At 45.3% G+C, this 115,343-nt stretch carries 106 protein-coding genes, 1 other RNA gene and 7 pseudogenes (1 of these 114 only partly in view); 12 read left to right on the forward strand and 102 right to left on the reverse strand.

Features of this window, described 5'->3' with window-relative positions; translation table 11 throughout:
* The 5 genes in view from K3F53_RS16415 to sbnA are tightly spaced (at most 51 nt apart) and all read right to left on the reverse strand, a layout consistent with a single transcriptional unit that may run on beyond the window.
* Positions 1-1,000, reverse strand: partial view of an IucA/IucC family protein gene (locus K3F53_RS16415; RefSeq protein ID WP_057897592.1) — the 5' portion only. It extends 830 nt beyond the left edge of the window; the window shows 1,000 of its 1,830 coding nt (coding positions 1-1,000); the start codon lies at positions 998-1,000; its stop codon lies beyond the left edge, outside the window.
* Between the two features lie 39 nt (positions 1,001-1,039).
* Positions 1,040-1,807 (reverse strand): ParB N-terminal domain-containing protein, encoded by a 768-nt coding sequence (locus K3F53_RS16420; RefSeq protein ID WP_057897591.1) that lies wholly within the window; start codon positions 1,805-1,807, stop codon positions 1,040-1,042.
* On the reverse strand, positions 1,800-3,011 hold the full coding sequence (locus K3F53_RS16425) for a type III PLP-dependent enzyme (protein WP_057897590.1): 1,212 nt from the start codon (positions 3,009-3,011) through the stop codon (positions 1,800-1,802). The genes K3F53_RS16420 and K3F53_RS16425 overlap by 8 nt, the downstream gene beginning before the upstream one ends.
* A gap of 27 nt (positions 3,012-3,038) precedes the next feature.
* On the reverse strand, positions 3,039-4,052 hold the full coding sequence (gene sbnB / locus K3F53_RS16430) for a 2,3-diaminopropionate biosynthesis protein SbnB (protein ID WP_057897589.1): 1,014 nt from the start codon (positions 4,050-4,052) through the stop codon (positions 3,039-3,041).
* A 51-nt stretch (positions 4,053-4,103) separates the two neighbouring features.
* Complete coding sequence (gene sbnA / locus K3F53_RS16435; protein ID WP_057897588.1) at positions 4,104-5,105, reverse strand: 2,3-diaminopropionate biosynthesis protein SbnA; 1,002 nt, start codon at positions 5,103-5,105, stop codon at positions 4,104-4,106.
* 240 nt (positions 5,106-5,345) lie between these two features.
* Here sbnA and K3F53_RS16440 point away from each other — a divergent pair, with 240 nt between their 5' ends.
* Positions 5,346-6,566: an MFS transporter gene (locus K3F53_RS16440; protein ID WP_057897587.1), complete on the forward strand. Its 1,221-nt coding sequence runs from the start codon at positions 5,346-5,348 to the stop codon at positions 6,564-6,566.
* 35 nt (positions 6,567-6,601) lie between these two features.
* On the forward strand, positions 6,602-8,410 hold the full coding sequence (locus tag K3F53_RS16445; protein ID WP_057897586.1) for an IucA/IucC family protein: 1,809 nt from the start codon (positions 6,602-6,604) through the stop codon (positions 8,408-8,410).
* 188 nt (positions 8,411-8,598) lie between these two features.
* Here K3F53_RS16445 and K3F53_RS16450 read toward each other — a convergent pair whose 3' ends face one another.
* The 5 genes from K3F53_RS16450 to K3F53_RS16470 form a co-directional block, all read right to left on the reverse strand.
* Complete coding sequence (locus K3F53_RS16450) at positions 8,599-9,942, reverse strand: sensor histidine kinase (RefSeq protein ID WP_057897585.1); 1,344 nt, start codon at positions 9,940-9,942, stop codon at positions 8,599-8,601.
* Complete coding sequence (locus K3F53_RS16455; protein ID WP_057897584.1) at positions 9,939-10,610, reverse strand: response regulator transcription factor; 672 nt, start codon at positions 10,608-10,610, stop codon at positions 9,939-9,941. Before K3F53_RS16455 ends, K3F53_RS16450 begins: the two co-directional genes overlap by 4 nt.
* A gap of 174 nt (positions 10,611-10,784) precedes the next feature.
* Positions 10,785-11,990 (reverse strand): S1C family serine protease, encoded by a 1,206-nt coding sequence (locus K3F53_RS16460; RefSeq protein WP_057897583.1) that lies wholly within the window; start codon positions 11,988-11,990, stop codon positions 10,785-10,787.
* 370 nt (positions 11,991-12,360) lie between these two features.
* On the reverse strand, positions 12,361-12,804 hold the full coding sequence (locus tag K3F53_RS16465; RefSeq protein WP_057897582.1) for a hypothetical protein: 444 nt from the start codon (positions 12,802-12,804) through the stop codon (positions 12,361-12,363).
* 439 nt (positions 12,805-13,243) lie between these two features.
* Positions 13,244-13,417 carry a hypothetical protein gene (locus K3F53_RS16470; RefSeq protein WP_156423990.1) on the reverse strand — a complete coding sequence of 58 codons (174 nt, stop codon included), beginning with the start codon at positions 13,415-13,417 and terminating at the stop codon, positions 13,244-13,246.
* Between the two features lie 313 nt (positions 13,418-13,730).
* Here K3F53_RS16470 and tnpA (K3F53_RS16475) point away from each other — a divergent pair, with 313 nt between their 5' ends.
* Both tnpA (K3F53_RS16475) and K3F53_RS16480 read left to right on the forward strand, forming a co-directional pair.
* On the forward strand, positions 13,731-14,129 hold the full coding sequence (gene tnpA, locus K3F53_RS16475) for an IS200/IS605 family transposase (protein ID WP_082705854.1): 399 nt from the start codon (positions 13,731-13,733) through the stop codon (positions 14,127-14,129).
* A 4-nt stretch (positions 14,130-14,133) separates the two neighbouring features.
* The gene (locus tag K3F53_RS16480) at positions 14,134-15,189 is read left to right on the forward strand and encodes an RNA-guided endonuclease TnpB family protein (RefSeq protein ID WP_057897581.1); all 1,056 of its coding nucleotides are present in this window, start codon (positions 14,134-14,136) and stop codon (positions 15,187-15,189) included.
* A gap of 199 nt (positions 15,190-15,388) precedes the next feature.
* Here K3F53_RS16480 and K3F53_RS16485 read toward each other — a convergent pair whose 3' ends face one another.
* A complete protein-coding gene (locus K3F53_RS16485; RefSeq protein ID WP_220559129.1) occupies positions 15,389-16,030 on the reverse strand; it encodes a GDSL-type esterase/lipase family protein in 642 nt (213 codons plus the stop codon).
* A gap of 210 nt (positions 16,031-16,240) precedes the next feature.
* Positions 16,241-16,501 carry a hypothetical protein gene (locus K3F53_RS16490; protein ID WP_057897579.1) on the reverse strand — a complete coding sequence of 87 codons (261 nt, stop codon included), beginning with the start codon at positions 16,499-16,501 and terminating at the stop codon, positions 16,241-16,243.
* Positions 16,502-16,786: 285 nt separating this feature from the next.
* Between K3F53_RS16490 and K3F53_RS16495 the strand changes: the two genes are divergently transcribed.
* Complete coding sequence (locus K3F53_RS16495) at positions 16,787-17,833, forward strand: S8 family peptidase (protein ID WP_057897578.1); 1,047 nt, start codon at positions 16,787-16,789, stop codon at positions 17,831-17,833.
* Between the two features lie 329 nt (positions 17,834-18,162).
* Positions 18,163-18,459, forward strand: a complete 297-nt coding sequence (locus K3F53_RS16500; protein ID WP_057897577.1) for a hypothetical protein — start codon at positions 18,163-18,165, stop codon at positions 18,457-18,459.
* A 1,048-nt stretch (positions 18,460-19,507) separates the two neighbouring features.
* On the opposite strand, the pseudogene tnpB reads toward K3F53_RS16500, so the two are convergent.
* The 22 genes and pseudogenes from tnpB to K3F53_RS16610 all read right to left on the reverse strand — a co-directional run bounded on the left by tnpB (position 19,508) and on the right by K3F53_RS16610 (position 39,673).
* A pseudogene (gene tnpB / locus K3F53_RS16505) lies at positions 19,508-20,607 on the reverse strand (IS200/IS605 family element RNA-guided endonuclease TnpB).
* A 7-nt stretch (positions 20,608-20,614) separates the two neighbouring features.
* Positions 20,615-20,815: pseudogene (gene tnpA, locus K3F53_RS16510) on the reverse strand (IS200/IS605 family transposase); the annotation flags it as partial.
* Between the two features lie 211 nt (positions 20,816-21,026).
* Positions 21,027-22,121, reverse strand: a complete 1,095-nt coding sequence (locus tag K3F53_RS16515; protein ID WP_220559130.1) for an RNA-guided endonuclease InsQ/TnpB family protein — start codon at positions 22,119-22,121, stop codon at positions 21,027-21,029.
* On the reverse strand, positions 22,121-22,537 hold the full coding sequence (gene tnpA, locus K3F53_RS16520) for an IS200/IS605 family transposase (RefSeq protein WP_082705853.1): 417 nt from the start codon (positions 22,535-22,537) through the stop codon (positions 22,121-22,123). Before tnpA (K3F53_RS16520) ends, K3F53_RS16515 begins: the two co-directional genes overlap by 1 nt.
* 259 nt (positions 22,538-22,796) lie before the next feature.
* Positions 22,797-23,155, reverse strand: a transfer-messenger RNA (tmRNA) gene (ssrA, locus tag K3F53_RS16525).
* Positions 23,156-23,273: 118 nt separating this feature from the next.
* On the reverse strand, positions 23,274-23,738 hold the full coding sequence (smpB, locus tag K3F53_RS16530; RefSeq protein ID WP_057897574.1) for an SsrA-binding protein SmpB: 465 nt from the start codon (positions 23,736-23,738) through the stop codon (positions 23,274-23,276).
* 213 nt (positions 23,739-23,951) lie between these two features.
* Positions 23,952-26,282 (reverse strand): ribonuclease R, encoded by a 2,331-nt coding sequence (gene rnr, locus K3F53_RS16535; RefSeq protein WP_057897573.1) that lies wholly within the window; start codon positions 26,280-26,282, stop codon positions 23,952-23,954.
* Between the two features lie 31 nt (positions 26,283-26,313).
* Complete coding sequence (locus K3F53_RS16540; RefSeq protein ID WP_057897572.1) at positions 26,314-27,066, reverse strand: alpha/beta hydrolase; 753 nt, start codon at positions 27,064-27,066, stop codon at positions 26,314-26,316.
* Positions 27,056-27,781 carry an alpha/beta hydrolase gene (locus K3F53_RS16545; protein ID WP_057897571.1) on the reverse strand — a complete coding sequence of 242 codons (726 nt, stop codon included), beginning with the start codon at positions 27,779-27,781 and terminating at the stop codon, positions 27,056-27,058. The genes K3F53_RS16540 and K3F53_RS16545 overlap by 11 nt, the downstream gene beginning before the upstream one ends.
* A gap of 100 nt (positions 27,782-27,881) precedes the next feature.
* On the reverse strand, positions 27,882-28,115 hold the full coding sequence (gene secG / locus K3F53_RS16550; RefSeq protein WP_057897570.1) for a preprotein translocase subunit SecG: 234 nt from the start codon (positions 28,113-28,115) through the stop codon (positions 27,882-27,884).
* A gap of 79 nt (positions 28,116-28,194) precedes the next feature.
* Positions 28,195-28,629, reverse strand: a complete 435-nt coding sequence (locus K3F53_RS16555; protein ID WP_057897569.1) for a Fur family transcriptional regulator — start codon at positions 28,627-28,629, stop codon at positions 28,195-28,197.
* A 167-nt stretch (positions 28,630-28,796) separates the two neighbouring features.
* Positions 28,797-30,083 (reverse strand): phosphopyruvate hydratase, encoded by a 1,287-nt coding sequence (gene eno, locus K3F53_RS16560; protein WP_057897568.1) that lies wholly within the window; start codon positions 30,081-30,083, stop codon positions 28,797-28,799.
* 30 nt (positions 30,084-30,113) lie between these two features.
* Positions 30,114-31,646 carry a 2,3-bisphosphoglycerate-independent phosphoglycerate mutase gene (gene gpmI, locus K3F53_RS16565; protein WP_220559131.1) on the reverse strand — a complete coding sequence of 511 codons (1,533 nt, stop codon included), beginning with the start codon at positions 31,644-31,646 and terminating at the stop codon, positions 30,114-30,116.
* Positions 31,647-31,651: 5 nt separating this feature from the next.
* Positions 31,652-32,413, reverse strand: coding sequence for a triose-phosphate isomerase (tpiA, locus tag K3F53_RS16570; protein WP_220559132.1), 762 nt, complete (start codon positions 32,411-32,413; stop codon positions 31,652-31,654).
* A gap of 15 nt (positions 32,414-32,428) precedes the next feature.
* A complete protein-coding gene (locus K3F53_RS16575; RefSeq protein ID WP_057897565.1) occupies positions 32,429-33,610 on the reverse strand; it encodes a phosphoglycerate kinase in 1,182 nt (393 codons plus the stop codon).
* 196 nt (positions 33,611-33,806) lie between these two features.
* Positions 33,807-34,811, reverse strand: a complete 1,005-nt coding sequence (locus K3F53_RS16580; protein WP_220559133.1) for an ArsJ-associated glyceraldehyde-3-phosphate dehydrogenase — start codon at positions 34,809-34,811, stop codon at positions 33,807-33,809.
* 46 nt (positions 34,812-34,857) lie between these two features.
* On the reverse strand, positions 34,858-35,895 hold the full coding sequence (locus K3F53_RS16585; RefSeq protein WP_057897563.1) for a sugar-binding transcriptional regulator: 1,038 nt from the start codon (positions 35,893-35,895) through the stop codon (positions 34,858-34,860).
* A gap of 137 nt (positions 35,896-36,032) precedes the next feature.
* The gene (locus K3F53_RS16590; protein ID WP_217639401.1) at positions 36,033-36,401 is read right to left on the reverse strand and encodes a glutaredoxin family protein; all 369 of its coding nucleotides are present in this window, start codon (positions 36,399-36,401) and stop codon (positions 36,033-36,035) included.
* The gene (rpoN, locus tag K3F53_RS16595) at positions 36,370-37,773 is read right to left on the reverse strand and encodes an RNA polymerase factor sigma-54 (RefSeq protein WP_057897562.1); all 1,404 of its coding nucleotides are present in this window, start codon (positions 37,771-37,773) and stop codon (positions 36,370-36,372) included. The genes K3F53_RS16590 and rpoN overlap by 32 nt, the downstream gene beginning before the upstream one ends.
* Before the next feature lie 305 nt (positions 37,774-38,078).
* On the reverse strand, positions 38,079-38,411 hold the full coding sequence (locus K3F53_RS16600; RefSeq protein ID WP_057897561.1) for a DUF2325 domain-containing protein: 333 nt from the start codon (positions 38,409-38,411) through the stop codon (positions 38,079-38,081).
* Positions 38,412-38,553: 142 nt separating this feature from the next.
* Positions 38,554-39,396, reverse strand: coding sequence for an alpha/beta hydrolase family protein (locus K3F53_RS16605; RefSeq protein WP_162264988.1), 843 nt, complete (start codon positions 39,394-39,396; stop codon positions 38,554-38,556).
* 34 nt (positions 39,397-39,430) lie between these two features.
* Entirely contained in the window at positions 39,431-39,673 is a 243-nt protein-coding gene (locus K3F53_RS16610; RefSeq protein WP_057897559.1) for a hypothetical protein, read from the reverse strand.
* A 441-nt stretch (positions 39,674-40,114) separates the two neighbouring features.
* Here K3F53_RS16610 and clpP point away from each other — a divergent pair, with 441 nt between their 5' ends.
* Positions 40,115-40,720 carry an ATP-dependent Clp endopeptidase proteolytic subunit ClpP gene (gene clpP, locus K3F53_RS16615; protein WP_057897558.1) on the forward strand — a complete coding sequence of 202 codons (606 nt, stop codon included), beginning with the start codon at positions 40,115-40,117 and terminating at the stop codon, positions 40,718-40,720.
* A 73-nt stretch (positions 40,721-40,793) separates the two neighbouring features.
* Here the strand turns inward: clpP and K3F53_RS16620 are convergent, their stop codons facing one another.
* The 8 genes from K3F53_RS16620 to K3F53_RS16655 form a co-directional block, all read right to left on the reverse strand.
* Positions 40,794-41,054, reverse strand: a complete 261-nt coding sequence (locus K3F53_RS16620; RefSeq protein WP_057897557.1) for an HPr family phosphocarrier protein — start codon at positions 41,052-41,054, stop codon at positions 40,794-40,796.
* Between the two features lie 66 nt (positions 41,055-41,120).
* On the reverse strand, positions 41,121-42,062 hold the full coding sequence (gene whiA, locus K3F53_RS16625) for a DNA-binding protein WhiA (RefSeq protein ID WP_057897556.1): 942 nt from the start codon (positions 42,060-42,062) through the stop codon (positions 41,121-41,123).
* Positions 42,063-42,074: 12 nt separating this feature from the next.
* Positions 42,075-43,040 carry a gluconeogenesis factor YvcK family protein gene (locus tag K3F53_RS16630; RefSeq protein ID WP_057897555.1) on the reverse strand — a complete coding sequence of 322 codons (966 nt, stop codon included), beginning with the start codon at positions 43,038-43,040 and terminating at the stop codon, positions 42,075-42,077.
* 9 nt (positions 43,041-43,049) lie between these two features.
* On the reverse strand, positions 43,050-43,934 hold the full coding sequence (rapZ, locus tag K3F53_RS16635) for an RNase adapter RapZ (protein WP_220559134.1): 885 nt from the start codon (positions 43,932-43,934) through the stop codon (positions 43,050-43,052).
* Positions 43,935-44,105: 171 nt separating this feature from the next.
* Positions 44,106-45,212, reverse strand: coding sequence for an RNA-guided endonuclease TnpB family protein (locus K3F53_RS16640; protein WP_220559135.1), 1,107 nt, complete (start codon positions 45,210-45,212; stop codon positions 44,106-44,108).
* Positions 45,213-45,223: 11 nt separating this feature from the next.
* On the reverse strand, positions 45,224-45,622 hold the full coding sequence (gene tnpA / locus K3F53_RS16645; protein ID WP_220561071.1) for an IS200/IS605 family transposase: 399 nt from the start codon (positions 45,620-45,622) through the stop codon (positions 45,224-45,226).
* Positions 45,623-46,002: 380 nt separating this feature from the next.
* Positions 46,003-46,962, reverse strand: coding sequence for a thioredoxin-disulfide reductase (gene trxB / locus K3F53_RS16650; protein WP_057897551.1), 960 nt, complete (start codon positions 46,960-46,962; stop codon positions 46,003-46,005).
* A gap of 223 nt (positions 46,963-47,185) precedes the next feature.
* Positions 47,186-48,886, reverse strand: a complete 1,701-nt coding sequence (locus K3F53_RS16655; protein ID WP_057897550.1) for a tetratricopeptide repeat protein — start codon at positions 48,884-48,886, stop codon at positions 47,186-47,188.
* 238 nt (positions 48,887-49,124) lie between these two features.
* On the opposite strand from K3F53_RS16655, the pseudogene K3F53_RS16660 reads away from it, so the two are divergent.
* Positions 49,125-49,784, forward strand: a pseudogene (locus tag K3F53_RS16660) (helix-turn-helix transcriptional regulator).
* Between the two features lie 151 nt (positions 49,785-49,935).
* Here K3F53_RS16660 and hisIE read toward each other — a convergent pair.
* The 9 genes and pseudogenes from hisIE to K3F53_RS16705 form a co-directional block, all read right to left on the reverse strand.
* On the reverse strand, positions 49,936-50,592 hold the full coding sequence (gene hisIE, locus K3F53_RS16665; protein WP_057897549.1) for a bifunctional phosphoribosyl-AMP cyclohydrolase/phosphoribosyl-ATP diphosphatase HisIE: 657 nt from the start codon (positions 50,590-50,592) through the stop codon (positions 49,936-49,938).
* A complete protein-coding gene (hisF, locus tag K3F53_RS16670) occupies positions 50,573-51,370 on the reverse strand; it encodes an imidazole glycerol phosphate synthase subunit HisF (RefSeq protein WP_057897548.1) in 798 nt (265 codons plus the stop codon). The genes hisIE and hisF overlap by 20 nt, the downstream gene beginning before the upstream one ends.
* Positions 51,371-52,108, reverse strand: a complete 738-nt coding sequence (gene hisA, locus K3F53_RS16675) for a 1-(5-phosphoribosyl)-5-[(5-phosphoribosylamino)methylideneamino]imidazole-4-carboxamide isomerase (protein ID WP_057897547.1) — start codon at positions 52,106-52,108, stop codon at positions 51,371-51,373.
* A 26-nt stretch (positions 52,109-52,134) separates the two neighbouring features.
* On the reverse strand, positions 52,135-52,758 hold the full coding sequence (gene hisH, locus K3F53_RS16680; RefSeq protein ID WP_057897546.1) for an imidazole glycerol phosphate synthase subunit HisH: 624 nt from the start codon (positions 52,756-52,758) through the stop codon (positions 52,135-52,137).
* Positions 52,758-53,342 (reverse strand): imidazoleglycerol-phosphate dehydratase HisB, encoded by a 585-nt coding sequence (hisB, locus tag K3F53_RS16685; RefSeq protein ID WP_057897545.1) that lies wholly within the window; start codon positions 53,340-53,342, stop codon positions 52,758-52,760. Before hisB ends, hisH begins: the two co-directional genes overlap by 1 nt.
* Before the next feature lie 14 nt (positions 53,343-53,356).
* On the reverse strand, positions 53,357-54,631 hold the full coding sequence (gene hisD, locus K3F53_RS16690; protein WP_057900216.1) for a histidinol dehydrogenase: 1,275 nt from the start codon (positions 54,629-54,631) through the stop codon (positions 53,357-53,359).
* 6 nt (positions 54,632-54,637) lie between these two features.
* Positions 54,638-55,285 (reverse strand): ATP phosphoribosyltransferase, encoded by a 648-nt coding sequence (hisG, locus tag K3F53_RS16695; RefSeq protein WP_091261164.1) that lies wholly within the window; start codon positions 55,283-55,285, stop codon positions 54,638-54,640.
* Entirely contained in the window at positions 55,273-56,448 is a 1,176-nt protein-coding gene (locus K3F53_RS16700) for an ATP phosphoribosyltransferase regulatory subunit (RefSeq protein WP_091261166.1), read from the reverse strand. Before K3F53_RS16700 ends, hisG begins: the two co-directional genes overlap by 13 nt.
* Before the next feature lie 551 nt (positions 56,449-56,999).
* Positions 57,000-57,819, reverse strand: a pseudogene (locus K3F53_RS16705) (RNA-guided endonuclease TnpB family protein); the annotation flags it as partial.
* A 463-nt stretch (positions 57,820-58,282) separates the two neighbouring features.
* Between K3F53_RS16705 and K3F53_RS16710 the strand changes: the two are divergent.
* Positions 58,283-58,990 carry a hypothetical protein gene (locus K3F53_RS16710; RefSeq protein ID WP_057897543.1) on the forward strand — a complete coding sequence of 236 codons (708 nt, stop codon included), beginning with the start codon at positions 58,283-58,285 and terminating at the stop codon, positions 58,988-58,990.
* Positions 58,991-59,237: 247 nt separating this feature from the next.
* Here K3F53_RS16710 and K3F53_RS16715 read toward each other — a convergent pair whose 3' ends face one another.
* The 46 genes and pseudogenes from K3F53_RS16715 to K3F53_RS16935 all read right to left on the reverse strand — a co-directional run bounded on the left by K3F53_RS16715 (position 59,238) and on the right by K3F53_RS16935 (position 110,135).
* A complete protein-coding gene (locus tag K3F53_RS16715; RefSeq protein WP_082705850.1) occupies positions 59,238-59,645 on the reverse strand; it encodes a site-specific integrase in 408 nt (135 codons plus the stop codon).
* The gene (locus tag K3F53_RS16720; protein ID WP_057897541.1) at positions 59,646-59,957 is read right to left on the reverse strand and encodes a hypothetical protein; all 312 of its coding nucleotides are present in this window, start codon (positions 59,955-59,957) and stop codon (positions 59,646-59,648) included.
* 94 nt (positions 59,958-60,051) lie between these two features.
* Positions 60,052-60,540 (reverse strand): acyltransferase, encoded by a 489-nt coding sequence (locus tag K3F53_RS16725; protein ID WP_057897540.1) that lies wholly within the window; start codon positions 60,538-60,540, stop codon positions 60,052-60,054.
* A 10-nt stretch (positions 60,541-60,550) separates the two neighbouring features.
* On the reverse strand, positions 60,551-61,207 hold the full coding sequence (gene ppaX / locus K3F53_RS16730) for a pyrophosphatase PpaX (protein ID WP_057897539.1): 657 nt from the start codon (positions 61,205-61,207) through the stop codon (positions 60,551-60,553).
* A 36-nt stretch (positions 61,208-61,243) separates the two neighbouring features.
* On the reverse strand, positions 61,244-62,071 hold the full coding sequence (lgt, locus tag K3F53_RS16735) for a prolipoprotein diacylglyceryl transferase (RefSeq protein WP_057897538.1): 828 nt from the start codon (positions 62,069-62,071) through the stop codon (positions 61,244-61,246).
* Between the two features lie 22 nt (positions 62,072-62,093).
* Complete coding sequence (gene hprK / locus K3F53_RS16740; protein ID WP_057897537.1) at positions 62,094-63,026, reverse strand: HPr(Ser) kinase/phosphatase; 933 nt, start codon at positions 63,024-63,026, stop codon at positions 62,094-62,096.
* A 189-nt stretch (positions 63,027-63,215) separates the two neighbouring features.
* A complete protein-coding gene (gene uvrA, locus K3F53_RS16745; RefSeq protein WP_057900214.1) occupies positions 63,216-66,080 on the reverse strand; it encodes an excinuclease ABC subunit UvrA in 2,865 nt (954 codons plus the stop codon).
* An 8-nt stretch (positions 66,081-66,088) separates the two neighbouring features.
* Entirely contained in the window at positions 66,089-68,077 is a 1,989-nt protein-coding gene (uvrB, locus tag K3F53_RS16750; protein ID WP_057897536.1) for an excinuclease ABC subunit UvrB, read from the reverse strand.
* Between the two features lie 226 nt (positions 68,078-68,303).
* Positions 68,304-68,534 carry a DUF2198 family protein gene (locus tag K3F53_RS16755; protein ID WP_057897535.1) on the reverse strand — a complete coding sequence of 77 codons (231 nt, stop codon included), beginning with the start codon at positions 68,532-68,534 and terminating at the stop codon, positions 68,304-68,306.
* The gene (locus K3F53_RS16760; RefSeq protein WP_057897534.1) at positions 68,531-69,847 is read right to left on the reverse strand and encodes a PDZ domain-containing protein; all 1,317 of its coding nucleotides are present in this window, start codon (positions 69,845-69,847) and stop codon (positions 68,531-68,533) included. The genes K3F53_RS16755 and K3F53_RS16760 overlap by 4 nt, the downstream gene beginning before the upstream one ends.
* Before the next feature lie 163 nt (positions 69,848-70,010).
* Entirely contained in the window at positions 70,011-71,471 is a 1,461-nt protein-coding gene (locus K3F53_RS16765; protein ID WP_091261178.1) for a S41 family peptidase, read from the reverse strand.
* Positions 71,472-71,553: 82 nt separating this feature from the next.
* Positions 71,554-72,771 carry a murein hydrolase activator EnvC family protein gene (locus K3F53_RS16770; protein ID WP_057897533.1) on the reverse strand — a complete coding sequence of 406 codons (1,218 nt, stop codon included), beginning with the start codon at positions 72,769-72,771 and terminating at the stop codon, positions 71,554-71,556.
* 27 nt (positions 72,772-72,798) lie between these two features.
* Positions 72,799-73,692, reverse strand: a complete 894-nt coding sequence (ftsX, locus tag K3F53_RS16775; RefSeq protein ID WP_057897532.1) for a permease-like cell division protein FtsX — start codon at positions 73,690-73,692, stop codon at positions 72,799-72,801.
* Positions 73,682-74,368: a cell division ATP-binding protein FtsE gene (gene ftsE / locus K3F53_RS16780; protein ID WP_057900212.1), complete on the reverse strand. Its 687-nt coding sequence runs from the start codon at positions 74,366-74,368 to the stop codon at positions 73,682-73,684. The genes ftsX and ftsE overlap by 11 nt, the downstream gene beginning before the upstream one ends.
* Before the next feature lie 219 nt (positions 74,369-74,587).
* Positions 74,588-76,012, reverse strand: a complete 1,425-nt coding sequence (gene argH / locus K3F53_RS16785) for an argininosuccinate lyase (RefSeq protein ID WP_057900211.1) — start codon at positions 76,010-76,012, stop codon at positions 74,588-74,590.
* Positions 76,013-76,103: 91 nt separating this feature from the next.
* Positions 76,104-77,357, reverse strand: coding sequence for an argininosuccinate synthase (locus K3F53_RS16790; RefSeq protein WP_057897531.1), 1,254 nt, complete (start codon positions 77,355-77,357; stop codon positions 76,104-76,106).
* Positions 77,358-77,496: 139 nt separating this feature from the next.
* Entirely contained in the window at positions 77,497-79,983 is a 2,487-nt protein-coding gene (locus tag K3F53_RS16795) for a Lon protease family protein (protein WP_220559136.1), read from the reverse strand.
* 219 nt (positions 79,984-80,202) lie between these two features.
* Positions 80,203-81,159 (reverse strand): RNA-guided endonuclease InsQ/TnpB family protein, encoded by a 957-nt coding sequence (locus K3F53_RS16800; protein WP_220559137.1) that lies wholly within the window; start codon positions 81,157-81,159, stop codon positions 80,203-80,205.
* A 292-nt stretch (positions 81,160-81,451) separates the two neighbouring features.
* Complete coding sequence (locus K3F53_RS19505; protein ID WP_246615653.1) at positions 81,452-82,000, reverse strand: IS630 family transposase; 549 nt, start codon at positions 81,998-82,000, stop codon at positions 81,452-81,454.
* A gap of 125 nt (positions 82,001-82,125) precedes the next feature.
* On the reverse strand, positions 82,126-82,323 hold the full coding sequence (locus K3F53_RS19510) for a hypothetical protein (protein ID WP_057897529.1): 198 nt from the start codon (positions 82,321-82,323) through the stop codon (positions 82,126-82,128).
* 499 nt (positions 82,324-82,822) lie between these two features.
* Positions 82,823-83,764, reverse strand: coding sequence for an ornithine carbamoyltransferase (gene argF, locus K3F53_RS16810; RefSeq protein WP_057897528.1), 942 nt, complete (start codon positions 83,762-83,764; stop codon positions 82,823-82,825).
* A complete protein-coding gene (gene carB, locus K3F53_RS16815) occupies positions 83,765-87,007 on the reverse strand; it encodes a carbamoyl-phosphate synthase (glutamine-hydrolyzing) large subunit (protein ID WP_220559138.1) in 3,243 nt (1,080 codons plus the stop codon).
* Complete coding sequence (locus K3F53_RS16820; protein WP_156423986.1) at positions 87,000-88,076, reverse strand: carbamoyl phosphate synthase small subunit; 1,077 nt, start codon at positions 88,074-88,076, stop codon at positions 87,000-87,002. The genes carB and K3F53_RS16820 overlap by 8 nt, the downstream gene beginning before the upstream one ends.
* Before the next feature lie 34 nt (positions 88,077-88,110).
* Positions 88,111-89,283, reverse strand: a complete 1,173-nt coding sequence (locus tag K3F53_RS16825) for an acetylornithine transaminase (protein WP_091261205.1) — start codon at positions 89,281-89,283, stop codon at positions 88,111-88,113.
* Positions 89,280-90,080 (reverse strand): acetylglutamate kinase, encoded by an 801-nt coding sequence (argB, locus tag K3F53_RS16830; RefSeq protein ID WP_091261203.1) that lies wholly within the window; start codon positions 90,078-90,080, stop codon positions 89,280-89,282. The genes K3F53_RS16825 and argB overlap by 4 nt, the downstream gene beginning before the upstream one ends.
* Positions 90,081-90,158: 78 nt before the next feature.
* The gene (gene argC, locus K3F53_RS16835) at positions 90,159-91,193 is read right to left on the reverse strand and encodes an N-acetyl-gamma-glutamyl-phosphate reductase (RefSeq protein WP_220559142.1); all 1,035 of its coding nucleotides are present in this window, start codon (positions 91,191-91,193) and stop codon (positions 90,159-90,161) included.
* Positions 91,194-91,437: 244 nt separating this feature from the next.
* Positions 91,438-91,800, reverse strand: coding sequence for a c-type cytochrome (locus K3F53_RS16840; RefSeq protein WP_057897522.1), 363 nt, complete (start codon positions 91,798-91,800; stop codon positions 91,438-91,440).
* A 108-nt stretch (positions 91,801-91,908) separates the two neighbouring features.
* Entirely contained in the window at positions 91,909-92,853 is a 945-nt protein-coding gene (locus K3F53_RS16845) for a transketolase family protein (RefSeq protein WP_057897521.1), read from the reverse strand.
* Positions 92,853-93,698, reverse strand: a complete 846-nt coding sequence (locus K3F53_RS16850; RefSeq protein WP_091261201.1) for a transketolase — start codon at positions 93,696-93,698, stop codon at positions 92,853-92,855. Before K3F53_RS16850 ends, K3F53_RS16845 begins: the two co-directional genes overlap by 1 nt.
* A gap of 266 nt (positions 93,699-93,964) precedes the next feature.
* Positions 93,965-95,075, reverse strand: a protein-coding gene (prfB, locus tag K3F53_RS16855) for a peptide chain release factor 2 (RefSeq protein WP_204244852.1) whose coding sequence is annotated in 2 segments (ribosomal slippage) — positions 93,965-95,002 and positions 95,004-95,075 — 1,110 coding nt in all. Because the reading frame shifts where the segments join, the coding sequence is not laid out codon by codon here.
* A 3-nt stretch (positions 95,076-95,078) separates the two neighbouring features.
* Positions 95,079-97,592 (reverse strand): accessory Sec system translocase SecA2, encoded by a 2,514-nt coding sequence (secA2, locus tag K3F53_RS16860; protein WP_057897519.1) that lies wholly within the window; start codon positions 97,590-97,592, stop codon positions 95,079-95,081.
* A 475-nt stretch (positions 97,593-98,067) separates the two neighbouring features.
* Positions 98,068-98,622, reverse strand: a complete 555-nt coding sequence (gene hpf / locus K3F53_RS16865) for a ribosome hibernation-promoting factor, HPF/YfiA family (RefSeq protein WP_057897517.1) — start codon at positions 98,620-98,622, stop codon at positions 98,068-98,070.
* Between the two features lie 315 nt (positions 98,623-98,937).
* Positions 98,938-99,177 (reverse strand): hypothetical protein, encoded by a 240-nt coding sequence (locus K3F53_RS16870; protein WP_057897516.1) that lies wholly within the window; start codon positions 99,175-99,177, stop codon positions 98,938-98,940.
* A 290-nt stretch (positions 99,178-99,467) separates the two neighbouring features.
* The gene (locus K3F53_RS16875) at positions 99,468-99,665 is read right to left on the reverse strand and encodes a cold shock domain-containing protein (RefSeq protein ID WP_057897515.1); all 198 of its coding nucleotides are present in this window, start codon (positions 99,663-99,665) and stop codon (positions 99,468-99,470) included.
* Between the two features lie 144 nt (positions 99,666-99,809).
* Positions 99,810-100,442 (reverse strand): amino acid ABC transporter permease, encoded by a 633-nt coding sequence (locus tag K3F53_RS16880; protein ID WP_175493654.1) that lies wholly within the window; start codon positions 100,440-100,442, stop codon positions 99,810-99,812.
* A gap of 406 nt (positions 100,443-100,848) precedes the next feature.
* Complete coding sequence (locus K3F53_RS16885) at positions 100,849-101,709, reverse strand: flagellin N-terminal helical domain-containing protein (RefSeq protein ID WP_057897514.1); 861 nt, start codon at positions 101,707-101,709, stop codon at positions 100,849-100,851.
* A gap of 35 nt (positions 101,710-101,744) precedes the next feature.
* On the reverse strand, positions 101,745-102,230 hold the full coding sequence (locus tag K3F53_RS16890; RefSeq protein WP_220559147.1) for a flagellar export chaperone FliS: 486 nt from the start codon (positions 102,228-102,230) through the stop codon (positions 101,745-101,747).
* A gap of 204 nt (positions 102,231-102,434) precedes the next feature.
* Positions 102,435-102,710 (reverse strand): annotated as a pseudogene (locus tag K3F53_RS16895) (EscU/YscU/HrcU family type III secretion system export apparatus switch protein); the annotation flags it as partial.
* Positions 102,707-105,106 carry a coiled-coil domain-containing protein gene (locus tag K3F53_RS16900; RefSeq protein WP_220559148.1) on the reverse strand — a complete coding sequence of 800 codons (2,400 nt, stop codon included), beginning with the start codon at positions 105,104-105,106 and terminating at the stop codon, positions 102,707-102,709. The gene K3F53_RS16900 and the pseudogene K3F53_RS16895, both read right to left, overlap by 4 nt.
* Positions 105,107-105,311: 205 nt before the next feature.
* Positions 105,312-105,689: a flagellar protein FliT gene (locus tag K3F53_RS16905; protein WP_057897511.1), complete on the reverse strand. Its 378-nt coding sequence runs from the start codon at positions 105,687-105,689 to the stop codon at positions 105,312-105,314.
* Positions 105,690-105,697: 8 nt separating this feature from the next.
* Positions 105,698-106,066: a flagellar export chaperone FliS gene (gene fliS, locus K3F53_RS16910; RefSeq protein WP_057897510.1), complete on the reverse strand. Its 369-nt coding sequence runs from the start codon at positions 106,064-106,066 to the stop codon at positions 105,698-105,700.
* Positions 106,063-107,628 carry a flagellar filament capping protein FliD gene (fliD, locus tag K3F53_RS16915; RefSeq protein ID WP_057897509.1) on the reverse strand — a complete coding sequence of 522 codons (1,566 nt, stop codon included), beginning with the start codon at positions 107,626-107,628 and terminating at the stop codon, positions 106,063-106,065. The genes fliS and fliD overlap by 4 nt, the downstream gene beginning before the upstream one ends.
* A gap of 15 nt (positions 107,629-107,643) precedes the next feature.
* Positions 107,644-108,018 (reverse strand): flagellar protein FlaG, encoded by a 375-nt coding sequence (locus K3F53_RS16920; RefSeq protein WP_057897508.1) that lies wholly within the window; start codon positions 108,016-108,018, stop codon positions 107,644-107,646.
* 256 nt (positions 108,019-108,274) lie between these two features.
* A pseudogene (locus K3F53_RS16925) lies at positions 108,275-108,707 on the reverse strand (reverse transcriptase domain-containing protein); the annotation flags it as partial.
* A gap of 514 nt (positions 108,708-109,221) precedes the next feature.
* Complete coding sequence (locus tag K3F53_RS16930) at positions 109,222-109,626, reverse strand: contact-dependent growth inhibition system immunity protein (RefSeq protein WP_057897507.1); 405 nt, start codon at positions 109,624-109,626, stop codon at positions 109,222-109,224.
* Positions 109,626-110,135, reverse strand: coding sequence for a polymorphic toxin type 28 domain-containing protein (locus K3F53_RS16935; RefSeq protein ID WP_220559149.1), 510 nt, complete (start codon positions 110,133-110,135; stop codon positions 109,626-109,628). The genes K3F53_RS16930 and K3F53_RS16935 overlap by 1 nt, the downstream gene beginning before the upstream one ends.
* Positions 110,136-110,600: 465 nt before the next feature.
* Here K3F53_RS16935 and K3F53_RS16940 point away from each other — a divergent pair, with 465 nt between their 5' ends.
* The 3 genes from K3F53_RS16940 to K3F53_RS16950 all read left to right on the forward strand — a co-directional run bounded on the left by K3F53_RS16940 (position 110,601) and on the right by K3F53_RS16950 (position 111,488).
* The gene (locus tag K3F53_RS16940) at positions 110,601-110,897 is read left to right on the forward strand and encodes a transposase (protein WP_246615654.1); all 297 of its coding nucleotides are present in this window, start codon (positions 110,601-110,603) and stop codon (positions 110,895-110,897) included.
* Between the two features lie 118 nt (positions 110,898-111,015).
* On the forward strand, positions 111,016-111,276 hold the full coding sequence (locus K3F53_RS16945) for a hypothetical protein (protein ID WP_220559150.1): 261 nt from the start codon (positions 111,016-111,018) through the stop codon (positions 111,274-111,276).
* A complete protein-coding gene (locus K3F53_RS16950; protein ID WP_220559151.1) occupies positions 111,273-111,488 on the forward strand; it encodes an integrase core domain-containing protein in 216 nt (71 codons plus the stop codon). Before K3F53_RS16945 ends, K3F53_RS16950 begins: the two co-directional genes overlap by 4 nt.
* Positions 111,489-111,946: 458 nt before the next feature.
* Here the strand turns inward: K3F53_RS16950 and K3F53_RS16955 are convergent, their stop codons facing one another.
* The 5 genes and pseudogenes from K3F53_RS16955 to K3F53_RS16975 all read right to left on the reverse strand — a co-directional run bounded on the left by K3F53_RS16955 (position 111,947) and on the right by K3F53_RS16975 (position 115,039).
* Positions 111,947-112,381 (reverse strand): hypothetical protein, encoded by a 435-nt coding sequence (locus K3F53_RS16955; RefSeq protein WP_013876273.1) that lies wholly within the window; start codon positions 112,379-112,381, stop codon positions 111,947-111,949.
* Positions 112,382-112,383: 2 nt separating this feature from the next.
* Positions 112,384-113,454 carry a polymorphic toxin type 35 domain-containing protein gene (locus tag K3F53_RS16960; RefSeq protein WP_220559152.1) on the reverse strand — a complete coding sequence of 357 codons (1,071 nt, stop codon included), beginning with the start codon at positions 113,452-113,454 and terminating at the stop codon, positions 112,384-112,386.
* Between the two features lie 615 nt (positions 113,455-114,069).
* On the reverse strand, positions 114,070-114,483 hold the full coding sequence (locus K3F53_RS16965) for a DEAD/DEAH box helicase family protein (RefSeq protein ID WP_091261606.1): 414 nt from the start codon (positions 114,481-114,483) through the stop codon (positions 114,070-114,072).
* Between the two features lie 103 nt (positions 114,484-114,586).
* Positions 114,587-114,695, reverse strand: a pseudogene (locus tag K3F53_RS19960) (excalibur calcium-binding domain-containing protein); the annotation flags it as partial.
* Positions 114,696-114,712: 17 nt separating this feature from the next.
* Positions 114,713-115,039 (reverse strand): TM2 domain-containing protein, encoded by a 327-nt coding sequence (locus tag K3F53_RS16975; RefSeq protein ID WP_091261604.1) that lies wholly within the window; start codon positions 115,037-115,039, stop codon positions 114,713-114,715.
* Between the last annotated feature and the right edge of the window lie 304 nt (positions 115,040-115,343).

Genomic DNA, 115,343 nt, shown 5'->3' on the forward strand with positions numbered 1-115,343 from the left:
GCAAATACGAATCACTTTCCATAATCTTCCCTAACCAATCAGAAATCCTCGCGGCATTGATAATCGTATGCTGACCCAGGATACGACTGGTCGAAGTATTCGTAATGCTTAACGGTAGCTTCACATATGACTTGGTACGCGAAGAAGCATTCGCTAATGTACGGATAGACTGTTGCGGGCGATATTCGTCCGTTCCTTCCCCTAAGCAGATCATCCGTTTACTCTGAATTTGCTCGAAAAATTCGTGCATAATTACGTGTCTCCACTGCCATGGGTGAACAGGTACAATCACATAATCTTCCGGCCTTTTTCCATGGCCTTGAATCACTTTCATAAACTTTTCATAATCCGCACCTAATTCCTGCTGGATAAAAGAAGCATAATCCAACGTATGAGAAACAGAAAGCCTCGCTTCCTCTCGCTGGATGGCTACCCATACGAGTGTTAGACGCGGTTTAAACTCCGGTCCAAATTCTGTATGATCCTTCAATGTAAAGCCAATCCTGGATTTATAGCACGGATGATATAGATGCCCATCCATAATATCTCCTTCCAGCTCATCGTAATCTACCACTTGTTCAGCTGGCTGTTCCCGTTTATAGCATTGCGCTATCGTATCCTTAAGCAAGGTTTGATTAATTTCATCTATAAATAAAGAAAGCTTGGCTTCTGACGCATGAATAAACGGAGCAATCTCATATAAAAAAGTAGTCAAAGACTCTGCCTCTTTTTCTTCTCCATGTATGACCCGTTTTACCGGATCAGATGATAAACAAATCCGCTCAAAACTAAATGTACGGGTAGCACGAAAATGATACTCTACTCTATTGTCCTCCCTGTCACGACCGGGCAGTATCAGTACATCTCCCCCTTTCCCTGACCGTTGTTCCGGGTGAATCATCCCTTCATAAATCAGGGATTGTATTAATTGCCGAAAAATTCTTCGTCTTACCATAACAAATGGTTCTGAATCTAAAAAGGAAAGCAGGATATCATTCATTCTTTTCACCTCAAGTGAATATTGCGCCATAATCCTGTCTTATACTTCGCAAAGATAAACGGCTTCCGCATACAATCGCAACGCGCGCGCCCACTGTTCTTTCTTTTGCTCCCACTCCGCTTGATTCAATGAACCAGCCATCAAATAAGAAAGCGGAATATTTAGATTCAATAACCTGCCATTCACGACGACGCGGGTAACTCCCGCCGGCATGACGGCTCCAGAAAGAACAATGCTTTCAATCTCTTGCAGAGTGTAAGCGGGATAACAAAGCCGTACCATTCCCTTTTCTACATGGTACTCATGACCGGATATAATACGTTTGATGCTATAATCTTTTCTATATGCGTTTACAATAAGGTGCCAAATCGCCAGCCTCGTCAATGGACTCGATTCCGCTGCGCCCTCATACACATAATATTTGTTTGTATCTGTCACAACCTGAACAATAGGAGCGCTTTTTACCCGTTCCGTTTGCCAGCGGATAGAAGGATGGTTTTTCAACTGTTCTAGCCATTCTCCCATAGGAATGACGTGATCCCACGACCCAATTTGAATTTCCTCACGCTCTATAATCTGTACGGCGATCCGCTTGCAGCCGAGATTTTGCAACGCATTTGTGCGATGCGCGCCGTCCAAGATCAAGTAGCGCCCATCTGACATTTGCATGGCCAGCGGTGGATGTCGGAGTACGCCATCAGTGGAAATAGCGGCACATGTTTGAGCAAGACGGGTATGTTCATGCTCCTCATGCAGGCAAATTTTCTTTATATCAATTAACCGCAACGATGATAAAATATCATCCACGATCGCTCCTTCCTCCTTCATACAAATAAATATGCTCCGGATGAGGGTGGCTCAGAAAATCATGATGGGAAATGGCCCAACCGTAAGCACCCGTATATTTAAACAAAACGACATCTCCAATTCTCACTTGTTCTATTTTCACATCTTTCGCCATCACATCTTTCGGCGTACATAGCTGACCGACAATTGTAATATCACTTTGCTGTAATCCATACCGCTCAAAAGGATAGTTCCAGATATCAATAGGTATAACTTCAAAAGGATGACTATGCTGCCACGAAACCGGTAGCCGGAAATGATGAGTTCCGCCACGCACGATCGCGTAATTCTTTCCATGATTCTTCTTAATATCAAGCACTTCTGTCGCATAGTAACCGGCAGAAGCGGTCAGATAACGGCCACACTCGAACAATACTGTCATCTCCGGCAAGGAATACTGTTCAAGCACGGGAGAAAGCTCTTCGACAAAATGCTCCCATGCGAATTGCCGGTGCAAATCAGCATAATTTACGCCAATTCCGCCGCCGACGTTCAAATAACGAATAGATTGTCCAAATTGCTTTGCCCACGCAGATACGAGCTGACAATAGTAGGTCACCAGTTGTACATGTTGGGCAGCATCCAAATTGTTCGATAGCGAATGAAAATGAAATCCTTCAACGGTAATATGATCTAATTGCTTTGCTAAAGAAATCGCCTCCGGAACCATTGCTTCATCAATTCCAAATTGGGTGGGGCGCCCCCCCATTGCTAACGTTGCATTCGGTAGAGGGCCGCGCAAATTCACGCGTAATAAAACAGGAATCACCGCTCCGTATTTTTCTGCCAAGTAGTTTACTCTCTTTAGTTCATGCAGACTTTCCACATGAATAAGGCTTACCCGATGCTCAATCGCTCCGGCGATCTCCTCGTCTGTCTTACCCGGGCCTCCAAAAATAATTGGAACATTCTCATCAATGGCACGAACTTTCTTTATTTCACCGAGAGACGCCACTTCAAAACCATGGACAATCGGCGCCAGCGCTTTAAGAATTTCCGCTTCTGAATTCGCCTTAATCGCATAGAAAAGCCGGCACGTTGTGGGTAACGTTTCAACGCATTTTGCAACATGCTCCCGCAAAGCGGAAAGATCATAAATATAGGCGCAAAAAGGGGTATGCTGTTCTTTTTTCCTGGATTTGATGTAATCGATAATATGATTCATCGCGTTCTCCTTATAGCTATGCCTGTTCTATAAATGTAGTTTCGTTCCGACATCGTTAGCTATCGCTTTCCTGTAAATTTCCGCCGCGCTGGCAATGTCCTCAACAGCCATTCCCATAGGATTCAGAATGATAATCTCATCTTCCGCTTCACGTCCCGGCTTTTTCCCAATCAAAACTTCGCCAAGCTCTGCGTGCAACTGTTCACGCGAAAAGCGCCCTTCAAGCACAAGTTGATGAATTACCTTTTTCTCGCGATTCGCTTGATCCCAATCGTCGACCACTACTTTATCCGCGCGCAAGAATACCTCTTTATGCAAATCCATAATCGAAATATTGCTTACAAAGGTGCCTTTATTAAGCCACTCGAACGGAATGTATGGCTCCGCTGCAACCGTCGCGGTCACTAGCACTTCCGCTTGCCGAACAGCGTTTTCTGCCATTTCTGCTACCTGTACCGTCACATGCGGAAACGTTTCCCGCAATTCAGCCGCAAGCCGGTTCGCGGCTTGATCATTTACATCGAAGAGATATACATTCCGAATCGCGGCAAACTGCTCTAACAGAGAAGTAAGTTGCATTCTAGCGATTACACCGCAACCAATGCTCGAAACCTTTGTAAATTCCGGTTTGGCCAAATGCTGAGCTCCGATCACAGTAACAGCCGCCGTGCGCATCCCGCTAATTAAGCTTGCCTCCAATATGGCAATCGGATAATTGCTTTCCGGATCATTGAGAATAATTAAACCGCTTGCCCGTTCGATCCCTCGCCTGCTGGGATTATCATGCTTACTCCCGATCCACTTTAATCCGCTCATAGAAACATCTCCGCCCACATAGGCAGGCATCGCAATAATTCGATCCGCAATGTGGCCGTTTTTTTCATCTGTACGCAAATAAGGTTTAAGAGGCTGAACAAAATCTTTCTGCGCATGCAATTCAAGCGCACGCCTCACCGCGCGTACATAAGGATGGGATGTATTCCCACCCAGTGCTATAATATCTTGCTTGCTTAAATATAAAATAGATTGCTGTTGATTCATGGAAAAATCCCCTTTTTTCAAATTAATTTACTTATAAATACTTATAAAAGATTAGATGGACACCTGCAGCCTTAGAAGCTTTTGTACCCATTCTTCGTTATACACGCTGTCCAAATAACGTTCGCCGCGGTCAGGAAATACGGTAACAACTCTTGTCGAGGGCGACAGCGTAGGCAATAGCTTTCCTAATGCGGCTACAATTGAACCGGATGATCCGCCGGCAAGAATCCCTTCTCGCTCTAAAAGAGCCAGGCAGCCAGTGACAGATTCACGGTCATCTACATGAATGACCTGATCAATTTCATCCGGGGAAAATAGCTCCGGCACGCGACTTGCGCCAATTCCTGGAAGCTCACGCGGCAAAGACGGTGTGCCAAAGATCACCGAACCGACCGCATCTACAGCTACTACTTTGACTTGTGGAAAAGCCTCGCGAACCCTGCGTGAAATTCCAAGTATACTTCCCGTGGTGCTTACTGCGCAGACCAGATAATCAATCGGACCATCTATTTGTTTTACAATCTCACTGCCTGCTCCATGATAATGTGCCTGCCAATTCAAAGGATTCGCATATTGATTGATCCAATACGCGTTCGGTATGGTCTGTACAAGTTCTCTAACCCGCCGAATCCTCGTTTGCAAGTATCCTCCCTGCTCATCAGGTTCTTGAACCATGTCAATGTTTGCGCCCAAATAAGTAAGAATCCGAAGATTTGTTTTTGTTATTTTCGGATCAACGACGCAGGTAAACTTCAAACCGTACCGCTTCGCTGCAATGGCAAGCCCAATGCCCAAATTTCCCGATGTGCTCTCAATAAGATGGGTATGCTGGTTGATGGTGCCATCACATAATCCTTGTTCAATAATATAGCGGGCCGGCCGATCTTTCATGCTTCCCCCTGGATTCATCAGCTCCAGCTTGGCATATAAAGAAACACCTGAATCAGGAAAAAGCGACCTTAATCTTACCAGCGGCGTGTTTCCCACGCAATCCATAATAGAGTCTGCAACACGTATAGATGTACTTACCAATTGAGAAGTATACTTTTGCATTACGAGCATCTCCCCTCCAGGAAAGAGATATGGTTTTAAGAAAAGTGATAATGATAATCTATATCACTTATTGAGTATTATTATTGATAATCATTCTCATGTCAATGATTAGAAAAAATTTTAAATTATTTGTAATGTGCCTTATTTCTGATTGACAATGATTATCAATACTGTTAATATGTACACATTAATTGATAATGATTGTCATTTTCTTTTATGGAGGGGTGTGATGAAAGGTAAATGGATTCTGCCTTATGGAAAACCAATGTTCGAATTCTATGGAGCGGACGTTTTCTGGTTAGTACAGGCTTAACCGGAATTAGTCCATTTATCCCCTTTTTTATGGAATCACTCAGTCATGGTGATACAGAAAATAGGCTGCTTTGGAGCGGTTTGGCTCTCGCTGCCCCTGCCCTATCTTACGCCATCATGACACCCCTGTGGGGCAAAGTAAGCGACAGATGGAGCCGGAAATGGATGGTGGTTCGCGCCCTATCCGGCTTAGCATTAAGCATGTTCTTCATGGGGATTGCACAAACTCCCTTCCAATTCTTTCTGTTTCGTTTGTGTCAAGGAGCCTTCGGTGGAATTTCTGACGCAAGCAGCGCTTTCATCGGCGCTGAAACTCCAAAAAATCGCCAAGGATATACGTTGGGAAAAATGGAAAATGCCTCAGCGCTTGGCCTTCTACTAGGCCCATTTCTCGGAGGCATACTTGTGGAATTTTGGGGCTGTCGTCCATTGCTTTTGCTAATGGGTCTCTTAACGGGTTGCTGTGCAATCATAGCGGCTATCTTCCTTACCGAAACCCGATCCCAGACGAAAGCAGAATCCATACACAATAGTATATGGAAAACTTTTGCTTCCCTCTATCAACACCGTGCCGTGCGAGCATTCATTCTGGCCGGAATTCTAGTAAAAGTGGCTGATTTCGCTACCTTTGCGATTTTTACTCCTTATGTAGAACAAATGATCCAATCATCAGCAACAGCTATCTGGGCGGGAATTCTTCTAGCTATGACTTCATTCGGGGAACTGGTTGGCGCACCATGGTGGGGAAAGAAAAATGATTGTCAACGTATTGAGTATACTTTCATCTGGGCTGCCTTTTTTTGCTCTGTTTGCATGCTTATTCAGACGTACACTTTGAGTTTGCAATGGCTTCTTATTGTCCGCTTTCTGCAAGGCTTTTCTTACAGTGCACTCCTGCAATCTGTCATGTTATATGTGCTGCGAACATCTGATATGGACAATCAGGGCGTACGAATCGGCGCAACCAACAGCCTTCTCATGATCGGCCAAATCACCGGTCCCTTCCTCGGATCGTTCCTGGGTAGCCACATCGGCTTCCCGTTTGTCTTTCTTGTCATGGGAATCGTATTGGCATTCACTTCTATGATTATCTGGTATTCTTCTCTACTTTCAAGCAACCGGAATCTTAATGTCCATCACAAACTCTAAAACGCTTTTAATGATTCAAAGAAAGGAGCATAAGTATGACTGCGATTGCCGGACATGTAAACAAAGAAGAGGAAACGATGATGAAACTGACGGAAAAAGAAATGCTCAAGCGAATTTTGAACGCGTATCTTCGCGAAACAGGCAATCATGATCCAAGGGATCAGCAAGCGGTGCAAACTCTCTCTCTTCCGGTTCACACGGAAACCGCCATGAAAATTTTTTTGCCACACACAAAAAATACAATTCTCGGGACACTTACCTATTGGTCCGCTGGCGGCCATCATGCATATGGAGATACGTTCTTTCAAGAAACAGAGACAGGAAAAAAGACCCTGTCCTTTGAACAAATTGTTCTTTTCATTATGCAAGAAGTCTCTATTTCAGAACCCGATAAGACGTTGCGGCAACAGAAACAGGAAGAATTGATACGTATGATTAAAAACAGCTTAAAAAATATGCGTATATACAGTCAGCAGACAACAACAAGAGAAGGGCTTGCCACGGCCCGCTTCGATTTTCGATACTCGGAACAATCGCTCTACTACGGGCATCCGTTTCATCCTACACCCAAAAGTTCAGAAGGCTTTACAGCAGAAGACTTGCGGAAATACGCGCCTGAAATGGGCGCCGCTTTTCCCCTGCACTATTTTGCCCTTTCTCCCGAACTCATTATAGAAGGATGGGTCAATAAGCAAGAAGAAGAAACAGACCCTTTTATTCCAGAAGCAATCGCAACGCAAGCCCGTCAACAGCTAAACACCGAATATGAATCGTATGTATTGCTTCCATGCCATCCATGGCAAGCTATGTATCTTCTCACGCAGCCGCTGGTTAAAAAATTAATAGAAGAAAAACAACTGATCGATCTTGGTCCATTAGGTAAGAACGTATATCCTACTTCCTCCGTTCGTACGGTCTGGTCGCCAGAGCATCAATGCTTCTACAAGCTATCTCTACATATACGCGTGACAAATTTTATTAGAGAAAATACCCGCGAACAATTATACCGGACACTGGATGCGGCCAAGGTCGTGCATTGTGTGAAAGACCGTTATAATTCTGAGAATTTCACCATCTTATTGGAAAACGGATTTCGGACGGTATCAATTCCGTATGCAACCCATGCGGAAAACGAGCAAATTATGGCAAGCTTCTCCGCTATTCTGCGCGAAGCACCCGCAGAGTGCCAGGAAGAAAATACACCTTATGTCATTGCTTCTTTATTCGAGGTACCTCCTAAAGAAAAAGAACCGGCCTTATTCTATGCGATTCGTAGACAGAATGAGAAGCGCGAGTTACCTAACTTGTTTGAATGGCTAAAACAATATTTATCTATTTCTTTGCAGCCGATTTTACAGCTATTCGCTGAAACAGGGATCAGCCTTGAGGCGCACGTGCAAAATTCCATGCTTCGGCTAAAAGATGGTTTTCCATCCAAATTTTACGTTCGTGATTTAGAAGGGATTAGCGTAGACCGCGAACAAGCGAAAAAGCAAAATTGGGTTGATACGATTATTTCTGCTGCTAGTCCCGTTTTATATAGCAACGAACAAGCATGGTTCCGTCTAAAGTATTACTTTTTCGTTAATCATCTGGGGCACCTTGTTCATACGCTCGCCCGCTATAGTCATCAAGATGAGTATTTATTCTGGCAAACGGTGCGGGAATTCTTACAGTCGATGAAAATAACCACTGCTTCACCGCAGCTACAATCATTAATTGATGATCTGCTGCACAGCGACACTCTTCCGGCAAAGGCTAATTTATTCAGCTGCTTTCAAAAACGGGGTGAAAATCCGTTGTATATGGACATTCCAAATCCTATATTTACATGCGCGCTATAGCTCCACATATTAAGAAAGAAACAGGACTATCCATACTCACCACATAAAAACATGCAGTGAAAAATACACCTTTCCTTCCTTCGCGCCTTTTTATCTTTCTATTCTGTACCAAACCAGGCAAAAGCGAAAAAGCGGCCGCCAAAACATCGCAACCGCTTTTTCGCTCTTGTCGTGAAGGTATGGAGATGTTAAGCCGAACAAATTTGTAAATAAAAAGCTACACCCCCCTCTTCATTCCTCGCCCAGACTTTCGCCTGATGAAGATCGGCGATGCGCCTGACAATCGCCAAACCAAGCCCAAATTGTCCTTTCTTTCCTTTATAAAAAGGATGAAAAATGGCTTCCAGAGCATCTTGGGAAATCTTCTCTCCATCATTCCAGATTCGCAAGGTTATATATGTCTGTTCCTGCTTTTTTTCTTTTTGCGCTGAAATTATAATTTGTTTCGACGCATAACGAATTTGATTGTCCAAAATGTTCTCTAGCGCCACTTGCAACTGCTCCCGGTTTCCTTGCACCACCACGGGGATCAACTGCATCTTCCATTCAAGTTCCACACGCTGAAAACGCAAACGATTTACCACTTCATGAACCAACTCTGCCATATCGACAGGCTGAAAAACCTGCTCCTGATCAGATAAATAATCAAGTTTTGTTAAATACAGCAAATTTTTTATTTGCTTTTCTAGACGCTCCGCTTCTCCTTCAATCACATTCATTGTACCGTGCAAATCTCCTTTTGGATAAATTCCGTCCTGCACGGCTTGTATATAACTGCGAATGACCATAACCGGCGTTTTCAATTCATGGGAAACATGCTGCAGGAAAGAGCGCTGGGCTTCATCTTGCTGAATAAGTTTTTTCCGCATTCTCTCAACCGATTGCGCTAACTTTCCGATTTCGTCCTTTCTATCCAAAAGCAAAGGTTCCGACCAATCCATATCTGCGATGCGTTTTACATGTTTTTCAATCTTGATTAGTGGGCGTGATAAATATTTCGCTAGCCAAAAGGAAAAAGGAAAACTTATTACCAACACAAATCCTAAAACTCCGATTAACTGTTGAAAAAGCGATTGAATGATCCGGTTTTCATATTCTTCCCATACATAAGAGAAAAGATAAACATCCTGTCCATCGACTTCTCCCTTGCGAATTACATAAAAAATCTTTTCACCCGCTATGTTTCCTACATACCTTTGCGAATCACTCTCTTGCTCAAACGCTTCCCTTTTTACCTCCTGCAAAAAGGACAAAGGAAGATCAGTCGGAGAAACGATGACTACTCTATCCCCTAACAAAAAAACATGCTTGACTACTCGAATATTTTCAAGCTTCTGTCGTGCCCCGGGCGGAATGTTTTCCATGTCATGTATCCAAAGCAAATTTTGAGCATCCTCAATTCTCGTATAAATCTCCTGGGTTAAAAAAGGACGAACAGTTAATGGAACCAGCAAAACGACAAGCAAGGCCAACGCTACCATAAAACCGGTAAAGACGAGCCAAATTTGTACGGCTAAGGATTTATTTTTCATTGCTTTACAACCCTATACCCATATCCGTATATTGTCTCGATACGCAAGTCAGGCATTTTTTTGCGAATACGCCTTACAATGTCATCCACTACTCGATCCGTACCAAAATAGTCTTCTCCCCATACATACTTTAAAATCTGCTCCCGTGAAAATGCTTGGCCCTGATTTTTCGCAAACAAAAGTAAAAAATCGAATTCTTTGGATGTCAATTCGATGATCTGCTGATGATGCATAACCATTCTTTTCGACTCGTCTATCGAATACGGGGGCAGGGAAATTACACAGGTGGAAACAGAAGCTTTCCCGTATACACGCTCCAATAATTTACGTGTACGAATGACCAGCTCACGCGGCAAAAAAGGTTTAGCCAAATAGTCATCGCTTCCCATCTCCAACCCAATGACTCGATCCAGTTCTGCATCCCGGGCGGAAATAAAAATCACCGGAACCTCAGGGGAATCCGCTTTAATTTCCCGAATGAGCTGATAGCCGTCAATATCCGGCAACATAATGTCCAAAATCCATAAGTCGGGCCGATGATGGATGGCCTGCCTTGCTTCTTCCCCGGTTAGAAAAGAAACAACATCCCATCCTTCTTTCCGCAAATAAGAAACAAGCAATTGATTTACATTCTCCTCATCCTCAACCAAATAAATACGAAATGGCATGGTTTCACCCCCGTGACAAACAATTTTTATGGATTAAACATACCGAAAAAAGGGGATGATATGCAACATATGAGAAAAACTCGCAGACGTAAGCGCTCGTTCTTTTTCCGTAAACATTGCAAATACGACGAACAGAAAAAACCGGGGATAGACTCCCCGGTTCCGGTGGTTTCTTTACGGCATGTTTCGTTTTGTAAGTACAATATTGACGCTATGCAGCTTTCCGTCGCGATAGAACGTTACTTTCACTGTATCCCCAACTCGCTTCTGGAATAAATACTTGCGTAATTGTACCGAATTCTCAATTTTTTGATCATCGAGCTGCACAATGACATCATACTGCTTTAATCCCGCCTTCTCGGCAGGGCTGAACTGTTCTACATCTTTCACAACAACTCCGCTCTCCACATCGGCAGGCAATTGCAGCGGGTCTTGCCATGCCTCTGTCGGTACAGCCTGCAAATCGACCGGCGTAATGCCCAACTTCGGACGCTGCACAGACTTGTGCGCAATCAAATCATCAATAATTTTACTCGCGTCATCGATCGGAATGGCAAAGCCTAGTCCTTCCACTCCTGTCTTCGCAATTTTAGAGCTATTGATCCCGATCACCTGACCGGAAATATTCACGAGTGGGCCACCGCTATTTCCCGGATTGATCGCCGCATCCGTTTGCAGAACATTCGTTTCAAAATCTTGCTCCCCATCTCCATCCAGGTCAACCGGTATCGTTCTTTCCGTTGAACTGATAATTCCCTGAGTAACTGTGCGGGAGAATGTCATACCAAGAGGGTTCCCAATGGCAATCGCCGGTTCACCCACCTTAACTGCAGATGAATGACCGAATTCCGCAACCTGTTGAACTTTCGAGCCATCAATTTCAAGGACAGCCAGATCAGTCCACGGATCCGTACCTATAACTTTAGCATCAATGTTTTTCTTACCATTCGCAAGAGATACCTGAACTTTCTGCGCTCCTTCGATTACATGATTATTCGTTACAACATATGCTTTATCTCCAGCCTTGCGAAATACGATCCCTGAGCCGGTTCCTGCTTCCCCACGCGCAACTTGTCCAAAAATATTCGTTGTTTCTTGAATATTAATCACACCGACGACCGCATTTTCCACTTTCTTAACCGCATCGACAACAGCCGAATTAACGTTTACAGAATAATTGGCTATCTCACCGCCGGATGGTGCACTGGATGGTGCCACATTCCAACCTGGGAGATAGCCTGATTTTAGCAGCGTCGGCATCATCATTAACACAAGCAAACCACCCATAATCGCTGAAACAAAAGCAATAAAAACCAGCGAGGATCCTTCTCTTCTTTCTTTCTTAAGCTGACTGGAAAAACTATCATCATAATAGCCCATAGCATGACTCCTTTCTCCACTGCATTTTGCCTAATCGTTTCTATAGCTTCAGAATCGTTTTTATATCTGTTGATCAGTAATTGGTTCTTAATATCTTTTACTGTAAATAAAAAATGCGGAACAAATATCAAGGAATTGTGGGAAATTGTCAAAACATAGTCAACAAAAAAGAGGCCTACTCTCCGTTCACGATGGATGTATCTTAATACAACCTGTGTGAAACGGGAATAACCTCAACAGTTCCTGCGGTTGGCTAGCTTACGCTAACAATCTCATACTTTTTCGGCTCATGCTCGTTTGCATTCCATGTTGTCGCAAAATGGCCTGATACTCGTTCGATGCATACTGGCTCCCTTGATCCGAGTTGTTTCTATAAAATGTTTTTTAACATCGATTGCACCACCGGGTTTTGCAAAAGTTTTATAATCTGGGCAAGGTCTACATTGTCAAGTAAATTTCCCAGGCTGCTTTTTTCTGTGTCTGCTGTTTGGCTACTCTTCGGGGCGGTTTCCGGGGCAGTTTGAACTTCCGCGTTGCTCTTATCGCGCCGCTTTCTTGGTTGTCTATTGTTTCTTTTGGCTAGATACTTTTTAACCTCTGCTAGTTCTACCAGGATATTTTCAAGTTTTTCTCTATTATCCTTTGTCTCCATAATATGAGCTTCAATGTTATACAACGTATTTTCAAGTTTTTCCCTGTCATCTTTTGTCTCGATTATGTTACCTTCTATTTTACGCAGCGTATTTTTAATTCCTAATAATCGCTGGTTGATGACATGCAGCTCTTTTCTCCGGTTTGGACTGCCCTTCTTCACGACAAAACACCTCCTTTTTCTTTTGTACTGCTGGGTCCCATACTCATTGTATGTTAAAAAAGGCATAATAGAGATAAGGCATGTACCTAGTTTATAAACGTACAAAAGGAGAAAGAGGAAAGAACACGAGAAAAGTCCAGGCCATTGTTTTTGTATGGAATATGATTTGACGTTCATTTCTACATAGGAACTTTAGATTTTATTACTGTCCAATCCTATTACTTTATGTAAAAACCCACTTTTGAGCGTACAAAAATGAGGGAACGTATGATTTTTCAGTAATAGCATCTGTTAGATTTTGTTATCCTTTATTTCTTAAAGGTTGTCCTTCCTGCACGGTGAATAGGGGGATTCTTCATTCATATCCCCCGTTCGTTTTCACCCGCACAAGAAAGGCTCACGAGAAGAATAAAAAAACAAACATGAAATTAATTTCGTGTTATTCACGTGATTCCCGTCGTTCTCTGCGTCGTTCTTTGCGTGGTTCACGCTGTTCCTTCGCTGATTTACGTGTTTCCCGCTGTTCTTCACGTCGTTCACGCCGTCCTTTGGCTGATTTACGTGTTTCCCGCTGTTCTTCATCTTCACATCGTTTCCTACCAAAAAGACCCATTCTCTTCCCCCCTTTTCACATGGCATCTAATTCCATACTATGTGGAGTAAGAGCAATGGTTATATTAGTATCTCGCTTTATATGCATAATGTGAAAATTGGGCGCATAGAAGATAACGCCCGATAATTAGAGGTACTTTTTTTATCCAAGCACATTTTCATTTATTACAGAAAATACCGTCTGAAAGCCCACGGTTTGAATCGTGGGGTGAAAGACAGCGTTGCTCGATAATCCCTTCATGGGATTGCTTAGAGCAACAATTTTTTATCTTTAATTGTTGCAGTATGACTATTAAACTGGTACGATCCATAATATGGAACAAGAATATCGAAGAACGAAAACAACTGTATCTTTAATTAACTATCATTTTGTTTTCTGCCCACGTTATCGAAGAAAAGTGTTAGTGAACAGAGTGGAAGAGCGATTCAAGCAGTTAGTAGAAGAAATTTGCCAAGAGAATGATTGGATCATTCTTGCTATGGAAGTGATGCCTGATCATTGCCATTTGTTCTTGAATTGTCTTCCCTCTGATTCTCCATCAGATATTATGGCAAGAGTGAAAGGAGTGACTTCCAGACGATTAAGACAGGAATTTAAACACCTGTCTCATCTGCCAAGTCTTTGGACACGCTCTTTCTTCGTTAGTACAGCAGGGAATGTATCAAGTGAAACAATCAAACGCTATGTGGAATCTCAAAAGAAAAGGGGGTGAATCGATGCCAACGATCACACTAAGGCTAGAACTACACAAACCGACTCAAGTCAAACAGGAAATGTACCAACGAATGACAGAATTGAACACAGAATTTGCTAATTGGCTATTGCATCATCCTGAATTAAACAAAGCAACGAGCAAGATATTTAAAGACTTTTCGTCACAAAAGTTTCCTTCTGCTATCGTTAATCAGACTATTCGAGAAGTAAAGTCCCAAAAGAAAAATCAGAAGGCAAAGACGTTTAGAAAACTATGGTGTTGCTTTAATAATCAAAACTTAAAAGTAGAAAAGAAAGGAGATTTCTACACGGTTGCTTTTCCAACATTAGAGAAAATAATAGGTGTACCCGTTGTAGCACGTCCATATCAACAAGCATGGCTTAATCGAATCATTAACGGAACGGCAAAACAAGGAGCGGCTAAACTGTATAAGAAAAAGAAAAAATGGTACTTAGCCATTCCAATCACTTTTGAAGTAGAACAACGGAAAGAAACTAAAGTCATGGGAGTTGATCTAGGACTGAGATACATAGCTGTCGCCAGTGTTGGAACAAAATCATTATTCTTCAAAGGAAACCAAGTTGCTTTTATTCGTAGATGTTTTGCGGCTAGACGAAGAAAGCTAGGTAAACTGAAAAAACTTTCCGCCATCAAAAAATCAAAAGATAAAGAGTCTCGTTGGATGAAAGATCAGAACCATAAAATCAGCCGTCAAATCGTAGATTTCGCATTGACCAACGGTGTTGGTATCATTCGAATGGAAGATTTGACGGATATTCGAAATAGGGCAAAGTCTAAAAAAGAAGCTGGTAGAAACCTTCATTCATGGGCTTTCTATCAGCTACAGAAAATGATTAAGTACAAAGCAGAAATGGTAGGTATCCGCTTTGAATTAGTTAAACCAGACTACACTAGTCAAACTTGTAAATGCGGTTATAGGGATAGGGCAAACCGAAACGGTATACACTTCAAGTGCAAAAAATGCGGATACACCATACATGCGGATCTAAATGGAGCAATCAATATCGCAAAGGCCATTTCTGGGTTAGTAGCCTAGCGTACTGGTAACAGGTACGCCGCCCGTGTGGGTACACTCTAACCACATGGGACGGGGTGATGACACACCCTCGAACTTGGGCGTTGTCCAAAACGGAAACGGACTGCGGACGCTAACGAACCAAGAATCCCACGGCTTCAGCCGTTTGGAGTGTCAAATAAGAGATGCATGAGATGATGGGCACGTAGTTAGACAAGTGTTAAGGTTTATAATCTAATCTTCTAATTGTTTCTGCTATTACTCGATGACCTTTATAGTTTGGGTGCTTACCATCAATAAATAACAGTGTATTTTCATGATGTAAAAAGGCTGCATATACAGGGGCAATCTTTGTATAGGAGTCGGCTGCTTTATGGAGAATTCGATTTAGTTTTTTCACCGACTGCCGAGCCAGAGGGAATTCAGGCAGCGGATTATAAAGTTCGATATAGAAGATCATATAAGAGGTAGTGGAGGATTTTTTTATGTTTTTAATACTTTGATCAATGGAAAGGAAATTACGTTGAAAATTTTGAAGCGCTATTTCTACTGTTTTTTTATTCTTCGTTTTATCATAAACACGACCTGCCTGAATTAAATCGTTTCCACCAATGGAACATGTGATGATATCTGCTGTCTGTATGGCTTTGAAAAAGGTGATGTCATTTCTGATCCTGTGCAACAATTCTTGACTTGTCCAGCCGGGCCGCCCTAAATTACGAAAAATGACACGTGTTTTCCAATCTTTTTCTATAAAATCTCGATACTGGTGAGCATATCCATAATTAAACCAAGCTCCAATCCCTGCGGTAATAGAGTCTCCTATGGCTGTGTAACGTAGAGGTGATAACACCTTCCTCATTTCTCTTTGCCTCTTCCCTTATGATTTTATTTAAACTAATGATAGGAGAATGGGTGATTTTCTATTCGGTATATATTTCGTTCCTACCTTCATTTAAAATCCATCGGAGAATTGAGATGTGCTTCATATGAAAGATAAAGGGAGATGAAAGTGAAATTGTATATCGGCGTAATTTTTCACTTTTACCATCATTTTTTGTTCGGAAATTATTTAGCTTCGCATTTTTTTCTTAATGTCATTAATCTGTTCCATATTAACTCCGCTTTTTAGAAGCATAGATAGCAAGGAAAGAGAGCCTCCACCTTTAGAAAAACTTCTAAACTGCTGAACATATTTGTTAAGTTCAGCCTCTGAAAACGTCTTTCCATGTACTTTTCCAGCAGCTTTTATTGCTTTTTTTATCGTTTTTTCATCGTTCCATTTGTCTTTTGGAATCTTCTTAACAATTTCAATAATAGCATTTATATTCATCCAAGTACTCACCCCTATCTTGTAAGATACTATATTGTATTGTTAAAAGTTTTGATATGTAACGAGGCAATAGCATACATTTTGAATTTCACTGTCCTAAAAATGTTAAATGTAGTATTTTTTTTTTGCTTGTTTACTAATGGATACAGCAAGATTTTGTTTACATCCCTTCTCTTCTTCCATAAAATAGGGCAAAAATTTAGGTATCTCCCTTCTCCTATTACATCCCCATTCACTCAATTTTTCATATACTGGTACTACCATGTAGAAAGAGGAGGCTGATTTATGGCAAAACGTTATCTGATTCATGTAAAAGCTAATATGAATCAAGCTCGTAAAGTCTGTATGAAGCAGAATGGGATTGAGATTTTGTACTGCCACAAGCATTTCCCCTTCATCGTTGCTAATGTTGAAAACATCAAATTTTTTAGTAAGCATCCCGCTTTTTCCCTTATTGAGGAGGACATTCAAATCCGGGTACACCGGGCCGCCCCCTCTACCTTCAATCCGTCTGCATCTCCCATTCCCTGGAACATTCAGGCCGTTCATGCACCGGACGCCTGGCCCAAAAGTACAGGGAAGGGCGTTCGTGTAGGCGTACTGGATACCGGCATTGCCTCCTCGCATCCGGCTCTGCGCGGCCGTGTTGCTGGAGGATATAATATCATTGGACAAAGTCGCAATTTTGCAGACGATAACGGACACGGCACTCATGTAGCTGGTATCATTGCCGCTAACGGTCGAGCCGGTGGCCTTTATGGAGTTGCTCCAGAAGCGCAGCTCTATGGGATTAAAGTGATGGATCGGGACGGCAACGGGAGAATTAGTGATGTAATCAGGGGCATCGAATGGGCGATGGATAACCATATACAAGTGCTGAATATGAGCCTTGGAGACCGTAACTATAACGCCGCCCTGGAATACGCCACACGAAAAGCTCACCAGAAGGGAATGATTTTGGTTGCATCGGCAGGAAACGATGGGGAACGCAGCGGACTTGTAGATTATCCTGCACGTTTTCCATGGGTCATCTCAGTCGGAGCGGTTGATCAGGAGATGAAGCGGGCTTCCTTTTCGAGCACAAGAGGCCCGGTGGACATGATGGCACCTGGTGTAGACATAAGAAGCAGCTGGAAAAGCGGATATAGGACGGAGAGCGGTACCTCAATGTCAGCCGCGCATGTTAGCGGTGGAGCGGCTCTCGTGCTTAGCCGCCATCCTGAGCTGAATGGCGCTAAGGCTGAAAGTTATTTAAAGCGCCTAAACAAGCGAAGTAGAGTACGGAAGGGATACGGACATGGGCTCCTGAATCTCTCTCCCCTTTCAGAATAAGACTCTACATTAGCGATAAAAAACGCTACGGAAACCAATCCATAGCGTTTTTTTATTCAACAGGAATGCTGTTCCGTTTATACCAGAAGTCTATGTCCGTCTCGTCAATGCTTCGTAGTGGAATGAACACCGTTATAAACATATCGACAACTGGACGTATGCCTACATTTGATGCTTTCTTTTTTGAGGATATCATCCATTGTTTTCGTCCATTCGGCGAAAGGAATGTGATACCAAATCTGGACGATTATTCGGGCACTTAACTAAGACAAGACGTTGTATTTCCTCATATCCTATAGTGAATTTATCAAGAAAGGAGAAATCAAAGAATGCCTACTCTTCGTCGAACATTAACAAAAAACATAGGGAAATGGACGGTAATTAATACAAAGGCTGGTGCCCTTCACGTAAAGATTGAAAGCGTAAATAACAAAGGCGCTATTGTATTACTGCCGGACCATTATACGGTTAATGATCCTTCCGTTAAACTCCTGGAGAAGAACGTGAACACAAAAGCAGAAGATGTTCATACGGCACAAAGATTTTTTAGACGCAGACGACGTTTTTTCTTCCGTCGGTTTTTCTTCCCATTCAGCTTTTTCTTATTCCCGTTCTTGTTCATTTAAGGGGGGCTGTTGTTTCTTATCTGCCATGGATGACTCTACATCCATGGTTTTTTGTTTTGCGATAAACGAGGACAGCGTGCGTGATGGATGACAAAAAGGTTGTCTTTACTGGCAGTCTTTTATGACTTGAGCTCCTTCCCTTGTGAAAACAGACGCTCTTATCAATGACTTGGCACATGCACACACAATAATCACCAAAAGAATAAAGAAAGTAAGAAGGATTGAAAATTCGCTAAAGAAGCCATCACAAAGTCCTCTTCTCTTCTTGTTTAGGTTTAGGTGAAGACATAATTAATGCTATTCAGGTAGGTATGGACGAGTGTTAGGCGAATGCCTCTCTTTAAGAGAAACAAATACCCCTGTGAAGAAATAGGAATCATTTTTGTGGTCTGATATCCCCGTTATGTAAAAAAGGATAACTTTTAATCGCTCAAAAGTGATCCGAGGATTTGAGTTTTCTGGAAATGATATCGGGGTAATTCTCCTACTGTTTCTTAGGAGATTCCCCTGCTGCTATATAACGAACAGGGGAATCCTTTCCTACCTATTAGTCACATGCACACGCAATAATGACCAAGAGGATAAAGAGAACAAGGATAACACCAATTTCCTCTCTGTCACCAAAAAAGCCCATGTGATCACCTCCCATGTTCAATGAATTGAACGCTATACTGCATACTACGTAGATAAGTACAGACGAGTGTTAGGTCACCGTCTTTTTTCAAGGTTTCAGGCTTGTCACTTACAAATAATGAAAAAAGCCAATCTGATAATAAATACAGATTGACTTTTTTTGAATAAGCTTTTAATTTCTATGCCTGTTTTTACTTGTCCGTTCCTATGTCTCGGTCATTATTCGTGGCTTTTGAAAATTCGGTTGGCATCATTCGATATTTACATAACTTTTTTCTTTTTGTTAAAGCAATAACCTTGATAATTGAACCTCTCATAGCTAAAGCCACGAGATTCTTGGCTAGTCCGCTCTACCGAGCAGAATTAGTACATGATGTACCCCAAGCTATCCCCGCAGTTCCTGCGGTTCCTGCAATTATGCAGATAGTCGTCTTTTGCCTTCGGCAAGAATATTCAAACTTGCGTTTACATCGCGGTCATGGGAAGTATTGCATTCCGGGCATTCCCATTGTCGCAAGGTAAGATTTTTAACTTCTTTGTTTTGGTATCCGCAACATGAACAGATCTGAGAGGAAGCAAATTTTGCCTACGACAACAACAGTGCGACCATACCACTTTGCTTTGTATTCAAGCATCGTTCTGAATTGATACCAAGACACCTCGCTAATCGCTTTGGCAAGTTTATGATTCTTCATCATATTAGACACTTGCAAATCTTCAATCGCAATCATGTCGTGGTTTTTGACAATATGCGTTGAAATCTTTTGCAAGTAGTCTTCTCGAGCATTTGCAATACGTTCATGGATTCGGGCAACCTTCATCCGTTGCTTATTCCAATTTGAAGAACCTTTCATACGTCTAGAAAGAATGCGTTGAGCGCGTTTGAGTTTTTGCTCCATACTCCGTAGAAATTTTGGATTCTCGAACACTTCACCTGTCGAAAGAACAGCGAAGTCTTTGAGGCCAACATCAATTCCAACTTCGCTGTTTGTTTTCGGCAATGGTTGTACATCGTTTTCAACCAAGATAGAGACAAAGTACTTACCAGAAGGATTGCGTCTAATCGTAGCATGTAAAATCCGACCTTCCACTTCTCTTGATTTCGCAAAACGAACAAGCCCAAGCTTCGGAAGTTTAATTTTGTTTTCTACAATCGCAATGTTTCCGTTGGTGTGTTTCGTTGTATAAGACTGAACCTTATTCTTTTTGCTTTTGAAACGTGGTGCATCGTTCTGTTTCTTGAAAAATCGTGAGTAAGCATCGGCAAGATTTTTTACTGACGACTGAATGGCGATGCTGTCCACTTCTTTTAGCCAAGGTAATTTTTTTCAGATTCGGCAATTCAGAACAACAGGCTCCATATGACAACCCTTTGCCTGTTGCTTTGTACGTTTCGTTCCACTTTGCTAAGAAGTAGTTAAACACAAATCGACTACATCCCATCGTTTTAGCGATTAAGACTTCTTGTTCTTTGTTTGGATAGATACGGAATTTGTATGCTTTATTGACTACCATTGTCTTTTCACCTCACTTTCTGATTTTGAATGTATTGTCGTATCTGCGTTTCTGTATGTTCGCTAGCCGTTGCCACAAAGTAGGATGGATTCCAAAGATCCCCTCCCCATAGTTTCTTTTTTAACTGGGGAAACTCTTTAAATAGCAACCTTGCTGAAACTCCTTTTAACGTTTTGATAATATTTGGAATTAAGTGTTGTAGATTACAATAAAGCTATAGAGAGCTTAAAAGCTTTTTGTTGATTTATTAATTTCTATTTAATCTTCGATTCATCAGCTTCTTCCAAATATCCCGGAATACTTGAACTACCTCTTTTTTTATCCGTGAACCTCTCTCCAATAAATTGGAGAGCTTCTCGCTTCATCGAGCCGACTATTGTCGCACTCTCCACGAAGGCTAGTCCCTAGCCTAGCGTGTCTTACGACACGTTTTGTAGTTGTTGTACTGCCCGTTTGAGAATGTTTTTGGCGGCATTTACATCACGGTCACATTCAAATCCACAAGAAGGGCAATGATGTGTCCGTACAGCCAATGTTTTCTTTACGATTTCATCACAGCTTGAGCATTGTTGACTTGTGTTTCGTGGATCAACCAGAACAACACGCTTACCAGCACTTTCAGCCTTGTAAGTGGTGAACTGTACAAGTTGATTCCACCCTGCGTCTGCAATACTCTTTGCAAGATGATGATTTTTCACCATGTTTGTGATTTTCAAGTCTTCAAAGGCGATCAAATCATAGCGATTGACCAATTGACGCGAAATCTGATGAGCATTATTTCTGCGCTGATTCGCAATGTACTCATGCTTCTTGGCGAGGAGTGCCACAGCCTTTTTACGGCGGTTTGACCCTTTCTTTCGCCTTGATACGATACGCTGTAACTTTTTGAGTTGTCGCTCGCTTTTACGCAAATACTTGGGGACATGATAAAAATCACCATCCGATGTGATCGCCAGATGCTGTAAGCCCAAATCTACACCGATCTTTTTCCCTGTTGATTGCGTTTTTGTTTCCATTTCACAGGACAAACAAACATAATATCGTCCATTTTTAGCGATGACTGTGCACGTTTTGATTATACCTTGCACTTGACGATGTAGTTTGATTCGAACGGTTCCAACTTTGGACAGCGTGATGTATTTTCCTTCGAGTGAAAATCCTGATTGCGGATACGTGAAACTGTGATAGCGATTCATCCCTTTGAAGCGAGGAAATCCTGCTTTTTCGCCACGCTTCAACCGTCTGAAAAAGGCTTGATACGCTTTATCCAGACGTTCGACTACGTTTTGTAAGACTTGCGAATGAACATCCTTATACTCTTCACACACCTTTTTCAGCGCAGGTAACTCTTTCTTTTGGGAATAGAACGTCAGGGATACACCACACTTTTTATACGCCGTAATTCGCTGTTCAAGCAAGGCGTTATAGAGCCATCGGCAATACATGAGCGTTTCGTTTATTCTTTCTCGCTGTTCTTTGGTTGGCTCAATACGAAACTTATACGTTCGTAGCATTACGAATCTCCTTTTTTCTGATTTTCGATATAATTGCGAATTACATCTTCTGAGATCGAACCAATGGTTTCGATGTAAAAGCTACTGTTCCAAAGATGACCGCCCCATAATCTTTTTTTCAGTTGTGGAAATTTCAAAAACAGTTTACGGGCAGAAATTCCTTTCAGCATTTTCACAATATACGAGGGGGGGATCTTTGGATGAGCAGAAGCAAAAACGTGAATGTGGTCTTGTTCGCCGACTTCCATCATGACGACTTCAAACTCTTTTTCCTGTGCGATTTCTTGAAAAAGGTCTTTCAAGTAGCCTTCTATCTCGGAAGTGAGTACTTTTCTTCGGTATTTTACAGACCAAACGATGTGATAATTAACATTGTAGACACAGGTTCGAGCATGTTTTATGGTAGATTTTTTCATACATATAGTATAGCACAAAAAGCTGTTTAACATGTATTATATTGAGCGTTTTCAATTACATATAGTCAGTGAAAATAACAAAAAATTTGCCCTTGTAATCCCCGCAAGGGGGATTCGGGCAAAGCGGACTCTCATCTCTCCTCTAAAGAGGCAGAGGATTCCCGTCCGCAATCCTAAAATAAAATAAAGCATAAAATTTCCAAACGGAAATTTTATGCTTTATGTCACATAATTACTAATAAAAACTCCACACTATGTATGGTGGAGGCGGTGGGAATCGAACCCACGTCCGAAGACTCCGACCACATGAGCTTCTCCGAGCGCAGTCACCTGTGAGCATTTCACCTACCAGGCTGCCAGATGACCCACTACCCGATAGGCTAGTCTGATTGTTCTCTTCCCTCGGCTACAGACGGAAGCCTTGGGCGTAGCCCGCTAAGGTTGGCCCTTAGTCACCCCACACGGGCGATGGAGCGATAAGGGTTAGCCGCAATTAAGCAGCTAAAGCGTAAGATTCTTTTTTAGCGTTTATATTTACGCTTGCGTTGTTGACGGTTTCGCAACCCACCGGCTCGCTACTCATGCTCGAACCATCCCCGTCGAATCCAGAACGCCCCCGTGAAAAAGGGTCGCTCCTGGGAAGCAGAGCAATCATAACTTATCGCTATCAAATGCTATAATGAGTATAGCATATCTCAATATATAAAGCAACATGTATGCCAAAAAATTCCTGAAATTACCTGTTTCGGGCACGTAACGCGCGTTGCATTTCCCGTTGTGCGTCGCGTTGTTTTATCGATTCGCGCTTATCGTATTTCTTCTTGCCTTTTGCCAGCCCGATTTCCACTTTACAAAACCCACGTTTGAGATACAGACGCAAAGGAATTAAAGAATAGCCTTCCATTTTCGTCTGACCGAGCAACTTGTTAATCTCGGAACGATGCAAAAGCAACTTGCGCGTACGAAGCGGATCATGGTTGTAACGGTTACCCTGCTCGTATTCGCTAATATGCACATTATACAGCCACGCTTCTCCATTTCTAATCCGCGCGAAACCGTCTCGCAAGTTTACTCGCCCTTTGCGAATGGATTTAATTTCCGTTCCGGTAAGGGCAATCCCCGCTTCATACGTTTCTTCAATAAAATAATCGTGACGCGCTTTTTTGTTTTGCGCCAACACCTTGATTCCTTCGTTACTCATCGCCCAAACCTTCCTCCACCAGCATTTTCTCGTATTTATACATAGTACCACAAAAACTGTCTTTTGAAAAAGTCATATGGACGGTCGACACACCGCGCAACCACATGCTCCTTCGGAAAGAAATGGGCGGCGAGATACGTCCTACAAGCTTTTGATTGCTTGCAATGCCTAGGAAGAAGAAACGTATTTGTTAATCTTCCCGTTTACGCACTCCTACTTCTTCTTCTTTTTCTTTTTTATGGATTTCGGGACGCTAGTTTTCTTCTTTTTCTTCTTCTCTATAAATTCCATCCAGAACGGATTTTCCTTGCCCTGGGCAGGCTTTCCTTTGCCCCGGTGTTTGCGTTCGCTGCCTGTAGCGGTGATGACTTTTACTTTGTCTTTCCCGCCGCGGCCTGGCGATTTGCTTCTTTTCAGTCCTACGACCTCAAAATCAATCGTATGTTCGTCTACATCCACGTTTACAACTCGCACACGCACTTCATCCCCGATGCGGAACATGCGTCCGGTTCGCTGACCGATCAACGCATATTGCTTTTCATGAAAATCATAATAATCATCTGTAAGGTAGCTAATATGTACCATGCCTTCGATCGTATTCGGCAATTCAACGAACATACCGAACGAAGCAACGCTGCTGACGATGCCATCAAATTCTTCGCCCATGTGCTGCAACATGTATTCCGCTTTCTTCAAATCATCCGTCTCCCGCTCAGCATCCACCGCATTGCGCTCGCGCTCGGACGACTGTTCTGCAATGGAAGGCATCTTCATATGCCATTCTGCAATGCGCTCCGGCGTAAATCCGCCCAGCTTCAGCGATTCACGAATCATGCGGTGCACAACTAAGTCCGGATAACGGCGAATCGGCGAAGTAAAATGAGTATAAAACTCAGCCGCCAGACCAAAATGACCGCGGTTTTCCGCGTCGTATTTCGCCTGTTTCATAGAACGCAACATCACCTTGGAAATGATCGTTTCTTCCGGCGTATCTTTGGCCTGGTCAAGCAATGTTTGAAGCGCACGCGGATGGATATTATTGGCTTTTCCGCGTACAAAATAACCGAAGTTGGTCACAAATTCAAGGAATGTTTGCAGACGATCTGCGTCCGGTTCCTCGTGAACCCGGTAAATAAACGGCACATTCATCCAGTGGAAATGCTCGGCTACCGTCTCATTCGCCTTCAACATAAACTCTTCAATTATCCGCTCAGCAATTGTCCGGTCACGCAGTCGCACTTCCGTCGGATTTCCCTCCGGATCTACCAGAATTTTTGCTTCCCCGAAATCAAAGTCGATCGCGCCACGCTCCATACGATAGCGACGCAGGCGCAGCGCAAGCTCTTTCATCGCTTCAAAATGCGGGATCAATTCCTTGTATCGTTCCTTTAATTCTTGATCATCTTCCTCAAGAATCTTATACACATCAGAGTAGGTCATTCTTTCGTTTGTGCGGATGACGCTTTCGTATATTTCATAGGTAACCACATTTCCTTCGTCGTCAATTTCCATATCGCATGTTAACGTAAGCCGATCCACCTTCGGGTTTAAGCTACAAATACCGTTCGACAGTCGATGCGGCAGCATAGGAATGACGCGGTCAACCAAATATACGCTCGTACCCCGGCGGAACGCTTCCATATCCAGCTCAGAATTTTCTTTCACATAATAGCTTACATCAGCAATATGAACACCAAGACGATAGTTCCCGTTTTCGAGAATCTCCACTGACACCGCATCATCCAAGTCTTTGGCATCCGCGCCGTCAATCGTGACCATAACCCGATCACGCAGGTCGCGCCGTCCCTTCATTTCCTCTTCGCTAATCGTATCCGGCACAGCTTCCGCTTCCCGCATAACCGCTTCCGGAAACGCTTCAGGGAGCCCGTACTTGCGAATAATAGAAAGAATATCGACACCTGGATCATTTTTGTGCCCTAGAATTTCAATGACTCTTCCTTCCGGGTTCCCTCGCCCGGTCTCCGGATAACGCACGATTTCCACAACGACTTTGTGTCCATCTACCGCACCCATGGATTCGCCTTTCGGAATGAAAATATCTTTCGTAATCCGCTTATCATCCGTCATCACAAAACCGTAGTGTTTTTCATCCTGATAGGTGCCAACCACCGTATGATTGGCCCGTTCTACAATCCGTACAATCTCGCCTTCCAAACGCGGTCCCCTCGTATTTTGGTTCAGACGCGCCAGCACTACATCCCCATTCATCGCACCATTCATATCGTTGGCATGAATATAAATGTCAGGCATGCCCTCTTCTTCTGGCAGTACAAACCCGAATCCTTTGGCGTGCGCCTGCAGGCGACCGCGGATCAGGTTCATTTTCTCCGGTACACCGTAACGATTCGTGCGCGTGCGAATAATCTGTCCGGTATCTTCAAGGTGGTTTAGCGTTTTGATAAATTCTTTAAAATCACTGGCCGACGTAACGCCCAGCGCTTCTTCCAACTCATGAACCGTCATGGGACGAGTCGCTCGTTCGCGCATAAACTGTAAAATATCTGCTTCTATTGCCACATCCATCCTCTCCTTTACTTAAGATAAACGTTCCTCTTCATTCTTTGTTCAAAATCTTTTGCAAAAAATCAGACACGCTCTGAAAAACACGCTCCCGCTCTTTATCCAGTGTAATAATATGTCCGGATTTATGGTAATGTTTTATTTCTTTATATTTTGAACCAATATGGGAATAAATATAATCCCCGCTCACTGGCTCGATCGTCTCGTCGTTCGTCGACTGAATCACAAGTGTCGGAGCCGTTACCCTTCTCAACTCTTTTTTCACCAGCATCATAAATTCCCAAAGGCTAGCGATGCAGACAACCGGACTTCTTTCATAAGGGAATAATTCGGATTCAATATGCGCTTCTTTCGCTTCGGAACGAGGAATATAGGGGCGTACATAGTGGACGTACTTAGCCCAGCGAATCCGTTTGTCCCGTACATCAACCGGAGCATTTAACGAAACAACGGCCTGCAAAGGACGATAATACGAAAGCCTAAGCGCGAGAAGCCCTCCCATGGACAAACCGGCTACCACAATCTGCCTGCATCCTTCCCGAACAAGTCGTTCATATCCGTCTACCGCGCTTTGCCACCAGTCCGGCCAACGTGTTTTTGCCATCTGCTCGGGTGTGGTTCCATGCCCAGCCAAAAGCGGGGCGTAAACCGTATAACCAAAACGCTGGAAATAGCGTCCCATCGGCTGCATTTCGGCGGTACTTCCAGTAAATCCATGCAACAAAAGCAATCCTGCCTCACCGCCCGGATATAAGAATGTTTCCGGAGAACGTGGTTTAGCTTTCACTTTTTATCTCTCCTTCATGCTCGTGATGACCCGGATCTAAAAAATTATCAATAAGCGAAAGCAATTGTTCCTGTTCGCAATCATGACAAATAATATGTTTCGATTCAGGGAGAATATGCAGGTACTTCTCCTCAGAACGAATGGTGCTGTATATATACTCGGCGCTGCGCGGCTCTACCAGATCATCCTTCCCCCCCTGGATAATGAGAGTGGGAACAGTAACATGCGGAAGCTCCTGTTTCAATATTTTGACCAAATGACGAAAGTGAATCACTGCACGCGGCGGCGTGGAAGTCGCTTTACGCAAATATCGGCGATACACCTCCTTCGCGTCAGCGCCCGTTGTAAAATGTTGTTTGATAATATTGGCCGCGTCTTTAAAAAGCTGGCGCGGGTTAATATAAAACAGGCTGGCGCTCAGCAGCACCAGTTTATCGACTGGATAACGAGCTGCAAGATGGGCCGCGATAAGTCCTCCCATAGAAAAACCCACCACATAAACGCTGCGACACGTCAAGAGCATATCCTGTAGCACTTCTTCAGCGGAACGAATCCAATCCTGCCATGTGACCTGCCGCAACGACAATTCGTGACCATCATGCCCTGCCAACACCGGCGCTTCAATCCGCCAGCCGCGGCCTTCAAAATGCCGGGCGATCGGTTCTACTTCGTACGGACTTCCAGTAAAACCATGAATTAACAAGCACCCAATCATGCTTATCGTCCTCCCCTGTAGATAAAGAAAAACAGCAAGTATGCTACTTGCTGTTTCCCCCTGTATCATGTTACCTGTCCACTTATTCCCAATATGCAGACTAACGCAAAAAATACGCGACCACAATCGCAAGAATCATAAACAATGTTGCCAATATTACGGTTAATTTATTCAACAAGGCGTCAATGCCCCGCGCTTTCGCTTTACCTATAATCTGTTCAGCCCCACCCGCAATCGAACCGGACAAACCGGCGCTTTTTCCAGATTGAAGCAACACGACCGCGATAAGCAAAATCGAGATAACTACAAGTAAAACCTTTAAGAATACTGTCATTCTTCTTCCTCCCAAAAACGGAGCAATCCATTTTATAATTGTTTATCATTTCATAATGTACCATAAAGGAATGCCGTCTTCAAGGCTTGCCTTTGTTCTGCGCGCGACAAGCAGGACAAACACCCTCAAGCATCACCCGTGACTCTATCGGGGAAAACTCTTCTTCAACTTCCGGCGTTACTTGTAGTGAAATCTTATCAGGACTTATGTCGATCAGCTTATCGCATTTTATACAGTGAAAGTGATGATGCGCTTCTTCAGTAATTTCAAAACGGGAACGCTCATCTTGATAATGTTCATGTACAACACCAAGCTCTTTTAACGATTTTAGCGTATTATAAACAGTGGTAAACGACAGGGTCGGAAAGTCATCGCGCATGAAATGATATATCTCTTCTGCCGTCGGATGGTTCAGGCGCATAAGAACATTGATAATCGCCAAACGCTGCACGGTCACCCGTCCGCCCCGTTCCTTAATGCGGGCAATGACCGTGTCGATGATATTCGAGTTCATCGTCCGCTCCTCCTTTATTTTTTATTATAATATACTATCTGTAAAAAATCATTACAAATAGACAATTCTGAAGATCATATAATTAAGAAAAACCAAAAAAACCTGTCACCGTCCTCCCCACAGGGAAATCCGGATGACAGGTCTCTTTTATTACGCGTTAATACCGATTATTTCTTGAGATTGTAAAACGCTGCACGGCCGGCATACTTACTAATATACGCTAATTCGTCTTCGATGCGAAGCAACTGGTTGTATTTCGCTACGCGGTCTGTGCGGGAAGGCGCGCCAGTTTTGATTTGACCAGCGTTTGTAGCCACGGCGATATCGGCGATGATGGAATCTTCCGTCTCGCCGGAACGATGGGAGATAACTGCCGTATAGCCTGCGCGCTTCGCCATTTCGATCGCGTCGAACGTTTCGGTCAACGTACCGATTTGGTTTACCTTAATCAAAATAGAGTTGGCTGTCCCCTGTTCAATACCTTGAGACAAACGATTTGTATTCGTTACGAACAAGTCGTCGCCGACCAGCTGTACACGATCGCCCAGACGTTGTGTCAGCTTGTTCCAGCCATCCCAGTCGTCTTCAGCCAGACCATCTTCGATCGAGATGATCGGATATTTGTTAACAAGCATCTCCAAATAGTCGATCATTTCATCCGTCGTTTTTGTAATGCCTTCGCCAGCCAACTCATACTTGCCGTCTTTGTACACCTCAGTGGAAGCGACATCCAGCGCCAGCATAATGTCTTCACCTGGTTTATAACCCGCTTTTTCAATAGCGGCGATGATAGTTTGTAGCGCTTCTTCGTTTGAAGACAAGTTAGGAGCGAAACCGCCCTCATCGCCTACAGCTGTATTCAATCCCTTTTCTTTTAACACAGCTTTCAGATTATGAAATACTTCCGCGCCCATACGCAATGCATGCGCAAAATTATCTGCGCCCACAGGCATAATCATAAATTCTTGAATATCCACATTGTTGTCCGCGTGTGCGCCGCCATTCAAAATATTCATCATCGGCACCGGCAAGGTCTTAGCATTAAACCCGCCCAAGTATGCATACAGCGGAACGCCCAACGCATCGGCTGCGGCACGCGCCACTGCCATGGATACGCCCAAAATAGCATTTGCGCCTAATTTGCCTTTGTTGTCTGTGCCGTCAAGCTCAATCAGCAGGTTGTCAATATCCACTTGAGCCAGTGCGTCAAAGCCCTCAAGTTCAGGAGCAATGATATTGTTTACGTTATCTACTGCTTTTAATACGCCCTTACCAAGATAACGCGTTTTCTCACCATCACGCAACTCTACAGCTTCATGCGCACCGGTGGAAGCGCCGGATGGAACCATCGCACGGCCCATCGCACCGGATTCAAGATACACTTCGACTTCTACCGTCGGGTTACCACGGGAGTCCAACACTTCACGTGCGTAAATATCTGAAATAATGGTCATTTGTTTCATCTCCTTCAATGTATGTATATCTTAATATAAAGGTTTTCCCGTCATTTCTTTAGGTTGTTCAACACCCAATAATTTTAAAATGGTCGGCGAAATATCGGCAAGAACGCCGCCTTCACGCAATTCCACGCCTTTTTTCGTCAGGATAAATGGTACCGGATACGTGCTGTGCGAAGTCACCGGATTGCCTTCCTCATCCAGCATCAAATCCGCGTTGCCGTGATCGGCAGTCACAAGCGCTACCCCGCCTTTTGCAAGGACGGCTTCCACAACCCTGCCCATGCATTCGTCCACGGTTTCGACCGCTTTAATAGTCGGCTCCATCATGCCAGAGTGACCAACCATATCACAGTTGGCAAAGTTCAAAATAATGACATCATGCGTATCCGCCTCAATCTCCTTCAAAAGGGCTTCGGTCACTTCATACGCGCTCATCTCCGGCTTTAAATCGTATGTCGCCACTTTTGGCGAGTTAATCAAAATTCGCTTTTCACCTTCGAACTCGGCTTCGCGCCCACCGCTGAAGAAGAATGTAACATGTGGGTATTTCTCCGTCTCAGCGATACGCAATTGGCGCAGATTATGCTGCGACAGTACTTCGCCCAGCGTATTATCCAGATCAGTCGGCTTGTAGGCCACATAACCGCCCACCGTCTCGCTGAATTTTGTCATGCAGACGTAGAACAAATTCTTCGGTCGCTTGTCACCACGATCAAATCCGCGAAAATCTTCGTTGGTAAAGACTTGCGACAGCTGAATGGCCCGATCCGGGCGGAAATTAAAGAAAATCACACTGTCATTGTCTTTCACTGTCGCCACTGGCGTACCGTCAGCATTAGTAATAACGGTTGGCATGACAAATTCATCGTATACGCTTCGCTCATAAGATTCTTGCACCGCTTCAATCGGATCGGTATATTTCGGACCTTCCGCATATACCATAGCACGGTATGATTTCTCCGTACGCTCCCAGCGTCTATCGCGATCCATTGCGTAATAGCGCCCTTGTACCGTCGCAATGCGGCCTACGCCGTATTCTTTGATTTTGTCCTGAAGCTGCTGGATATACATCACTGCGCTGTCAGGGGCCACATCGCGTCCATCCAGGAACGCATGAATATAAACGCGATCCAAATTTTCTTGTTTCGCCATTCTCAATAATGCAAACAGGTGCTCAATATGACTGTGTACGCCGCCATCTGACACAAGACCGTACAGATGCAGGTCGGTGTTATTCTCTTTGGCGTGTTGAATAGCTTTCAATAATGTTTCATTTTTGAAAAATTGTCCTTCTTGAATATCTTTCGTTACGCGTGTTAAATCCTGATACACGACACGACCTGCGCCAAGATTAAGGTGTCCGACTTCCGAGTTTCCCATTTGTCCTTCCGGAAGCCCGACCGCAAGGCCACTTGCACCAAGCAATGTATGTGGATATTCATTCCAGTATTTATCAAAGTTTGGAGTGTTCGCCTGCTTGATAGCGTTTCCGTACTCCTCTTCCCTGTATCCGAACCCGTCCATAATGATAAGCGCTACTGGTTTCGGTCGATTCATATTCCTCATTGCCTCCTAACCGCTTCTACCAATTGCAGGAATGAATCCGGAGCTAGACTTGCGCCTCCAACGAGCGCGCCATCAATATCCGGCTGTTCCAAATAGGCCATAATGTTGTCAGGCTTTACCGAGCCCCCATACTGAATGCGTACTTGCGAGGCGACTTGACTGTCAAACGCATCCTCTACCATGCTGCGGATAAAAGCGATCACTTCCTGTGCGTCTTCTGCTGAAGAAGATTTACCGGTGCCAATCGCCCAAACCGGTTCATACGCGATGACAAGTTGCTTCGCCTGTTCGCTCGACAGTCCTTCAACCGCACGGATAACCTGATCGCGCACCAGTTCCTTCGTTTTTCCGCTTTCGCGCTGTTCCAAGTTTTCCCCAACGCAAACAATAGGAAGTAAACCATGGGCAAACGCGGCTTTTGCTTTCCGATTTACCGTCTCATCCGTTTCAGCAAAATATTCCCGGCGCTCTGAATGCCCGATAATCACATACTTCACTCCAATTTCGACAAGCATACCAGGACTTATTTCTCCGGTATAAGCACCGGACTCTTCCCAGTGAACATTCTGCGCCCCGATTGCGGCCGGATAATTGTGCAATTCTTCCACCAGCGCGGCCAATGCAGTGAACGGAGCGCAAATAACCGTTTCCACTTTTCCTCCCGGCAGAAAAGAGCGTACCGCACGGACGAAATCGCGCGCCTCCTGTATCGTTTTATGCATTTTCCAGTTCCCAGCAATAATAGGGGTTCTTTGCATGAGTGTGTCAACTCCTTACTTATCAGCCAGCACAGCTACGCCCGGAAGTTCTTTGCCTTCCATGAATTCAAGCGAAGCTCCGCCGCCTGTTGAAATATGAGTCATCGCTTCCGTCACGCCCGCCTTTTCTACCGCGGCCACAGAATCACCGCCGCCAATAATCGTCGTTCCGTTCACTTCTTTCAGCGCGCGGGCGATCGCGTTTGTTCCTTCCGCGAACGTATTCATTTCGAATACACCCATCGGGCCGTTCCATACGACCGTCTTGGATCCGAGAATTGCTTCTCTGTAGCGTTCTATCGTTTTCGGTCCGATATCAAGCGCCTGCCATCCCTCCGGAATCGCGTCTACATCTACGATTTTCGTGTTAGCATCGTTTGCGAATGCATCCGCTACTACAACATCGACCGGAATCAGAAATGTAACTCCCTTTTGCTCAGCCTGCTCCATGAAAGACTTCGCAAGCTCTACTTTTTCTTCTTCAAGAAGCGAGCTTCCGACATCGTACCCTTTTGCTTTAATAAATGTGTTGGATAGGCCGCCACCTACAATTAAATTATCTACTTTCTCCAGTAAGTTTTCAATGACGCCGATCTTATCCTTCACTTTCGCCCCGCCGATAATCGCGGTAAACGGGCGTTCCGGCTGGGAAATCGCTTTGCCTAAGAATTCAATCTCTTTTTCCATGAGAAAACCGGCTACACCTTCAATGTAATTGGCGACGCCTGCTGTCGAAGCGTGTGCACGGTGCGCCGTGCCGAATGCGTCATTGACAAATAAATCTGCCAGCGATGCAAATTGCCTGGACAGTTCTTCGTCATTTTTCTCTTCGCCCGGATGAAAGCGAACGTTCTCAAGCAGCATAACTTCACCGTCATTCAAATTTTCGGCTTCCGCTTTCACAGCCTCGCTATAAACCTCATCCATTTTTTTAACCGGCTGGCCAAGCAGTTGAGACAGGCGCTCTGCCACAGCGTTTAAACGCAATTCTTCCACTACTTTTCCTTTCGGGCGGCCGAGATGGCTTGCCATAATAATGCGTGCGCCGTTTTGCACAAGGTACTCAATCGTCGGCAATGCCGCACGAATTCTTGTATCATCCGTAATCCTTCCCTCTTCCATCGGAACATTGAAATCAAAACGGCAGAACACACGCTTCCCTCTTACATCAACGTCGCGAACGGACTTCTTATTCATATACAGTACCCTCCTCTTTTCCATCAAACCCAATGATATCTGTATATTTTTCGCTATTTATCTTTTCTTAGCCGTTAAGAAAAAAGGAGGAGAATATCCACCTATTCCCTCCCCCTTTTCATAACCGATTATATTTTAGCCGCTAGGCACCTTTTTTTGCAACACAATTCACAAAATCAAACATACTTTTTATCTTTTAAAATCCTTTTTTGGCAACATAATTCACTAAATCAACCACACGGTTTGAATAGCCCCATTCATTGTCATACCAAGATACTACTTTGACCATATTGTCCTCGATTACCATCGTGGACAACGCGTCGATGATGGAAGAGCGTGGATCACCGTTGTAATCACGCGACACGAGCGGCTCTTCAGAATAACCAAGGATACCTTCCAGTTCGTTTTCGGAAGCGGCTTTCAGCGCTTGATTCACTTCTTCCACTGTTACATTTTTATCAAGCTCAGCCACAAGGTCTACCACAGATACGTTCGGAGTGGGCACACGCATCGCAAAACCATTTAATTTGCCTTTCAGTTCAGGCAACACAAGCGCAACGGCACGCGCGGCGCCAGTCGTTGTCGGAATGATGGACATGCCGGCAGCGCGGGCACGGCGCATATCTTTATGCGGCAAATCAAGAATTTGCTGATCGTTTGTGTAAGAATGTACTGTAGTCATTAGACCGCGTCGAATGCCGAACTTTCTGTGCAATACTTTCGCGAGCGGAGCCAAACAGTTCGTAGTGCAAGACGCATTAGAGATTACATGATGTTTTTCCGGATCGTATGTTCCTTCATTTACACCCAGCACAATGGTAATATCCTCGTTTTTCGCAGGGGCGGAAATTATGACTTTTTTCGCGCCGGCTTCTAGGTGCTTTGCTGCATCTTCACGCTTTGTAAAGCGGCCGGTCGATTCTACAACAATATCCACGCCCCACTCTTTCCACGGCAACTTTGCCGGATCACGTTCAGCGGATACTTTTATGCTATGATCACCGATAACAATAGCATTATCTTCTGCCCGTACATTCTGATGATACGTTCCATGCACGGAATCGTACTTAAAAAGATGAGCTAACGTTGCAGCATCTGTTAAGTCATTAATCCCTACAACTTCCACTTCAGGGTTTTGCAAGGCTACCCGCAATACGTTACGTCCAATGCGTCCAAAACCATTAATCCCTATTTTCACCATACTTTATCCTCCTTGTCATATTTCAAGCGCCTTCTAAAGAAAACGCTTATTCCTCTTTTCCCAAAAGAATAAACATCTCTCTCGCTGCCGCCTCATCGGTAACAAGCAAATAATTGCTGCGCTTTCTTATATACGACAGAATCGCTTTTGCCTTACTTTTACCGCCAGCGATCGCAAGCACCGTATCCAGTTTGTTCACATTCTCCATCCGCATGCCTACAGTGTTCATGCGGTACACCATCTCACCTGGGCCATTAAAATAATATCCGAACACTTCGGATACAGCCTTTCGTTCTTTTAGTATACGAACAATTTCTTCATCCAAACCGCGCCGGCGCGCCATTTCTTCTGCTGCTCCAATCCCATGCACAAGAATGCTTGCCCTGTGAATTAAATCAAGTACGTCTGAAATCACGGGATCGCGCTGTACATTCTGGAGCGTCTCCTGCTGTATAATATCTGGCAAATAAAGCAAACGATAGGAAGCTCCCAGATTGCGCGCCATTTGTGCGGTTACAGTATTCGACTCCAACTCCACCTCTTCGCCCAGTGCGCCGCGCGCAGGAACAAGAATAACATTTTCAGTGTGGGTAGGTTGCACATGGCGGGCCACCCGCGCCATCGTACTTCCTCCCGCGACCGCTACAATCTTATCGTCATCAAGAAGGCGAATCAGTTCTTGCGCAGCCTGTCGGGCCAGATCATCTTTAACCCAATCGCTTTCATCCGCATCGCCAGGCACGATAACAACTTGGCGTACCGCTAAACGATGCGCCGCCGCCATTTCCAGTTGGTTGATTCCGCCTACTTCTTTCCAGAATGACTGAAACCCTTCAATCATGCTTTCGCCATCCGGAGTTACAAACATGCCGGCACGGTTCAAATCAATTAAACGTTGCTCGCGAAGAAATTCCACTTCACGCCGGATTATCCTTTCCGTGCTCTGCATGACTTCGGCAAGCGCACGCCTTCCGACCGGCTGCAAAAGCCGAATTTGACGTAAAATTTTGTATCGGTTCTCAACGATGACCATTGCCTCGGGGGCCATCCGTTGAAGCAGAGAAGGCCAATTCGTCTCTATCACGCTTTCCACCTTTAGATTATAGGGACAAAAAATGTCCCTAATAGATATTTTTCGTCCCACAAATGTTATAAAAGAATGCCTGTCAATGCACAGGCATTTTTTATTCAACTTCATTTTATCAAAACTTTCCTTCTCTTTCAAGCATGCTTTGTGGAACGAAGTGCCAGTTCCCGACGTAACCATAACTCCGTTACTTTGGAAACAAAGACCTTTTCCCCGTTGATATGTACCACAGGGATCAACTGGCCATATGTTTCTTCGAGAGCCGGATTATCTGCAATGTCCACCATCTCAAGTTCGATGGGATAATCTCTCGCCACTCGCTCAACCTTCTCTTTTGCCTTATCACATCTTTCGCAGCCTTCTCTCGTGTAAATCGTAATGCGAAAAGGTGTTTCCATCCCCATATCCCTTACTCCTTTGCCAGCAAACGCTCCCATCGCCAGAAGCGAAGAAATTCTGGCGCAAGATTTGTTAAAAACGCTTTCTTTTCGATGAAGAATCAATATTCATCTCTTCGCGGTATTTTGCCACGGTACGACGTGAGATTTCAATTCCTTCCTTCACGAGAATATCAGTAATCTTCTGGTCAGAGAGCGGCTTTTTCTTGTCTTCTGCGTCAATCAAAGCCTTGATTTTTTCTTTAATACTGAGAACAGAAGAAGCTGCTCCTCCATCCACCCTGTTCAGGCCAGTGGTAAAGAAATACTTTAGCTCGAACAGCCCGCGCGGCGTTTGCACATATTTGTTGCTGGTTGCGCGGCTGATGGTCGACTCATGCAGTCCGACCTTCTCCGCGATGTCGCGCAACGTCATCGGTTTCAGTCCGGACGGCCCTTTTTCGAAAAAGTCTCGCTGCTCTTCAACAATGGCCTGTGTGACTTTGTACAATGTCATGCGCCGTTGCTCGATGCTACGAATCAACCAAAGTGCGGAATTTAGCTTATCCTGGATATAGCGCTGCACTGTGTCTACTTCATCTTTTTGCAGCATCCGCTGATAAAAGCGGTTAATCGTCAAATTCGGGGTGCTGCTTTCATTAACCATGACCACATACTCATCTTCGACTTTCTCTACCGTTACGTCCGGCACGATATAACGGGGTGTCCCCTGAGCGAATTCCGCACCTGGGCGCGGATTCAACGTGCGCAAATAGTCTGCCGCCTGCTGTACCTCTTGCGGTGTAACCTTCAGGGAAGAAGCAATTTTCTGATAGCGCTTTTCTGCCAAATCTTCAAGATGGTGTTCTACGATAGCCATTGCCAGCGTATTCTCTTCCGGCTTTGCCTTTAACTGAAGCAATAAACATTCCGCAAGTGAGCGCGCACCTATACCAACAGGTTCCAACGTTTGCAAAAGCGAGATCATTTCTTCAATCTTTTCGACATTCGTATTAAGAATGTCCGCTGCCTCCGCCTCTGAAATCGTTAAGTAACCGCTTTCATTAAGGTTACCAATTAAAAAATTCAAAATCCGTTTTTCGACTGGCGTCACATCTTTAAGCATTGCCACTTGCTCAAGCAAGTTCTCCTCCAGCGTAGTTCCGCCTGCCGAAATAAAATTAAACGGATCATAGTCCTGTGCTGTTCCCATACTTTTTTGGTAATACGTCTCGTCTCCTGTTGCATTGGCACGAGCATAATCTTTCCAATCAATATCATCATGATTATTTTTCTTTTTCTCTATAGCTATGTCCGTCGTCGTTAGTTCCCGGTGCCGTTCCGACATGTCAAGAATCGGGTTCTCTGTAACCTGTTGCCGCAGGAATTCAAGCAAATCGACAGCCGAGTACTGAAGAATGGTTATTGCCTGACGCAACTCAGGCGTCATGACTAACTTCAACGTCTGTTGCTGATACAAACCGAACCCCATTTGCATCTGGCATCACCTTCTTTTCTGTGAAACTTTTTCTCTTATTCATTATTATATAACAATTCTCAACAAATTTCGCTAGCAAAAATCCTGCCAATTACAAAAATGGGGCGCGGGGCATATTTCCTCTTTATCTTCCTTACTTATATGGCAATTATGTTGACTGCTTCATAACATAAGTATACAAAGAAAAAGAGCGCAAAGCTTTGCGCTCCCGCTCTTTTAGATATTTCATCACGTTCTCGGATGTTTTTCGTTCTTTATTATTTGCCACTCTTCTTTGCAACCATATCGTGGTTGCTCTGTGCCGTTCAATGAAGCGAACGCTTATAAGCACAAGAACGATCACAACCCTCTTTTTGGCATGCCATCATTTGCTCCAGGCTACACTCCAGATGGCTGACAGAGCGTTTCGCAAACACGATCGGGACGTTCCGTTTCTTGGCGTCCGCTTTTACCCGTTTAGCCAAGTTATGGTTTATGTAATCGGTAAATACAATCACTCCCTTGACCATTTGCGGCAATGAATAGGCTTGGTCCTTTTTCTTTCTTCCTGAAACATGAATCAATTCCCCATCCAGTTTCTCTTCTAGTAAAGCATTAATATTTCCAAGTCGATCCGCTCCAATTACAACGTACGCCATCTTCTGTCCCTCCTCCTGTTATGAACACTTCTGTTTTTTTTATCATAATATATTTGATAAAGATTATCAATATCAATTAAGTTTATTTAAGGAAAAAACGAGACGGCTCCCCTTTGCCGTCTCGTCTTATTATCTTCCGCTGTTATAAATGCTCTTTAAAGAATTTCGTTGTAACATCAAGTGCTTCAAGAAACTGCGGAGTATCCTCTTTATGTGGATGCACCATATTGAACGTATGCCCAGCACCTTCTATCCAATGAAGCGTTGCGTTTTTTGCATGCTTTTTCAGACTGTATGCTCCTTTGACAAGATGGTCGAAATCTTCTCGCCCCTGCACGATAAGCAGCGGTATGTCAAGATGAGCCACGCAATTGAGTAAGTCATACTGGCGAGCGTTCACTTCAATATCGTCCAGTACCACTTTTTCAATTGGCATCTGCTGGCCTGTTCTTCCGTTAATGACATAACCTACTCCTTTTTCTTCCACTTGTTTTCGCACTTCAGGGCCAAAAATATCAACATGAGCGATCCCGTTCCATGTCACAATAACCTGCACATTCTCCGGATGAGCAGACGCATATAAAATCGTATCACCGCCACCTTTGCTGTGGCCCATGATGCCTATACGGCGCGGGTTCATATGCTCGGCTAGCGGAAGCGTACCCCGCTTCACCTGCTGAACGAGAAAATCAAGATCGTTCAGTTCCTGTTGATACGTATTACGCCCAAATTTTTCAAGCTCGGTAAAATTCACCAGATCCTTGCCTATACCGTTTCCAGAAAAGTTAAACGTAATGGCGACAAATCCCTGAGCGGCGAAATACTCGCCCATACGCGGGAACATCCCCCAGTCTTTAAATCCTTTAAAGCCATGACAAATAATAACAACCGGCTTTTTGTCAAATTCTTTTGTTTCATCGCTGATAAAAACATCGCCGCGAATCGTTAAATTTTCTTCCCGTATCAGCGTAAACGATTGTTTCAACGCGCTCTCCTCCCACATTTCGCTTTCTGAATAGTTAAGCGAAGTTATCTGGAGCGATTTCCGGAGCGGTAAAAGCAGGTGGCGTGCTTACTTCCTTAATATCGAGCACATGCCGATTATACACGATAAGCTGTCTCCCTTCTTCCGCCGTTTCGAAGACGAAAGCACGATTTTTCAGAGTATAAAGAATATGACCGACCACACACACCAACTCTCCGTCCAAATCGCTATATGTTAATTGTATCATTTTTCCAATATATTTATCATATTGCATCATAAATATAACTCCTTTCAAGATGTATAACTTGAAACTATGATATGAATTTGTTGTATAAACATCACCTTCCATCTATCCTGCTCTCTCATAAATAAACACAAACAGATACATATGCAAAATTTTATTTATTATCACACATTTTATTATAATATGTCTCCTTTTCGACAAAAGTTCCCTAAAGATTACACAAATCCCCTCTTACATTCAATCGTGTTCTACCCTTCAGAATCCCCTCAAACTTTCCCCTCTTCCCGTAAACTCGGTTGCCAGCGGCATTTCCTTCTAAACTGAAATATTTATAAATCATCCGTTTATGTTGATTAAATTCCAGAAAAAAAGCATATAACTGAAGAGAAGAGTATAGTACCAAGGTTTTTATTTGACCTTTTTTGACCTTTATTGTACTATATATTTATAGAATGAAGAGAGGAGGAAGTACCAGTGAACTTAATTCCTACAGTTATCGAGCAGACGAATCGTGGTGAAAGAGCATATGATATTTATTCTCGTCTTTTGAAAGACCGGATTATTTTCCTTGGCACTCCAATCAACGATCAGGTAGCGAATAGCGTCGTGGCCCAGCTTCTCTTCTTGGCCGCTGAAGACCCTGATAAAGATATTAGCCTGTATATTAATAGCCCAGGTGGTTCCATTACCGCCGGCATGGCGATTTATGACACCATGCAATACATTAAACCAGATGTATCTACCATCTGCGTGGGAATGGCAGCTTCTATGGGCGCCTTCCTTCTCACAGCTGGTGCTCCGGGCAAACGCTTCGCCCTCCCGAATAGTGAAGTGATGATTCATCAACCACTAGGCGGCGCGCAAGGTCAGGCTTCTGACATTCAGATCGCCGCTACCCGCATCCTGAAGATGCGCGATCGTTTGAACCAAATTATCTCCGAGCGTTCTGGCCAACCGCTGGAGCGTGTAGAAAAGGATACAGATCGCGACTTCTTCATGTCTGCCGAAGAGGCAAAGGAATATGGTCTCATCGACGATGTTATCGACAGCATCGGAAAGAAAGAGCCTAACCTATCCTAAATATAAGGTAAGGAAAAAAGCCAGAAGCATCTCCTGACAAGATGCTTCTGGCTTTTTTCAGTCAAACTTTATACTATTCTTCACGTTGTACCATCTGCACAAGGCTTTTCACTGCTTCTTCCGCATCAGAACCTTCGGCACTAATGGTGATTTCTGCGCCACTTCCAACCGCAAGACTCATTACGCCCATAATGCTCTTCGCATTTACCTTTTTATTATCCCGTTCGATAAATATGTCTGCAGCGTAACGGTTTGCTTCCTGAACGAAAAAAGCAGCGGGTCGTGCTTGAAGTCCTGTCTTTAATTTAACTACAACGCTTTGCTGAGCGTGCATAGTATGATTCCTCACCCTCTATCAAACTGAATTTGTTTTATTATACCATGATCACTGAGGTTATTCTTATAGTTTTGCTTCATTTTCTCTTAATTTAGCTGCGATTTCATTAATTTTTCGTAAACGATGGTTAATACCGGATTTGCTTACTTTGCCACTCGGAACCATTTCGCCCAATTCGGCCAGGTTCATATCCCGATATTTAAGGCGGAGTTCTGCCACTTCGCGCAGCCTGTCCGGCAAATTTTCAATACCAATATACTTATCAATAAGCATAATATTTTCAATTTGCTGCATAGCTGCCGCCACCGTTTTGTTTAAATTCGCCATATCGCAATTGTTTAATCGGTTCGCGGAGTTTTTCATTTCCTTGACAATGCGCACGTCTTCAAAGAAAAACAGTGCTTGTTGCGCTTCAATAATACGTAAGAAGTCGGCGATTTTTTCGCCCTCTTTAATATACATAATATACCCTTTTTTCCGCTCAATACTCCGCGCGTTCAATCCGAAATAATTCGCCAGCTTAACCAAATCTTCGCAATGCTCTTGATGAGCTGAAAAAATCTCAAGATGGTAGCTCGACGCTTCCGGATGATTCACCGAACCTCCGGCTAAAAAAGCGCCGCGTAAATATGCACGTTTACAACACTCATGTTTTATAATGTCGGGTGAAATACCGTAGTGAAACGTGCCGTCGACCATAATGCCGAGTTCTTCGAGAATCTCCCGCGCTCGCTGCGGAATCCGGACGATATAAACATTGTTTTTTTTCAGTCTCATCTTTTTTCGAACTAACAACTCCGCATGAATATGAAACATCTTTTTGACAAGCGAATAAATGCGGCGCGCAATCGCCGCATTTTCTGTAGATACATCAAGCACAAAGCGCTTTCCGCCAAACTGCAACGAACCATTCATTCGGATTAAAGCGGTCAGCTCCGCTCTGTTGCAACAATCATAACCTTCCAATTGTGTTAATTCTTTCTTCGCTTGTGCAGCAAAAGACATGCCGCCACCACCTCATTTCTTCACACCGATTACGTTCATAATAATTTTGCTGAGCTTAGCAGCATTATGGCGCAAAAATTTGTCGTATACAAGCAGATTGTCGGCGATAACGCGGTATCCTTTGGCAGTCAGCTTTTCTTCCGAGTAAATGACCGGTGCGGCACCCTTCTCCGCGTACATGGCCAGTACTTCATCACTAATTTTTCCATTATTCACAATAATATACTGGAATAAAGAATTGCCGACATGATCATGAATCGCCTGAATATGATCCTCCGCTGTATAGCCATCCGTTTCTCCTGGCTGAGTCATTACATTGCAAATGTAAGCCTTTATGGCTCGGCTTTCACGGATAGCTTCCACAATTCCCGGCACCAGTAAATTTGGCAATACGCTCGTATACAAGCTACCAGGTCCAATAATAATCGCATCCGCCTCCTTTAGCGCCTGAATCGCCTCCGGAAGCGGTTTTGCGCCTTCATCAATAAATACGCGTTTAATTCGCTTCCCTGCTTTGGGAATAATAGATTCACCAGATACAACCGTTCCGTCCTGCATTTCGGCGTGAAGCACAATGGAATGGTTAGCAGTCGGAAGTACCCGGCCACGCACTGCAAGCACTTTGCTTAGTTGTTCAATTGCGCTTACAAAATCGCCTCCGCTAATTTCGGTAAGCGCCGCGATGAGCAGATTACCGATTGAATGTCCGGCGAGTCCGTTTCCATTCACGAATCGATGCTGCAGTAAACTTTCCAGCAATGGCTCCGTATCCGCCAGCGCGATTAACACATTCCGTACATCTCCTGGCGGAGGCATTCTGAGTTCAGAGCGCAGCCGGCCCGAGCTTCCTCCATCATCCGCCACCGTCACAATAGCGGTAATATCAACCGGTTGATTTTTTAAGCCGCGGAGCAGAACGGGCAGTCCTGTTCCTCCCCCAATCACTACTACACGGGGTTTTTCTTTATGTTTTTTCATTCTACACCTCTATGAGCGACCTCTCTCTATATCCCGATGATTTACACGGACATTATATTGATCCTGGTAACGCTGGCCCAAGTACTCGGCAATAGCCACAGAACGGTGCTTGCCCCCGGTACATCCTATGCCGATGACAAGCTGGCTTTTTCCTTCTTGCTGGTAGTGCGGAAGCGTAAAGTCAAGAAAATCGGTCAATTTCGTCAAAAAATCTTGCGAAACATCCCACTTAAACACGTAATCCGATACTTCCGCATATTTTCCTGTTTTCGGCCGCAACGTTTCCACATAGTGCGGGTTAGGCAAAAAACGAACATCGAATACGAGATCGGCATCGATTGGAATCCCAAATTTAAAACCAAAAGACTGGATAATGATCGTCAAATTCCGGCTTATCTGGCTAAAAATTTGGCTTATTTTTTCCTTCAATAATACAGGTTTTAAATATGTTGTATCAATAACCAAATTTGCAAGCCCTTTAATCTCTTCTAACAGGCGACGTTCTGCTTGGATGCCGTCCAGCGGCAAACCATTCGGCGCAAGCGGGTGGTTACGACGCGTTTCTTTATAGCGCTGCACAAGCGTCTGGTCACTTGCATCCAAAAAGATGATTTGATATGTTATATTCTCCATTTCCTGAATACGTTCTAACGATTCAGCAAGCGCATCGAAAAATTCCCGTCCGCGCAGATCGATAACAAGAGCCACCTTCTGGATACGGCCACCGGATTGATCAATCAGCTCGGCGAATTTCGGAAGGAGCACCGGCGGCAAATTATCAACACAAAAAAAACCTAAATCCTCCAGCCTTTGAATGGCTACCGTTTTTCCCGCACCAGACATGCCAGTAATAATCAGCAAGTTGATCTCATGCCCGTTCACTTGTTTTTCCATTCTGCTATTCACATCCTACCCACAAGTTATCCTTTACTGTATAGTCGCCTTTTTCTTTAAGTGAACTACCCGCCACCTACGCTTCATTTAGAGGTGGGGCTTCTAAGGTAATCGTACCTAACGGTACGAAATTTACTTAGCTATCAAGCCTGTTCCATGCTCTATTTATAGTTATGCTAACAGTCGCAATCCTTCATTTTTGATATTGGTAGCAGCATTCCAATCCCTGTTTGCCACAAAACCACATTCACAGCGAAAGGTGCGCTCAGACAGAGATAGAGATTCCTTTACTTGACCGCAACAAGAGCATGTTTTGGATGATGGAAACCACTTATCTATTTTGATAAGCTCCTTTCCTTGATCCTCTAACTTATATTGGAGAAATGTCGTAAACATCCCCCATGCATTGTCCGCAACGCTTTTGCCGAAATTCAGGGCTTGTGACATTCCTTTCATGTTGAGGTCTTCGATAACCACGCAGTCATACCGTTTCGCTAATTTATGTGATTCCTTATGAAGAAAGTCCTTACGTTGGTTTGCAATCTTTTCGTGTAGCTTCGCTACCTTCAATCGTTGTCTGTTCCAACGATTAGACCCTTTCTTCCTGCGTGACAAGACATGCTGTTCCTTGGCTAATTTTTCCAAGGCTTGGCAATAGAAACGAGGGTAATTGGCTGTCTTACCTTCTTCGCTATCGACAAATAAGCCATTCATAGAAAAATCTAAACCAACAACAGCTTTTATTTCTTTTTGCACAGGTTGATGTTCATATTCTGTAAGAATAGAAACATAGTATTTTCCTGTTTTTGTTCGAGAAATGGTGCATGACTTGATAACGTGATGGGATGGAATATCTCGATGTTGTTTGATTTTGACAAGTTTGAGTTTCGGTAATTTGATATAGCCATCCAACAGCATGATGTTTCCGTTGACTACATTCGTTGTATAGGACTGTCTCGCCTTACGGCTTTTGAACTTAGGAAATTCAGCACGACCAAAGAAAAAGTTTTGGTATGCCTTTTGCAAATTGAGTTGAGCATTTGCTAACGCAAGGCTATCGACTTCTTTGAGCCATGCAAACTCCTCTTTGTACTTAGCAGGAGTGGGGAATTTTTGCTTTTTCAAGGCTTCTTTGTCATCCTTGAATTGTTCATATGTTTCCTTCCATTCAGCCAACATTTTATTGTAGACGAAGCGGACACAACCGAAGGTTTTTGCAAGAAGTTGTTCTTGTTCTTGCGTTGGGTACAGACGAAATTTATATGCTTTGTTTGCCATATCGAATCACCTCACTTCATCCCTTGATTTTCTATATACTGCTTTATCACTTCAATGGGCGCACCATCCGTTGTAAGCAAGCAAAAGCTTCTTGACCAAAAATACTCTTTCCAAAGTTTTCTTTTTACTTGTGGAAAATGCTTTTTGATAAGTCGAGAACTTGCGCTTTTATAAGCGTTGATGAACTTTGACATTTCAGTATTTGGATGTGCTTTGAACAAAATATGCACATGGTCAATATCATGATTCCATTCAACTAAGGAAATATTATAATTTTCACCCAATCGAACAACCATATCTTTCGCATAGTCAGATATGGTATCGTCAATCACTTTTCTACGATATTTCACGACCAGAACAAGATGATAATATAATGAGAACATCGAATGATTATTATTAATTTCATTGATACAACAGCCTTTTATTTATCTAAGACTGATTATATCACAACAAAATAAAGAACCAACTTTAGGCTACGCCTAACCGAAATTCATCTCCCACTTTCACTGGTGACGAAAGCACCTTCACGTTTAGAAGTGGGAGACTTCTCTCGGAGGAAAACTAAAACATATCCTATCCGGTAAGACAAAATAGAAACGCTGCATGTTGTGCTAAGAAAAATTCACAGGTAAACGCGTTACCAGTTTTTCCTCCCCACAAAAAAAGAACGCAGACTCGTCCGTCTGCGCCAAGGGTTCTTAATTATAAAAGGGGTCAATTAATTATCTTCAATATATACCTATTATGTTTCAACAACGTTACAACGCTATTAAAAATTTATGACCGTTTGTCAATGGCTTACTTTAGACTCTTCGTGCAGCTTTTCGTTCAATTCTTCCACATAATGTTGGGCAGACAGGGCCGCATCAGCGCCGTCGCCTGTCGCAGTTACGACCTGGCGTAGCGTTTTTTCGCGTACATCGCCGGCAGCGAAAATACCTGGTACCCGTGTTGCCATGCGCTCATCGGTTTCGATATATCCCGCTTCGTTGGTAATACCCAGGTTTTTCACCGCGCTAGAAAGCGGATCCATACCTACGTAGATGAAGACACCGTCCGTTTTGAATTCAGTTTCTTCACCCGTTTTCTTATTATGCAGCAACACGGATTTGACAGTTCCATCACCGCGGATTTCTTTTACTTCCGTATCCCAGATAAACTGGATTTTTTCGTTTTCAAACGCGCGTTTCTGCAGAATTTTTTGCGCGCGAAGCTGGTCGCGGCGGTGAATGATCGTCACCTTTGTCGCAAAACGCGTGAGGAAGACCCCTTCTTCTACTGCGGAATCACCGCCGCCGACAACGACAAGCTCTTTTCCGCGGAAGAATGCGCCGTCACATACCGCGCAATATGAAACGCCGCGGCCGGAGAATTCTTTCTCGCCCGGAACGCCCAGTTCACGGTGTTCTGCTCCGGTTGCTACAATAACAGACTTCGCTTTAAATTCTTTGTCTCCCACTTTCACTACTTTATACGGATAGCCGTCTACAATCTCCTTAATGTCGCCGTATTGATATTCAGCTCCAAATTTTTTTGCATGTTCAAACATTTTAGTGGAAAGATCCGGACCAAGGATCGATTCAAAGCCAGGATAGTTTTCAATTTCTTCGGTATTTGCCATCTGCCCGCCTGGAATTCCTCGCTCAATCATCAATGTACTCATGTTGGCACGAGAAGTATACACGGCAGCTGTCATGCCTGCAGGACCCGCTCCAGCAATAATAACGTCATAAATTTTTTCTTGGCTCATGCTTCCTACCTCCTAGTTACCTATATCTTACCTCAACAGTAGAGGAGATACTCGCCTTCATCGAAAAAATTCGATTTAAAATCTTTATTTATAATAACTCTAAATAAATAAATTGTCTATAATGCGTCACTTTCGATGTTTTGATCTTCTTATCATCCTCATAATATATACAAATACACCCCGGTATGTACCGGGGTCTTTACAGAATTTTGTCTCTCTCTATTTAAGGCAATGTACATACAGCGGTGATTAACTTATAATTACGCGCCAAGGAAGCAGCAGAGACACCGTAGCGAGCCGCGACTTCTTCTTGCGTGATCGCGTAATTGTACCGCCGAGCAATGACGTATTCTAACGACGCGGCCCATGCTTCTTTTTTACGAATCGTCGGCACGTTCGGATATGTTTTTCCGATATAATCTATCCACAGCATTTGGGCTTCCTGCTGTTCCAGCACGTCATACCTGTCCTGCATATGAACACGCAAGCACTCGGCAACTTCCTGCCACTTTTCCGTCCAAACAGGTACTATTGATCGCAACCGAAAATCAATAATTCTTGTCTGCTGATTAATAATGGCCTTGTATGGTTGTTCCGCTCCCATTTTACGAAGAACGAAAATGACTAATTTTTTCAAATAGTCGTCTTCCACCGGATTCATTAAGAATCCCCGCAGCGCTTCTTCTACTTCACTGTCCGCAATATAAGCGAACGCTTGAATAACTTGAAATTTCGTATCGCGATCGCCAAAGCGAAGCGCCCAGAGAAGCGAAGAGCGAAGCAACGGATTCCGCTTCCACTCCTGGTTAATTTCATCAGACGACGTCTCTATACTTCCAAACGGAAACGTATCATGAAATGGAAGCTGATAATGGTACGAAGCTTCCGAAATCGCTTGACCGCCGATCTTACGCTGTTGTATCTGCCTTAAATAATAAGGTGCCACCTTTTCGGACGGATCAATGCGCTCGACTTTTTTCCATAAAGATTCGGCCTCGCCTATCCTTCCCGTATTGTAAGCGGCTACTGCAGTATAATGCAGTATATATAAGTCGCCCTGTCCTGTGCGGGGAACCATCTTGCGGAACAGAAAGTAAGCCGCTTCGTCTTCGCCCAGAATCCCAAGAGTGGTCGCTAGTTTGTATGCGAGATCAAAATGATAAGGTATGATCTTTTTTAGAACAGCTAATAATTGTTCCAGCTTTTCCTGATTGCGCAAATGAGAATAAAAAACGGCTAGATTGCACAGGCCATGAATATTGCATGGATCCTCTTCCAACACCTGCTGAACGGTTTCCATTGCTTTTTCAAACCGTCCCATATAGTAATAACAAAGCGCTAAATTATTGCGTGCCGCAATAAAGTCAGGATGCCCTTTAATGATCGAAAGCAATAAGCGAGCCGCTTCGTTAAACCGTCCCTCTTCCAGCAAACGGCGCGCGCGATCATGTTGAAACACAACTTCAAGGCTGGTATCACTTTCTGATTGACGAGGTCTATCCTGTAAATGAAATTCGATATATTCCCGTAAGTCTTCCGCTTCTTCCGCATAAATCGGTTCAGGAAAACTTTGTAAATATTTCAAGATATATTGTTCAGCCAGTTCGAATTCCATCATATTGGCATAGTTGCTGGCAAGATAAAAATAACATTCATCAAGTGAGGGGTCGACTTCGTCGAGCACATGCCAAAGAATCCGATTGGACTCTTCATATTTGCCGAGTTCAGCCAATATGCCAGCCATACTGCAATAATAATCTGGATTGTTCGGCTCAATTTCAACCGCCTTTCGCAAATAGCGAAGAGCTTTTTGAAAATTAAGCTTATCAAGATAGCGCATTGCCCACTCGTAATAGAAATCTGCATCCATATGAATCGGAACAATTTTGCCCTTCTTTTTCGGCGCATATTGCTGCTTGGCCATATGTCCCTCCAAATTTATCTTCCTTATTGTTTAAGTATACCACACTTAAGATAGCCTTCTCTATAGAACAAACGCCCGGAGCAAACGAATGGTTTTTTGTACCTCCTTAGAAAACAAAAAACACCACTCCCCTTAAAAGATAGGGGGAGCAGTGCTTCCGTTCAAAAATGCCGCAAAAAAAGTCAAATTTTTTTTGCGGCATTTGCTATGCTAAATTTAGCAGCAAGGGGATGAGAAAATGGTTTACGATACAGAAATTCAAAAAGCGATCAAATTTATAGAAGATCATTTACAAGAGGAGTTGTCTCTAGAATGCGTTTCTGGCGAGGTCGGATTTTCGATGTACCATTTCCATCGAATTTTTCAAAAAGAAGTAGGGATGACGGTCGCGGATTATATACGAAGAAGAATTACGAACGCTGCCAGTATGTTGCTTTATACAAAAGAACGTATTCTGGATATCGCTCACCTGCATCGCTTCGAATCACAAGATCAATTCGCTACTATGATGCCATCATTTAAAGCAAATAAATACAAAGGGAAGCGCCTCAAATTATCGGCCTTTATTAAAACAGAAACTGTTGAAGGGTTTTGTGGATTATGGAGGAGAGTTGACAACGCCTCCGATGATATTCTCCAATTTGATAATATGTCAAACCGCCCGATTACGAAAACAACGAATTGGAACCGTTACTCAATTGTATTAGATGTACCTGAAAATAGTGCGACGATTTCTTTCGGTGTTTTACTTAACGGTAAAGGGCATGTTTGAATCGAGCACGTTACGTTTGAGGAAGTAGATGAAAATGTACCAACTACAAATTTAGAATTTTGCAGTCATCTTTTAGATGAACCAGTCAATTTATCGTTTGAAGAGGAATTTAAGCGTATCTTGTAGCAAAGAAGCCAAAAAAAGGATGAAAAAAATAAAATTGTTTTTCTTTATCGTGGGGGTCAACAAACTCCTTATAAATAAAAGAGGCTGTCTCAAAGTCATGGGGACAGCCTCTTTTCTAAAATTTATTATCCCTTGATTACTTCTTATTGCATTACCTCGCGTGACGTTTCTCCAATTCTTGAAGTACCGCATCAAACGGCAGTTTCTGCTCACGAAGCAGCACAAGCAAATGAAACAGTAAATCGGCCGCTTCATATCGCAGTTCATCATGACTGCGGTTTTTCGCCGCGATAATCACTTCGCTCGCTTCTTCGCCAACCTTCTTCAAAATCTTGTCCACACCTTCCGTGAACAGGTATGTTGTGTAAGAACCTTCCGGCATTTCCGCTTCACGAGTCGCAATTAACGTTTCCAGACGGTTAATGATAGCAAAACGATTCTTGACTTCCTTCTCATCAGCAGGCGAATTTTCGGCTACACCTGCTTCTTCGCCAAGCAGAGAATCGCTAAAACAGGAATACACGTTTTTATGACAGGCGGGACCCGCAGGAATCACTTTGACAACCAGCGCGTCACTGTCGCAATCATACAACACGTCCACCACTTTCTGCACATTCCCTGACGTAGCCCCCTTGTGCCACAACTCCTGGCGCGAACGGCTGAAGAACCATGTCTCCCTTGTTTCCAGTGTCTTCTGTAGCGACTCTTTGTTCATATAGGCGAGCGTAAGCACTTCTTTGCTCTGCGCGTCCTGCACAATCGCCGGGATTAAACCACGATCGTCAAACTTAACATGATTTATGTTCATGTACTACCGTCTCCTCTACCAAACGTATCTCGATGTCTCTCTCGCACAGATACTGTTTTACTTCTTTAATGGAGGTTTCTTTGTAGTGAAAAATGGAAGCAGCGAGCGCCGCATCCGCTTTTCCTTTCACGAATGCGTCGTAAAAATGCTGCTTTGCTCCGGCGCCACCCGAAGCAATGACAGGGATACGAACCGCTTCAGATACTGCGCGCGTAAGCTCCAGTGCGAAACCATCCTTTTGTCCGTCACAATCCATACTAGTTAACAAAATTTCCCCTGCACCCAATTCTTCGACCTGTTTCGCCCATTCTACCGCGTCAATACCGGTTGCTTGGCGCCCACCGTGCGTATACACTTCCCAGCCATCGCCATCCTCACGCGCTTTAGCGTCAATTGCCACTACAATGCATTGACTCCCGAATATCTCTGCACCTTCGCGCACCAGTTCCGGACGCTTAACCGCCGCCGTATTAACAGAAACTTTGTCGGCTCCGGCACGAAGCAAACGACGCATATCGTCCACCGTATTAATGCCGCCCCCTACTGTAAACGGGATGGTTACATTTGCAGCCGTATTCTCAACAACCCCCACCATCGTCTCTCGCCCTTCATGTGAAGCTGAAATGTCAAGAAAAACAAGTTCGTCCGCTCCTTCTTCACTGTAACGCCTTGCCAGTTCCACCGGATCACCCGCATCACGCAGATTCACAAAGCTGACGCCTTTGACGACGCGCCCTTCTTTTACATCCAAGCAAGGAATAATTCGTTTCGCGAGCATTTAGACTACCTCCCCGATCCGTTTCAGTGCCTGCGGCAATTGTACTCGCTCCGTATATAATGCTTTACCGACGATGGCGCCCCCCACACCATCCTTTGCATAACGAGCCAATTCAAGCAGATCTTCCTCTCGGCTCACGCCTCCGGACGCGATCACATTCTTCCCGGTTGCACGCGCCAGTCGTACAATTGCTTCTGTATTCGGCCCCTCAAGCGTACCATCGCGGGAAATATCTGTATAAATAAAGGTTGCTGCCCCTTTAGCTATAAGCGCTTTGGCCAATTCTTCTGCCATCACTTCTGATGTCTTCAACCAACCGTGTGTCGCCACATAACCGTCTCTGGCATCAATGCCAATCGCCACTTTGTCACCGTACCTGGTTAGTACTTGCTCAGTAAACGGCTCATCCTGAATCGCTGCCGTACCAAGAATCACCCGGCTCACACCGCCTGCAATATACTGCTCGACGTCTTCCATGCGCCTCAATCCCCCGCCGACTTGCACCGGAACATCAAGCTTGCGGGCAATTTCTAATACGATTTCGTCATTTATCGGTTTACCTGCTTTTGCGCCATCTAGATCAACTAGATGAATCCATTCTGCTCCCTGGGCCGCCCACTGCTTTGCTATCTCAACCGGCGAATCGCCATACACCGTTTCTTTATTGTAATCGCCTTGCAGCAAGCGCACGCACTTGCCACCCCGAATATCAATCGCCGGATAAATAATGAAATCCATCTCCCCACTCCCTCTCTGTTGCCTGCTTACTTTACACGCGCTGTTTTGCACATCTTCGTGAAATTCTCAAGCAGTTTCATGCCAACCGCTCCGCTTTTTTCCGGATGAAACTGCATGCCATACACGTTTCCTTTTCCGACTACTGCAGGTACTTCCTGATAATAATCCGCTGTCGCGAGCAGAACAGAACGGTTCTCCTTCGTCGGCTGCAGAAAATATGAATGCACGAAATAGACATATCCTTCGGGTACGCCTGCAAAAATCGGGTTAGCCTGCAAAAATGTAAGCTTGTTCCAGCCCATATGCGGAATTTTATAATCGCCCTGAAAACGTTCCACGCGTCCCGGCAGAATGCCAAGTCCTTCATGCTCGCCGTGCTCGGTGCTCATGTCAAATAGCAGTTGCATACCGAGGCAAATGCCAAGCAACGGCTTGCCATTCGCCGCCAGATCACGAATCGGCTCCACGAGACCGCGCTCCCGCAAATTTTTCATCGCGTCACCAAAGGCCCCCACTCCTGGAAGAATGGCGCCTTCCGCATGCGAAAGAGCTTCTACGTCCGACACAAATTCATACCTGTAGCCAAGACGTTCTATCGCTTTGCTAACGCTATGCAAATTGCCCATGCCATAATCAATGATTGCAATCACTATAACATCCCCTTCGTCGACGGAACACCTTTTACCCGCGGATCAATCGCTGTTGCTTCATCCAACGCGCGACCGAGCGCCTTAAACACCGCTTCAATCATATGGTGCGTATTGTGTCCGTAATGCACAATAATATGCAGCGTAATGCGCGCTTCAAGCGCCAGCTTCCAGAAAAATTCATGAAAAAGCTCCACCTGGAAATTGCCAACATTGGTAGACGGAAACTGAGCGCGGTATTCCAAATGCGGACGGTTACTAATGTCGACAATCACCTGGCCAAGCGCCTCATCCATTGGCACAAACACGCTGCTATAGCGTTTGATGCCTTTTTTATCGCCCAGTGCTTCGCGAAACGCCTGACCAAGGCAAATCGCAATATCTTCCACCGTGTGATGGTAGTCGATTTCAATATCCCCTTTAGCGTCCACCATTAAATCGAAATGACCGTGCTTCGTAAACAAATCAAGCATATGTTCAAGAAACGGGACACCGGTTTTAAGTTCCGTCTCCCCTTCTCCATCTATATTAAAAGAAAGTTTAATATCCGTTTCGTTTGTTTTTCGTTCAATTGCTGCCCGACGCATAGCTGTTACTCCCCCTATTCTCCTTCATTATCCAATCGCATCTGGATCGCCCGCGCGTGCGCTTCCAGTCCCTCCTGGCGAGCCAGCGCTACAATCTTACGACCGTTCGCCAGCAAATCCTCCCGGCTATAAGCAATTATGCTTGATTTTTTGAGAAAATCATCCACGTTCAACGGCGAAGAAAAACGCGCCGTTCCATTTGTCGGCAATACGTGGTTCGGTCCTGCAAAGTAATCGCCGACCGGTTCAGAGCTATACGCTCCCAGAAAAATCGCACCGGCATTCCTGACTTTTCCGATGTATGCCATAGGATCTTTCACCATCAGTTCCAGATGCTCCGGAGCGAGTCGGTTGACAACCTCCAGTCCTTGTTCCAGGCTTTCCACCACGCAAATCGCACCGTAATCCCGAATGGACGCTTCCGCAATCTCTCTGCGCGGAAGTTCGGCCAATTGCCGCTCCACTTCCTGTCGTACCGCTTCCGCTAGCTGCGGACAAGCGGTCACAAGGACGGCGGAAGCCATTGTATCGTGTTCAGCCTGGGACAATAAGTCGGCCGCCACATATGCCGGATTCGCTGTTTCATCCGCCAGCACGACAATCTCGCTCGGCCCCGCCACCATGTCGATATCCACGAGACCAAATACCTCGCGCTTGGCCAGCGCAACATAAATATTGCCCGGACCGACGATTTTATCTACCGGTTTGATCGTTTCCGTTCCGTATGTTAAAGCGGCAATCGCCTGAGCGCCACCCACTTTGTATACTTCCTTAACGCCCAGTTCATACGCCGTAACCAGCACGCCTGGATTTATCTTGCCATCTTTACCGGGTGGAGTTACCATCGCGATTTCCTCTACACCAGCCACCTGTGCCGGAATCGCGTTCATCAGTACGGATGATGGATACGCGGCCGTACCACCCGGCACATACAGACCGACACGGGCAAGAGGCCGAATCAACTGTCCAAGCATCGTGCCGGATTCTTTTGTAGTTAACCAAGACTGACGCATTTGGCGGCTATGATAATCGCGAATATTGGTGGCCGCTTCGCGTACAGCCTCACGTACTTCCGGGCGGATTTGCCGAACCGCCTGGACAAATTCTTCTTCTGTTACTTTCATTGTGTCCAATTTGATGCGGTCAAATTGCTCGGTAAAGCGGATTACCGCCGCATCTCCTTCCGTTTTTACCGCCTTGAGAATTTTCAGCACCGTGGCCCGCTGCGCCTCTGTCCCCGTCTCCACATCGCGTTGGGTGGAAAAATCAGCCGCATCGACGATCTTGATCATGAATTAACTCTCCTCCACTATTGAAGCAAATTTCTCATATATATAGTCGACCGCTTCGCTCTTCATCCGATAGCTCACCCGGTTTGCGATTAAGCGGGTTGTAATCGGCATGATTTCTTCAAGTTCAACAAGCCCGTTTTCTTTCAGCGTACGCCCGGTCGATACAATATCAACAATCCTCTCCGCTAATCCGATAAGCGGTGCCAATTCGATAGAGCCATTCAGCTTAATCACTTCCACCTGCTGCCCCTGTTCACGAAAATATTTAGACGCCACTCGCGGGTACTTGGTGGCAACTCGGGGTGTACCGCCGGACGGCTTCCAGTCCGGTAACCCGGCGACCGCAAGGCGGCAACGGCTGATTTTTAAATCAAGCAGCTCATACACATCGCGCCCTTCCTCCAGAAGCACATCTTTTCCAACAACTCCGATATCAGCCACACCATACTCAACGTATGTCGGCACATCCGTCGGCTTGGCGAGAATAAATTCTAAATTCGCTTCCGGTACCGGAACAATAAGCTTGCGCGAATCATCAAACTCCGGAGGAAGAGAAACGCCGGCTTTGCGCAACAATTCTGCCGCTTCTTCGAAAATCCGGCCTTTCGGCATGGCTATAACCAATTTTTCTTCTGTTTTTACCGCCACGATGCTTCCTCCTCCGTCAGATCAATAACTTCTGCATATTGCGAAAAATCAAGGGCCGCAAGCTCTTCTTTCCGCTGCGCAATGACTACTGCACTGTTTTCCTCGCGCAACTTCCGCGCCCTCTCCAGCGCTTCCATACGCTGTTCCGCACTATATAAAATCAGGAATTTGCTCGGCTGTTCCGGCTGATAGTCCACCGCCTCCAGCAGGCTATCCATCTGCACCGCAAATCCGGTTGCAGGACACGGACGACCAAAGCGCGCCATCAGTCCGTCATAGCGGCCACCCGTGCAAATCGCAAACCCCTGATTGGCGGCATAGCCTTCAAAAAGAATACCTGTATAATAGTCCAAGTTGCGCAGCAAATTCAAATCGAGCAGGACATATTTTTCAACCTGATACGCCTCAAGCGCTTCCCACAATTGTCTTAAATTAGTAACAGCCTTGCGTGCCTGCCCGTTCACTGTGATAGATTCCGCCCTGTCGATCAGTTCCTTGCCGCCGCGCAGTTTCAGCAGTTCATAAAGCCGCGCTGCGTTTTCCCGCGAAAGATGCAACCCCTGTACATAATGACGGAAGCCTACATAATCGCGGTGATACAAAAATTCTTTCAGCCTTTCGCGGTCTTCCAGTCTTTGGACAATCTCCTCAAGCAGACCTTCAAGAAAACCGATATGACCCACCGCAATTTTAAACACTTTCACCCCTGCCGCTTTTAGAACAGATACAGCGAGCGCAATCGCTTCGGCATCCGCATCAACGGATGCTGAGCCGATATATTCAATTCCGAGTTGTGTAAACTCCGCATTACGCCCCGCTTCGTTTCTCTGCGCACGAAACACGTTCGCGGAATACATCAACCGCAACGGAAGCGGTTCTTCTTTCAAAAGCGAAGATGCGACCCTAGCAATAGGCGCCGTCATGTCCGGACGCAGAACGACGGTTTTGCCTTCGCTGTCCAGCAATTTAAACAATCTGTTATCGAGCGTTGCACTTGCTTCTCCGACCGTGTCGTAATATTCAAGCGTTGGGGTGCTAATTTCCTGGTATCCCCATTGTTTCATACAGGCTTTTACTCGCTTTTCCAGCCAGCGCTGTTTTTCGAGGAGATCGGGAAGGATATCCCGCATTCCCAGCGGTTTTTCAAATCCTAACGGCTTTGACATCCTGGCTTCTACTCCTTTTCTCTATCCTTTAGTTTGGTAGCGAACTAAAGGATTTCTCGTTGAGAGTAGTCTACCATTCATTGATTTATCCGTCAATACAAAAAAGCGAACCGGATCTTTCCGATTCGCTTTTTGCTGGCTAATGCGCCTTGCTTAAAAAATATATAAAATAGCAAATAATTTCATTCAACACTCTGTATAATTATTCGGATATTTAAGCGCTTGACATGGAGCCTCTGCGGGCATGATTTCTTGCAAAGGGTCAAGCTATATTAGGGTTGGCAACGCAAAGAAATCTATTATGTCCTTCACTCTATGCAAAGTTTTAAATATACAAAAAAATTATGCATAACCTTAATTGCCAAACAAAACCATGATGTTATCCATTTTCTCAAAATCCTTCTAATCGCTATTTTTAGTTCAGCTGCATCAAGATACAAACTCATTCAAAGCATTTCTAAAACACTTTAATGTTTTTTTCAGCCCACCCATTTTTTACATTTTGCAATAACGTCAGACGTTTTTTGTCTCATTAAAATATCGTAAATATTAAATTGTGACCATGACACTTCGCTAATGGCTTTGGCAAGATTATGATTTTTCAACATGTTCGATACCGACAAATCTTCCATCCCGATAATGTCGTGGTTTTTGACAATTTCGGTGGAAATTTTGTATAAGTAATCATTCCTTGCATTTTTAATTTTTTCATGAATACGAGCAACTTTTATTTTAGCTTTATACCAGTTTGAACCACCTTCTTTTCGTCTGCTCATAATCCGTTGGGCTTTCGCCAATTTTTCTTCTAATCTACGGAAAAATTTTGGATTTAAGTAAGTCGTTCCGTCTGACAAAATAGCAAAATCTTTCAGTCCCACATCAATACCGATAGCAGAATTAGTTTTAGGTAACTCGGAGACTTCTGTTTCAGTCGCTATAGATACAAAATATTTACCTGATGGATTTCTTCTAATCGTTGCACTTAAAATGCGTCCTTCTACTTCTCGGCTTTTTGCAAAACGAACAAGACCTAATTTTGGGAGTTTAATGTAATTGCCTTCTATAGAAATGTTTCCATTGGTATATTTTGTTGTATAAGACTGAACAGGATTCTTTTTAGATTTAAAGCGAGGATAATTTCCTTGCTTTTTGTAATATCTATCGAAAGCATTCGCTAGATTTTCAACAGACTTTTGCAAAGCAATGCTATCTACTTCTTTCAGAAAGGTATATTGTTTCTTAGTCTTTTTGTTTTTGTTGTGCTAAAAAATGATTGAAGACAAAGCGTGAACAGCCAAACGTTTTATTGATTAGTTCTTCCTGTTGTTTGTTTGGATAGATGCGGAATTTATATGCTTTGTTGACTAGCATTGAGTATCACCTCCTTATGCTCTCGAACAGTCGGACAATCGAGATGGCAAGTAGCCATCCCTTGTCCGAAGGCGATTCATCCCCCACCTACTCACTGGGCTACGCTCTTCACGTTTCTTGAGGTGGGGGGCTTCTCGCCTAAGTTAAGATAAATTAAATTTCAAAACAAATTAAATAAACTTAACTAAAATGTCATTATTTTTTTAATTTTATAATTTTTATTACTCTATATAAAATTATACCTATATAACATATTACTAATATAATTTGATAAATTATTGGAAAATCTTTTTTCGCATTAAAATATGCAAAATAAAATAAACCTACAGTTAAAATTAATATAGTAATAATTTCCTTTTTTAACATTTTTATACTCCTTTAAATATACATTTTATTCAATTTTTAGTATAATTTAAGATAAAATGGAAATAAATAATTATTATGAAAAAAAGAGGAAAAAAATATGAAAAAATTTTTCGTTTATTCATTATCTAGCGCTTTATTAGCAGGTAGTATTTTATCTGGAGCAGGTGCGGTATCAGCTGCCACTCAAGAAGAATTCCCAGCGGAAAATATCACTGTAAATCAATCAGTAAGCTTGGGAGAATTAATTTCTACTGGTAAAATTAAAAATGCAACCTTAAAAAATAGAATCTATTCAGTTACTTACGAAAAAGATCAACAAGAATATAAAGTTGAATATAACGGAAATACTGGTTTAGTAACTATAAATGGAGCAATCCAAGAAGGTTTTACATTTGAATATAATCCACAATTAGCCCTTAATTCTCAAAAATCTGTTGAATCTACAAATACTGTTAGCATAAATGCTGCAGCAGCTAAATCCGGATATTCATATGTCGGAACTTTAAAAGGTCACACAGATACAGCTAAAAATGCTTATAGCTTGGCTGTTCAGTTATCTTTATTGATTCCTGGGACTGGATGGGGAATTAATGCAGTAAAAGTTTTACTATTATATACTGACTACGATTTAAATGAGAAAATTCCTTCTAAGTACTATAAATATGATTTATATCAAAAAGGTTTCATGACTAATAATTGGTATCAATATAGCGTAACAACTTTATATGAAGACAAAAACTATAAAATAAAAAGCGGTGAATCTTGGACAAGTAATCCACAAAAAATTGATTTACCAAACAGCTAACAAGATAATTAATTCAAAAGTTTAAAATGACAAATAAGCTAGCTTCTTTTAGAAGAATATAGGACATTGTCTGCCCATTTTAATGAAAATTTGCCTTTAAAAGCGACATATTTAATTTTCCGAAAAACCCATTTATATCAATGGTTTGAGATGGATTTGGGGTGTTGCATATTTGCAACACCTCTCTATTAATCTCTTAAAAAATTACTTTCCTTCCAAAATGATTAACGTACTATTTTCAACTTTTTTATAAAAATTCATCTACATCATCTGTACGCACATTAATATAATGTTGCATAATCGTTTGATACGACTTATGTCCAGACTGTTTTGTGATTGTTGGAATGTCAGCTCCCTTTTGATACATTGAAGTAATTTTTGTTTTTCGAAAAGTGTATGGCGCAAACCCCAGCCAACTACGAATCGCTTGATTATAACTGATTTCTGAAATTTGTCTACTCGTATAATTCCCCCATTTATCGGCTGCCCCCACAAAATAATCATCTGGCTGCAGCTCAAACACTTGAATATACTTCTTCACGGCTTGCACACACTCAAGCGTTAGACGTTTTTCTTTCATCTCTCCCTGTTTCTTCATCATGACATTGACTGTACGATTCTCCAGATCAAAATCGCTTATTTTTAATCGGACCATTTAGGAAGGTCGATTTGCTGTAATCAAGTTCACTAAACAAATAGCTCTCTTTCGGATATCGCTCTTTTTATCCGTGTCATATCGATCAATCAATCGCAACACATCGCTTTGTTGCTCAGCCCGTTTTCCCTTCATTGGTTTGAGACGTAAAAATTCCTCTTCATTATATAACTGACGTAACAACTTAATTTGATTGGCCTGGTCTGGTGACATAGTTAATCCATACTCATTTGTAAGCCAATATTTAGTACCGGCTAAACGTCGATTAAAGGTCGATAACTTCACACGTTTCTTTACAATTAATTCATGCAAATACAACTCCAACGAGTCGAAATCCAGTGGTAAAAGGTTCTGATCACAAAATTTCGCGAATGCTTTAAAATCCGGTTTATACATGCGTAGTTGTTTATGGCTGACGAATGATACGCATAGGATTGCCGCCGACGAAGGCGCCTGGAGGAACATCCTGATTAACGAGCGTAGCCGCGGATACAACCGCTCCATCCCCGATGGTCACGCCTGGAAGAATCGTCGAATTTGCGCCAATCATCACACCTGAGCCGATTTTTACATTTCCCAAACGGTATTCGTCAATTAAATATTCATGGGCCAGAATTGTCGTATTATAACCAATAATCGTATTGGAGCCAATAGAAATCCGCTCTGGAAACATCGTATCAATCATCACCATTAACGCAACCGCCGTATTCTCGCCAATCCTCATCCCGAGAAACGTGCGATACATCCAGTTTTTTAGCGGCAGCCATGGGATATAGCGAGCCAGTTGTACAACAATAAAGCATTTTACCACTTTCCAAAAACTTACCGTTTTGTACATCTGCCAGAGCGAGTTTGGCCCCTGAACCGGATAGCGTTCGGTTTTCCGCTTCGCCATCTTCCACCTCTTACCATTGTCGAATTGGTTTTTTCACAATCTGGATCAGCTCCGTCATGTCACTCAACAAATAAGTCGGGTTAAAAGACGACAGAAAGGATGCGCCTTTCATGCTCCAGGCTACACCGGCGGAAGCAATGCCGGCGTTTTGTGCCGCCTGAATGTCATATTGGCTGTCTCCCACCATCAGCGTCCTGGCCGGATCGGCCTTCAAATTTTGCATCGCTTTCTGTATAGGCTCCGGATGTGGTTTATGGTTCTTGGTATCCTGGTAGCAAATCACGGTATCCATATATTTATCAAGCCCAAACAGACGTAAGCCCATCTCTGCCGTTTTGCGCTGTTTGGTAGTTACGATTCCCATTTTGATGCCCATTTCAGCAAGTTCTCCTACCGTCTCAAGCACGTTCGGAAACTCTTCCACCAGCTCATCATGTACGCGTTCATTATGTTCGCGATACACCTGTACCAATTCTTCCGCCCGCTCCGGATCGAATAATGCCATCTGATCGTACAACGGCTTGCCCATATGCGGAATGAGATCCTCCCGCGTATACTTACCGGGATAAAACTTTTCAAGCGTGTACATAAACGATGTGAGGATTAAGTTATTCGTATCGATTAAAGTTCCATCAAGATCAAATAAAACATATTCATATTGATACATCAATACACCTCGTTCCCTTCAAACCAAAATTCCGTTCTATGCTTCACCGTATCTTTTGGTAGCATATCCCATTTTTCGCAATACCACCATCATAATGAGTGCAAATGCGATGAGAAGCAGACTTATAACCTGAGCCATGCGCAGCGTTTCCGTCAACATTAAACTATCCGTACGCATTCCTTCCACAAAAAAGCGTCCGATAGAATACCAGATAACGTAAGTAAGGAACAGATCTCCTCGCTTTAACGGTAACAAGCGCCGGATGGTGATTAAAAGAATGAACCCGAGAAGATTCCAGAGCGATTCATACAAAAATGTCGGATGATAATACGAATATGTATTCGTCACCGGATCAAAAATGTACATCTGATTAATAATAAACTGCGGCAAATGCAAGTTCTGCAAGAATTCGAGACTCACCGGCCCCCCGTGCGCTTCCTGATTTATAAAATTGCCCCAGCGCCCGATGGCTTGTCCGATAATCAAACTCGGCGCAACCACGTCCACCAACCGCCAGAATGAAATTTTTTTGATGCGTGAATAAATATACGCTGTCAATATAGAAGCAATAAGCGCGCCGTGGATCGCAATGCCGCCGTGCCAGACGGCGATAATTTCCTCCGGGTGGGAACGATAATACTCATCCCAACGAAAAATCACGTAGTAAATACGCGCACCAATAATAGCAGCAGGCACCGCATACATCACAACGTCCATAATCGTTTCCGGATCCATGCCAACCTGTTTCGCTTCACGCAGCGCCAGTAGCAAGCCGACCAGCGCAGCCGTCCCCAGAATAATTCCGTACCAGTGTACGGATAACGGGCCCAGTTGAAATGCAATCGGATCAATCGCCTTCGTCATGTTGTGTTATGCCTCCTCGAATTCAAATATCTTCTACTGCTTCCTCGATCGTATCTGTCAGCTTCTTGCTGAACACAACCGCGGCGTTGTAGCCCATACGCTTCAAGCGGAAGTTCATGGCCGCCACTTCTACGATAACAGCTAGGTTGCGGCCCGGGCGCACCGGAATCGTAATCTGCGGCACTTCCGCGTCCATAATCTTTAGTTTTTCCTCATCAAGACCGAGGCGATCATATACTTTCTGCGGATCCCAAATTTCCAAACGAATAACAAGTGAGATTCGTTTGTAATTGCGAACAGCCCCGGCACCGAATAAGGTCATGACGTTAATGATCCCCAGCCCGCGAATTTCCAGCAGATGCTGGATCAGCTCCGGCGCGCTGCCAATCAACTGATTCTCCTGTGTCTGCCGGATTTCCACCGCATCGTCCGCGACAAGACGATGGCCGCGCTTGACAAGCTCCAGTGCAGTTTCACTTTTTCCAATCGCGCTTTGTCCTACCAACAAAACGCCGACCCCGTATACATCGACCAATACCCCGTGCATTGTGGTCGTTGGAGCAAGCCGTCCTTCCAGATATGTAGTCAGCTTACTGGATAACTTGGTAGTTGGAAGCGACGAAATCAACACCGGAATGCTGCGAGCCTCCGATTGACGAATCATCTCTTCCGGCACTTCGCAGCCATGTGCTATGCATATGCAAGGCGTTTTCTCATCAAGCAACTTGTTAATCCGCTCTTCTCGTTCAGCTTCACCAAGCGTTACAAAAAAGCCCAGTTCCGTTTTGCCAAGAAGTTGTATGCGCTCAGCCGCATAAAAATTAAAATACCCCGCCATTTCAAGGCCAGGACGGCTAATATCGCTTACCGTAATCTCGCGCCGCAACCCCGCTTTTCCGCTCACTACCTTCAGCTGAAAGTGATTCACAATGTCGCGCACCTGGGTTTTCTTCAAGAAGCTCCACCCTTTCCCTACATCATAATATTTTAATTGTATCATACAGCCATTATGAATTTGAAAATACGAGTCAAAAAACGGGACGACCAAACAGCACACACATCCCTTTTCCGAAAAAACATACGTGAGATGGAAAAGCAATGAAAACGTTTGGCGTCCCGTTCTTTATGGATTGCCGTATCTCCTTTATGGCTGCATCTGCAAACGTGCTTCAGAGCGCTTGCGGTCACGCTCCAAAATCGGCGCCAGGAATTGTCCGGTGTACGATTCTTCAACCTTGACGACCTCTTCCGGCGTGCCTTCTGCGACAATCATCCCACCGCGGCTACCACCTTCCGGCCCAAGATCGATAATATAGTCGGCCGTTTTAATGACGTCCAGATTGTGCTCAATCACAAGCACGCTGTCACCGGCATCCACCAGGCGCTGCAACACTTTCAACAGGCGGTCAATATCATCAATATGAAGGCCTGTCGTCGGTTCATCCAAAATGTACAGCGTCTTGCCGTTACTGCGGCGGTACAACTCTGAAGCCAGCTTCACGCGCTGGGCTTCCCCGCCCGACAGCGTGGTGGCCGGCTGACCAAGCTTAATATAGCCAAGTCCCACATCATACAACGTTTGCAATTTGCGTTGAATGCGCGGAATGTTTTTAAAGAACTCCAGTGCATCCTCTACCGTCATTTCCAAAACATCAGCAATATTTTTGCCTTTGTAGCGCACTTCCAGCGTCTCGCGATTGTACCGTTTGCCATGACATACTTCACACGGCACGTATACATCTGGCAAAAAATGCATTTCGATCTTGATAATGCCGTCGCCGCGGCATGCTTCGCACCGGCCGCCTTTTACATTGAAACTAAACCGACCCTTTTGGTAGCCACGCACCTTCGCTTCATTCGTCTGCGCGAACAGATCGCGAATATCATCAAACACTCCGGTGTATGTAGCCGGATTGGAGCGCGGCGTCCGCCCGATCGGAGACTGGTCGATGTCAATCACTTTATCCAGGTGTTCAAGCCCTTCCAGCTTGCGGTATGCGCCCGGTTTTTGCTTTGATTTGTGCAATTCGCGGGCCAGCGCTTTATGCAAAATTTCATTAATAAGCGTCGATTTGCCCGAACCGGACACTCCGGTTACACACGTAAACACGCCGAGCGGCACTTTCAAATTCACATTGCGCAGGTTGTTTTCCTTCGCCCCGAGCACTTTAATCCATTTGCCGTTCGGCTTGCGACGCTCCAGCGGCACCGGGATGAATTTTCGGCCGCTCAAGTACTGACCTGTTAGCGAATGTTCATCATTCATCACTTCCTGAGGCGTACCCTGCGCCACAACCCGTCCGCCGTGGATGCCAGCCCCCGGCCCAATGTCAATAATATAATCAGCTGCCAGCATTGTATCCTCGTCATGTTCAACGACGATCAACGTGTTGCCTAAATCGCGCATATGTTCAAGCGTCTTGATCAGGCGGGCGTTATCGCGCTGGTGCAGACCAATGCTCGGCTCATCAAGAATATATAGTACACCCATCAGACTGGAACCGATCTGCGTCGCCAGACGAATGCGCTGAGCTTCTCCGCCTGACAACGTGCCAGCGGAACGACTCATCGTTAAATAATCAAGACCGACATCGATTAAGAACTGCAGGCGCGCTTTAATCTCTTTCAAAATCAGGCGGGCAATCTGCATTTCTTTTTCCGTCAGCTTGAGGTTATCGAAAAACATGTAGGCGTCGGCAACGGACAAATCGGTAACGTATGCGATGTTTTTCCCGTTGATCAGCACGGACAATACTTCCGGACGAAGACGGTGCCCTTTGCACGCCGGGCATTTTTTCTGACTCATATACATCTCCAACTGCTGGCGCACATGGTCAGATCCCGTTTCACGATAGCGCCGTTGTACGTTGTTCACGACTCCTTCAAACGTCATATACGTATCGCGCACCGTTGGGCTAAAATCGCTCTTGTAGCGAAAATGTATTTGTTCGTTACCGCTCCCGTACAACAGCACATGCTGCTGCTCTTCCGTCAGTTCTTCGAACGGCTTGTCCATATCGATGTTATAATGTTTGGCCACACAGGTCAAAATCTGCTCATAATAATTAGAAGTAGCGCTGTTCCATGGCTCCAACGCGCCTTCGTTAATGCTTTTGGACGGGTCCGGTACAACTAAATCCGGATCGACTTCTAGCTGACTGCCCAAACCGTCACATTTGGAGCAGGCACCGAACGGACTGTTGAATGAGAACATACGCGGTTCCAAATCCGGCATGCTAAACCCGCATATCGGGCATGCGAGATTCTGACTGAACAGCAGTTCTTCCTGTCCGATAATATCCACCAATACCCGTCCTTCGGCAAGGCGCAACGCTGTCTCCAACGAATCGGCAAGACGGCTCTGGATGCCTTCTTTTACTACAATCCGGTCAACGACCACTTCAATCGAGTGCTTCTTATTTTTCTCTAGCTTGATCTCTTCCGATAGATCGCGCACTTCTCCATCAATGCGAACGCGCACATAACCCTGGGTACGAATTTCATTAAGCAGCTTCACATGCTCGCCTTTACGTCCCTGCACAAGTGGCGCGAGGATTTGCAGGCGCGTTTTTTCCGGATAAGCGAGAATACGATCTACCATCTGCTCCACGGTTTGCGCCGTAATCTCCACGCCGTGTTCCGGGCAATACGGCCGCCCAATGCGGGCAAAAAGAAGACGGAGATAATCGTAAATCTCCGTGACCGTTCCCACGGTAGATCGCGGATTGCGGCTCGTCGTCTTCTGATCAATGGAAATAGCCGGTGACAAGCCGTCGATAGAGTCCACATCTGGTTTGTCCATCTGCCCAAGGAACTGGCGCGCATACGCGGAAAGGGATTCGACATAGCGCCGTTGTCCTTCCGCGTAAATCGTGTCAAACGCCAGCGAAGATTTGCCTGAACCGGACAGCCCAGTCAATACAACGAACTTGTCGCGTGGAATCGTGACGTCTATATTTTTTAGATTATGGGCGCGTGCGCCCTTGATGACAATATTTTCGCGGCTCATCTGTTCTTTCATCCCTCCGCTTTTAACTCAAGAATTAAATCGCGCAATTCAGCGGCGCGCTCAAAATTCAACGCGCGCGCTGCCTCTTTCATTTCGGCTTCAAGACGCGCAATAACGTCCTTCTTCTCCTTCTTGCTCAGCTTGCTGTACGCTTTCTGCGGCAAATATTCTTCCTGTTCCTCCGCTACCTTTGTCGCTTCAATCACATCGCGCACCGCTTTACGAACGGTCTGCGGCGTAATGCCATGCTCTTCGTTATACGCAATCTGTTTTTTGCGGCGGCGGTACGTCTCTTCCACCGCACGCTCAATCGATTGCGTCATTTTGTCAGCATACATAATGACGTGACCATTGGCGTTGCGCGCGGCCCGGCCAATCGTCTGAATCAAGGAGCGCTCATTGCGCAAGAATCCTTCTTTATCGGCGTCGAGAATGGCCACTAGCGAAACTTCTGGTATATCCAATCCTTCCCGCAGAAGATTGATTCCAATCAGTACATCGAACACTCCCAGACGCAAATCGCGGATAATCTGCATCCGTTCAATCGTTTTAATATCCGAGTGTAAATAGCGAACTTTGACTCCGACTTCTTTCAAGTAATCCGTTAAATCTTCGGCCATCTTCTTTGTAAGCGTCGTGATAAGTACGCGCTCATTCTTCACGATGCGCTCGTTAATCTCGCCTAGCAAGTCGTCGATCTGACCTTTGGTCGGGCGAATATCAATCGTCGGATCAAGCAGCCCGGTTGGACGAATCACCTGTTCCACTACGTCCGGCGCTTTCTCAAGTTCATACGGCCCAGGCGTCGCTGATACATAAATAATCTGATGGATATGTTTCTCGAATTCTTCGAATGTCAACGGGCGGTTGTCTGCGGCGGACGGCAGGCGGAATCCGTGTTCGATTAGCATATCCTTACGTGCTTTATCTCCATTGTACATGCCGCGGATTTGCGGCAATGTAATATGCGACTCGTCCACCATAATGAGAAAATCGTCGGGAAAGTAATCAAGCAGCGTATACGGCGTCGCCCCCGGGGGCAATCCGTTCAGGTGGCGCGAATAATTCTCCACGCCGGAGCAATAGCCCATTTCCTGCAACATCTCAATATCGTAGCGGGTTCGTTGTTCAAGGCGCTGCGCTTCCAAAAGCTTTCCTTTCCCTTTCAGGTAGGCAAGCCGTTCTTCCAGTTCTTCCTCAATACTTTTGATGGCCCGCCGCAGACGCTCCGGGCCGGTCACATAGTGAGAAGCCGGAAAAATCGCCACATGCTCGCGCTCATGCAGCACCGCTCCGGTTAACGTATCAATCTCAGTGATACGCTCAATCTCGTCACCGAAAAACTCAACGCGAATCGCATGTTCACTGTTGGAAGCCGGGAAAATTTCCACGACATCGCCGCGTACCCGGAACGTGCCACGCGTGAAATTGACGTCATTCCGGTTGTACTGAATATCTATCAGCCTGCGCAGCACCTCATCCCGGCTTTTTTCCATGCCGCGACGCAAGGAAAGAAGCATAGCGCCGTATTCCTGCGGCGAACCTAAACCATAAATACAGGACACACTGGCAACAATGATGACATCATTGCGCTCGAACAAGGCGCTGGTGGCCGAGTGGCGCAGTTTATCGATTTCCTCATTGATGCTGGCATCCTTCTCAATGTACGTATCCGACTGTGGAATATATGCTTCCGGCTGGTAATAGTCGTAATAGCTTACGAAATACTCAACTGCGTTGTTCGGGAAAAATTCTTTGAACTCGCTAGCAAGTTGCGCCGCAAGCGTCTTGTTGTGCGCAATGACAAGCGTCGGTTTATTAACTTTACTGATCACCTGAGCCATCGTAAATGTTTTCCCCGTTCCTGTAGCCCCAAGCAAAGTCTGATGTTTTTTACCGTTCACAATTCCTTCCGTCAGCTTCGCAATGGCGGTCGGCTGGTCCCCTTTCGGTTCGTAATCGGAGACAAGCTCGAACTTTTTGTTGAGCTTTTCCAAAGTTTCACCATTCCTTCTATTAAAATGCTGCCATTAATTATATCACATTATATTTACGAAAAAGGGGGTTCCAGAAATTTTTTTCGAACTAATGTTCCGATCAAATTTGTAAAGAATAAGAGCAACCCTCTCCTTCTCCCCAAGCGCTTTTGCCTTTTTCGCTTCATACGCAAAAATACGCAAAAGAGGCAACCCAGCAACGGGGAAAAAGAGAGGGCTGTCATCCCTACTCCGTCAAACTAATTCCTTTAAGCCAGCGATAACCAATGTACGTTCCGGCGAAGCCGCTGGCAACGCCTAATAAAATAACCGGCAGAGGCTGCTTCGGACCATCGAAGACAGCCATCATGATGCCAAGGGTCACAATGGCGCCTACCCATATATTAAGTGCCACACGCGAAATCACCGCCGCGAGAAGAAGCGGAACGAGTAAGGCAAGCACGTATTTTATGATCATAATGTTACATCCTTTCCCTGTTCAAAGGGGACTTCATACGATTCATTGTTGCGGCGCGTCCGGACTTTGCGGAATAAACCGAATAATCGGTTGTACCCTCCCTGTTCAACATATTCGTCCGTTTCTACATCAGGCGCCAAGATAAGCCCCAGTTGATGGTGATCACCCTGATATACAGAACGCTGAACATACTTAATATGTCCTTCCCTGTTCATTACTTCCATTTTACAGAAAGCCGATTGCCGCTGCAATGCCAGATAAATCGCCGCTTTATTGTTAATTTCGCGTCCGTTAATACGCAAAATTACATCGCCCGTAATAATTTCCATCTCATCCGCCGGACTTCCCGGCACAACAGCCAATACCCGGACACCTTTTTTCAATTGCACATATAGCGGAGTATACAATCGACGCTGCCATTTCCCGTAAATACGAAACGCCTCATGCCCAAGCAGGGAAAGCAGACCTCCGAATACAGCGACAGGAAGCCAATACACGCCCGCCCAGGCCAGCACAAACAGCAAAATCCCGAATAGCATGATTCGTCTGCCCGCCTGTTTCGCTTTCTCCTGCGGTGTAGACAATACCGCCAAATCAGCATATCCGATTACGGTTGGGATCGGCAATAAACTCAATGCCGCTGCTCCCGCGTAAAAAAGCGGCCACCAGCCGGATGCATCTATAGCATAAGTGCCGCCCGGAACACCTGATACAAACAACACAGCCGGGATCATCCAATATTTTTGAATCACATATGCACCAACTACCCGTCCGCGCTGGCTTTTGATCAGTACAGGAGAGAATCCTTGTTTCGGCGTCAATTGCACAAGCAACCCTTCAGCAATATGCAGTAAAGCGACCAGTGCCAAAACGCCTGGAATATTCACTGCCCGCAGCCATAGAAGCAATTGGCCAAGCCATCCATCCGCACCATCAGGCGGAACCAATCTTGCCAAAACCGACACAATCGCTAAAAAACCGCCGCTGTATGCGAATGATAAAAAGCGAATGTTTATCAAAGCAAAAAGGATGCTTATCCCCCATAACAGCACAACATCATAATAGGAAAGAGCGATTCCGAAGAGAAGCAGAAGCGCGGAAACACCCACGCCCGCAAGCGCACCCAGCAGAAGCGAGCGGAGGAGCTCTCCCGGCGCCGAAGTCAAACGCACATGAAACAGCTTGCGCTCCTGAACAACCTGTTTATGATAGTGCCAAAACAAAAGCAAAGCAAATATATACAAAGCAGGACTTAATAAAAACTTCGGAATCTGTATCAGTACATCCAGCAAGAATCCTGACCAATCACCCATTTCCCATCCTCCGATTTAAAAAATCGAGCCAACATATGCCAGTGTCCTTTGAAACCAATCATCCTGTAAGAAAAACCACTTCTATTATAGTAAAGAAAAAGCCACGACATAAAGGCCGTGGTTCTATAATTCTACAAACGGTAGGGCGAACCCTCCCTGATTTCTAATTTGTCTGTTGGGATAATACTTCGATGGCCGCCTGTAGTTGCAAATCGTTTTTCGGGTCTCGAATGCGTTTTATCAACTCTTCCTGCATCAAACCTGCCGTTTTTTTATCTACCTTGCCGGTCATCGGCAGCTGGTGCAGATTTTGGAAGATTTTAACCGCTGCTTCCGTGCGAGCGTCAAAATACCCGTCCATGCGACCCGGCGCCTGTCCAAGTCCTTTGAGAATTAATTGCAAATTCTTCACATCAGAGCTTGTCATATCGCGCTTCAGTTCCACACCATCCGGTAACAGAACCGCTTTGAAATAATCAGGTTGCTCAATTTTCACATCCGGTATTACGCCTTTTTTGTGAATCCAGGTACCGTCCGGTGTCAACCATTTGGCTACCGTGATTTTCAATTGGCTGTCATCTTCGAGCGGCATCGTGTTCTGCACGGTTCCTTTGCCAAATGTATTCGTGCCGACGACTTTATATCCGCTGCTTTGCAGCGCGGCAGCCAGGATTTCTGAAGCGCTGGCACTTCCCTTGTCCGTCAGCACAACGATCGGATATGCAGCTTTTCCTTTCTCGGAACGAAACACTTCCTTTTTACCATCACTATATTGAATTTGTAAAATAATCCCCTTATCCGGCACAAGCAAATTTCCAATCTCCACAACAGAATCCAGCAAGCCGCCCGGATTGCCGCGCACATCAACAATCAAGCCATCGATTCCTTTTTCTTCAAGCTTTTGCAATTCATTAGCAAAGTGTTTAGCCGTATCCTGTGAGAACTGGGTAATCTCCAGCTTGCCGAACGTTTTGCCATCACGCTGAATCGTTTCGCTGTAAACCGTCTCAATCGGGATATCATCACGGATAACCACGATACGCAACGGTTCGGATAAACCTGGACGCATGATTTCAAGCTCCGCCTTCGTTCCTTTTGGCCCGCGGATATGCATCACCGCGTCACTTAAGCTCATCCCTTGCAAGCTTTTGCCGTTAACTTTCAAAATTTGATCTTCTGGACGAAGGCCCGCTTTCTCAGCAGGGGAACCTTTGATCGGAGAAACGATGGTTACCCGGTCATTCTTCAGTGTTACTTCCGCACCGATACCTTCAAACGTTGATTGCAAAGACGAATTAAAGTCTTTCGTTTCTTTCTGATTCATATAATCGGAGAACGGATCATCGAGCGTCTTCACCATCCCCTCGATGGCGCCATCAATCAGCTTGGCTTTATCCTGCTTCTCCAATGCTGTATTTTCGATTAACTGATAAGCTTCGTACACTTTTGCGAAATCGGGATTTTGCGGTACTGCCTGTCCCGACGCCGCCTGTCCCTCAGGCACGCGGGTGCCGTTCTGACCGAAACCCTGTCCAAAAAATTTGGCCGCCGCTAAGGTAACAATGCTGGTGGAAACGACGACAAGAAGAAGCATCACAAAAAGCGTACGGCGTTTTACATACAATATAAAAACACCACCTTTGATCAATCCGATTTACCACCTAGTATATGACAGATATATCAGGGATATATCTGTTATTGCCAAATTATCGCAAATATGACATCGGATCGACTTTCTGACCATTACGAATGACTGTAAAGTGCAAATGCGGGCCGGTAGCACGCCCCGTAGAACCGACTTCCGCAATCTTTTGGCCCGCCTTTACCTCCTGCCCCTCAGACACGACAATTCCACCATGACGGATGTGGGCATACAATGTGCTTAAGCCGTTTCCATGATAAATAATAACAGTATTGCCATACCCATTCATATAACCTGTGGAAGCTACCACACCATCCGCAGCCGCATAAATCGGCGTTCCCTGCGGAGCAGCCAAATCGGTGCCATCGTGGAACTTACGGGTATGAAGAATCGGGTGAATACGATAGCCAAAAGAAGAAGACATGCGAGCACCGGAAACAGGCCAAACGAACTGCCCACCGGAATGAACGGGCGGCAGAGACCAGCTTCCGGCATCAGAAGAAGAGGCACGGCGAGCCTCTTCTTCTGCCCGACGTTTCTCTTCGATCTTCTGCTGTAGCTGATTGACAAGCTCAAGCGACGCATGCTCCTGTTCCTCCTGGATTTCTAGCAATTCGCCCTCTTTTGCTATCAACTCTTTCAGAATACGCTCCCGCTCCTGTTTCTGCTCTTCAAGCTGCGCGGCCAGCTGCTGGGCTTCTGCCTGCATTCTCTTTAAATTCTGCAATTCTGTTTCGATTTGTTTCTTTTTCTCCGCAATAATGTCACGGTCGCGCTTATTGTCTTCAAGAATCGTCACGTCCTGTTCAACAATCGACTTCACAGCATCCAATCTTTCAAGAAAGTCACTGAAATCCTGGGAGCCCAGCAAAACTTCCAGATAAGAGATGTCCCCTGCTTCATAAATAGCGGATACGCGTGTTTTTAGCAATTTGTCGCGCTTCTCTACTCGGATAATGGCTTCTTGAAGCTGCTTGGCCGCTTGCTTCAGTTCAGCAGTTGTTTTCTCGATCTCTTTGTTTAACTCGTCGATTTTCGCCTGGGTTTCATTCATCTTCAAATCAATGCTCATGATATCTTCTTTGGTCGACTGTTGCTGTGCTTGGATACTACTAATTTGCTGTTTGATTGAGCTTACTCTATTCTTTGCTATCTGACTCTCTCGCTTAATTCTATCAATTTCCTTTTGAACATTCGCGACTTCATTAGCCTGGCTGACCGCCGGAGTCATTCCCGTAAAAAGAATGGTAGCCGCCAGCGGAATCAGGAACTTCTTCGCCATCTTTTCCTCCTCATAATTCTTGATTTTTTATATATGTAAAAACCGTCGCACGGACATTAAGCTTCCCCAGATACCAATAAAAGCGCCGATTCCAAGCAACACAAGCGAAACTTCCAGCATAAGCGGATATATCGGCAAAAGATGCAAAAAATAAAGCGCAAGCTGTTGCTCCACAAAATCTAGCAAAGAGGCGTATCCTACACTTAAGACAATGATCGGCACAATAGCGCCAATGATCCCCATAAGTGCTCCTTCCACAAAAAACGGCCACCGGATAAAGCCGTTGGTCGCGCCAACAAGCTTCATAATCTCGATTTCCCGGCGCCGTGCTATAATGGTTAATTTAATCGTATTGGCAATCAAAAACATTGCCGTAAACGCAAGGGCAATAATAAATGCCACGATGACAAAGCGAATCACATCCGTTACGGCGAACAGCTTCTTCGTCGTTTGCTCAGCATAGTTAACCTTCTTCACACCGTCGATCGCTTCGATTTTCTGAGCCAAGGCTCCGGTTTGCTGCGGTGTTTTCGCTTTGACAATAAAGGTGTCCGGCAAAGGATTTTCTTTCTCCAGTCCGTTCAAATAGTCACGTTTATCGCCAAAACTTTCTTTCAAGTTCTTCAGCCCTTCTTCTTTTGAAACAAACCTCACCTCGGCGGCGTCAGGCAGCTTCTTAAGCGCGCCTTCCACCTTCTTCACCGTTGCATCGTCAGCTGTTACGTCGAGTGAAACACGAATCTCGACCTGTTTCTCCACGGTCTGGACAAGGTGCTGAATGTTCATCGCCATCATCAAAAAAACGCCGAGAATTAAGAGAGTAATCATCACCGCGCTAATAGAAGCGAACGTCATCCAGCCATTCCGGCCAAGATTCTTGAATCCTTCGCGCATGTGACGGGAAAGCGTGCTAGTCTTCATAGCCATACTCCCCTCTCTGCTCATCCCGAACGATCCGTCCTGCCTCAATCGCAATCACCCGCTTGCGCAGGCTATTTACAATTTCTTTATTATGTGTAGCCATAACAATGGTTGTCCCGCCCCGATTTATCTCGAGCAATGTCTGCATAATATCCATCGATGTCTCCGGATCAAGATTTCCGGTCGGTTCATCGGCGATAATGAGATCAGGTCGATTTACAATCGCGCGCGCAATTGCCACGCGTTGCTGTTCCCCTCCGGACAACTGGTCAGGAAGTGAGCGCGCTTTGTGTTTCAGCCTTACAAGCTCCAACACTTCCATTACGCGCGGCTTAATTTTTTTCCTGGACTCTTCAATAACTTCCATTGCAAACGCTACGTTTTCGTAGACGGTCAGTTTCGGAAGTAGCTTAAAGTCCTGAAAAACGACACCAATCTTCCGCCGCAGATAAGGAATTTGACGCTCTTTGAGACGATTGATATGAAAATCGTTAATCACAATTTGCCCTTTTGTCGCTTTTTCCTCGCGGTACATCAGTTTAATAAACGTTGATTTTCCCGCACCGCTCGGTCCGACGACATAGACGAACTCCCCGTCTTTGATGCGGACATCAATTCCCTGAAGGGCCACGGTTCCGTTCGGATACGTCTTCCATACATCCTGCATTTCTATCAAAAAAATCACCCAAACTATAATTTTTTCTATCGCTTCCGTGGAAATGACATCATCCAACAATAAACGCCTTTTCTATTATACCATTTGTCGAGCAAAACGCATGAAGAATCGCACATTATTTCCGACAATTTTCTAGCAAAAAAAACATCCCCTTCTTGTAAAAGGGGATGGCCTCACCGATAGTCTCTATTTCTCTTCTATCCTTCCATTTCATCCTATTTATAGGAGTTGAACGTTTATCTTCTTGATATGTTCTTCCACCCATACGTGTGTTTGTTTCAGCTGAACCTCGGCGGCAGCAATCTGAATTTCTACTTGATTCTTCGCCGTGCCACCCAGCACATTGCGTGCATTGACAACGTTCACAGGATTGAGCGCTTCATAAATATCCTCTTCGAATTGTTCAGAGAACTGTCTGAACTCATCCAAGCTCATATCCAGCAAGTACTTCCCCTGCTCAATACAATACAACACGCTTCTTCCTACAACTTCATGAGCCTGACGAAAAGGCATACCTTTTCCAACCAAATAATCCGCCAAATCAGTAGCGTTGGAGAAATCATGCGCCACCGCCTGACGCATGTTTTCTTTCTTGACTTTCATCGTGCGAATCATCGGAGCAAACAATGATAGCGCGCCATGAAGTGTGGCGACTGTGTCAAACATGCCCTCTTTGTCTTCCTGCATGTCTTTATTATACGCAAGCGGCAACCCTTTGAGAACCGTAAGCATACCGATTAGACTGCCGTATACCCGACCCGTTTTGCCGCGGACAAGTTCCGCCACGTCCGGATTTTTCTTCTGGGGCATAATGCTGGAGCCTGTGCAAAACGCGTCGTCCAATTCCACGAAGTTAAACTCGTCGCTCATCCAGAGAATCAGTTCTTCGCACAAACGAGAAAGATGCATCATCAGCAGGGAAGCATTGGCCAAAAATTCAACAATAAAATCGCGATCGCTTACCGCGTCCATACTATTCGTGTAAACGGCGTCAAATTTCAACAATTCAGCCACGTATTCGCGGTCGATCGGGAACGTCGTACCCGCCAGCGCGCCGGCTCCCAGAGGCAAGACGTTAATTCGCTTCCAGCTATCCATCAACCGTTCCGCATCGCGCTGTAACATGGAATAGTACGCCATTAAATGATGCGCGAACAATACCGGTTGTGCCCGCTGCAAATGCGTATAGCCCGGCAGAATGGTGTCGATGTTTGCTTTCGCCTGCTCAAGCAGCGACTCCTGCACCTTCACGATTAAATCAACAATTTCGACGACACGCGCACGCAGGTACAAATGCATATCGGTCGCGACCTGGTCGTTGCGACTGCGCCCGGTATGCAATTTGCCGCCCACCGGTCCAATTTGTTCAATCAGCATTTTTTCCACATTCATATGCACGTCTTCGTTCTCAACCGTAAACTCTGCTTCACCCGCTTCGATCATGGCAGCCACCTTTTTCAAGCCTTCCGCAATCGTGGCCGCCTCATCTTCGCCGATAATGCCGCACTTGCCCAGCATTGCCACGTGCGCGAGGCTTCCGGTGATGTCCTCTTTCCACAATTGCTGGTCGAACCCGATGGATGCCGTATATTCTTCTACAAGTTTATCGGTTGCTTTGGTAAATCGACCGCCCCATAGCTTCATGAATGCAGGCGTTTTCCTTCTCTCCACCTCAAGAAAGAAAACGCCTTTCCCTCCTCTCAAACCTCGATTCTCCTGTCAATCTCAAGCATTTTTATTGCTTGATTGCTTCTTTTTTATCAATAACGACCGCTTTCGGCGCATGGTCCAGTTTGTCTTTATTCGTTTGTACGAACACTTTTGTCGGCAGGCCCCACAGTTTGACAAAGCCGATCGCCGCCTGATGGTCAAACGTATCTTCCGTACCATATGTCGCCAAGTTTTCATCGTACAGAGAGGATGCCGACTTTCTTCCGACTACGATCGCATGACCTTTGAACAGTTTCACACGGATGGTACCTGTCACAAATTTTTGCGTTTCTTCCACGAACGCCTTGAGCGCATCCATAATCGGTGAGAACCACAGGCCTTCATAAATAACCTGGGAGATTTTTTGCTCAATAATCGGCTTAAACTGCGCCACTTCGCGTGGTTGTGTCAAGAACTCCAGTTCGCGATGCGCCAGAATAAGCGTAATTGCTCCTGGGGCTTCATATACTTCGCGGGATTTGATGCCAACGAGACGGTTTTCTACATGGTCAATGCGCCCCACGCCGTGTTTGCCCGCAATTTTGTTCAGTTCGAGAATAAGTTCACTTAGCGGCATCTCTTTGCCGTTTAACGCTACAGGTTTGCCCTGGATGAACTCAATTTCGATTTCCTCTGGAGCGTCCGGCGTATCTTCCAGGTGAGCCGTCAGGTCATATGCACCTTTCGGGGGCTCGTTCCAGGGATTTTCTAGTTCACCGCATTCGCACGCACGGCCCCAAAGATTTTGGTCAATGCTGTATGGGTTGTCAAGGTCAACCGGAATCGGAATGTTATGCTTCATCGCGTACTTGATTTCCTCATCACGGCTCATGCCCCATTCACGTACCGGAGCGACAATTTTCAAGTTCGGATTAAGGGCTGTGATCGAAACGTCGAAACGCACCTGATCGTTCCCTTTGCCTGTGCAGCCGTGGGCCACGGCAACTGCACCCTCTTCTTCCGCAATATCAACGAGCACTTTCGCAATAAGCGGGCGGGACAGGGCGGATACGACCGGATATTTGCCTTCATACATTGCGTTCGCTTTTAGTGCTGGCAAAACAAATTCATTCGCAAACAATTCTTTTGCATCCACAACGTATGATTTAATGGCACCAACCTGCAGCGCTTTGTCGCGTACAAACTCCAAATCCTTGCCTTCGCCGACGTCAAGCGCTACGGCGATAACGTCATAATTGTACGTTTCCTGCAACCATTTAATCGCCACAGATGTATCTAAACCGCCAGAATAAGCCAGAACAACTTTTTCTTTTGCCATTGTTCAAATCCTCCCCTTCTCTACTCGTGCATATTATGTCACGTCTCACACCATGCATTTCCTATGAAATATTATGCAATTTTATTAATAAAAATTCAATAGATTTTTTGCAAAAAAATATTAGGCTTACTGGCTTCCATTATTTTTCCTTTTTTTCTGCTTCAGTATCAACACGCTGTTGCATTGCTTTGGCATCGGCGCCGAGAATCTGGTCAGTATCATCTTTGATGGAAGCAAACATGCGGGTGAGGCGTTTGTTAACTTCACCGAATACAGTGCCTTCTTCATAGTCTCCCTTTTCATCGCAAGTCCCGGCCTCCACGCCCGTAAGAATCTCAATTCCTTCCTCAATGGTACGTACTTGCCAGATATGGAATTGCCCGGACTCTACCGCTTCGATGACTTCGGGTCGAAGCATTAAATTTTTCACATTCTGGTGCGGAATAATAACCCCCTGCTTACCGGTCAAACCAATCGCCTTGCATACCGCAAAGAAGCCTTCGATTTTCTCATTTACACCGCCGATCGGCTGGATTTCGCCCCATTGGTTCACCGATCCTGTCACGGCGATGCCCTGCTTAATTGGAATGCCTGAGAGCGAAGACAGGAGCGCATATAGTTCGGTGCTTGAAGCACTGTCCCCATCAACCATGCTGTATGTCTGTTCGAACGTAATGCTCGCTGACAAGGGAAGCGGCTTATTCTGAGCAAATTTTCCCGCCAGGTATCCGCTCAAAATAAGCAAGCCTTTATGATGTAGCTGACCACTTAGTGAGGTTTCCCGTTCAATATTGATAATACCCTGGCGCCCGATAAACGTACGAGCCGTAATACGGTGCGGCTGGCCAAACGTGTAATCGCCTGTTTGCATTACTGCAAGCCCGTTAATCTGCCCCACTTTCTCACCGTCCACATCGACCATAATCGTGCCCTCTTCAATTAATTCCCGCATTTTCTCATCCAGCCGATTGGCACGGTATTCTTGCTCCGCAAGCGCTTGCCGCACATGACGTGCTTCCACTACCGGGCTGCCTTCTTCTTCTGCCCAGAAGCTCGCCTCCACAAGCAAGCGATTTACATCGTGAAATCTGGCGGTCAATTTGCGCTGATCACCGGCCAGACGCGTACTGTAATCCATTAGCTCCGCCAGAGCGGAACGATGAAACGGCAGCAAGCCTTCTTTCTCGCAATAATTGCGAACAGAAGCCGCAAATTCCCGGTACTTTCGGCCATCTTTTTTCATATCCGTGTCAAACTCGACCTTGACTTTAAAAAGTTTATGGAAGTCCTCGTCCAGTTCAGATAACAAGTAGTATACATACGGGCTGCCAATTAAAATAACTTTTACATCCAGCGGAATTGCCTCCGGTTTCAGGCCGCTTGTAGCGATAAGCCCATATTCTTCCGCAGGGGTCTCAATACGGAGCTTTTCCGTTTTCAATACCCGCTTCAAAACATGCCAGGCCAGTGGATTACGCAAAAGCTCTCCCACCTGCACGATCAAATATCCCCCGTTCGCCATATGCAAAGATCCCGGTTTAATCATTGTGAAATCGGTCGTCATCGTGCCGAATGTACTCCGGTATTCGATACGCCCGAACAAATTGTAATGGGTCGGGTTGCTTTCAAAAATAACCGGAGCGCCGGATGTTCCGCTGTTATCGACCAATACATTTACCTTGTAGCGCAGCAAGTTCGCTTCTTCGTTCCGTTGCAATAACCGTGCCATCGCTCCCATTTCGGAAGGTTCGTCTTTAAAAAAGTGGTGATTATCAATGACGTCTTCTTGATACGCGCGCAAATATTCGCGCACTTTTTCATCTTCATACTGCGCAAACAGCGGCTGAAACAGATGCTGTACGGCCTGGCGGACGGAATCTTTGTTTAACTGGGCAATTTGCCGTTCGACCTCTTTTTCGATTAGCTGAATTTGTCGTACCGACTCGGCGACTTCCTGTTCTAGCTTTTTGCTTTTCTCTTTAATCTCCTGGCGCGTAACCTCAGACAGGCGATTAAATTCCTCATTGCTGAGCGGTTTTCCGAACATAAGCGGAACCGTGATAATTCCGCCTTCGGACGTACGTTCCAGCGAGAAATTGAACTCACGCGCGAGTTCATCAAGCTTTTTCCATTGTTCCTGCGCCCTTTTCTCGAAATTTTGCAAAACTTGACGGCGTTGCTTTTCGTATTCGTCCCCGGCAAACGTTTTCCGTACCTCCCGCTCAATATCCTGAATCAACTCTTCCATTCTTGCCTTGAATTTCATGCCCTCTCCAGCCGGAAATGATAGTGCTAGCGGATGGTCAGGGCGGGTGAAGTTATATACGTAACACCAATCGTCAGGCACGGGCTTTCCTTCCGCAGCTTGGCACGCTTTCACCTTGGCGTATGTGGTTTTGCCGGTGCCCGGGGAACCTGCAACAAACAAATTATATCCATGCTTTCTGACTTTCAGTCCGAAGTCCATTGCGCGCACGGCCCGATCCTGACCGATGATTCCTTCCTTAAGCGGTTCGATTTCCGCCGTCGTCTCACATGGAAATACTTCCGGTGGTGTCATGACACGTAATTTAGATACTGGAACTTTTCTTTGTTCTAAAGTTTCTTGGGCAACACGCTTCCACATCGTTGCTCATCCCTTTCTTCAGCTATCTACTCTATACATTAATGAACCTCCCCCACTTACCATAGGTTGAAGTGGGGGTTTCTGAACTATCCATCTCGGCAGAACAGGCGATCAGCGGGTTGTCGCTGATCTCACAGACACATGCCGTCTGCGAGGGGAATCATTCAGCAACACACCCTTACGGGCGTGGGTCGGAACAAACCATCTACTACTTCTCGCTTAGGCGATCCGTAGATACGTGGGTTTCTGAATTTCAAACCGCAAGGACTGAATCCGGTTTTCATACAACACTTTGGACAGTAGATTCGCCGCACCGTGAATGTCCCGATGTTGGGTATAGCCGCACGAACAGCGATACATACGCCCACGCACGTTCTTTTTCGCCCCGCAAACCGGACAGGTTTGCGATGTATAGCGTTCCTCGCGCTTGTGGAGCATGATGCCTTTCGCCTTCAGTTTGTACGTTAGGTACTTCTTTACTTTACCAAACTGCCACTGGCTCATTCGCTGATTGTGGCAGCGAGAACGTTTCTTTTTGCGTTTACTTTTAGAAAGAAGATATTGTTTGGCTCGATTGTACCGCTTCCACTGAAGGCTGTATTTCTGGCACTTGCTCATTTTTCGCTGAAGCTCTGCAAGCTTCTTGTTACGCAGGCGGTGAATGCTTCGGATTTTTCGTCCGGTCACAATGAGACTGTCTCCAGTTGTTGCGACGGCCGCAAGCGTATGAATTTCACCCGGGTCAATGGCGCATGTATGCGAACCCGGCGGGTTCGGTGCTTGACGCTTGCCTTCCCAGATGCCGCGACGCAACGAAATGCGTCCGTTGGGATGAATGGTAAAACCGTCCGCCGCCCACTTTGTGTTGAAATACTTATTTTGCTTATATGGATAGCGGACGTTCGTGTGCCCTTCCTTTCGGGCCTGATGTGCGCTATCTCGCGCCCAAAGATATTTGTGGCACACAGCTTGTATGCTCTGGCTGTGCATTGGGAAACGACGCTTCAAGCGTTTTTGTAGTTCGGTTTTACCGATCCACTGCCCGGTTTGCTGGTGGTAGACTTTCGCTTCAGCCAAGCACGTATTCCACACTTCTGCCGAGAAGCGATTTAAGGCAAACAGGGCATCTATGGTAGAGCGGGATGCGGTAAAAGCGACTTTTGCAGTTCGAATCATTCGAATCCCCTTCTTTCTCACTACGAACGTACATTCCTAGTATACAACGAATAGAAGGGAAAAAGAAGCACGATTCATCTTCCACCTACGCCGGAGGCGTGGAGGAAGGGGACTTCTCGCGTGTTATGTTAAAATAATCCCCAAAGCTCTCCTTCTTTTCGTAAGTCCAGCCACCATTTTGGCAAAGGAAACAAGAAAGAGAAGTTTATGTAATTATTTATTCGAGGATTGTTCATTTTTTAAAACTATCCACATATATAAGTATATAATTATATACATTCCAATTGACAGTTTAACAGCCAATACGACCAATACGACGTAGTACTCGTTCTGGACAAGATTGTGTAAAGTCTAAAAATCGCTGAACCGCCTGTTCAATCTCCGATTGATTTTTGTGAAACACGTTTGAAATGACACTATCTTTAAGCCAGCGCCAAAGCTTTTCAATTGGATTTAGATTGGGTGAATACGGCGGCAAAAACAATAAGTAGAGTCTCTGATGATGCTCTTTTAGAAAAGGACGAAGGAGTTTGGCATGATGAATACGGGCATTATCGATGATCATAATGACCTTCTTGTTGGCATAGCGCTTCATCACTTTCTTCAAGAATTCCAGAAAAGAAGCGGCATTACAGGAATCTGCCGTTGTACAGAATATGTCGCCGGTTTGCGTATCTACGGTTCCGAATAAAGTCACCTGAGCGTGATGACCGTATGTTGGAATCTGCTTCTGTTCTCCTTTCGGAGGCCATGTAGCCCGAAGGGTTTGACATGGGTCTCGTCTTGTGCAATTCGATCCATTTTTGAAGCAGGCGGGTATCCCACAATTGAGACGGTTCAATCCCTTCCTGTTCCGGTGTGCTTTCCAATATCACTTTTTTCACCTCCATTTGTTCTTCTGGTGAGAGATACGGTTGTTTTCCCGGAGGGAAATTACGCTGAAGAAGTTCAGCTATCCCACCTCGATTAAACATCTTGACATACGTAGAGACAGACTGGCGACAAATGCCCAGTACTTCTGCATCTTACCGTAGAAAAACCTTCAAGAATCAGCCGAACAACCGTCACACGCTGCCGAAAAAAAGCATCAGAAATCGCACGCTCTTCCTTTCGTAACGTTTCACTCGTAAATCCGTGAGTGTTTGTAATCAGTGATTTTTTCATAACGTAATCCGCTCCTTATCATTGTGATGATAGGAGCCAGTATTGCCAAATAACCGTTTGTTAAACTCTTAATCGGTAGCTATATACAAGCTTTTTTTGTCGAATAAAAGAAGAAAAAAAAGAGAGTAAAGTAAGTACGCCGGAGCCTGAAAACGGCTATTATGTGAAAGATGAACGAGAAAAGCGGTTTGCCTAAAACCAAAAAGGGATTTTTCGCAGGCATGAATATGTGTATGATGAGTATTACGACTGTTACATCAAAAAGGAATTAAAAAAATGATGATGCAGGCGATGCTTGTTTTTGCATGCATGAACTTGAAAGAGTTAGCCACCTGGCTCTGGAAGCCGGGTGGAACGAAGCGTAAGCTTCCTGTTTTTTCTTGATTTTCCCATTAAAAAGCATACAAACTCCCTTGGCAGTGTTATCTGTAAGGGAGTTTGTCTTCAGTCTGAGGTTGCTTTATTACTATAAAGCAACATATGCTTTTTTGTTATTTTCCTATTTCATTAGTGCTACCAAAATCGCTTTCTGAGCGTGCAGACGATTCTCGGATTGATCAAATACGACCGATTGCGGCCCGTCAATAACTTCCGCTGCCACTTCCTCGCCGCGATGCGCCGGCAGACAATGCATAAAGATCGCGTCCGATTTCGCCTTTTTCATCAGTGTTTCGTTTACTTCGAACCCTTTAAACTTCATGAGGCGTTCCTGCTGTTCAGCCTCCTGTCCCATGCTCGCCCATACATCTGTGTATACGATATCAGCGTCTGCCACCGCTTCCTCCGGGTCATTCGTAATAAGCACTTGCGCGCCGCTTTCTTCAGCAAACGTATACGTCATTTCTGTTACGCCCGCATCTGGCATGTAACCTTCCGGCGAAGCGACAGCTACGTTCATACCCACTTTGGCCGCGCCGATCATCAGTGAATGTACCATGTTGTTTCCATCACCCACATACGCCAGCTTCAGTCCTTCCAGTCCACCTTTGTGTTCGATAATCGTCTGAAAGTCAGCCATGACCTGACACGGATGCTGCATATCTGTCAGGCCATTGATGATCGGAATCGAGGCGTAATCAGCCAGCTCCTTGACCATCGCGTCCGAATACGTACGAATCATAATGCCATCCAGATAACGAGAAAGCACTCTTGCTGTATCCGGGATCGGCTCACCACGGCCAATTTGCAGATCGCGTCCGCTCATAAACATCGCCATACCGCCTAACTGGTACATGCCAACTTCAAATGATACACGCGTGCGTGTGGACGCTTTATCGAAAATCATGCCGAGCGTTTTGCCAGCCAAGTGCGGATGGGGAATCCCCTGCTTCTGTTCGGATTTTAGCTTAGCTGCCAAATCCAGCAGATACATAATTTCGTCTTTTGTATAATCGGAAAGACAAAGAAAGTCTTTTCCTTTTAATTGTTCCGTTACTACCATTTATCTCATAAGCTCCTTTCTTTTTATTTCTCGCAAGTACTCTCCCAAATCGTTCACATCACCCGCTTCAAAACCGTGGACTTTAAGATAAGAAGCAAACGTATCCAGGAAAGTAAAACATGGAATGTTAAGGGCAAGTGCCAATTGACGCAGTTCAAATCCGAGGCGTCCCCGCTTATTGCCAAGCGTCGGCGTGTTTACAAACGCTTTAACCGGGCGCTCCGCGCAAATCGCCTTCACACGCTCCTGCGTCTCGACAACCTCTGCAACCTCTGCGCCATGCTCTTTTACTAAAGCGGCTGTTCCCGGCGTCGCGATAATGTTCACGTTCAGCTCTTTGAGCATTTGAATGTACGGAATGAAATCTTTCTTATCCTGATCGGACAGCGACAGAAGAATCGTATCGCCTTTCGCAAGCCAATCGCAGGCTCCCGTTTTCCATGCCATCGCCTTAGCGATCGCTTCTTCTATTGAAAAGCTAAGGCCAATTACTTCGCCCGTCGATTTCATTTCCGGCCCCAGCGCCGGGTCTACACCATTCAATTTAATCGTGGAGAATACAGGAGCTTTGATCGCGTAGAACGGAATGCACGGCAGAATGCCTGTGCCGTACCCCATATCTTTCAGCTTCTCGCCCATTTGTGCCCGCGTGGCCAGCGCCACCATTGGTACTCCAGTCACTTTGCTGACAATCGGCACCGTGCGGGAAGCTCTTGGATTGACCTCCAGCACGTAAATCTTGCCTTTTGTATCAATAACGAGCTGAATGTTAATCAATCCGCACGCTTTCATTTCTTTCACGATCAACGCGACATGGCGACCAATCTCTTTCTGCTGCGCGTCGGTTAACTGCGGTGACGGGAAAATCGCCATACTGTCACCAGAGTGAACCCCGGCGCGCTCAATATGCTGGAAAATGCCTGGAATCAAAATATCTTCACCGTCGCAGACCACGTCAACTTCCACTTCCATGCCTGATACATATTTGTCAATCAAAAGTGGGAACAGCGCGCCTGAAGACGTGTACCGGTTCCAGTCTGCAAAATATTGATCCAGTTCTTCCGCGCTGTGAACAACGACCATGCCGCGGCCGCCAATCACGTAGGATGGACGGACGAGCACCGGATACCCAAGTTCTTCTGCAACAAGGTGCGCGCCTTGCTGGCTATTGACACCCCGACCTGGAATGTGCGGGATGTTCAGCTTGCGCAGCATTTGATAAAACAATTCACGATCTTCGACCATATCGATCGCCTCTACTGATGTACCGTACACATGCACGCCGGCTTTATGCAGTTTATCGGCCAAATTGATCGCCGTCTGGCCGCCGAACTGCACCATAACACCGTCTACCTGCTCTTTTTCGATGACGTTCAATACATCTTCTAATGCCAGTGGTTCAAAATACAATTGATCAGCCGTATTGTAATCGGTCGATACCGTTTCTGGATTGTTATTGATGACAACCGCGGAAATTCCCTGCTTGCGTAAAGCTTTTGACGCATGAACAGAACAGTAATCAAATTCAATCCCCTGGCCAATTCGGATCGGGCCGGAGCCGAGCACCAGCACTTTTTTCCCGTCCTTTTTCACCGATACTTCGTCACGTCCCTGCCAGGTAGAATAATAATAAGGTGTAGCGGCAACAAATTCAGCCGCGCACGTATCTACCAGTTTGTAAGCAGGCGCAAGATTCCATTCTTTCAATCTTGTGCGTACTTCTTCAAAACTTACGCCGCACAGGCTGGCGATCGTACTATCCGCAAAACCGCGCAGCTTCGCCTCTTTCAGCAATTCCGGCGTCAACTTGCGCCAGCGTGCTTCTTTCAGTTCTTCTTCCAGACGAATAATACGGGCCAAAGCGTTGAGAAAGAAACGGTCGATCGATGTTTTATCATGCAGTTCATCCACGCTCATGCCGCGTCGAAGCGCTTCAGCGATGTAAAAAATGCGCTGGTCGGTCGCATTGACCAATTGGTTTTCGATTTCTTCATCGCTCGCATCCTTCACATAAGGCAACTCTATGTGCTGCACGCCGTTCTCCAGCGAACGGATGCCTTTGAGCAGCGCGCCTTCCAGCGTCCGGTCAATCGACATCACTTCACCGGTTGCCTTCATCTGCGTACCCAGCGTACGATCCGCATGTGGGAACTTATCAAACGGCCAGCGTGGCACTTTGGCTACGACATAGTCGATCGCCGGCTCAAAGCTAGCATATGTGTATCCAGTAATCGGATTCACGACTTCATCCAAATGGTAACCGAGCGCCAGTTTCGCCGCGATGCGAGCAATGGGATAACCTGTCGCTTTCGATGCCAGAGCTGAGGAACGGCTCACGCGCGGGTTGACTTCAATCAAATAATACTTATCGCTATGCGGATCAAGCGCGTATTGAATATTGCAGCCGCCAACCACCCCAAGCGCACGAATTACCTTACAGGCAACAGAACGCAGCATCTGGTACTGGCGATCCGTTAATGTCTGCGATGGCGCAAATACAATAGAATCACCCGTATGTACGCCGACCGGGTCAAGATTTTCCATGTTACAAACGATAATGCACGTATCGTTGGCGTCACGCATCACCTCATATTCGATCTCTTTCCAGCCTTTGATGCTGCGCTCGATCAACACCTGCCCGATCGGGCTGGCGTTTAAGCCGCGTTTAGCGACAATCCGCAATTCCTCCTCATTACTCGCGAAGCCGCCGCCCGCACCGCCAAGCGTATAGGCCGGACGCACAATAACCGGATAGCCGATCACTTCTGCGAACGCCACCGCGGCTTCCACAGTTGTAACCGTTTCGCTTTCCGGAATGGGCTCACCGATCTCCTGCATCATGCGTTTAAATTCTTCACGGTCTTCACCACGTATAATCGTTTCAAGCGGCGTACCAAGCAGCTTGACATTGTATGTTTCAAGTACGCCCGCTTTGGACAATTCTACCGCCAGATTGAGTCCCGTCTGGCCGCCAAGCGTTGGCAGGATTCCGTCCGGACGCTCTTTGGCAATAATTTTTTCTACTGCTTCTACCGTGAGCGGCTCCATGTATATGCGATCAGCCACCTCATCGTCGGTCATGATGGTTGCCGGGTTATTGTTTACAAGTACAACTTCCACGCCTTCCTCGCGCAATGCCAGGCAGGCCTGCGCGCCGGCATAATCGAATTCGGCCGCCTGCCCGATAACGATCGGGCCGGAGCCAAGCACAAGTACTTTGTTAATGTCGGGTAGTTTAGGCATAGCTTTTCTCTCCTGTTACCTGGCATTGTTGGATGAACTCGTTAAACAGGTAGCCCGTATCATGGGGGCCGGCGTGCGCTTCCGGATGAAATTGTACGGAGAAAACCGGAAGCTCTTTGTGGCGCACACCTTCCACCGATTTATCGTTCACATTGATAAACGTCAATTCAAGGGATGTGTTCGCAAGCGAATCTTTTTTCACCACATAACCGTGGTTCTGTGACGTTACATATACTTTGCCGGTGCGCAAATCTTTCACCGGGTGGTTGCTTCCACGGTGCCCGTAAGGCAGGCGTTCCGTATCGCAGCCGAACATGAGCGAAATCAATTGATGGCCCATGCAAATTCCCATCGTCGGGTAGCTTTCGACGATTCGTTTTAATTCACTCAGTTGCGGCATCAAGTCTTTCGGGTCCCCTGGCCCGTTTGAAAGAAACACGCCATCCGGGTCGATGCTGACCACCTGGTGATACGTCACATTATACGGAACGACGGTAACGCGGCAGCCGCCATCAAGCAAGTGGTGTAAAATCGACTTTTTGTAGCCGAAGTCAATCAGCACGATATGCGGACCATCCGCTTCCTCTCCATACTCCTGCATCTGGCGGACGGAGACACCCGGAACCACGTCCTTGATCGGCTGCGGCGTGAAGAAAGCAAGCTTTTCTTTATCCGTCGTCAGCAGACCGTACACTTCACCGTGCGTGCGAACAATATGAGTAATGGCGCGCGTATCGATACCGGACAGGACGCTGATACCATACTGTTCAGCAATCTCGGCGAGCGTGTACCCCGCTTCGTAATGGCTCGGCTGATGGCACAAATCGCCGACCAAAAGCGCCTTGCAGGCCGGTTTGATACTTTCGAAGTCGCGTTCGTTAATGCCGTAATTTCCAATAAGAGGATACGTAAATGTAATCATCTGGCCGGCGTAGGAAGGGTCGGACAGAACCTCCTGGTATCCTGTCATTCCTGTATTAAATACGACTTCTCCCGTGCAATCTTCCGCGCTGCCGAACCATTCGCCTTCAAATATGTCACCCGTACTTAACACAAGATATCCTTTCATTTTTTCCACTCCTTTTCATCCCGTTGCCGCCAGCTTATACCGTATGCGTCACTGTATTCAGCACATCATCCAGCGCCGCGATGGCCCGGTCAATTTCTTCCGTTTCAACCGTAAACGGCGGAAGCAGTCTGAGAACGTTCGGCCCCGCCTGTAGAAGCAGAATACCGCGTTCCCGCATTTTGGCGATTACATCCGCCACTTCAAACGCAAGTTCCACCCCGAGCATCAATCCTTTGCCGCGCACGCCGACTATCTCCGGGCGAACGGCGGATAATTGTTCCAGCTTCGCCATAAAATAAGCACCCATCTCTGCCACGCGGGCGAGATAGCCTTCTTCCTCCATCGTTTCTAATGTAGCCAGGCCGGACGAACAAGCGAGCGGATTGCCGCCGAACGTCGTACCGTGCGTCCCCGGCCCGAACGCTTCCGCAAGCTTCTCTTTGCCGACGATGGCACCGATTGGAAAGCCGCTGCCCAGTCCTTTGGCCATCGTAATGATATCCGGCTCAATATTGTAATGCTGGTACGCGAACCACTTACCGGTACGCCCAATTCCCGTTTGGACCTCATCCACAATCAGCAGCAGGTCGTGTTCCGCGCACAGCGCCTGAACTTGTTCAACGAACGCCGGGGAAGCCGGATTTACGCCGCCTTCGCCCTGCACCAGCTCCAGCATTACTGCACATGTTTTATCCGTAATGGCTGCCCTCAGCGCTGCTGCGTCATTGTATGGTACCGTCATAAACCCGTCCGGCAGCGGAGCAAAACCATCTTTGACTTTCGCCTGGCCGGTTGCGGTTAGCGTCGCCAGGGTGCGACCATGAAAGGATTGTTCAAACGTAATCACCTCGTAGCGGTCTTGCTTCTTGATCTTTTGCGCGTAGCGGCGGGCCAGCTTAATAGCTGCTTCATTCGCCTCCGCGCCGCTGTTGCAGAAAAACGCCCGGTCACCGCAAGTAAGGGATACGAGCTTTTCCGCCAGCTTCTCCTGGATCGGAATTTCAAATAAATTGGAACAATGCCATAGCGTATTAAGCTGCTCCTGTACTTTCACTTTTACCCGGTGCGGCACATTGCCGAGAGATGTAACCGCAATGCCGGATACCAGGTCAAGGTAGCGGTTTCCCGCTTCATCCCATAAATAATTGCCTTCTCCCTTGGTAATGCGAATCGGCCAACGCCCGTAATTCGGGAACAAATAACTCATTGTGCGCTCACCTTGCCCTTTTTCACGATTTTGGTTCCGACCGCATCTCCAGCCGCCACCTTATGCAAAATCCCCGGCTCATAGCCGTTAATGATCAGCACTTCCTCTACCTGCTGCTCCAGCGCGTCAAGCGCCGCCCGTACTTTCGGGATCATGCCGCCGTAAATCACGCCCGCGGCAATCAATTCATCAATTTGTTTCCGGTCAAGTTCCGGAAGCACCTGCTTAGCACCCTCCACTTCCTGCATAACACCTGGCACGTCAGTAACCATGATCAACTGCTTCGCGCCGATAGCTCCGGCCACTGCGCCCGCCACCGTATCGGCGTTAACGTTATAAATCTGTCCACTTTGATCAATGCCAAGCGGTGCGATTACAGGAATCAATTCGGAATGAGCCAGCGCCGCAATTAACATCGTGTCCACTCGCTGAATCTCCCCAACAAATCCAAGGTGTCTAGGTCCCTGCACAACCTGCAACGTGGCGCCATCAATGCCGCTAATACCAGCCGCGCGCCCGCCGGCCATCTGAATATTACTTACAATCTGCTTATTCGTCTGCCCGATCAGCACCATCTGCGCCACTTGCAGCGTCGCCTCATCTGTCACACGCAACCCGTCGACAAACTTCGGCGCAATCCCCATCTGCTTAAGCATAGCCGAAATCGCCGGGCCACCTCCGTGCACAATCGTTACGAGAACGCCTTGTCGCTGCAACATGGCAATATCTTTATAAAAAGAGGCGGGCAACTGTTCCAATGTGCTACCGCCGCATTTAATGACAAGCTGGTTTACCATCTGTCTCCCCTCTTTATCTTTTTCTTTACGCACTTCGTTGGTGGAAAAAGGACGAGTGATAACGCCCACGAGTTTTGCTTATGGATAAACCGGCGTAAACTCAAGTCCTGTTGTTTCCGGAAGTCCGAACATCAGATTCATGTTTTGTACCGCTTGACCAGCCGCGCCTTTCACAACGTTATCGATCACCGCGAGCACAATCACCCGTCCGGTACGGTCATCGACATGCCAGGCAATATCGCAATAATTGGAACCGTATACTTCTTTTGTTTTCGGATACGCACCCGGCCGCAGGCGCACAAACGGCTTACCTTCGTACGCTTCGGAAAACGCGGCCGCTACCTGTTCATTTGTCACGCCCTCTTTCAGCGTCGCGTACGATGTGGTTAAGATACCGCGGTTCATCGGCACAAGGTGCGGTGTAAAGGAGACGAGTACTTCCTTGCCTGTCAGGTGGTTCAGCGTCTGCTCAATCTCCGGCGTATGCTGGTGTTTCGCTACTTTGTACGCGGAGATGCTTTCGTTTACTTCGCAGAAATGAGTGCCAAGCGAAGCGGAACGTCCCGCTCCGGTGACTCCGGATTTGGCATCCACAATAATAGATGTACCATCGATCAGATCTTCTTTTAAAAGCGGCAACAGGCTAAGCAGTGTCGCCGTCGGATAACAACCCGGATTGGCGAGCAGCTTCGTGCCGCGGATAGCGTCCGCATTCCACTCGGAAAGACCGTATACTGCCTGATCCAAATATTCCTGGGCCGCTGTTTGCTTGCCGTACCATTTGTTATATAGCTCCGGCGTAGCAAGACGAAAGTCGCCGGACACGTCAATCACTTTCAATTTGCCATCCAAAAGCTGAGGCACTAGCTGTCCGCTAATGCCAGACGGTGTCGCGATGAACACAGCATCCGCTTCCTTCCGGATTCGTCCACAGTCGATTTTAGTCAGGCTATCTGTAAAAATATGCGTTAAATGCGGATATACTTCCTGCATTGTTTTTCCGGCTTGCGAGTTAGAGTATACAGCCACAATGTTTGCTTCGGGATGTTTTACTAACAGGCGAATCAATTCGACTCCGCTGTACCCGGTCGCTCCGATAATCGAAATGTTCACTTACGTTTCCCCCATTTTTCCTGTCTCGATAAGTTATGAATTATTATACGTAAATAAGAATAATAATTCAATAGGTTATTATGAATTAATATGCAAATAAAGTTATGCATATAAAACACCAAAAAAGTCGTAGCAAATTGACCATCCATTCGCTACGACTGTGTATTCTGTCTTCTGATTGCTAACTATGTAGAAAGCCGCTTCCTCCTTTTAAGAGAAAACGGCTCTTATAACCTTTCGTATTTCATTTCTTTGTAATTAACCAGCCAGCCAGCACTTCGGCGTCCGCTTCGCTGACAAGACCGCCTGGCATGCCGTTTCGTCCTTTTACAATGACATTCTTAATTTCATCGGCGCTCTTATACTTGCTGCCGACTTTTGTCAGATTCGGTCCGACGCCCCCCTCCATGTTTTGACCATGACAGGACGTGCAATTTGCCTGAAAGATTTTTTGCGCGTTCCCCGCAGCGCCTTCAGCCGCTCCCCCTCCGGCTTGACCGCCTTGCTTGGCCGGCGGTTGTTCCGCTTTATTCTTACTCGTTGCACAGCCCGTGAACAGAGCCAGCACAAACAGAATACTGCTAAATGACATAAGCCATTTTCTCATAAAAATACCCTCCTCTAATCAAGTCACACATTTAGTATGAGCAGAGGAGGATGTTTTCATAACATGCTATTTAGAAATTCCGAGGGAACGTAGAAGCATCCGCGAATTTCATTTCAACATTTCTTTCGCTTTTGTCGCGATATTCTCCGCAGTAAGACCATACTTCTGCAACAGCTCGTCCGGCTTGCCAGATTCACCAAATGTATCCTGCACGCCGACGCGGCGCAGTTTTGCGGGATGCTTCTCGCATAGCACTTCGGCGACAGCCGCGCCAAGCCCGCCGTAAATGTTGGCTTCTTCCGCGGTCACGATTCCTTTTGTTTCCTGGGCGGCTTTCACAATTATCTCTTCGTCAATCGGTTTGATCGTGGCCATGTTAATGACGCGCGCCTGAATTCCTTCTTGCGCCAGCAATTCTGCCGCTTCCAGTGCGATATGCACCATCACGCCCGTCGCGATAATCGCTACATCGTTTCCTTCACGAATCTGTACACCTTTGCCAATTTCAAACTCATAGCTGTCATCGAACAACACTGGCACGCTCGGACGTCCCATGCGAATGTACATCGGGCCGTGCGTATTTGCGGCCGCGCGAATCGCTTTTTTCGTTTCGGTTGCGTCCGCCGGAATGATCACTGTCATATTCGGGATCGCACGCATTAAAGCGATGTCCTCCACCGCCTGATGAGAAGCACCATCTTCTCCAAGTGTCAAGCCCTGGTGGGTGACAGCAATTTTTACGTTCAGGTTTGGATAGCACACGGAATTACGAATCATATCGGCTACACGCAACGAACCGAACAGCGCAAACGTGCTCGCGAACGGAATTTTACCGCAGGTAGCAAGGCCAGCCGCCATCCCGATCATATTCGCTTCCGCAATCCCCACGTCAAAGAAACGCTCCGGAAATACTTTAGCAAATTCCGCCGTTTTCGTCGATTTCGCAAGGTCGGCATCCAGCACAACAATGTCCGGATTTTCGTGTCCGAGTTCTACCAATACTTGACCGTATGCGTCACGGGTTGCGATTTTCTTTACCGTTGTCTTCTCCATTACTTGTCCCCTCCCTGCGCGCACAATTCAGCCAGCGCCTGCTTCAGCTGTTCTTCGTTCGGCGCAACACCGTGCCAGCCGCATGCGTTCTCCATATACGAAACGCCTTTTCCTTTTATCGTATGCGCCACAATAAAAGTCGGTTTGCCCTTTACCGTTCTCGCTTCAGCAAATGCAGCGACGATTTCTTCGATATTATGACCATCCATTTCAATCACATGCCAGTTGAATGCGCGGAACTTGTCCGCCACCGGTCCAATGTCCATAATATCCTCTACATTGCCGTCAATTTGCAAATGATTATAGTCAAGAATGGCCACCAGATTGTCCAGCTTGTAGTGGCCGGCTGCCATCGCTGCCTCCCAGATCATGCCTTCCTGAATCTCGCCATCGCCAAGCAGAGCATATACCCGATACTCGCGCTTATCAAGACGCGCCGCCAACGCCATGCCATTCGCCGTGGAAAGTCCCTGGCCGAGAGAACCGGTGCTCTGTTCGACACCCGGCAATAATTTCTTGCTTGGATGACCTTGCAAGCGAGAGTTAATGCGGCGGAATGTCGCTAGTTCCTCTTTCGGCAGATACCCTTTCTCCGCAAGCGTCGCATATAATACCGGGCTTGCGTGCCCTTTGCTCAGAATAAAGCGATCGCGATCCGGATCGTTTACCTTTTCCGGGCCTACGTTCATTTCATGAAAATACAGCACAGCCAGAATGTCTGCCGCCGACAACGAACCGCCCGGGTGACCTGAGTTTGCGGCAGCTACCATTTTAACGATTTCCTGACGAATGTGATTCGCGCGCTGCTTCAGTTCTGCAAGTTTTCCCTCTGCAATTGTACTCATTCCCTCTCCTCCATTGCCTCTCAACAGTCTATTCATTTCTTTTGGTATCGTAACATTCCGCTGTGGTGAGTAAAGAAAACCACAAGTGGATGAGCCTATCATATATCATATTGAGATCCTTCTAAAACGCGTTCAAAAACAAATTGGACGCTACGGCGACGCAAAACGTCCCGAGCGTCAACAATGCATATTGCTTCAGAGCCGCAACCTACGCGACAGGCTCTGTATAACGTATTGCAACTCTCTAACACATATGCTATCTACTTTTACGTAGTATGCCCCAGTTGCTGACGAAGATATGCGTCAATAAAAGGCGTAATGTCCCCATCCATAACGGCTTGAACGTTCCCCGTTTCGTAGTTCGTCCGATGATCTTTTACCATGCTGTACGGGTGAAACACGTAGGAACGAATTTGGCTGCCCCAGCCGATTTCTTTTTGCTCACCGCGCAGCTTTGCCGCTTCCTCTTCCTGCTCCTGAATTTTTTTCTCGTACAACTTGGAACGAAGCATCTTCATCGCCCGTTCCCGGTTTTTAATCTGCGAGCGCTCCGTCTGGCACGTCACCACGATACCGGTCGGCAGGTGGGTAATGCGCACCGCGGAGTCGGTCGTATTCACATGCTGTCCGCCGGCACCGCTGGAACGGTACGTGTCCACTTTGATTTCGTCCGGACGGATTTCGATTTCGATGTCATCGTCAATCTCTGGCATCACATCGCACGATACGAAGGACGTATGACGGCGTCCGGAAGCATCGAACGGCGAAATGCGAACGAGGCGGTGTACGCCTTTTTCAGCTTTCAGATATCCGTACGCATTATGTCCTTTAATCAGCAGGGTTACGCTCTTAACCCCGGCCTCTTCGCCCGGTAAATAGTCCAGGGTCTCGACTTTGTATCCCTGCTTCTCCGCCCAGCGGGTATACATACGCAGCAACATATCCGCCCAGTCTTGTGATTCCGTACCACCCGCACCCGGATGCAATTCAAGAATCGCGTTTCTCTTGTCATACGGCTGGCTAAGGAGCAACTGTAGCTCATACTCATTCAACCGCTTCTGCAAGGCCTCAGTTGCCTCCACGATATCCGAGATAAGCGACTCATCCTCTTCCTCAGCGTACAGCTCCATCATCACCTGAATATCTTCGTACGCTGCTTCCATCTCCTGAATCGCATTTACCGTTTCTTTCAGTGCGTTCGCTTCGCTTATAATCACCTGGGCTGCTTCATTGTCATCCCAAAAGTTCGGCGCAGCCATCTTCTCTTCCAGTGCGGCGATTTGCTTTTGTTTGCCAGGGATGTCAAAGAGACCCCCTGATTTCCGCCAATCGCTTGCCGATGGCTGTCATTTGCTGTTTCGCTTCTGTCAATGGCATACTTTATTCCTCCCGGCCACAACAGTTTTTGTACTTTTTCCCGCTGCCGCAGTAGCAAGGATCGTTGCGACCAATTTTCGGCTCTCGACGGCGCACCGGCTTTTTTGGCGCCGGTTCATCCGACGGAACAACCGCCTGACCCTTGGCTACTTCCTGGCGCTGCAGGTTGCTTCCAATGTTCGCTTTCATAATATATGTCGCCACTTCTTCCTCGATGCTGGCAATCATTTGATTGAACATTTCATAGCCTTCCATCTGATACTCACGAAGTGGATCTGTCTGCCCGTACGCACGCAAATGAATACCCTGACGGAACTGATCCATGGCATCGATATGATCCATCCACTTACTGTCCACCGCTCGCAATACAACGACCTTCTCGAACTCGCGGAAGTCCGCTTCATCCATCAGCGCTTCCCGTTCACTGTAAAGACGCTCAACAAGCTCACGGAACACTTCTATAATTTCTTCGCGGTCTTTGCCCCAAATATCTTTCACCGTCAGCTGACCTTCATGCAGAAACGTGCCGTTGCAGTGGTCAATGAGCGCTTCGAGATCCCACTCTTCCTGCACGACTTCGTCCGAACAATGCAGATCGACGAGGCGCTCGACATGCGACATAATCATCCCGATCACCACATCGCGCAGCGACTCGGCTTCCAGTACTTCGCGGCGTTGCTTGTAAATAACCACACGCTGCTGGTTCATCACATCGTCATATTGCAATACGAGGCGGCGCATGTCGAAGTTAGCGCCCTCCACCCGCTTCTGCGATGATTCAATCGCCCGGGATACCATTTTACTTTCGATCGGCACATCTTCTTCCATACCGAGTCGATCCATCATGTTCATAATATTCTCTGAACCAAACTTGCGCATCAATTCGTCTTCCAGCGAGATAAAGAACTGGGACGAACCGGGGTCGCCTTGACGTCCGGCGCGGCCGCGTAGCTGGTTGTCAATCCGGCGGCTCTCATGACGTTCCGTACCGATAATATGCAAACCGCCGAGTTCGGCAACGCCTTCCCCGAGCTTAATGTCAGTACCGCGACCCGCCATGTTGGTCGCAATCGTTACCATGCCACGCTGTCCGGCCTGCGCGACAATCTCGGCTTCACGCGCATGGTGCTTTGCGTTCAGCACCTGGTGCGGAATGCCTTTTTTCTTCAGCATGCTGGAAAGCAATTCAGATTTTTCGATAGAAGTCGTACCGACCAGCACCGGGCGGCCGATTTTGTGCATTTTCTCCACTTCGGCAACAACCGCTTTATATTTGCCGCGTTCTGTTTTATAGATCGCATCCGGCTTGTCCTCACGAATCACCGGCTTGTTGGTTGGAATGACCACCACTTGAAGACCGTAGATTTTCTGAAACTCTTCTTCTTCTGTTTTTGCCGTCCCCGTCATACCGCCCAACTTCTCATACATACGGAAATAGTTCTGCAGCGTGATCGTCGCGAGCGTCATGCTCTCGTTTTGCACCTGCAGGCCTTCTTTTGCTTCAATAGCCTGATGCAAACCATCGCTGTAGCGGCGTCCTTGCATCAGACGGCCCGTAAACTCGTCAACGATGATCACTTCGCCGTTGTCTACCACATAGTCAATATCGCGCTTCATCAGCGCTTTCGCTTTCAGTGCGATATTGATGTGATGGTTCAGGAGAATGTGCTCATTGTCATACAGGTTATCGATATTAAACGCGCGCTCCACTTCCGCTACCCCTGTTTCAGTAAGGGATACAGAGTTCGCTTTCAGATCAATGGTATAGTGCTCATCCTCTTTCAGGCGCGTGACGAAACGGGCCGCAACATAATAAAGCTCGGTCGATTTTTCCGCTTCGCCCGAGATAATGAGCGGCGTCCGCGCCTCATCGATGAGGATGCTGTCGACCTCGTCGACGATGCAGTAATGCAGCGGGCGCTGTACCATTTGTTCTTTGTAAAGCACCATGTTATCGCGCAGATAGTCAAAGCCGAACTCATTGTTCGTACCATATGTGATATCGGCCGCATATGCCGCCCGCTTCTCGTCCGGTGACATGCCGGCAAGGTTTACGGCGCAGCTTAAACCGAGAAAATTGTAAATCCGGCCCATCTCTTCGGCATCGCGTGTCGCCAGGTATTCGTTCACCGTAATGACATGTACGCCTTTGCCGGACAGGGCGTTCAAATACGTAGGCAGCGTCGCAACCAGCGTTTTACCTTCCCCTGTCTTCATCTCGGCAATTTTGCCTTCATGCAGCACCATGCCGCCAATCAATTGCACATCATAGTGGCGCATGCCAAGCACGCGGCGGCTTGCCTCACGGCATACCGCAAAAGCTTCATACAAAATATCATCCAGCGTCTCGCCTTTGGCAAGCCGCTCTTTGAACTCATCCGTTTTATTGCGAAGCTGTTCATCGCTTAATGCCTGTATTTGTGGCTCCAACGCATTGATTTTTTCGACGCGTCTCTGGTACTTCTTGATATCACGTTCGTTGGAATCGCCAATTATCTTCTTAAGTATACCTAGCATCGGGTATCTATCCCCTTCCAAATCATCGCTTCATTGCTAGTCTGAGCAGACGGACTGCTCTAAATTTTAATTTTAACAGTAGTATATGGGGATTGACAAGGAAAGAAAATGGATATTTACTATTTAGACCGTGCCCTATCGAACAACTTTATCCGTTTTTTCTTTCTAACCATACTCCGTATGAAGAGATTAAGAATTGGGTGCAACCTGATTTCGTTGTAATATGTGACAAAAAGAAAATCGTTGATGTTTACAATGCATCTGATGTCTATCTGTTAGAGGAGACGAGTTTTAAGCGTGGTGGGGTATACGTCAAGGGTGACACATTGCCAGTAAGTATTGAAGATTTTAGAATTGATTTGAATACCGTGTTTAGAGAATAAGAAGGGGCCGGGTCAAAAATCATGAGCCAGCCCCTTTGGTATGAAACGTTCCGCCCGGAGGCAGCCTTTGTTTCTTCCCTGTATTTCAAAGGTTATATATTCTCCGGTTCAATCAAACCGTAACGGCCATCTTTGCGGCGGTAGACAACGTTGACTTCTTCCGTCTCCGCATTGCTGAACACGAAGAAGTTATGCCCCAGCATATCCATCTGTAGTACCGCTTCCTCTGCGTCCATCGGCTTCAGATTAAAGCGTTTCGTTTTTACGATTTCGATCGTATCGTTGTCGTCTTCTTGTTCTCCTTTATTGGTAAATACAGGATCAGCATCCACAAATATTGCCCCTTGCTGGCGATATTTGCGGTTCACTTTCGTCTTGTACTTGCGGATTTGCCGCTCTAATTTTTCAACGACCAGATCGATCGCCGCATACATATCACTATTTGTATCTTCGGCTCGGAGGATAACTCCCGGCATTGGAATGGTCACTTCCACCGTATGCTCGCCACGGATGACACGCATTGTTATGTTGCACGAAAATGCAGAAGTGTCCTCAAAGTAGCGCTCGAGACGGCCAATTTTTTTCTCTGCATAGTCTCGAAGTGCAGGAGTTACTTCAATATTTTCACCACGGGTGTTGTATTGCATATGAATACTCCTCCTTTCATCTATATTTATAATATATTCCCTTTTCCCGGCCCAAAATCCTTCTGAATCCGACATTTTCTTCCCAGGTTTTGTGAAATTTTTATGACAAACCGGAAACTTCCAGAAGAATTGTTCTTTAGAAGATAAACATATATACACACAGATAGACCCCTGAAGCAAGCACTACAGCCTGTTGTTTCAGGGGTAACGTATCGCTAGCTAAATTCAGAAGAAGGCGGCCAAAGTGCATCCAAAGCAAGAACGTCAATATACTCAAGATGATAATCGTTAATAACCACTCTTGCTGGATGTGATTCAATCCTTTTCTGCATTTTTTATATAATTAATGCCTTCTGGCAAAAGAAATACTTTGAATAAACCGTCCTTCCTCTCCGCACAGCTGATAAATCCACGTTTCGCCAGATATCTGTACGCGAGACGTTCCGTCCTCGTGCTGATTTCGACTGTTTCCGAATTTCCCCCGCTTTGAATGTGTCTTGAATAAATTTCTTTTAATAGCCCAAACCGATACTCTTGCGTCTTGCCTGCTTTCATACCGTTCCCCGCCTTTGTCTCCGTTCTTTTTACCTCTCTATAGTTTCTAACATTTACATATTTAATATCGGTAAAACAAAGAGGGGGTTGCAATATGTTTATTGGTTATTTTCTGTTTATCTCCATCTGAATAGTTCTAATGCCAGCTTCGAACAGTTTGACTCACGCCTTTTAAAAGATATGTAGCTTTCCAACCTAAAATAGTTAAGCCCTCTGGAATCAATTCCAGAGGGCGGAACGTTGCATATTTCAATCTACCTTATTCCTGTCAATCGGAAAGGAGATGCATATTACAACTTAACAACATTTGCCGCTTGAGGTCCACGAGCGCCTTCAACGATTTCGAATTCAACGCTTTGACCTTCTTCCAGCGTTTTAAAACCTTCGGCCTGGATTGCAGAGAAGTGTACAAATACGTCGTCTCCGTTCTCTCTTTCGATGAAACCGTAGCCTTTTTCAGCATTAAACCATTTTACTTTACCTTGCATGAAATACATCCCTTTCCGTCAATAAAATACTGGGAACGTGTAATCGTTTACCCATACCTCGACTATACCATTTTTATCATGTCCAGGTCAAATTAAATTGCTCGACGAAACAAGCATTTATTCGACAATTTCGACAAGATATGGTTACTCTGTAGCAAACCGCTTTTCCAAATATGTCACAAACCGGGAAATCAATAGCGTCAGCACAAGATAAATAGCCGCCATGGTCAAATAAGATTCCCAGCGCGCGAATGTTGACTTCGCGGTCGCATTTCCCGCGTACGTCAGTTCAGGTGCCGCAATAACCGCAAGCAACGAAGAGTCTTTCAAAAGCGCGATAAATTCGTTGCCAAGCGGCGGAATCATGCGTTTGAACGCCTGCGGCAAAATCACATAACGCATCGCTTGTCCGTGGTTCATGCCCAGAGAACGGGCCGCTTCCATCTGTCCACGATCAATCGACCGAATACCGGCGCGGAAGATTTCGGCTATATACGCTCCGGCGTTTAGCGAAAGCACCACAAAACCGGAAAATACGACCGACGGCGGTTCTTCAGAGAACAGGCCCCAGATTTCCGGAATTGCCGCGTAATGAATCAGCAGAATCTGCACAAATAACGGCGTACCACGAAATACGGTAATGTAAGCCACAGACGGCCAGCGCAGTATCGGATTCTTCGACAGGCGACCAAGACCGAAAAGCAGACCAAGAATGGTTCCCATAAATACGCCGACAGACGTAAACAAAATCGTATATCCCACACCGCGAATAAACATTTCGCGGTACTCGTAAATAACACCCCAATCCACAACACTCACAGCCTTTCCTCAACAGCATTCTCAATAAACAGGCGAAAAGTGCGCGTGGATTTTTTCCACAGCGCACCTTATCTTTTTGTATAACGTATTCATTATACCGGATAAAAATGCGTCTGCAAAGATATTTCTTTGATTTAGTCAGTCAATTTTTGACTTCTCTAGAAATACTTTTTATACGTTTTATCATACGTTCCGTAGCGAAACGAGTCAGATTATGCATGCTCGTCTTGCTATGATCTAGGCTGTTAGCTCAATAAGTGGACACAAATTTTTAGAACGGCGGACAGGAATCTTCTTTTCGCAAAAAGCCCCGAAAAGCAACATGCTTTTCGGGGAAAATAAGGAATATGATTCATAAAGAGCTTTAACCTTTGAGGAGTTGTAATACACCTTGCGGTAACTGGTTGGCCTGGGCCAGCATTGCTGTCGCGGACTGGTTGATGATGTTGAAGCGGGTAAATTCGGTCATTTCTTTCGCCATATCTGCATCGCGAATACGAGATTCAGCACCTGTCAGATTTTCTGTATAATTGGACAAGTTATTGACTACGTGTTCCAGACGGTTTTGAATAGCACCGAAATAGGAACGGATGCGGGAAACTTGATCAATGGCAGCCTTGAAGGTCTCGATCGCACCCTCAGGATCACTAATTACATCTACATTGTCAATTTTGAGAGAAGCCTTATCCGCTTTGCATCCTGCAGCAAATGGAGGGTCGGCTTCCGGTTGTGTTGTTAATTCCAGAGTCAACGAGTCCTCCTTTTTAGGGCCGTACTGAATTTTCACATCTTGTAACGAAGTACTATCGCTGTCTCCGATAAGTTGAATTCCATTAAATTCCGTTGTTTTAGCAATCTGATCAATTTGTGCTGTTAATTGATTGATCTCATCCTCAATGGCTTTTTTGTCCTTGTCACTATACGTGCCGTTTGCTGCTTGTACGGCCAATTCACGCATACGCTGCAACATCTCGTGTATTTCCTGCAATGCGCCTTCCGCCGTCTGAATCAAAGAAACTCCATCCATTGTATTGCGCTGTCCTTGCTCCAAACCGCGAATTTGACCGCGCATTTTTTCTGAAATGGCAAGTCCTGCCGCATCATCAGACGCACGGTTAATGCGATAGCCGGAAGACAGTCTCTCCAAAATCTTGCTCGTTCCTATTTGATTTTGCGCTAAATTACGGTAGGCGTTTAACGCGGGAAGATTATGATTAATACGCATATCGTATCCACTCCTTAAAAAACGATCTCATATTTTTAAAAGTCAAACTGCTTCTTTTCCGCATGATTCCATGTTTCCTGTTCAATTTCCCGACGCTCATATGGATTCAGCCTGGGCTTGCCGGCAAGGTGAGCCATAACCTGTGTTTTTCCCTTTTCCTTCTCCATCGCGATCGTCCAGGCATCATCCAATTGACAGATGATCTCTTTCGCTTCCTGCAAAAGCTTGATATCTTTGCGGAGATTCCCTTGTATAATCAGTTCAAATACATACTGATACAGCATTTCGAGCCGATCGGCTAAAACGCCGGCTTCGTACTTGATTCCGAAACCAAGACGGGTAACAATATCGTTGCAAAGCTGCAAAGCTGCGTTCGCCTGCGCGTATTTCTTCTCCGAAATACAAGCGATCGCTTCTTCTAATTTTTGCAGCAGTCGCTTATACAACAGGGATGTAATTAATTCGGGATGACCGTGCAAATCACTTATCTCCACATTTTCCAACGTGACCATACGCTCCATCGCGATTCCTCTCAACACAAATCATAATTGATGTTTTTATACTTCTATCATGGCAAAATGTCTACATTATAGATATCGGATATTTTTCTAGAGTTTTAAGGAAGAATCTTCAAGCCAAATCTCGTCATCCTCTTCCTCCCAATAAGGCGTACGTTCGATAGCAGGTATAAGCGGAACAGAAACCGCAGAACCGATATTCGCCCTTCGAACAAGCAACAAGATTTCCGCCACTACCTGATACAGCTGTGGTGGCACATTGCTGCCCAGGTCGAGATCCAGCAAGTTCTCCAACAACATCGCATCTTCCTGAAGCGGAATGTCATGTTCCTTCGCTTTCGCGATGATTTTTTCCGCGATTTGCCCGCGCCCATGAGCGACCACCGTAGGCGCCCGATCCTTATCCTTGTCATAGCGAATGACAGCCGCCCGGCTCGTTTTCTCTTTTCCTTTTGCCGCTTGCTGAAAATGCTTGTAAATCATACTGAAATATCGACCCCTTCTCCGGAAGTATGGGCGAACGCATGCTGCCTTCCGGTTGCGGTATCTATAGCTGGTGCTTTTCTCTGTTCGCTCTCCCGCTCCTGATGCGCCAGCGGGGAAAAGGTTACGCTCTGCACCCGGTAGCCCATCCGTTGCAATTCCTCTTTCATCCGCGGAATGTACGGCGCAAACGCCTGCTCCACAAACGGATGATCGTTCTGAACACGTATCGCCATTTCTCTTTCGACTACCGTAACAGCCACTCCCGTTTCCCCAAACTTCGGCGTATCAAGAAAGAAGAACAGGCTACAATTCTCCCAATCCATCTGTTCGCCATTTTGCCGGGCACGAACTTGCATATGAACCGAATGCATCCCCTCTTCCCAAGGTAGCGGGAGCTGTACTTGAAACGATTGGGTGACCGTCCCTGCCTCTTGTTTGGACAACAGTTGCTGCCCTGTTACATGAGATAAGGCCTGCTCCAACATCTCCCTCGCTTTGGGAGAAGCATGGCTTTCCATTCCGTTCATTAGCATCGCCTTGAGATTGTGCGGCGGTTTTTCTCCTCGCGCATCGCTGCTATTATATCCGGCTGAGCGCATGTCTCCTTCTCGACGCATCATCCATTCCACTGCCTCTCGTTCATGGCTGAACCCCATCCCGCGCATCGCTTCCTGCACTCCGCGGCCGGTCAGCGATTCTTCCCGCCATTGTTGAGCGTAAAGCTGAAGCGGATTCTGCATTCCGCCTTCTCCTGTCATCTTGGAGAAAAAGCGTTCGACTTTCGTATAGGAAGGTTGCCAGTTGAGCTTTTCTAAATCGGTTCGCAATCGTTGAAACAGCCGGAGCGCCTCATCCTGTTCGCCTTTGGCCAGCAACCCTTTGACCCGCTGTAGTTCGCCGCTCATGCGCAATAGCTCGTACTCAAAGTCCATATCAGCAAACAGGGCGAATTCTCCCTTATTCACCAGCCGATTCACCATTTCAATCGTTGGCTCGACAATCCGCTGAATATAGGAAGCGGCCTGTGGAATGTTCTGGCGTAAAAACTGGCTCATGCGCTCAACATTGTTGATAATTTCTTTTTTTGTTTGCCTGAACTTTTCTCCTACTTGATGCAAATAATCGGGAATATAGCGTGTGAGGCGTTCAAAGGTAGCCGTCTGGACAGCGGTCAGCGCCGCCATCCGCTCTCCCGAGGCAGCGAACAAGCGCTCAAGTTCATCCATACCGGCCAGCAGCCGCTCACCGTTTTGAGCCGGCTGACGCGCCGCTTCTTCTAACTGTTGAAGTATGTGTGCTGCCTGATTCGCTTCTTTTTGCGGCACTCCTTCACGCTTTATCGCATCGCGCAACGCCACAGCAAGATCTCGCATCACGATGTCCGGCTGACGCGAAGAGGTCGAACCTTCCATTTGAATGTTCCCCAGCGCCACAAGCAGTTCCTGCCGCGCCAGACTGACCAGATTGCCCAATCTTATGAATGTCTCGCTGAGCGGACGCAAAACGTTTGCCCCAGAATGATCGACTCCTTCGCCGTCAGGAAACGACATGTTCGGCGAACCGCTTTCTGTACGAGCGCCCCCCGTTCCGACTACCGGCAGTTTCAACATTTTCACCAGCATATCTATGCTCCGCTCTACCATTATCTTCGCTTCCGCATGCCTGCCTACAGCTTCATAGCTAAGCGACATCCGCAGTTCTTTCATGATTTGCCGAATCGCGCTTTCGAGGTCTTTCCGTACTTCTGTGCTCAACCTGGCTTCCTGTACCGCCTGCGCCACCGCTTCCTGCAATTCACGAAGCTGGCTGCGGGTTGCCCTGCCGGACATACGGATAGCAAGCGCCTGTTCCGCCAGTTTTTGCAAGGCCTGTTCCAGCAAAGCAGACATTCCCGCACGCGAATGATCGGGGACACTCCGGTGCGCGTCTTGCAGAGAATCGGAATTCGATAAAAAGCGCAGCTCTGGCAGCAAATCAGGCGCTTCTTTCGCCAGCTCACTCAGAATTTGATCCAGCGACGGTCCGTATAAAGCACGAAACACCGCTTCATAGCTTCTGGGCGTAACCGAAATTTTCTTCTGCGCCATAATCGAAAGCGTATCCAATTTTTGCTGGATGGTTCCTTCTCCTTTTTGGAGAATGTGCTGAAGTGACTGTAGCGTCTCCTTTGTAACCGGGATGCGCTCCGCAATCAGCAAACGTACTGCTTCCTTCATTTCTACTGTCGCTTTGATCCCGGCATCCTGCAATACCTGCTCGGCTGTCGTTTCGGAAGATAAAGAGACAGAGCCTTGTCCATTCACATGATTTGTCATTTGTCCCTGCTGGGGTTCCGTTGTTTTTCCGGACATTTGTGAGGTATGAATGCTCCGCGTAACATCTGAGACTTGCATGTGACGCTCCACCTTTCCGCACTATAACTTCTATTTAGTAATATCGGTCAAAATGGGCATGCTTTTATATACCAGCTGGAAGGAAACTGTCCCAAAACATTGCTGGAAATACGTATATTGCGTATATCGTAACGCAAAAGGGTGCCCCATCACTTTTAGGACACCCTCCATAAACAAAAGCAACGCAAGGTCGTCTAATGGGAGACTATTCTTTTCGGTCGAAAAAAATACTGGGCAAATATGCTTCCTCTTTATTATACCCTTTCTGAATGATCACTTGCCTTCTTTCCATTACCGCGCCCTGGCGCAACTTATCGCGCAACGGAACAAGCAGAGGAGTGATGTGCTGGCGCACTTCTATCACTTCCTGGAGCAGACGTCTCAACTCTTGTTCTTCGGAAGGATCTCGTGCTTCGTTTTGCGCATCCAGTTGATTAATGGATTCAATAATTTGATTGCATCTTTCCACATGATCCAGGAACGCTTCCACATCCTCCGCGCGGACGGCGCGCAATTGCTCAAGCGTTTCTGTTCGCATCTCCGTAAGCAGTCGCTTTTTCTGTGAATAAAAGTTTCCAGACATCGCGGCCCCTATTTCATTAGCTTGAGCGCCTGCTGCCACGTGTTTCGAAAATCTTCGGCATATCCCAGCACTTCTTCCATGATCGCCTGTTCTTTGGTGGTATTAGCTTTGATTAAACGCTCCAGCATATATTCATACATGGCGGCCATATCTTTTGCGACCGGGTATTCCATATTTAACGTGCACAACAGTTCCCTGAGAATGTCCTGGCTTTTGATAAGGTTCGTATTGACCGCCTGAATTTCTCCTTGTTCCGCACTTGCGATTGCCATTTTAATGAATTTGACAAGACCATTATATAATTGGAGCGTTACTTCACCCGGTGTAGCCGTAAGTACACTATTTTGTTTATATTGCTGCGCTGCAAGATTTGTCATCGTCCATTACTTCCTCCTGCGAATTGTTGCATAAGCCAGGCACTTTGGGCGTTGTACTTGCTCATCGCCTTTTCCATGGCCGTAAACTGGCGGTAATACCTATTTTCCTTTTGAATCAAGCGCCTTTCCATATCGTAAATGCGCGCATCCAGATTTTGTAACATTTTTCCAATAATACTTTGATCATCTGCCTGGTTTCCGGTCACTCCCGCTTTCTCCGTCAGCTCCTTAAAAGCAGCTCCAAAGCTGTCATTCAACCGGTGAATCAAGCCGCGCTTTGCCTGTTTCGTCGGATCGTTCTCCACATCTTCTTCGGTAATATCGCTCCCCTGAATAAACAGATTTTTCACCGCTTCCGGGTCCTCTTCCAACGCTTCACGCAGCTTATCTTCATTCACCGTCAGCTTTCCTTTGTCTTTATAGCTTTCGGATGTAATGCCGATCGCGGCCAGCGAATTGTATTTGCTGCCGTTGTCTACGATGGAAGTCATATTCAGGCGCATGCTGTTTACCAGACCGGAAAGAATGCCATCACGGCGCAAAAGACCGCTCTTCGCCTTTTCTTCCCATTGCTCAATCTGCTTTTCGGTTAACGCTTTTCGCTCTTCATCCGTCAGCGGCTGATAATTTTTGTAGACCGGTTCATCCAGCGTCTTTTTCAGCTTTTCCAGCATCTCATTATATTTGTTAATAAAGTCTTTAATATTTTTGATTTCCGCCTCGATGTCCCGCTTTACGTTCACCGTAACTTCAATCGGCGTGGCAGGCGTCGCCTGGCCTTTAATCGTATAGATTAAGCCAAACGCTTTAAAGGTGTTGGAGGTAAACTCTGTTTCCGGATACCCGTCCAATATGACTTTCGCATTTTGTCCGGTATACGTTTTCGTATCATCGACCGCTGCATCGCTGGCCGCCAATCCCAAAACATAAAGAGGGTTTTTCGTATCAGATGTAACACTTAATTCAATTTTTGTTGAAGCGCCCGTTTCTTTTGTTTTCAAAACAAATTGTTTCAGGTTATCATCATACGCAGCCTGCAAGCCAAGACTCGTTTTCCCATCGCCTGCGTCCACAGCCGCATTCAATGCAGCCACAGCGTCTTTCACGGTTTGACCAGCTTTTAATGAAATGGTCGCCTGGCGCACCTCTCCCTTCGCATTCGTTACTTTCACGACAAATTCGCTGTCTTCACTTAGCGTCCTGCTCGTGTCAGTCGTAGCGTTCACAGAAGCGGCTGCCGCCGTTTGCGTGACTTTCAATGTATGAAGCCCTTCTATCGCATCGCCATTCGCAACCGCTGACACTTTCGCTTCGTCGGATGAGGCTGTCGTAAACGTGTTGTATGTCGATGACATCTTCATATCGAATAATGTCTTGGAGCGGAATGAGAAAATCTCAGTATTCCACTTGCGATAAGCTTCGCTTTGCCAGTTGAGCTTCTCCCGGTTTTGCTTGAGCTTATTGAACGGGATACGCTCCGCATCCATCAGCTTTTTGATCAGTGTGTCCGTATCCATACCGGAGGCAAGGCCGGATATGCGATTTACATTCATTCCGTACATTTCCATCTCTCCATTCTAAATTTTTTGATCCAAGAAGAAACCGATCATTTCCTTGAGCCGCGCCCGCAGTTCAAGCACATCTTGCGGCGGTACTTCTTTAATCACTTCATGCGTAATTTTGTTCTCAATAACGGCGTACCATTGTCCACTTTTTTCATGAAATTTTAAGGCGAGACCCGTATTCAGGCTTTCAAACAGCTTATCGGCATCCTGTTTGAGCCTTTCCCGTTCTTTTTCATCACGATACTTTTGATTGTCAAACCGCTCGGTTTGCACTTGTTCTTCCCGCGCTGCCATTATCCGTGTTTCATCCATCGGCTGAGCCGATTTTTCCAGCGCAGGGCTCCGTGATGAAACAGTATGATGCATCGGAAGCGATACGTCCGTCATATTCGTTCCCTCCACATTTTGTCGTTCTCTTATTTAGATATATCGGACGGGATGGTGGGATTTTTTAGCATGAGGACATGGAAATTTACGTAAGATTGCTTTGTCAAAGAAGCATAGCAAACACAAACAATCGAGTAGGAGGGGGTGATTAGCCCCCGACCTCTCACACCACCGTACGTACCGTTCGGTATACAGCGGTTCATTATGTACGCCGCAAGGCGTGATATCGTTCTTTTAGACTCTTGAGTCGATACGATTCGAAGAATCGTTCATCAAGAGTCCGATGTAAAACAGGACTTTTGGCGATACGCCAGTATTGCCTAGCTTTTCGTACAGCGTCATGTCCGCGCCGTGAGGGGCGGAATCCATAACTATGTTCGGAAAAACAAGGGTCAAACACAGGGGTAAGTATCTGTGCAATTGCCTGTTGGATGAAACGGTCAAGCACGGTAGGGATACCTAACTGTCGGACTCCTCCGTTCGGCTTCGGGATTTCAACGCGACGGACAGGACTGGATTCATAAGTTCCCACCTCACTCAATGGAACGACGAATGTCATGCCAGTGATCCATGATATATCTACGTAGGGATTTTACAGACATACCATCCACACCATGGCTTCCTTTATTTCGTTCTACCTGTTTCAAAGCAAGTGAGAGATTGTCCCGTGCTAACAATTGTTCCATCATTGAACGTACACTCCTTGCGTGAGCGAAAGGTTCCATTTGTGCCGAAGGCACACTCTGCCCTTCCGAAGTCCCCCGTGGAATTCACCACATCCTCCTTCGGATAAGTCCATACGGATTGTCTGCCTTCATCGCGTGTCTTCGAACGCCTGGTCTTTCGTTCTCCATAATGTTCGGCCCTTCCATGTCATGTCATCACATGGCATGTACTATGACCTCTGCTGACTTCTGTCTGTTCAGCTCATTCTCGCGAATGAGGTTACCGAGGATACTCGGCCTATCAGACAGACCTCCTCGGGTAAGAGCGCCATCTTCCCCTCCATCTACCTGCCTCATTTACCTTCGCTCGCCTTCGGCAGTATGGACTTCGCCTTGTTATGCAGGCTCATCCAACGAACGCTGGCCTTATATGAGATTCATGTTCCTCAGGCCGAAGGTTTGCCGCCGGCTTCCTTCAGATTCGAATTACCTTAAAAGAAAACCTTGAAAGGTAAAAATCCAATCAAGGTAAATACATTTAACGACTATCTAACTTATCCAGAAATTTTTCTAATAAATCAACATATTCGATATAATCTTCTTGACTAAAAAAGTCATTGATATCTAGTCTTGTTTTAATATCAAAAAGTAATTCTTTTATAGATTTTTTATATTTTTTTAATTTTATTACATCAACTGAAGAAAGCAATTCTAACAATTGTCCATCATAGACATCTCCAATAAGAGGGTTTTGTTTTAGATACTCAAGAGCCCTCTCTATTGCTAATTCAATAAAAATCTCTTGTCTAAGCATTCTACAGATATCCGTAATATCAATTTCTGTAACTGTTTTCTCTATCAGGGTATTATACCATATATCTAATGCATACTTAGCTTTTAGTTCTCCCTGTGAAATGTTGTAAATATCTTTGATAGTTTTCACTAATTTATCCCCCCAAATGGTTCAAATAAATTCTCTATTTTCTTTATATTCTTATTTGCTTTATCCAAACCCTCCTGTAGTACTTTTCTTGTAGCATCATTTAAATTTGGATTTTTAAGTGACCCTTCTAAGCCTTTTCTTATCCTAATTAAACCCTTATAGGAGTCCTTCATTTCCTGTAATTGATTCCAATACCCACCACCTGGTTTAGGGACTGGATTATCTTGTAAGTCTCTTAATGAACCAGAAAAATCCTTATCAGTTAAATGTTTGTTAATAATATTATCTAAAGTGTCTAGGTTTCTTTTATGGGCTCTTGTTAGATTTACATTACTCATCCCCTTAGTTGCATTCCCAGTGGATTGTTTTGGCTTCGGCGGTTGTAATGGCTGTTTCGCTTTATCCAATCTTTTTGTAATTTTAACCGTTTTATTGATGTTTTTGACAACCTTAAGTCTTCCTAAAAACAAATTTTCTAATGCTCCGCCTGCGGCTTTCACATCATCCATCGTCCATTTATTGTCTGTTAATGCGTCAAAATTCTCTTTTGATATTCTTTTTCCGCCCTGTTGAGTGATTTTTGAAAACTTTTTGAGTTCACAACACTTTTTCCGAGCCTATACATATCATATATATTTTTTAACGATCCAAACACTTCGTCTTCACTCTTTCTTTTTTTGAATCGGACGTAAAGGAAATGAGTTACATATAATGCATGCATCGCCCAATATATACATATATTAACAATTTAAAATATTTTCCACCTAATTCATAGACCTATTTTTACAAATTATAGGATTATGCATAATTGATTATATTTACCCTTTACCATTCAACGATTATAAGTTTTGCAACACCATCGTAGACAGTAAAAAACTAGCTGAGCCACATAATAGCTCTTTAGCCCCCTAGAGAAGTTGGACACTAAGGGTGTATTTTGATTACACTTATAGTGACAGAGGGGGAAGACATCAATGACAAGAAGAAAGTATTCGATTGATTTCAAAAAACAAGTGGTGAAAGAAGCGAAAGAGACCGGTAATTTAGCAGCCGTTGCCCGCCGTTATGAGTTATCTGCTAACATGGTGGGGCGCTGGAAGCGAGAGTTCGAGAGCGGAAAACATGGAGAAATTGATTTCTCTATGGTTCCGGTCCTTGATGCCGAAGAAGTTGTGAAAGAAAACGAACAACTTAAACGGTTACTTGGCGAACAAGCATTAGAACTTGCGATTTTACGTGATTTGATAAAAAGAAAAACCCTCACTTGCTGAAAAACTTGAAGTAGCGGAACGCTATATTCAGCAGGGCTATCCAAAACGGCTAGTCTTGCGTTTTGCCCGGATTCCACGCTCCACGTATTACTACCATCGAAAACGAAAAGGGCAGAATGTGGAACCAGTGAAAAGTGAGGGACGAGCCATACCGGGCTATTCCCTAAAGCAGGACGGCACAAAAGTGTCCGATGAACAGATCAAAGAGAGGCAAAGGATGCGAGTCGTACGATACAACAGGCATTATTTAAACGGCAATTATTTGGAACAGATACGCTTCCCGTTAATGGCCCGCAGTTTACGTCTCATCATTTTACACAAGCATGTGAAACGTTTGGAATTGTTCATGAGCGTATTCCGCCACGAACACCGAATATGAATGCGCACATCGAAGCGTTTCATCGCATCCTGGAAGATGAATGTCTGGCACGTTATGAGTTTATGTCCTATGCAGAGGCGTATCAAGTTGTAACAGATATCCGCTTTTATAACGAGAGACGAATCCATTCGAGCATTTGCGATTTAGCTCCACAAGAGTTTTATGCGCTCCAAACAGAACGTAAGTTCGTAATTAGAGGAGTGCGAGTATAAGCGAGGAATTTTACGAAAAAGGATGAATAAGGTTGTTTGTGTCCAAGTAATGGGGGTTAATCCGATCTATCAACAATAGAAACGGTATGCAAAGTGTTAGACATCGACATCCAGGAGTTAATCGAGGTGGAGTAGCCTCTCGCTATAGTAATCGGAATAAGGGGCGGAAAAGTTGCGAAAAAAAATTTCAAAAGGCAAGGAGAAAGCGAAGGTAAGCTTTTGGGAGATAAAAACGGTAGTAACTGATGATTTTTCAGCTGTTTATTGTTGATGAAAATTATAAAATTGGACATCTTTTTCAAACTCATCCTGTGCGCACAAGGCAATTCTAAAAATTATCATGCAGGAGTTTCAAGGGTTATTTGTATATGTTGTACTACAAAGGGAGTTATTCGGCACTACACACCCTATAAAAAAGACCTTGAAAGAGTCATAATACTCTTTCAAGGTCTTTAAATTTATGCATTGTGTAACACATTTTTTGCAGCTTCGCTATTTGGCATTATCTTTAATATTTCTTGAGCAATTGCTTTAGCTTCTTCTTTACTAATTAACTTTTCTGGAATGTCATGGAATAACAACAAATGTTCTTTCAAGCTAACATCTTCAGGGCTTAATTCAACTGCTCTTTTAGCATGGTATAATGCACTTGCGTAAGCGTCTGGTAAATGGCACAATGCAGTACTTAATAACTCTGAAGCTAAGTAATGATAATATGCAGTCTCATTATTATTTATCAAATAACAGACAAATGAATAAGCACTTATACTCTCTTCATCAAATCCTAATTCAAGAACAACTTGCTCTAAAGTATTTCTATCTTCATTCTCAATATATTCTTTTGCTTTTTGAAAATCACCCGATGTTATTAATTGCTTTATCTTTTCCTTCATAGTTATTTCACCCACGCATCAGATATTCTTATTGTTCCATCAGGTAGTTTTTTGTATGTCACCTGTACCAATTGTCCATTAACCATTTTAACTCTAGAAGAAACAGATTTATAAGGTATATCTGCACCATTATGCATTACATCGATGATAATTTCTTTTATTTTCCCCCAATTCTTATCAGGCACAAGTTTTTCCCATTGATGATTAGATTTTTTACTTCCATTTATAATATGCTTTATCTGATTACTGTTAAGTTTCCCTATTGCATCATGTACTTTAGAAGAAGGCAATAGCTTAACTTTACCCGTACCCTTAGTTGCATTCCCAGTGGATTGTTTTGGCTTCGGCGGTTGTAATGGCTGTTTCGCTTTATCCAATCTTTTTGTAATTTTAACCGTTTTATTGATGTTTTTGACAATCTTAAGCCTTCCCAAAAACAAATTTTCTAATGCTCCGCCTGCGGCTTTCACATCATCCATCGTCCATTTATTGTCTGTTAATGCGTCAAAATTCTCTTTTCCAACTAATTCCCTGGTTAAGGGTTTATAATTTGAAAGCGTAACAAGCTCTTTGGCTCCGTGAGAAAAAGCAGGTTTGAACTCTCTTCCAAACTTCTTTAATCCAACTACCAGATCATCCATCATACTACACTTTGGTGGAGATGATGGGGAGACTGATTTTGGTTTTTGAATGGGTTTTGGCTTCTGCAACTTTTTAATAGCGGAATTTTGTTTCTTTATCACCTCAGCCTTCATGATCTTCTTTAATTTGTAAATCTGTTCAATGGGCAATAGGTTGGTTGCGAGTTTTCTAGCGGAAGTGCATACCTTACCTAAGGTCTGAAAGGACTGAGTGAACCCTTTCCACAATTGTTTTGTAGCTTTTTCATAAGCTTTTATTTCTTTTAATTGCCTTCTTCCAGCCTTTGTTCTTTTTAATTTTTCCTCCTGCTTTTTCCTTCTCTTTTGATATTCTTTTTCCGCTCTGTTGAGTGATTTTTGAAAACTTTTTGAGTTCACAACACTTTTTCCGAGCCTATACATATCATATATATTTTTTAACGATCCAAACACTTCGTCTTCACTCTTTCTTTTTTTGAGTCGGACGTAAAGGAAATAAGTTACATATAATGCATGCATCGCCCAATATATACATATATTAACAATTTAAAATATTTTCCATCTAATTCATAGACCTATTTTTACAAATTATTTGCCTTATGCAATAAACGAAACCCTTCACATTACCTATTGTTTATCGCCACGAGATTGTACGACCTCGTTAGTTTGTTAACTATTCCATGCCATAACTACTCCTGCCATGTAAAATGTCATCTCGCCTAATTCTCGTTACTGTCACTTAATCCAAGTATTTAAACAAAACTCCATGATGGTACAACCTTCATGAGCTCTCGATTCTCTAACAAATCATTTTCATTTTGTCTCACTCAAAAATCCTTACTTCCTTTTTGTTCACTAGCTTTATGTACCTGTTTGTTACCACCTTTAACAATACAAGCTTTGTCATTCTTGTATTTAACTATAAATCGAGTAGTTTTTGTGTGGTTTTTAATTTAAAAGTCACTGTAACCAATCTCGTAAGTCTGCTTACTATTATGGAATCTGGTCAATTCCGAGGATACCCTACTTTTTTGTTGCCTAAAAGACACTAAAAATTGGCTAAAGACCTTACACAAAATAATTTACGTCATCTGCTTCTTCTAAGTAGCGCATTACACGCTTTCTGGCGCCAGAAGAATTGAATCCAGCGTATCGGTATACCCTTGGTAATTTGTTATCATCCAAGATGACATTACGCTCTGTCCAGAAATTAAAAGAGGTACGTGTGTCAAATGCATCGGAAATACCTTCTCGAATCACTAAGCTTGGGGTAATAACAAGAACCCTTCCATCGCTAATTTCAAAAGGAGCGATGGCTATGAGTCCTGTTTTACCAACTCCGGTTGGCAATGTAATAATTTTGTGGGTGGAGAGGTTATCTATAAAAGATTGTTTTAACCTTTCATGAGCTTTTCGTTGAGGGGCGCGTAGAGATGTGTTCCCTTGTATAAATGCATTTGTCTCCTTAAAGTAATTATCCATTTACTTCCTCTCCTTCTTTTATGTCTACATTCATTTTTTCTGAATATAAAATAAGCCCCCTGGATAGGGAGCAGGGGCATATAAAGATAATTACTTATGATTTTTATTTGTAGGATACTCCATCGCCATCACGGTCGAGTTTTGAACGATAGCTAGGGTCACCTTCATAAAGTAGCGCTGCACCAGTTGTTTTTTGCTACTGTACAGTTTTTTGATGTTAGTGATTCGATTATGATTTTAGCATTTTCACTTTATTAATGATTTCTGCTTCGATTTGTTCGTTTAATTGGTCAATACGTTTGCCAATAAGAAATAAATCGATAATGGCCCAAATAATTGTAGGAATGAAGAAGATAAACCATCCAAGAACCCAAACAATAATCATCCCTATACCTAATCCGATATCTCCTGCATAAAATCGATGTCCACCAAGACTACCCAGAAATAACCATAAGATATAAGCAATACCTTTTGACTTTTTTCTCTTCTCGAATTCTGCATTTATCATTAGTTGTTGTTCTGTGTTTAATTCTTGTCTAGCAATAAGATTATCCATAGTTACCTCCATTACTTCTTATTTCGTTTGAAGTATAGCTTGTTACTTTGAGCATGTCTTTTTGTCTTTTATCATTATCCTTCTCATAATTAATCCCCCTCTTAATAAGATTTATATATTTTGAAGTTAATAACTCCCTAAAATGTAACGAATTTTGCATTGAAAGCATTGTACTTTCAGTCGTATCCTTTATCGGAATAAAATAACAGAAAAAGGACGTGCCTTTGTGAGACGACAGCTCGAAACTTACTTCAAAGAATGTCGAATCGAGCTTGGTCTAACCCAAGAAGAGGTTGCATAAAAA

Source organism: Aneurinibacillus thermoaerophilus, from assembly GCF_019603355.1.
Classification (GTDB): domain Bacteria; phylum Bacillota; class Bacilli; order Aneurinibacillales; family Aneurinibacillaceae; genus Aneurinibacillus; species Aneurinibacillus thermoaerophilus.

Coding starts and splice junctions, on each gene's coding strand:
- K3F53_RS16515 (WP_220559130.1), bottom strand. CDS start 22,121: ATGCTACGAACGTATAAGTTTCGTATTGAGCCAACCAAAGAACAGCGA.
- K3F53_RS19510 (WP_057897529.1), bottom strand. CDS start 82,323: ATGAAAAAATCACTGATTACAAACACTCACGGATTTACGAGTGAAACG.
- K3F53_RS16575 (WP_057897565.1), bottom strand. CDS start 33,610: ATGAATAAGAAGTCCGTTCGCGACGTTGATGTAAGAGGGAAGCGTGTG.
- tnpA (WP_082705853.1), bottom strand. CDS start 22,537: ATGAAAAAATCTACCATAAAACATGCTCGAACCTGTGTCTACAATGTT.
- K3F53_RS16800 (WP_220559137.1), bottom strand. CDS start 81,159: ATGATTCGAACTGCAAAAGTCGCTTTTACCGCATCCCGCTCTACCATA.
- K3F53_RS16850 (WP_091261201.1), bottom strand. CDS start 93,698: ATGAGTACAATTGCAGAGGGAAAACTTGCAGAACTGAAGCAGCGCGCG.
- K3F53_RS16845 (WP_057897521.1), bottom strand. CDS start 92,853: ATGGAGAAGACAACGGTAAAGAAAATCGCAACCCGTGACGCATACGGT.
- K3F53_RS16940 (WP_246615654.1), top strand. CDS start 110,601: ATGACAAGAAGAAAGTATTCGATTGATTTCAAAAAACAAGTGGTGAAA.
- rnr (WP_057897573.1), bottom strand. CDS start 26,282: ATGGATGTGGCAATAGAAGCAGATATTTTACAGTTTATGCGCGAACGA.
- K3F53_RS16460 (WP_057897583.1), bottom strand. CDS start 11,990: ATGGGCTATTATGATGATAGTTTTTCCAGTCAGCTTAAGAAAGAAAGA.
- K3F53_RS16440 (WP_057897587.1), top strand. CDS start 5,346: ATGGATTCTGCCTTATGGAAAACCAATGTTCGAATTCTATGGAGCGGA.
- tpiA (WP_220559132.1), bottom strand. CDS start 32,413: ATGCAAAGAACCCCTATTATTGCTGGGAACTGGAAAATGCATAAAACG.
- argF (WP_057897528.1), bottom strand. CDS start 83,764: ATGGTAGTAACGGAACAATTAAAAGGAAAAGACTTTCTTTGTCTTTCC.
- K3F53_RS16905 (WP_057897511.1), bottom strand. CDS start 105,689: ATGTCTGGAAACTTTTATTCACAGAAAAAGCGACTGCTTACGGAGATG.
- carB (WP_220559138.1), bottom strand. CDS start 87,007: ATGCCTAAACTACCCGACATTAACAAAGTACTTGTGCTTGGCTCCGGC.
- hisIE (WP_057897549.1), bottom strand. CDS start 50,592: ATGAACATAAATCATGTTAAGTTTGACGATCGTGGTTTAATCCCGGCG.
- K3F53_RS16485 (WP_220559129.1), bottom strand. CDS start 16,030: ATGAGGAAGGTGTTATCACCTCTACGTTACACAGCCATAGGAGACTCT.
- K3F53_RS16975 (WP_091261604.1), bottom strand. CDS start 115,039: ATGGATAATCTTATTGCTAGACAAGAATTAAACACAGAACAACAACTA.
- argB (WP_091261203.1), bottom strand. CDS start 90,080: ATGGTAAACCAGCTTGTCATTAAATGCGGCGGTAGCACATTGGAACAG.
- K3F53_RS16725 (WP_057897540.1), bottom strand. CDS start 60,540: ATGGCGAAGCGGAAAACCGAACGCTATCCGGTTCAGGGGCCAAACTCG.
- K3F53_RS16490 (WP_057897579.1), bottom strand. CDS start 16,501: ATGAATATAAATGCTATTATTGAAATTGTTAAGAAGATTCCAAAAGAC.
- K3F53_RS16875 (WP_057897515.1), bottom strand. CDS start 99,665: ATGCAAGGTAAAGTAAAATGGTTTAATGCTGAAAAAGGCTACGGTTTC.
- ppaX (WP_057897539.1), bottom strand. CDS start 61,207: ATGTATCAATATGAATATGTTTTATTTGATCTTGATGGAACTTTAATC.
- K3F53_RS16495 (WP_057897578.1), top strand. CDS start 16,787: ATGGCAAAACGTTATCTGATTCATGTAAAAGCTAATATGAATCAAGCT.
- K3F53_RS16545 (WP_057897571.1), bottom strand. CDS start 27,781: ATGATTGGGTGCTTGTTAATTCATGGTTTTACTGGAAGTCCGTACGAA.
- K3F53_RS16555 (WP_057897569.1), bottom strand. CDS start 28,629: ATGAACTCGAATATCATCGACACGGTCATTGCCCGCATTAAGGAACGG.
- K3F53_RS16600 (WP_057897561.1), bottom strand. CDS start 38,411: ATGGCGTACGTTGTAATTGGAGCGGATCGACTTGGAAATATTAATGCT.
- hisB (WP_057897545.1), bottom strand. CDS start 53,342: ATGCGTCGGGCAGCAATTGAACGAAAAACAAACGAAACGGATATTAAA.
- argH (WP_057900211.1), bottom strand. CDS start 76,012: ATGAAGCTATGGGGCGGTCGATTTACCAAAGCAACCGATAAACTTGTA.
- K3F53_RS16880 (WP_175493654.1), bottom strand. CDS start 100,442: ATGTTTATTCGCGGTGTGGGATATACGATTTTGTTTACGTCTGTCGGC.
- K3F53_RS16790 (WP_057897531.1), bottom strand. CDS start 77,357: ATGGCAAAAGAAAAAGTTGTTCTGGCTTATTCTGGCGGTTTAGATACA.
- eno (WP_057897568.1), bottom strand. CDS start 30,083: ATGACCATTATTTCAGATATTTACGCACGTGAAGTGTTGGACTCCCGT.
- fliS (WP_057897510.1), bottom strand. CDS start 106,066: ATGACAAATCTTGCAGCGCAGCAATATAAACAAAATAGTGTACTTACG.
- K3F53_RS16825 (WP_091261205.1), bottom strand. CDS start 89,283: ATGAGTTATTTGTTCCCGAATTACGGGCGTTGGCCGATTCGCATTACC.
- K3F53_RS16425 (WP_057897590.1), bottom strand. CDS start 3,011: ATGAATCATATTATCGATTACATCAAATCCAGGAAAAAAGAACAGCAT.
- hpf (WP_057897517.1), bottom strand. CDS start 98,622: ATGCAATACAACACCCGTGGTGAAAATATTGAAGTAACTCCTGCACTT.
- secG (WP_057897570.1), bottom strand. CDS start 28,115: ATGACAGTATTCTTAAAGGTTTTACTTGTAGTTATCTCGATTTTGCTT.
- K3F53_RS16965 (WP_091261606.1), bottom strand. CDS start 114,483: ATGGATAATTACTTTAAGGAGACAAATGCATTTATACAAGGGAACACA.
- K3F53_RS16710 (WP_057897543.1), top strand. CDS start 58,283: ATGAAAAAATTTTTCGTTTATTCATTATCTAGCGCTTTATTAGCAGGT.
- K3F53_RS16715 (WP_082705850.1), bottom strand. CDS start 59,645: ATGGTCCGATTAAAAATAAGCGATTTTGATCTGGAGAATCGTACAGTC.
- sbnA (WP_057897588.1), bottom strand. CDS start 5,105: ATGCAAAAGTATACTTCTCAATTGGTAAGTACATCTATACGTGTTGCA.
- K3F53_RS16950 (WP_220559151.1), top strand. CDS start 111,273: ATGAATGCGCACATCGAAGCGTTTCATCGCATCCTGGAAGATGAATGT.
- K3F53_RS16955 (WP_013876273.1), bottom strand. CDS start 112,381: ATGAAGGAAAAGATAAAGCAATTAATAACATCGGGTGATTTTCAAAAA.
- K3F53_RS16500 (WP_057897577.1), top strand. CDS start 18,163: ATGCCTACTCTTCGTCGAACATTAACAAAAAACATAGGGAAATGGACG.
- trxB (WP_057897551.1), bottom strand. CDS start 46,962: ATGAGCCAAGAAAAAATTTATGACGTTATTATTGCTGGAGCGGGTCCT.
- K3F53_RS16640 (WP_220559135.1), bottom strand. CDS start 45,212: ATGGCAAACAAAGCATATAAATTTCGTCTGTACCCAACGCAAGAACAA.
- K3F53_RS16935 (WP_220559149.1), bottom strand. CDS start 110,135: ATGGATGATGTGAAAGCCGCAGGCGGAGCATTAGAAAATTTGTTTTTA.
- tnpA (WP_082705854.1), top strand. CDS start 13,731: ATGGAACAAGAATATCGAAGAACGAAAACAACTGTATCTTTAATTAAC.
- K3F53_RS16770 (WP_057897533.1), bottom strand. CDS start 72,771: ATGGCGAAGAAGTTCCTGATTCCGCTGGCGGCTACCATTCTTTTTACG.
- hisA (WP_057897547.1), bottom strand. CDS start 52,108: ATGGATTTCATTATTTATCCGGCGATTGATATTCGGGGTGGCAAGTGC.
- K3F53_RS16480 (WP_057897581.1), top strand. CDS start 14,134: ATGCCAACGATCACACTAAGGCTAGAACTACACAAACCGACTCAAGTC.
- K3F53_RS16795 (WP_220559136.1), bottom strand. CDS start 79,983: ATGTGGAAGCGTGTTGCCCAAGAAACTTTAGAACAAAGAAAAGTTCCA.
- K3F53_RS16580 (WP_220559133.1), bottom strand. CDS start 34,811: ATGGTGAAAATAGGGATTAATGGTTTTGGACGCATTGGACGTAACGTA.
- secA2 (WP_057897519.1), bottom strand. CDS start 97,592: ATGCTAGGTATACTTAAGAAGATAATTGGCGATTCCAACGAACGTGAT.
- K3F53_RS16820 (WP_156423986.1), bottom strand. CDS start 88,076: ATGAAAGGATATCTTGTGTTAAGTACGGGTGACATATTTGAAGGCGAA.
- K3F53_RS16920 (WP_057897508.1), bottom strand. CDS start 108,018: ATGACGGACGTATCGCTTCCGATGCATCATACTGTTTCATCACGGAGC.
- hisF (WP_057897548.1), bottom strand. CDS start 51,370: ATGCTCGCGAAACGAATTATTCCTTGCTTGGATGTAAAAGAAGGGCGC.
- smpB (WP_057897574.1), bottom strand. CDS start 23,738: ATGAGTAACGAAGGAATCAAGGTGTTGGCGCAAAACAAAAAAGCGCGT.
- K3F53_RS16455 (WP_057897584.1), bottom strand. CDS start 10,610: ATGCCATTTCGTATTTATTTGGTTGAGGATGAGGAGAATGTAAATCAA.
- K3F53_RS16610 (WP_057897559.1), bottom strand. CDS start 39,673: ATGATGCAATATGATAAATATATTGGAAAAATGATACAATTAACATAT.
- K3F53_RS16620 (WP_057897557.1), bottom strand. CDS start 41,054: ATGCACGCTCAGCAAAGCGTTGTAGTTAAATTAAAGACAGGACTTCAA.
- rapZ (WP_220559134.1), bottom strand. CDS start 43,934: ATGGAAAAACAAGTGAACGGGCATGAGATCAACTTGCTGATTATTACT.
- K3F53_RS16890 (WP_220559147.1), bottom strand. CDS start 102,230: ATGGAGCGTATGGTCACGTTGGAAAATGTGGAGATAAGTGATTTGCAC.
- whiA (WP_057897556.1), bottom strand. CDS start 42,062: ATGTCTTTTGCTGCACAAGCGAAGAAAGAATTAACACAATTGGAAGGT.
- K3F53_RS16840 (WP_057897522.1), bottom strand. CDS start 91,800: ATGAGAAAATGGCTTATGTCATTTAGCAGTATTCTGTTTGTGCTGGCT.
- K3F53_RS16885 (WP_057897514.1), bottom strand. CDS start 101,709: ATGCGTATTAATCATAATCTTCCCGCGTTAAACGCCTACCGTAATTTA.
- K3F53_RS16655 (WP_057897550.1), bottom strand. CDS start 48,886: ATGGCCAAGCAGCAATATGCGCCGAAAAAGAAGGGCAAAATTGTTCCG.
- gpmI (WP_220559131.1), bottom strand. CDS start 31,646: ATGAATCGACCGAAACCAGTAGCGCTTATCATTATGGACGGGTTCGGA.
- lgt (WP_057897538.1), bottom strand. CDS start 62,071: ATGACGAAGGCGATTGATCCGATTGCATTTCAACTGGGCCCGTTATCC.
- K3F53_RS16470 (WP_156423990.1), bottom strand. CDS start 13,417: ATGGGTCTTTTTGGTAGGAAACGATGTGAAGATGAAGAACAGCGGGAA.
- uvrA (WP_057900214.1), bottom strand. CDS start 66,080: ATGAGCCGCGAAAATATTGTCATCAAGGGCGCACGCGCCCATAATCTA.
- sbnB (WP_057897589.1), bottom strand. CDS start 4,052: ATGAATCAACAGCAATCTATTTTATATTTAAGCAAGCAAGATATTATA.
- rpoN (WP_057897562.1), bottom strand. CDS start 37,773: ATGCAAATGGGGTTCGGTTTGTATCAGCAACAGACGTTGAAGTTAGTC.
- K3F53_RS16445 (WP_057897586.1), top strand. CDS start 6,602: ATGACTGCGATTGCCGGACATGTAAACAAAGAAGAGGAAACGATGATG.
- K3F53_RS16870 (WP_057897516.1), bottom strand. CDS start 99,177: ATGAAAGCAGGCAAGACGCAAGAGTATCGGTTTGGGCTATTAAAAGAA.
- K3F53_RS16900 (WP_220559148.1), bottom strand. CDS start 105,106: ATGCAAGTCTCAGATGTTACGCGGAGCATTCATACCTCACAAATGTCC.
- K3F53_RS16630 (WP_057897555.1), bottom strand. CDS start 43,040: ATGAAAAAACATAAAGAAAAACCCCGTGTAGTAGTGATTGGGGGAGGA.
- K3F53_RS16760 (WP_057897534.1), bottom strand. CDS start 69,847: ATGGGTGATTGGTCAGGATTCTTGCTGGATGTACTGATACAGATTCCG.
- K3F53_RS16700 (WP_091261166.1), bottom strand. CDS start 56,448: ATGTCAAAGCCGTTAGGATTTGAAAAACCGCTGGGAATGCGGGATATC.
- ftsX (WP_057897532.1), bottom strand. CDS start 73,692: ATGAAGACTAGCACGCTTTCCCGTCACATGCGCGAAGGATTCAAGAAT.
- fliD (WP_057897509.1), bottom strand. CDS start 107,628: ATGTACGGAATGAATGTAAATCGCATATCCGGCCTTGCCTCCGGTATG.
- K3F53_RS16450 (WP_057897585.1), bottom strand. CDS start 9,942: ATGAAAAATAAATCCTTAGCCGTACAAATTTGGCTCGTCTTTACCGGT.
- K3F53_RS16755 (WP_057897535.1), bottom strand. CDS start 68,534: ATGATCATAAAATACGTGCTTGCCTTACTCGTTCCGCTTCTTCTCGCG.